93 protein-coding genes and 2 tRNA genes (1 of these 95 running past the window's edge) are annotated in these 115343 nt (G+C 39.6%); 45 read left to right on the forward strand and 50 right to left on the reverse strand.

The window, feature by feature from the left end:
- Window positions 1–29: 29 nt before the first annotated feature.
- The 8 genes from R2Q94_RS17370 to R2Q94_RS17405 form a co-directional block, all read right to left on the reverse strand.
- Complete coding sequence (locus tag R2Q94_RS17370; protein WP_316822740.1) at window positions 30–806, reverse strand: Fpg/Nei family DNA glycosylase; 777 nt, start codon at window positions 804–806, stop codon at window positions 30–32.
- A gap of 69 nt (window positions 807–875) precedes the next feature.
- Window positions 876–2990: a glycoside hydrolase family 2 protein gene (locus R2Q94_RS17375; protein ID WP_316822741.1), complete on the reverse strand. Its 2115-nt coding sequence runs from the start codon at window positions 2988–2990 to the stop codon at window positions 876–878.
- Complete coding sequence (locus R2Q94_RS17380) at window positions 2959–4401, reverse strand: alpha-L-fucosidase (RefSeq protein WP_316822742.1); 1443 nt, start codon at window positions 4399–4401, stop codon at window positions 2959–2961. Before R2Q94_RS17380 ends, R2Q94_RS17375 begins: the two co-directional genes overlap by 32 nt.
- A gap of 37 nt (window positions 4402–4438) precedes the next feature.
- Window positions 4439–6427, reverse strand: coding sequence for a heparinase II/III family protein (locus R2Q94_RS17385; protein WP_316822743.1), 1989 nt, complete (start codon window positions 6425–6427; stop codon window positions 4439–4441).
- 41 nt (window positions 6428–6468) lie between these two features.
- Window positions 6469–8211: a RagB/SusD family nutrient uptake outer membrane protein gene (locus R2Q94_RS17390; protein ID WP_316822744.1), complete on the reverse strand. Its 1743-nt coding sequence runs from the start codon at window positions 8209–8211 to the stop codon at window positions 6469–6471.
- Window positions 8212–8220: 9 nt separating this feature from the next.
- Window positions 8221–11271, reverse strand: coding sequence for a TonB-dependent receptor (locus R2Q94_RS17395; RefSeq protein ID WP_316822745.1), 3051 nt, complete (start codon window positions 11269–11271; stop codon window positions 8221–8223).
- Window positions 11272–11296: 25 nt separating this feature from the next.
- Window positions 11297–12937, reverse strand: a complete 1641-nt coding sequence (locus R2Q94_RS17400) for a RagB/SusD family nutrient uptake outer membrane protein (RefSeq protein WP_316822746.1) — start codon at window positions 12935–12937, stop codon at window positions 11297–11299.
- Between the two features lie 18 nt (window positions 12938–12955).
- Window positions 12956–15826 (reverse strand): SusC/RagA family TonB-linked outer membrane protein, encoded by a 2871-nt coding sequence (locus tag R2Q94_RS17405; protein ID WP_316822747.1) that lies wholly within the window; start codon window positions 15824–15826, stop codon window positions 12956–12958.
- Window positions 15827–16221: 395 nt separating this feature from the next.
- Here R2Q94_RS17405 and R2Q94_RS17410 point away from each other — a divergent pair, with 395 nt between their 5' ends.
- Window positions 16222–20373 (forward strand): two-component regulator propeller domain-containing protein, encoded by a 4152-nt coding sequence (locus tag R2Q94_RS17410; RefSeq protein WP_316822748.1) that lies wholly within the window; start codon window positions 16222–16224, stop codon window positions 20371–20373.
- Window positions 20374–20408: 35 nt separating this feature from the next.
- Here R2Q94_RS17410 and dnaE read toward each other — a convergent pair whose 3' ends face one another.
- The 3 genes from dnaE to R2Q94_RS17425 are packed head-to-tail and all read right to left on the reverse strand — an operon-like array spanning window position 20409 to window position 24690.
- Window positions 20409–23351 (reverse strand): DNA polymerase III subunit alpha, encoded by a 2943-nt coding sequence (dnaE, locus tag R2Q94_RS17415; protein ID WP_316822749.1) that lies wholly within the window; start codon window positions 23349–23351, stop codon window positions 20409–20411.
- A 3-nt stretch (window positions 23352–23354) separates the two neighbouring features.
- Window positions 23355–24512 carry a DNA polymerase IV gene (gene dinB, locus R2Q94_RS17420; RefSeq protein ID WP_316822750.1) on the reverse strand — a complete coding sequence of 386 codons (1158 nt, stop codon included), beginning with the start codon at window positions 24510–24512 and terminating at the stop codon, window positions 23355–23357.
- A 25-nt stretch (window positions 24513–24537) separates the two neighbouring features.
- Window positions 24538–24690 carry a hypothetical protein gene (locus R2Q94_RS17425; RefSeq protein ID WP_316822751.1) on the reverse strand — a complete coding sequence of 51 codons (153 nt, stop codon included), beginning with the start codon at window positions 24688–24690 and terminating at the stop codon, window positions 24538–24540.
- Window positions 24691–24754: 64 nt separating this feature from the next.
- Here R2Q94_RS17425 and R2Q94_RS17430 point away from each other — a divergent pair, with 64 nt between their 5' ends.
- On the forward strand, window positions 24755–24937 hold the full coding sequence (locus tag R2Q94_RS17430) for a hypothetical protein (RefSeq protein ID WP_316822752.1): 183 nt from the start codon (window positions 24755–24757) through the stop codon (window positions 24935–24937).
- A gap of 57 nt (window positions 24938–24994) precedes the next feature.
- Here R2Q94_RS17430 and R2Q94_RS17435 read toward each other — a convergent pair whose 3' ends face one another.
- The 5 genes from R2Q94_RS17435 to R2Q94_RS17455 form a co-directional block, all read right to left on the reverse strand.
- Window positions 24995–26800, reverse strand: a complete 1806-nt coding sequence (locus R2Q94_RS17435) for an alpha-L-fucosidase (protein WP_316822753.1) — start codon at window positions 26798–26800, stop codon at window positions 24995–24997.
- A gap of 57 nt (window positions 26801–26857) precedes the next feature.
- Window positions 26858–27325, reverse strand: coding sequence for a VOC family protein (locus tag R2Q94_RS17440; protein WP_316822754.1), 468 nt, complete (start codon window positions 27323–27325; stop codon window positions 26858–26860).
- 12 nt (window positions 27326–27337) lie between these two features.
- Window positions 27338–27796 (reverse strand): GNAT family N-acetyltransferase, encoded by a 459-nt coding sequence (locus R2Q94_RS17445; RefSeq protein WP_316822755.1) that lies wholly within the window; start codon window positions 27794–27796, stop codon window positions 27338–27340.
- A gap of 587 nt (window positions 27797–28383) precedes the next feature.
- Window positions 28384–29340, reverse strand: a complete 957-nt coding sequence (locus tag R2Q94_RS17450) for a transporter (protein ID WP_316822756.1) — start codon at window positions 29338–29340, stop codon at window positions 28384–28386.
- Between the two features lie 303 nt (window positions 29341–29643).
- Window positions 29644–30090, reverse strand: a complete 447-nt coding sequence (locus R2Q94_RS17455; protein WP_316822757.1) for a KTSC domain-containing protein — start codon at window positions 30088–30090, stop codon at window positions 29644–29646.
- 220 nt (window positions 30091–30310) lie between these two features.
- Between R2Q94_RS17455 and R2Q94_RS17460 the strand changes: the two genes are divergently transcribed.
- The 5 genes from R2Q94_RS17460 to R2Q94_RS17480 are packed head-to-tail and all read left to right on the forward strand — an operon-like array spanning window position 30311 to window position 37958.
- Window positions 30311–30994 carry a response regulator transcription factor gene (locus tag R2Q94_RS17460; protein WP_316822758.1) on the forward strand — a complete coding sequence of 228 codons (684 nt, stop codon included), beginning with the start codon at window positions 30311–30313 and terminating at the stop codon, window positions 30992–30994.
- A 9-nt stretch (window positions 30995–31003) separates the two neighbouring features.
- Window positions 31004–32362 carry a HAMP domain-containing sensor histidine kinase gene (locus R2Q94_RS17465; protein ID WP_316822759.1) on the forward strand — a complete coding sequence of 453 codons (1359 nt, stop codon included), beginning with the start codon at window positions 31004–31006 and terminating at the stop codon, window positions 32360–32362.
- Window positions 32363–32420: 58 nt separating this feature from the next.
- Window positions 32421–33689 (forward strand): TolC family protein, encoded by a 1269-nt coding sequence (locus R2Q94_RS17470; RefSeq protein ID WP_316822760.1) that lies wholly within the window; start codon window positions 32421–32423, stop codon window positions 33687–33689.
- Window positions 33690–33718: 29 nt separating this feature from the next.
- Window positions 33719–34813 (forward strand): efflux RND transporter periplasmic adaptor subunit, encoded by a 1095-nt coding sequence (locus tag R2Q94_RS17475; protein ID WP_316822761.1) that lies wholly within the window; start codon window positions 33719–33721, stop codon window positions 34811–34813.
- 28 nt (window positions 34814–34841) lie between these two features.
- The gene (locus R2Q94_RS17480) at window positions 34842–37958 is read left to right on the forward strand and encodes a CusA/CzcA family heavy metal efflux RND transporter (protein WP_316822762.1); all 3117 of its coding nucleotides are present in this window, start codon (window positions 34842–34844) and stop codon (window positions 37956–37958) included.
- Between the two features lie 72 nt (window positions 37959–38030).
- On the opposite strand, the gene R2Q94_RS17485 is transcribed toward R2Q94_RS17480, so the two are convergent.
- The gene (locus R2Q94_RS17485) at window positions 38031–39455 is read right to left on the reverse strand and encodes an alpha-L-fucosidase (RefSeq protein ID WP_316822763.1); all 1425 of its coding nucleotides are present in this window, start codon (window positions 39453–39455) and stop codon (window positions 38031–38033) included.
- Between the two features lie 168 nt (window positions 39456–39623).
- Here R2Q94_RS17485 and R2Q94_RS17490 point away from each other — a divergent pair, with 168 nt between their 5' ends.
- Window positions 39624–39875 (forward strand): hypothetical protein, encoded by a 252-nt coding sequence (locus R2Q94_RS17490; protein WP_316822764.1) that lies wholly within the window; start codon window positions 39624–39626, stop codon window positions 39873–39875.
- On the forward strand, window positions 39872–40561 hold the full coding sequence (locus R2Q94_RS17495) for an SRPBCC family protein (protein ID WP_316822765.1): 690 nt from the start codon (window positions 39872–39874) through the stop codon (window positions 40559–40561). The genes R2Q94_RS17490 and R2Q94_RS17495 overlap by 4 nt, the downstream gene beginning before the upstream one ends.
- 87 nt (window positions 40562–40648) lie before the next feature.
- On the opposite strand, the gene R2Q94_RS17500 is transcribed toward R2Q94_RS17495, so the two are convergent.
- A complete protein-coding gene (locus R2Q94_RS17500) occupies window positions 40649–41116 on the reverse strand; it encodes a DUF5362 family protein (RefSeq protein ID WP_316822766.1) in 468 nt (155 codons plus the stop codon).
- A gap of 100 nt (window positions 41117–41216) precedes the next feature.
- On the opposite strand from R2Q94_RS17500, the gene ychF reads away from it, so the two are divergent.
- Window positions 41217–42311: a redox-regulated ATPase YchF gene (gene ychF / locus R2Q94_RS17505; RefSeq protein WP_316822767.1), complete on the forward strand. Its 1095-nt coding sequence runs from the start codon at window positions 41217–41219 to the stop codon at window positions 42309–42311.
- Window positions 42312–42458: 147 nt separating this feature from the next.
- Here ychF and mgtE read toward each other — a convergent pair whose 3' ends face one another.
- Window positions 42459–43832: a magnesium transporter gene (gene mgtE, locus R2Q94_RS17510; RefSeq protein WP_316822768.1), complete on the reverse strand. Its 1374-nt coding sequence runs from the start codon at window positions 43830–43832 to the stop codon at window positions 42459–42461.
- A 402-nt stretch (window positions 43833–44234) separates the two neighbouring features.
- On the opposite strand from mgtE, the gene R2Q94_RS17515 reads away from it, so the two are divergent.
- From R2Q94_RS17515 to R2Q94_RS17525, 5 genes are all read left to right on the forward strand, one after another.
- Window positions 44235–44306, forward strand: a tRNA-Arg gene (locus R2Q94_RS17515).
- 207 nt (window positions 44307–44513) lie between these two features.
- On the forward strand, window positions 44514–44738 hold the full coding sequence (locus tag R2Q94_RS22235; RefSeq protein WP_410478572.1) for an integrase catalytic domain-containing protein: 225 nt from the start codon (window positions 44514–44516) through the stop codon (window positions 44736–44738).
- Between the two features lie 18 nt (window positions 44739–44756).
- A complete protein-coding gene (locus R2Q94_RS22240; protein ID WP_410478574.1) occupies window positions 44757–45062 on the forward strand; it encodes an integrase core domain-containing protein in 306 nt (101 codons plus the stop codon).
- Between the two features lie 4 nt (window positions 45063–45066).
- Complete coding sequence (locus tag R2Q94_RS17520; RefSeq protein WP_316822769.1) at window positions 45067–45531, forward strand: hypothetical protein; 465 nt, start codon at window positions 45067–45069, stop codon at window positions 45529–45531.
- A gap of 458 nt (window positions 45532–45989) precedes the next feature.
- Window positions 45990–48365, forward strand: coding sequence for an ABC transporter permease (locus R2Q94_RS17525; RefSeq protein WP_316822770.1), 2376 nt, complete (start codon window positions 45990–45992; stop codon window positions 48363–48365).
- An 18-nt stretch (window positions 48366–48383) separates the two neighbouring features.
- Here R2Q94_RS17525 and R2Q94_RS17530 read toward each other — a convergent pair whose 3' ends face one another.
- Window positions 48384–48797: a glyoxalase/bleomycin resistance/extradiol dioxygenase family protein gene (locus R2Q94_RS17530; protein WP_316822771.1), complete on the reverse strand. Its 414-nt coding sequence runs from the start codon at window positions 48795–48797 to the stop codon at window positions 48384–48386.
- A gap of 135 nt (window positions 48798–48932) precedes the next feature.
- Between R2Q94_RS17530 and R2Q94_RS17535 the strand changes: the two genes are divergently transcribed.
- Window positions 48933–49913, forward strand: a complete 981-nt coding sequence (locus R2Q94_RS17535) for a GlxA family transcriptional regulator (protein WP_316822772.1) — start codon at window positions 48933–48935, stop codon at window positions 49911–49913.
- 79 nt (window positions 49914–49992) lie between these two features.
- Here R2Q94_RS17535 and R2Q94_RS17540 read toward each other — a convergent pair whose 3' ends face one another.
- The 4 genes from R2Q94_RS17540 to R2Q94_RS17555 form a co-directional block, all read right to left on the reverse strand.
- A complete protein-coding gene (locus R2Q94_RS17540; RefSeq protein ID WP_316822773.1) occupies window positions 49993–51057 on the reverse strand; it encodes an META domain-containing protein in 1065 nt (354 codons plus the stop codon).
- A 90-nt stretch (window positions 51058–51147) separates the two neighbouring features.
- Entirely contained in the window at window positions 51148–52311 is a 1164-nt protein-coding gene (locus R2Q94_RS17545) for a TIGR03364 family FAD-dependent oxidoreductase (protein WP_316822774.1), read from the reverse strand.
- A 26-nt stretch (window positions 52312–52337) separates the two neighbouring features.
- On the reverse strand, window positions 52338–53675 hold the full coding sequence (locus R2Q94_RS17550) for a DUF5690 family protein (protein ID WP_316822775.1): 1338 nt from the start codon (window positions 53673–53675) through the stop codon (window positions 52338–52340).
- Between the two features lie 10 nt (window positions 53676–53685).
- Window positions 53686–54363 (reverse strand): HAD-IA family hydrolase, encoded by a 678-nt coding sequence (locus R2Q94_RS17555; RefSeq protein ID WP_316822776.1) that lies wholly within the window; start codon window positions 54361–54363, stop codon window positions 53686–53688.
- Window positions 54364–54496: 133 nt separating this feature from the next.
- On the opposite strand from R2Q94_RS17555, the gene R2Q94_RS17560 reads away from it, so the two are divergent.
- Both R2Q94_RS17560 and R2Q94_RS17565 read left to right on the forward strand, forming a co-directional pair.
- A complete protein-coding gene (locus R2Q94_RS17560) occupies window positions 54497–54973 on the forward strand; it encodes a TspO/MBR family protein (protein ID WP_316822777.1) in 477 nt (158 codons plus the stop codon).
- Between the two features lie 79 nt (window positions 54974–55052).
- Window positions 55053–55583, forward strand: a complete 531-nt coding sequence (locus R2Q94_RS17565; protein WP_316822778.1) for a hypothetical protein — start codon at window positions 55053–55055, stop codon at window positions 55581–55583.
- Between the two features lie 25 nt (window positions 55584–55608).
- Here R2Q94_RS17565 and R2Q94_RS17570 read toward each other — a convergent pair whose 3' ends face one another.
- Window positions 55609–58011 carry a BamA/TamA family outer membrane protein gene (locus R2Q94_RS17570; RefSeq protein ID WP_316822779.1) on the reverse strand — a complete coding sequence of 801 codons (2403 nt, stop codon included), beginning with the start codon at window positions 58009–58011 and terminating at the stop codon, window positions 55609–55611.
- Between R2Q94_RS17570 and R2Q94_RS17575 the strand changes: the two genes are divergently transcribed.
- From R2Q94_RS17575 to R2Q94_RS17585, 3 genes are all read left to right on the forward strand, one after another.
- Window positions 58002–58751 carry an RNA methyltransferase gene (locus tag R2Q94_RS17575; RefSeq protein WP_316822780.1) on the forward strand — a complete coding sequence of 250 codons (750 nt, stop codon included), beginning with the start codon at window positions 58002–58004 and terminating at the stop codon, window positions 58749–58751. The genes R2Q94_RS17570 and R2Q94_RS17575 overlap by 10 nt on opposite strands.
- 50 nt (window positions 58752–58801) lie before the next feature.
- Window positions 58802–58872: transfer RNA gene (locus R2Q94_RS17580), tRNA-Cys, on the forward strand.
- Between the two features lie 37 nt (window positions 58873–58909).
- The gene (locus R2Q94_RS17585; protein WP_316822781.1) at window positions 58910–59083 is read left to right on the forward strand and encodes a spore protein; all 174 of its coding nucleotides are present in this window, start codon (window positions 58910–58912) and stop codon (window positions 59081–59083) included.
- A 258-nt stretch (window positions 59084–59341) separates the two neighbouring features.
- On the opposite strand, the gene R2Q94_RS17590 is transcribed toward R2Q94_RS17585, so the two are convergent.
- Window positions 59342–60370 carry a quinone-dependent dihydroorotate dehydrogenase gene (locus R2Q94_RS17590; protein WP_316822782.1) on the reverse strand — a complete coding sequence of 343 codons (1029 nt, stop codon included), beginning with the start codon at window positions 60368–60370 and terminating at the stop codon, window positions 59342–59344.
- A gap of 306 nt (window positions 60371–60676) precedes the next feature.
- Here R2Q94_RS17590 and R2Q94_RS17595 point away from each other — a divergent pair, with 306 nt between their 5' ends.
- On the forward strand, window positions 60677–62590 hold the full coding sequence (locus tag R2Q94_RS17595) for an ABC-F family ATP-binding cassette domain-containing protein (protein WP_316822783.1): 1914 nt from the start codon (window positions 60677–60679) through the stop codon (window positions 62588–62590).
- The gene (locus R2Q94_RS17600) at window positions 62590–63858 is read left to right on the forward strand and encodes a DUF5103 domain-containing protein (protein ID WP_316822784.1); all 1269 of its coding nucleotides are present in this window, start codon (window positions 62590–62592) and stop codon (window positions 63856–63858) included. Before R2Q94_RS17595 ends, R2Q94_RS17600 begins: the two co-directional genes overlap by 1 nt.
- On the opposite strand, the gene R2Q94_RS17605 is transcribed toward R2Q94_RS17600, so the two are convergent.
- Window positions 63848–65332, reverse strand: a complete 1485-nt coding sequence (locus R2Q94_RS17605; RefSeq protein WP_316822785.1) for an alpha-amylase — start codon at window positions 65330–65332, stop codon at window positions 63848–63850. The two genes, R2Q94_RS17600 and R2Q94_RS17605, sit on opposite strands and share 11 nt — an antisense overlap.
- A gap of 123 nt (window positions 65333–65455) precedes the next feature.
- Here R2Q94_RS17605 and R2Q94_RS17610 point away from each other — a divergent pair, with 123 nt between their 5' ends.
- Window positions 65456–65977: an acyl-CoA thioesterase gene (locus R2Q94_RS17610; protein ID WP_316822786.1), complete on the forward strand. Its 522-nt coding sequence runs from the start codon at window positions 65456–65458 to the stop codon at window positions 65975–65977.
- A gap of 43 nt (window positions 65978–66020) precedes the next feature.
- Window positions 66021–67217: a sodium:proton antiporter gene (locus R2Q94_RS17615; protein WP_316822787.1), complete on the forward strand. Its 1197-nt coding sequence runs from the start codon at window positions 66021–66023 to the stop codon at window positions 67215–67217.
- Here the strand turns inward: R2Q94_RS17615 and R2Q94_RS17620 are convergent.
- Window positions 67214–67621 carry an EVE domain-containing protein gene (locus R2Q94_RS17620; RefSeq protein ID WP_316822788.1) on the reverse strand — a complete coding sequence of 136 codons (408 nt, stop codon included), beginning with the start codon at window positions 67619–67621 and terminating at the stop codon, window positions 67214–67216. The two genes, R2Q94_RS17615 and R2Q94_RS17620, sit on opposite strands and share 4 nt — an antisense overlap.
- 201 nt (window positions 67622–67822) lie before the next feature.
- Window positions 67823–68335, reverse strand: coding sequence for a hypothetical protein (locus tag R2Q94_RS17625; protein ID WP_316822789.1), 513 nt, complete (start codon window positions 68333–68335; stop codon window positions 67823–67825).
- Between the two features lie 169 nt (window positions 68336–68504).
- On the opposite strand from R2Q94_RS17625, the gene R2Q94_RS17630 reads away from it, so the two are divergent.
- Entirely contained in the window at window positions 68505–69071 is a 567-nt protein-coding gene (locus R2Q94_RS17630) for a Crp/Fnr family transcriptional regulator (RefSeq protein ID WP_316822790.1), read from the forward strand.
- Between the two features lie 110 nt (window positions 69072–69181).
- A complete protein-coding gene (locus tag R2Q94_RS17635; protein ID WP_316822791.1) occupies window positions 69182–69511 on the forward strand; it encodes a multidrug efflux SMR transporter in 330 nt (109 codons plus the stop codon).
- 101 nt (window positions 69512–69612) lie between these two features.
- On the opposite strand, the gene holA is transcribed toward R2Q94_RS17635, so the two are convergent.
- Complete coding sequence (gene holA / locus R2Q94_RS17640; protein ID WP_316822792.1) at window positions 69613–70638, reverse strand: DNA polymerase III subunit delta; 1026 nt, start codon at window positions 70636–70638, stop codon at window positions 69613–69615.
- Window positions 70639–70694: 56 nt separating this feature from the next.
- Between holA and R2Q94_RS17645 the strand changes: the two genes are divergently transcribed.
- A complete protein-coding gene (locus R2Q94_RS17645) occupies window positions 70695–71156 on the forward strand; it encodes a type I restriction enzyme HsdR N-terminal domain-containing protein (protein WP_316822793.1) in 462 nt (153 codons plus the stop codon).
- 91 nt (window positions 71157–71247) lie between these two features.
- Complete coding sequence (locus tag R2Q94_RS17650; RefSeq protein WP_316822794.1) at window positions 71248–71472, forward strand: DUF6965 family protein; 225 nt, start codon at window positions 71248–71250, stop codon at window positions 71470–71472.
- A gap of 112 nt (window positions 71473–71584) precedes the next feature.
- On the opposite strand, the gene R2Q94_RS17655 is transcribed toward R2Q94_RS17650, so the two are convergent.
- The 8 genes from R2Q94_RS17655 to R2Q94_RS17690 form a co-directional block, all read right to left on the reverse strand.
- Window positions 71585–74254, reverse strand: coding sequence for a valine--tRNA ligase (locus tag R2Q94_RS17655; protein ID WP_316822795.1), 2670 nt, complete (start codon window positions 74252–74254; stop codon window positions 71585–71587).
- Between the two features lie 383 nt (window positions 74255–74637).
- Entirely contained in the window at window positions 74638–76794 is a 2157-nt protein-coding gene (locus R2Q94_RS17660) for a S9 family peptidase (protein ID WP_316822796.1), read from the reverse strand.
- A gap of 76 nt (window positions 76795–76870) precedes the next feature.
- On the reverse strand, window positions 76871–79312 hold the full coding sequence (locus R2Q94_RS17665) for a PQQ-binding-like beta-propeller repeat protein (RefSeq protein WP_316822797.1): 2442 nt from the start codon (window positions 79310–79312) through the stop codon (window positions 76871–76873).
- Window positions 79313–79502: 190 nt separating this feature from the next.
- A complete protein-coding gene (locus R2Q94_RS17670; protein WP_316822798.1) occupies window positions 79503–81305 on the reverse strand; it encodes a RagB/SusD family nutrient uptake outer membrane protein in 1803 nt (600 codons plus the stop codon).
- 13 nt (window positions 81306–81318) lie between these two features.
- Window positions 81319–84777: a TonB-dependent receptor gene (locus R2Q94_RS17675; RefSeq protein WP_316822799.1), complete on the reverse strand. Its 3459-nt coding sequence runs from the start codon at window positions 84775–84777 to the stop codon at window positions 81319–81321.
- Window positions 84778–84919: 142 nt separating this feature from the next.
- Complete coding sequence (locus R2Q94_RS17680) at window positions 84920–85831, reverse strand: FecR family protein (RefSeq protein ID WP_316822800.1); 912 nt, start codon at window positions 85829–85831, stop codon at window positions 84920–84922.
- Between the two features lie 171 nt (window positions 85832–86002).
- On the reverse strand, window positions 86003–87517 hold the full coding sequence (locus tag R2Q94_RS17685) for a glycoside hydrolase (protein WP_316822801.1): 1515 nt from the start codon (window positions 87515–87517) through the stop codon (window positions 86003–86005).
- A 198-nt stretch (window positions 87518–87715) separates the two neighbouring features.
- Window positions 87716–88258 carry an RNA polymerase sigma-70 factor gene (locus R2Q94_RS17690; RefSeq protein WP_316822802.1) on the reverse strand — a complete coding sequence of 181 codons (543 nt, stop codon included), beginning with the start codon at window positions 88256–88258 and terminating at the stop codon, window positions 87716–87718.
- A gap of 228 nt (window positions 88259–88486) precedes the next feature.
- On the opposite strand from R2Q94_RS17690, the gene R2Q94_RS17695 reads away from it, so the two are divergent.
- Window positions 88487–89380 carry a DMT family transporter gene (locus R2Q94_RS17695; protein WP_316822803.1) on the forward strand — a complete coding sequence of 298 codons (894 nt, stop codon included), beginning with the start codon at window positions 88487–88489 and terminating at the stop codon, window positions 89378–89380.
- Between the two features lie 301 nt (window positions 89381–89681).
- On the forward strand, window positions 89682–91715 hold the full coding sequence (locus R2Q94_RS17700; RefSeq protein WP_316822804.1) for a M13 family metallopeptidase: 2034 nt from the start codon (window positions 89682–89684) through the stop codon (window positions 91713–91715).
- Between the two features lie 64 nt (window positions 91716–91779).
- Here the strand turns inward: R2Q94_RS17700 and R2Q94_RS17705 are convergent, their stop codons facing one another.
- Entirely contained in the window at window positions 91780–92190 is a 411-nt protein-coding gene (locus tag R2Q94_RS17705; RefSeq protein ID WP_316822805.1) for an MmcQ/YjbR family DNA-binding protein, read from the reverse strand.
- A gap of 41 nt (window positions 92191–92231) precedes the next feature.
- Here R2Q94_RS17705 and mnmD point away from each other — a divergent pair, with 41 nt between their 5' ends.
- From mnmD to mazG, 5 genes are all read left to right on the forward strand, one after another.
- Window positions 92232–92894: a tRNA (5-methylaminomethyl-2-thiouridine)(34)-methyltransferase MnmD gene (gene mnmD / locus R2Q94_RS17710; protein ID WP_316822806.1), complete on the forward strand. Its 663-nt coding sequence runs from the start codon at window positions 92232–92234 to the stop codon at window positions 92892–92894.
- Window positions 92895–93022: 128 nt separating this feature from the next.
- On the forward strand, window positions 93023–93973 hold the full coding sequence (locus R2Q94_RS17715) for an aldo/keto reductase (protein ID WP_316822807.1): 951 nt from the start codon (window positions 93023–93025) through the stop codon (window positions 93971–93973).
- 104 nt (window positions 93974–94077) lie between these two features.
- Complete coding sequence (locus tag R2Q94_RS17720) at window positions 94078–95193, forward strand: AI-2E family transporter (RefSeq protein ID WP_316822808.1); 1116 nt, start codon at window positions 94078–94080, stop codon at window positions 95191–95193.
- Between the two features lie 22 nt (window positions 95194–95215).
- Entirely contained in the window at window positions 95216–95512 is a 297-nt protein-coding gene (locus tag R2Q94_RS17725; protein ID WP_316822809.1) for a hypothetical protein, read from the forward strand.
- A gap of 11 nt (window positions 95513–95523) precedes the next feature.
- On the forward strand, window positions 95524–96330 hold the full coding sequence (gene mazG, locus R2Q94_RS17730; RefSeq protein ID WP_316822810.1) for a nucleoside triphosphate pyrophosphohydrolase: 807 nt from the start codon (window positions 95524–95526) through the stop codon (window positions 96328–96330).
- A 103-nt stretch (window positions 96331–96433) separates the two neighbouring features.
- Here the strand turns inward: mazG and R2Q94_RS17735 are convergent, their stop codons facing one another.
- Window positions 96434–97738, reverse strand: coding sequence for a DEAD/DEAH box helicase (locus R2Q94_RS17735; protein ID WP_316822811.1), 1305 nt, complete (start codon window positions 97736–97738; stop codon window positions 96434–96436).
- A gap of 120 nt (window positions 97739–97858) precedes the next feature.
- On the opposite strand from R2Q94_RS17735, the gene R2Q94_RS17740 reads away from it, so the two are divergent.
- On the forward strand, window positions 97859–98326 hold the full coding sequence (locus tag R2Q94_RS17740) for a DUF2059 domain-containing protein (protein WP_316822812.1): 468 nt from the start codon (window positions 97859–97861) through the stop codon (window positions 98324–98326).
- A 12-nt stretch (window positions 98327–98338) separates the two neighbouring features.
- Here the strand turns inward: R2Q94_RS17740 and R2Q94_RS17745 are convergent, their stop codons facing one another.
- Both R2Q94_RS17745 and R2Q94_RS17750 read right to left on the reverse strand, forming a co-directional pair.
- Window positions 98339–100096, reverse strand: coding sequence for an ABC transporter ATP-binding protein (locus R2Q94_RS17745; RefSeq protein ID WP_316822813.1), 1758 nt, complete (start codon window positions 100094–100096; stop codon window positions 98339–98341).
- A gap of 367 nt (window positions 100097–100463) precedes the next feature.
- Entirely contained in the window at window positions 100464–100610 is a 147-nt protein-coding gene (locus R2Q94_RS17750) for a hypothetical protein (protein WP_316822814.1), read from the reverse strand.
- A 327-nt stretch (window positions 100611–100937) separates the two neighbouring features.
- Here R2Q94_RS17750 and R2Q94_RS17755 point away from each other — a divergent pair, with 327 nt between their 5' ends.
- Window positions 100938–101402, forward strand: a complete 465-nt coding sequence (locus tag R2Q94_RS17755) for a hypothetical protein (RefSeq protein ID WP_316822815.1) — start codon at window positions 100938–100940, stop codon at window positions 101400–101402.
- Between the two features lie 251 nt (window positions 101403–101653).
- Here the strand turns inward: R2Q94_RS17755 and R2Q94_RS17760 are convergent, their stop codons facing one another.
- Window positions 101654–103390: an ABC transporter ATP-binding protein gene (locus tag R2Q94_RS17760; protein WP_316822816.1), complete on the reverse strand. Its 1737-nt coding sequence runs from the start codon at window positions 103388–103390 to the stop codon at window positions 101654–101656.
- A 70-nt stretch (window positions 103391–103460) separates the two neighbouring features.
- Entirely contained in the window at window positions 103461–104681 is a 1221-nt protein-coding gene (locus R2Q94_RS17765) for an ABC transporter permease (protein ID WP_316822817.1), read from the reverse strand.
- Between the two features lie 374 nt (window positions 104682–105055).
- Here R2Q94_RS17765 and R2Q94_RS17770 point away from each other — a divergent pair, with 374 nt between their 5' ends.
- Both R2Q94_RS17770 and R2Q94_RS17775 read left to right on the forward strand, forming a co-directional pair.
- Complete coding sequence (locus tag R2Q94_RS17770; protein ID WP_316822818.1) at window positions 105056–106345, forward strand: DUF1343 domain-containing protein; 1290 nt, start codon at window positions 105056–105058, stop codon at window positions 106343–106345.
- 66 nt (window positions 106346–106411) lie between these two features.
- Window positions 106412–106627 carry a hypothetical protein gene (locus R2Q94_RS17775; protein WP_316822819.1) on the forward strand — a complete coding sequence of 72 codons (216 nt, stop codon included), beginning with the start codon at window positions 106412–106414 and terminating at the stop codon, window positions 106625–106627.
- 30 nt (window positions 106628–106657) lie between these two features.
- Here R2Q94_RS17775 and R2Q94_RS17780 read toward each other — a convergent pair whose 3' ends face one another.
- On the reverse strand, window positions 106658–107713 hold the full coding sequence (locus R2Q94_RS17780; protein WP_316822820.1) for a DNA topoisomerase IB: 1056 nt from the start codon (window positions 107711–107713) through the stop codon (window positions 106658–106660).
- Window positions 107714–107773: 60 nt separating this feature from the next.
- Here R2Q94_RS17780 and fmt point away from each other — a divergent pair, with 60 nt between their 5' ends.
- Window positions 107774–108682 carry a methionyl-tRNA formyltransferase gene (gene fmt, locus R2Q94_RS17785; RefSeq protein ID WP_316822821.1) on the forward strand — a complete coding sequence of 303 codons (909 nt, stop codon included), beginning with the start codon at window positions 107774–107776 and terminating at the stop codon, window positions 108680–108682.
- A 19-nt stretch (window positions 108683–108701) separates the two neighbouring features.
- Here fmt and R2Q94_RS17790 read toward each other — a convergent pair whose 3' ends face one another.
- Together R2Q94_RS17790 and R2Q94_RS17795 are read right to left on the reverse strand one after the other, a co-directional pair.
- Window positions 108702–109541 carry an aminotransferase class IV gene (locus R2Q94_RS17790; RefSeq protein ID WP_316822822.1) on the reverse strand — a complete coding sequence of 280 codons (840 nt, stop codon included), beginning with the start codon at window positions 109539–109541 and terminating at the stop codon, window positions 108702–108704.
- Window positions 109542–110573: an RluA family pseudouridine synthase gene (locus tag R2Q94_RS17795; RefSeq protein ID WP_316822823.1), complete on the reverse strand. Its 1032-nt coding sequence runs from the start codon at window positions 110571–110573 to the stop codon at window positions 109542–109544.
- 344 nt (window positions 110574–110917) lie between these two features.
- On the opposite strand from R2Q94_RS17795, the gene R2Q94_RS17800 reads away from it, so the two are divergent.
- A complete protein-coding gene (locus R2Q94_RS17800) occupies window positions 110918–111790 on the forward strand; it encodes a 1-aminocyclopropane-1-carboxylate deaminase/D-cysteine desulfhydrase (RefSeq protein ID WP_316822824.1) in 873 nt (290 codons plus the stop codon).
- A gap of 1 nt (window position 111791) precedes the next feature.
- Here the strand turns inward: R2Q94_RS17800 and R2Q94_RS17805 are convergent, their stop codons facing one another.
- The 3 genes from R2Q94_RS17805 to R2Q94_RS17815 all read right to left on the reverse strand — a co-directional run bounded on the left by R2Q94_RS17805 (window position 111792) and on the right by R2Q94_RS17815 (window position 113865).
- The gene (locus R2Q94_RS17805) at window positions 111792–112463 is read right to left on the reverse strand and encodes a DUF6266 family protein (RefSeq protein ID WP_316822825.1); all 672 of its coding nucleotides are present in this window, start codon (window positions 112461–112463) and stop codon (window positions 111792–111794) included.
- A 350-nt stretch (window positions 112464–112813) separates the two neighbouring features.
- Window positions 112814–113575, reverse strand: coding sequence for a Ku protein (locus R2Q94_RS17810; protein WP_316822826.1), 762 nt, complete (start codon window positions 113573–113575; stop codon window positions 112814–112816).
- 38 nt (window positions 113576–113613) lie between these two features.
- Window positions 113614–113865 (reverse strand): hypothetical protein, encoded by a 252-nt coding sequence (locus tag R2Q94_RS17815; RefSeq protein WP_316822827.1) that lies wholly within the window; start codon window positions 113863–113865, stop codon window positions 113614–113616.
- 326 nt (window positions 113866–114191) lie between these two features.
- Here R2Q94_RS17815 and R2Q94_RS17820 point away from each other — a divergent pair, with 326 nt between their 5' ends.
- The 3 genes in view from R2Q94_RS17820 to R2Q94_RS17830 are tightly spaced (at most 7 nt apart) and all read left to right on the forward strand, a layout consistent with a single transcriptional unit that may run on beyond the window.
- Complete coding sequence (locus tag R2Q94_RS17820) at window positions 114192–114512, forward strand: metalloregulator ArsR/SmtB family transcription factor (protein WP_316822828.1); 321 nt, start codon at window positions 114192–114194, stop codon at window positions 114510–114512.
- 1 nt (window position 114513) lies between these two features.
- Window positions 114514–114981 (forward strand): SRPBCC domain-containing protein, encoded by a 468-nt coding sequence (locus R2Q94_RS17825; RefSeq protein ID WP_316822829.1) that lies wholly within the window; start codon window positions 114514–114516, stop codon window positions 114979–114981.
- Between the two features lie 7 nt (window positions 114982–114988).
- Window positions 114989–115343, forward strand: partial view of a DoxX family protein gene (locus R2Q94_RS17830; RefSeq protein ID WP_316822830.1) — the 5' portion only. 29 nt of this gene lie beyond the right edge of the window; 355 of the gene's 384 nt are visible here — the first part of the coding sequence; it begins with the start codon at window positions 114989–114991; its stop codon lies beyond the right edge, outside the window.

Genomic DNA, 115343 nt, shown 5'->3' on the forward strand with positions numbered 1-115343 from the left:
TAATGCCCCGGGCTGTTTTAAACAAAAAATTATTGGAATAACACTTGTTCCTCTGTATAATAAGTTTTCCTGGCCCCACTCTTTTGGATCATGATCTCTGCGCCGCCTGGACTTTTCGAATGACGTTGTGTATGTACTTTTAAAAAATCTCTGAACTCCCCGGTAATACTGCCAGGATGCGCTTTTCTGATTTCTTTTACTGCATCTGTCAGCACCTCTTTTATGGCATCATGCAAGTCTTTGACCTTTGCTTCAGGAAGCTTTCCGGCAATAGAAAATGGAGAAAGCCTGGCTTTCCATAAAATCTCATCCGCATAAGCATTCCCTATTCCACGAATCTGGTGTTGGTCCAGGAGAATTCCCTTCAGCATCGATTTCTTTCCTTTAAAATGATTCCACAGAAATTCGACAGTTACTTCCTTGCCCAACGCATCAGGTGCATCTACCGGAGCGGGATTCAAAGTTGCTGCCGCAATTTTTTGAGGATCCGACATCACCAGACCTATCCCTCCTTCAAAAAACAACTCTATAATGGGGTATTTGATCTCATGTTCCTCTTCAAAGAAATGCAATTGTCCCCTCAGCATCAGGTGTAAGGCCAATACATCCTTTTCAAAATTAAAATGAAGTTCTTTGCCCGAGCGCGTCACAGACTTCAATACCTGTCCATTCAACACTTCACGTAACTCTTCCGGAGTAACATTCAGTTTTTTATCATTAGGTACTTGTACAGTACTCAACTTTCTCCCTGCAAAAGCCTCATTAAGGTTTGCACTGAATACTTCTAGATCTGGTAATTCTGGCATAATTAAAGGTTCAAATAATGAAAATACAATTACGGATTTACAACAATCAAAAATTACGATGGTTTTAAATTAGAGGATCCATTCTACCTTATCTTTCAATTCTTCAGCATTCTTGCCAACAATAGCCACCACCTGATTCTTTCCTTTCTGCAATCTTACATTTTCAAAAATATAATGAACCTTGGTATTTCCTGTTTTTACTCCCTCTATCTTCTTCCCATTGACCATTAAGGTAGGCGTTCCTGTATTTGCATAAACCGTTACTGTAGTGGTTGGATTTGTTCTTTTATTAAAACGTCGGCCCGCAATATAAACCATCGGTGTTGGATTCCAGTTTGCTTTATACCAGTAAAAGGCATCCTTTTTTACTTTTCTATCAAAGGTAACCAGGCCTTTCATATTGCGTGCAGGTACACTTCCACCATTAGCAGGAGGAACCGCAAAATCAAACATATTCCACACATAAGAAGCAGCGATATAGGGATGCTGGTCTATGATACCCCACTGGATCTCATGGAATTTCTGCTGATAAGCTTCCGGCCATACTTGTCCGGATGGATTTCCGGTATCTCTGCTCAATTCTTCCTGCTGGTTGATATTCGCTTCTGTTCCATATTCCGATAAGATCATCCTGTAATCAGGAAATTTCTGTTCCAAACCGGACACCCACTTTTCAAGGTCTCCAATTTTACCTTCATACCAGCCATAATAACGGTTCATTCCCTGAATATCTGCGTTTAAATTGGTTGGACGATCCATTTCTCCGTAACCGCTCACACTAACCGTATAACGATCCGGATCTTCCGTTTTTGCAATATCATGCAGCGTTCTGGTCAGCACTGCAGTATAATCGTCTGGTGTTTTCCCATAAACCTCATTGTGTAATCCCCAGACATAGATAGAAGGATGGTTATAATTCTGTCGGATCAATTCTCTAAGTTGAGTTTGTGCATTTCCCGCTTCTTTAGTAGAAACTGCATTCACAAAAGGAATCTCCGCCCAGATAATAAATCCCATACTATCACATTTTGAATACAGGTAGTCCGACTGCTGGTAGTGCGCAAAGCGGATAGATGTAGTTCCCATTTCCTTGATGTCTTCCAGATCTGCGAGGTGCTGTGCATTTGACAAAGCATTCCCCTCATCCTGTTTATCCTGATGCCTGCAAACGCCAAGCAAACGGTAAGGCTGATCATTCAGGAAGAAACCTTTTCCTGGCTTCATCTCAAATTTACGCAAACCCAGGGATTGACTCAGCTCATCTATTACTCCATTTTCATCTGAAACACGAACTACTGCCTTATACAAATAAGGATCCTTTATTCCATTCCAAAGGTGTGGTTCCTGGATGTTCAATTCTTGATGATAAATCTGTTCCCCTTGTCTGGAAACCAGTAGCTTCTCTTCAACTACTTTCACTAACTTACCTGTTGCATCATAAACAGCAGTAGAAAGGCTAATCGGTTTCGCTGATTCGGATTTATTTTCCAGCTTCACTTTAACTTTTATCCCTGCAGATTTAGCAGAAACGTCCTGCTGACTGATGTACAGCCCAGGTGATGCAAAATCTGTTACTGCTATATTTAGTTTATTGGTGATGATCAGGGATACCGGACGATAAATCCCTCCATAAATCGGGAATAAACGGTTATTAATTGGAATCACATCCTCCCGTTCTTCATTGTTCACCTTAACCTCAATTTTATTCTTTTCTCCATACTTTAAAGCATAGGAGATATCAAAAGCAAATGCAGCATAAGAACCTTTATGTTCGCCAATGTACCGGTCGTTCACATATAAACGTGCTACCGCACCCACTCCTTCAAAGCGTATAAATACGCGTTTTGATTTCCAGGCTTCCAAAGCGGTCAATTCCTTCTGATAAATTGCCTCACCAGCATAAAAACCATTTCCAGCCTGTATATCCAGATTGTTCCAGGTATGTGGAATGCTAACCTTTTTAAATTTCAGGTCTCCCAATGCCGCATCTCTGCGGTTTGCATCTTTCTTAAATTGCCAGTCGTTGTTAAAAGCAATGACCTCTCTTCCCACTTTATTTTGCGACCTAACTGTAGTATTTAACAATAGCATCAGCGCTGTCATTAAATACAGTGCGTTCCCGGCTTTCATCATCATATTCGTATTTCGTTTTTTAAATTTTAGCTTTTTCGTATTTAGTCCCATTGTTTTCCTGTTTTTTCACCGTTTCCAGTACAATGACAAAGGGTTGTTGATGATCTTTCTTTTTCAAGTGTAAAAAGTATTCATTGCTATTGATCTCTTCCGGAAGGAAAGTTTGTTGCTGATCTGCCAGTAAATACGCTTTGCTGATGCTTGTTTTTGCAGGAGTTTTCACCCTTAAAGCGCCGGAAACCGGCAGGTTAAACACCAGCATATAGACCTGATCTGAACCCGTCTTTTTAGTGAAATATCCCCAGTCCTGTTTATCAAATCCGGCATAACCGCAATTATAAATCGCTTCCTGATTGACTTTCATCCAATCGCCAATTTCAGTAGCCAATGAAAGCTCTTCCTTACGTATTGCACCATCGCCCTGCGGACCAAAATTGAGTACAAAATTCCCAGCTAAGGAAACACATTTGGCGGTCATCTCCAGCAATTCATTGCTCGTTTTAATATGTCCATTCCAGGCTTTATTATAACCCCATTGGTTTTCCGGAACTGTCATTACACAATCCCAGTCGTTGCCATGTACATCTTCAATTTTATTAGGAATCTTGCGCTCCCAACCTTGCTCATAATCTCCCATTAATACCCCATTCGAATCAAAATGACGCTTGCCATTTTCATCAGCTCTGAAACGGCTTCCAATGATCAGTCCGGGATGCAGATTGCGCATTTCTGTTTCCAGTTCATCTGCAAATGCGGCTTGTTTCACCCATGACTTATCCCATGTTCCATCAAACCAGAGCCCTTTTGCCTTCGGATAATTCCTTAACAATTCGATCAGCTGATTGCGGGTAAACTTTTTAAAACGCTCAAAAGCAATGCTATCCTCTTTTGTTTTTATATCATAACGCCAATCCGGATTGCTCCAGTCCATCACCGAGAAATATAAAATCACATCTATTCCTTCTTTATCGTAGGCATCTACCACGGCTTTTACAATGTCCTTTTTATATGGAGATTGGGCTACCGTGTATTTACTAAACTTACTTGGCCACATACAAAAACCATCGTGGTGTTTGGTGGTAAATGTGACATACCTCGCTCCCATTTGCTTGGCAGATTTCGCCCATGCTGTCGCATCAAAAGATTTAGGATTAAATTTATAAATCAGCGAATCATAACTGGAATTTGGAATCCCATTCCAGGAACGGATCCATTCCGCAGCACCAGGGTATTGCTTGCCATTCCATTCTCCACCAGGAATCGCATAAAGTCCCCAATGGATAAACTGCCCAAGGCCATAGCCCCGCCATTTTTCCATTGCTGCATCAGTACGCTTTCCCTCTCTATGGGAACCATGTATTAAATCAATTTTTTCTTTTGGATGTGTTTGCTGAGCCTGTAATGACTGCACACTCATCATTAATGTTGCAAGGCCTAATCCTGCAATGAATAGTTTCTTCATGTTTTCAATTTTGTGTATTGTGGTTTCGGCAGGTAAATTATTTGAGCTTATAAAATTTCGTTGCCAGCTGGCCTTTCAGCGATTTACGTTTGGCTATAAGTTGTACCCGATATACTTTTTCGCCCCAGCTCCTCTTCAGACGCTCGTCGTCCAATAACCGCGTTTCTATTTTTACCTGAAATACAGCAGGATCATATTTCATGGCTAAACCAGTCTGCCCGAAGGTCAGCATCCCTCTACTTTCTGTAACTGGTTCTACAGTCATGAAAGTTAAAATGGAAGGCTCATGGTAAGCTTTTAACTGATAAACATCGTTCAGGTTAAGGACTTCCTTTTTTGGATAAAAGTCCAGTTTACGGACCCATTGATCCACCGCAGCCGCTGCAGGATAAGCTGCGGCAAGGTCCAATTGCAAACTTTCATGATCTTCTTTATGGCTATAAAGGAAATCCCTGGCAGCAAATTGTTTTCCGTCCTGTTGCTGCTGTCCATTAATTACAGGGCAATTGTGCCATTGGGACTGCAGGTTCCAGAGTTCATAACGTTGTTTACTAAAAGTTTTGCTGGTATAGGTACCTACGCCAACATCTATGATTGCAGGTTTTCCATCCATATAGATGATGAAATTGCCAATATCATTGTGGTTATGACTTTCTGCATTATTCCCGCCTTTTATGGCGACAAACATACCTTTGGTACTTCCGGCATGACTGCGCATCGTTAATACCTGTAAATTCTTAAATAAGGATATTGAAGGATAAGGTGCAACAGGTTCAGTGGCCATTAAGGCCCCATAGATATTTACTGCTTCAACAAAGTCAGTCACATCACCTGATGGAATTTTATACTGGTTTTGCCTGAACTGAAAAGCGGCAAACTGTTTTAAAGCATTGTCATTAAAGAAGCGCCCATACTGATATACACTTTCGAAGTTTGGCGTTGAAAGTGCTGTTGCATCTGCAAAGTTGACCATGTATTGATCCGCGATCTGCATTTTATAAATATAACTGCCCATATCATGGATTAAGGACTTATCCTTCCAGTCTAGCTGCCCATTTGTAGCGCTGTTCAATAAACTGAGCAGGCGAATCAATTTGCCACCGGCCTCATTCCAATAACTCGGACCTTCATCACAGCCACCATCCAATGGATATTGGTTGATAAAATGATCCGTGCTGCGCAGGATTTTCTCTGTAAAACGATGAAGGGTATCCGGATTTTTCATCATCAATAATGCGGTCTGCAGACAATTGGTATTCACCCAGGCATTCCAGTTGTTCACTGCATTTCCTTTAAAACCCATCCACCAGAAGTGATGATATTTCATATAAGGCTGGAAGATCCGTTTATCCAGTTCTGACTCCATTCTGCTATTGATGACTTTAGAATACAGGCCCAATTCAGCGCCAAGTAAATCATAGATCATTGCGATGGTAACTGCCGTACGACCGGCATTCAAATCAATATATCCTTCAGAAAGATCAGGAAGATCTGCCCCTGCTTTTTGTACGACGATATGTGCCGGAGCCACCCAGGTACTCTCCTCCATCACCAGCCAAAGTCCGTTTACAATCTGAGGGATGAACCTGCCTTTTCTTTCTATGAGTTCTGCAATCACCAGTTGAGAAAGTTTTCTTCGCCTTTCCCCTTGCAACTGCTCATAATTAGTGCGAGTCCCGGTATGCTTATAATCCAGATAAAGGCTGGCAGGTAAAGCAGGCCAGACATAGGTATTCGCCCGCTCTCCTTGTTTCAGTAAACTGATTTTAATGCTATCCGGCAAAGCGGCGATCTTTTTAAAAGTTTCCAATCTTTCCTGCTGGCGCCAGGCTCCGATATGATCAAAATTAACTCCTTTTTTAAAGGCAGTACTCAGCCAGTTTCTAGGACTTTCTGTTTGTCCGAATACGGCCTGAATACTTGTCGACAGCCAAACGATGATCAATACTTTTTTCAAAGTCATTTTAAAATTACTCCGTTTAGATTCATTGCCGGATGTGTAGCTGCTATTTATAAGATTGATCATCGTTTGCTGGTTTAATTCAGGGATTTACTAATTTATTGTTTTTACCAACCCGGATTCTGAAGTAACAAATTATTCTTGTTAATTTCTTTCAATGGGATGGGCTGATAATACATTTGCGGACTATTGAACTTTCTCGTTTCAAAAACAATACGCTCTGCCGTAAAGCTGTTTCCGGTTTTAGTCCACCTCATTCCACCCATTGGTCCATTTATTACAGTTTCAGCAACCTTCCATCTGTAAATATCGAACAAGCGATGTCCTTCTTCATTCGCAAATTCAATGCGGCGCTCATGACGAATGATCGTCCGCATTTGTTCTTTGTTCAGACCTGTAGCCAATGCATAAGGCATCAGACCAGCACGTTTACGTACCAATTCTACCGCATTGTAAACTTCAGGACCTGGCCCCTGGAACTCGTTTAAAGCTTCAGCATAACCTAACAAGATATCTGCATATCTAGATACCACTAATCCAATCTGACTCGTTACTCCAAAATTCCCACCTGCATTTTCATTACAAAATCTTCTCCACAGGTATCCGGAAACAGTATTGTAAGGTGCGGTGCTCATTCCATCCCCAGGAGCCTGCATGTATAAATCCACAGGTTTTTTCGTTAAACTGGTTCTGTCCAGCCAAAGCGCCTGGTTGTATATAATCGTATAACCAAACCTTGGATCCCGATTTAAATATGGCGTAGTTTCTACATATCCTGAGCCTGGCTCAGTAATCAATTTACCATTAGCCATTCCATAATCATCCACCAGCTGTTGAGTTGGATTTCCGTAATTCTGTCCACCTCTGGACGCCGGTAAAAGATATTGCTCATAGAAACGTCCGGTATTCATCATGATCTGGAAAATGTATTCAGAGTTTTTACGCTGAATTCCCATATCGTAATAGCCATAGCCCGGAGCAGTGGTATTGTCTTCTACCAAATGATACAAGCCCAGATCCATCACCGCTTTCGCTGCATCAGCAGCTTTTTTCCAGCGATTGCCATCTGCACTTTCATAACCTAACAAGGCCTTTTGAGCTCCGGTGTTCGGATTGCTTTCGTTGTAGAGCGGACTCGCTGCCAGCAATAACAATTTCGCTTTAATGGCCATGACCGCTCCTCTGGTAGGCCTTCCGAAATCCTCTGGTGGATAATCGAGTGATAAAACAGGTGCAACTGCATCTAATTCTTTTTCTATGTAATCCAGTGTGGCTGCAAAGCTGCTTCTTGGCAACATAAAATTATCTGTCAGTGAATACTTGTTGTCTCCGAGCAATGGAACACCACCGAAAGTTCTCAGCAAATGGTAATAGGCGAAAGCCCTTAAGAACCTGGATTCTGCTTTCAACCTTGTTTTCTTTGCTGCGGAAAGAGGCGCCCGATCGATATTGAATAAAAATACATTTACTCTCCTCACCATACCATAGCAGCCACTCCAGGTCGACAAACTAAAGGAATTGTCAGAGCCACCAGCAACATTGGCCATATTGTAACCCTGAGAGAAACCGCTGGACCAGCGTGCTTCACCATCATCAGAAGCATCTGTAAAGGACCAGATCCCACCACCTGCAATCCCATTCTGCATGAAATAGGTTTTAGGGAGCTCGCCATATACCGAGTTTAAAAACTGCATGCTCAGTGCACTGTCTGCAAACACTGTTTGCTCATTGATCTGCCCAATATCTGTCGGATCAAGGAAACCTTTATCTGATGCCTTTTTACATCCTGTGCTCCACACTGCAAGTCCAATACCTGCAGTGATCATCATATATTTAATTAAATTCTTCATGCTTTCTTCTTAAAATGTTACTTGTAAACCAAAGTTGATGATCTTCATCTGAGGATAATTCTGGTATGCTTCCACACTTCCACGTTTAGATTCCGGATCTACGTCATAGATTTTTAGTTTATTAAAGGTCAGCAGGTTTAAACCGTTGGCGTAAAATCTGATGTCTTTCAACTTTAACCTTTGGGTAAAAGCTTTAGGAATATGGTAACCCAACTCCACGTTTTTTAGTCTGATGTAATCTGCCGGCCTCAACCAGAAAGTAGAAGCATCAAAACTTACTCCACCCAGCCTTGGATACTCCGCATTGTCGCGATTCTCAGGTGTCCAGCGTTTCAAATGGATGGCTGCAGGAATTCCATTCACATTCCCAATTTGTAACAGGGTATTTGAGCTGATGCTACTTCTTGATGCACCTTGCAACAAGAATGAAAAATCAAAGTCCTTATAGGTAAATCCGGCAGAGAAACCATAAGACAGCTCTGGTGTTTCTGGTTTCCCAATCGCCGTGATGTCATTCCCATCAATGATCCCGTCCCCGTTTACATCCTGATATTTCAAATCTCCTGGTTTAACGGTTTTACCCAATACCTTCGGACTGTTTGCGATGTCGGCATCATCATAATAGAATCCCTGAGCGATATACCCAAACAACTGTCCTACCGGACGTCCCGTTTTCTTTAAATTTGGCGCCACTCCCTCTGGTTCATCACGGAACAGAATCTTATTTCTGGCAAAAGAAGCATTGGCACGGATAAAATATTGAAAATGATCATTGACCGCATTGCGGTGATTCAATTCCAGTTCGAAACCTTTATTGCTTACCCTACCCAGGTTTACCGGAGGTAAACTCAAACCAGAATAAGCAGGCACTGTTTCTCTGGTAGTAAGGATATCGTAACGTAAATGATCAAAATAATCTGCGGTAATCTCCAGCTTGCTATTGAATAGCTTCATGTCAATACCAATATCCGTTTTACGTTCCTTTTCCCATCTTACATCCAGATTCGCTAATGTTCCCGGTGTCACTTTAGGCTGTCCGGTTGGACTTTCTCCAAAGAAATAACCATCATTATTCACCGTATACACTTCTTCATACAGGTACCTGTTTCCGGCCACCTCATCACTACCCACAGTACCGTGAGAAGCCCTGATTTTCAAATAATTGATCACTTTGATGTGATTTTTGAAGAAAGCTTCCTCACTAATGTTCCATCCTCCGGAAATTGCCGGGAAGAATCCATACCTGTTTTTAGATTTAAAACGATCAGAACCGTTGTAACCGGCATTGAATTCTATCAGATAACGGGATTTGAAATTGTATCCAAGCCTCCCTGCATAGCCCTGAAAATTAGCCGGAGCCGCAGCGGCCTCTATGTCTCCAGTACGGTTGGTCAGCACTAAACCATATACATTATGCTCTCCAAATTGTCTGTTGTAGTTTAAAATCCCCTGAAAATTCACACGTCGGAAAGGAAGCCCATAACTACTGGTTCTTACCAAAGGCTCTATTCTCAACAATTCAGGATAAACTGGATCTAAATTATCTGTACCAGGAATCAGGGAATATACCGGAAAACGGCCTCTTGTGAGCTCTCTGCTAAATGAAGATCTATTGGTATAAGCAATAACACCTTTCAGCGATAAACCTTCTGTCAGGAAGTTCAGTTTATGGTCTGCACTTAAATTCAGATTCAGGTCGTTGCTATAACTTCTTCTATATCCACCATATTCCAAGGCACCAACAGGGTTTAAAGATCCTGCTTTCGCACCACCATAACTGCCATCAGCATTTTTAACCGGGTATACCCATGGACCAAGTAATCCGCTGGAAATTCTACGCCAGAAAGGCAAAGCACCACCCGGCATAGGATCTGGTAGGTTTGGTTCATTGATTTCGCTGAAACGTGTAGAAAGGTCTAACTTCAGACTTAAATTCTTATTGACATCCAGATCCACATTGGAACGAATGTTATAACGCTTTAAATAATAATTGTTATCGAAATGCTCTTTTCTCGCGACATCTTTGAGAATACCGTTCTGGAAGATGGAACCTGCAGAGATAAAATAACGAAGGCTGTTTGTTCCGCCATTAATATCGATGTTATTGCGCTGTTGCAGGGCCGATTTTTTCATCACTTCATCATACCAGTTTACATTCGGATAACGAAATGGATCATCACCTGTACGGAAATGTTCCAGTGCTTCATCACTCACCAAACCCGGAAAAGCAATATTAGGATCCTGACCTGCATTAATGGCCTGCTCTTTTAACAACTTTAGCGACTGATAAGAGTCCAGCGACTTCCTCAAAATCGTTGGCATTTGCAAACCTGCTTCCGTACGGAAAGTAATGACTGCCGGACCTTCCTTACCTCTTCTTGTGGTGATCACAATTACCCCATTTGCCCCTTTAATCCCATAAATTGCGGTAGTTGCCGCATCTTTAAGGATAGAAAGGCTCTCTACCTCATTTGGATCCAGTTGATTTAGCTGATCATATTGAAACTCCACATCATCCACAATCACCAATGGACGATTGGCATTACCAGCAAAAGAACTGATTCCTCTGATGTAAATATTTGCAGCATCTTTCCCTGGCTGTCCACTGGTTTGTTGCTGGAATAAACCCGGCAACCTACCTGCAAGAGAGTTCTGGATACTTGCTGCCGGACTTTGGCGCAGTTCTTTTCCACTAATGGTAGAAATGGCTCCACTACTGTTGATCTTTTTCTGTTTACCATAACCAACTACCACTACCTCGTCCATCTGAGCGTTATTGTCCAGGAGTTTTACGGTGATTTTATGGTTGTTTCCTATGGTGATGGTTTGCGGTAAAAAACCAAGACTGGATACGGTTACTTGTTTACTGTTAATTTTTAGACTGAAAACACCCTCTCCATTGGTGAAAGCACCATTTTTAGGGTTTGCGGTTTCCGTAATTGTTGCACTGGGAATCGGACCACCGTCTTTATCAGTTACCTTGCCGGTCAGCACAATCTGTTGCGCAAATGCGACGGTGCCCAGGCAAAGTATAAAGCATAAAAGAATTATCTTTCTCATTATTTCTAGGTTTGTTGGAGGGGAATTAATAAGTATATCCTGGATTTTGAGTCATGTTTGGATTCGTCTGGATCTCTGAATAAGGGATCGGGAACAGGTAATTTTTCGAAGCATCGAAAACAGAAGGGGCGATGTCCTGGATGGTATAGCTAAATGTGGCATCCGGATTCTTCAGGATATTCATACCTTTTACCGGAGAATTCATCACCTGCTCAGCAATCTTCCATCTTCTGATGTCCCAGAAACGCTGTTCTTCAAAAGCCATCTCAATACGACGTTCATTTCTGATAAGTGTGCGGAGCTGATTTTGATCAATCGCTGCAGCAATTCCGTATCGGCTATCTGTACCTGCGCTTACTCCTGCACGTTTTCTGATGGCAATGATTGCATCTACGGCTTCTTTAACCGGTCCGTTTGATTCATTAAGTGCTTCCGCATAGTTCAGCAGCATTTCTGCATAGCGAAATAAAATCACATGGTGATTCTGGTTACTATAGGTTCCTGAGCTTTCAAATTTACCCATGAATTTACGCAGGTAGTAACCTGTTTTTGTCTGGGTTCTGCTTCCACCCGGACGGTCTAAACCACCATTAAAGGTCTCTACAGGTCGGTTTAACCATTTCGTCGTATTGAACATAATGGTTGCTGCAAACCTGTTGTCTCTATTGGCATAAGGGTTTGCCGGATCATAAGTCGATCCTGCATCTGCCGGCATTTTACCATTCTTCATTAGGAAAGCATCTACCAGATTTTGGGAAGGACTCGTATTACCTGTGCCCTGGATGTAACCTATAGGCCCATTGGAGATTTCTACACTCTGATTTTGTGCCTGTTCTTTCATGAAGATAATCTCTGCATGTTTCACCGAATTAAACAAGGCGATAAAGTCCGTACCCAGGCTGTAATTTCCCAGGGTCATCACGTCTTTTGCTGCATTTGCGGCGGCAGTCCAGCGCTGTAAATCTCCTCCTGGATTCCATAAAGGACTCGCTCTGTACAACAACACCCTGGATTTCAATGCCAGTGCAGCCCCTTTATTTGCTCTTCCAATGTTCTGGTCTGCAACCACTGCGGGTAGCAACAGGTCTTTTACCGCCTCAATCTCAGCAAGGATGTAATCATAACATTCCTCTGCGGTATTCCTTTTCAGATTGATATCGTCTTTAAGGCCATAAACTTTATCTCCAAGCAGCGGTACCCCTCCCCAGCGTTTCAAAAGCTCAAAATAGAAATATGCACGTAAAAATCTGGCTTCCGCCTTCCATTGGCTTCTCAACGCTGGTGTTGTAGGTACAACATCAATTTTGCTCAGAAATATATTCGCTCTTCTAATGCCTGTATAATTTCTTGCCCATTGATTGTCGGGTACATTCTGACCAGATACCAGGCCTGTTCTAAATCCTTCTACAATGCTACCATCCTGAGAAGATACGCCATCATCGGTTCCTGCATCAAGAAATGCATTCAACAAACGATTATATCCATCTGGTAATTGCTGATAAGTTCCATTTAGAAACTGCTTGGCATAATCTGCATTTTTATCAATCTGATCGAAGACCAGGTCTTCATTAATTCTTTCCAGCGGCTCAGTTTCCACTGATTTTGAACAGGAAGCCAGCATGACCACCAGGCCTAATCCTGTAATTATATGTTTTACATTCTTCATTACGTTCGTTTGGTAGGTTTAAAATTGTAGGTTGATGCCAATGTTGAATACACGTTGGTTTGGATAATCCCAGGAAATCACCTCAGGATCGACACGTTCAAGATTGCTGAAAGTGAGGAGGTTCGTTCCATTCACAAACACTCTCGCCCTGTCGATTTTCAGGAAACTGATCCACCTTTCTGGTAAAGAATAAGCCAGTTCCGCATTTTTAAGGCGTAGGTAACTTCCATTTTTCAACCAGAAAGATGAGTTACGCTGGTTATTGATATTTGTACCAACGGTTAAGCGCGGATAAGTTGCAGTGGCGGCAGTGGCTGGTGTCCAACGATCCAGATTGTGTGTAAACGCCTGTCCATAACCACCTATTCCTACTGATTGGAATTCGTAAGTACCTGGGCCATTCACGAAAACATTCCTATTGGCCACCCCATTCCAAACCATGGAGAATTCAAAACCTTTATAATTGAAACCAGCAGTAAGTCCGTAAAAAACCATTGGTTTAGTACTTCCTATGGCTTGTTCATCAAACACATTGATGACCCCATCCCCATTCAGGTCTTTATACCTGATGTCGCCTGGAACCGCTTTATATCCATCAATCTTTGCAGAATTGTCAATTTCTGCCTGGTTATTAAAGAAACCATCAGCCACCATCCCAAAAGCTTGTCCTACTGGCAGTCCTGTTCTTTTCATCCAGTTGTATGGCCTGATCACCTCATCCATGAAATCTATTCTGCTCTTACTGAAAGAAACATTTCCATTGACAAACCAATTTACCTGACCACTTTTTCCAAAATAGCCTGCCGTTAATTCTACACCACTATAGGTTCTTTCCCCAAGATTTTCATTTGGGCGTCTGTTCCCCAGCATTTCACTCGCATTGGTTCCACGTTGTTGTAAAAGATCTGTGTATTTATTTTTATAATATTCTACACTGAATTGAAGTTTATTCTCGAAAGCAGCAAGGTCTAATCCAAAATTTAACTTATTGGCGGTTTCCCAGGTGATATTAGGATTGGCCAATGTTGCCTCGATCATCACGCTATTACTGGTGGCCGGACTTCCAAAATAAACGCTACCGGTACTCGTGTAAAACTGATCATATATATAGTAACCTGCAGCAGCATTATCGCCACTCTTGCCATAGCTACCTCTGATTTTCAGCATATTTAAGGCCTTAAAAGATTTCAGGAAATCTTCTTTTGAAATGTCCCAACCTAATCCGGCTGCCGGGAAGAAACCCCATTGGTGATTTTTTGGATACCTGTTCATGCCCATATAGGAACTCACCAGTTCCACAAAATACTTTTTACTGTAATTGTATTGGAATCTACCTGCAACGGCATTGTTGCTCAGGCTCAGATCTGATCCTGTAATCAGGTTATCACTATTAAAGTTAAGGGAAGCATTGATTTCATGTTTTCCAAAAACCTGATCATAACCCATTAGCATCTCTGCATAGATCTGTCGGTTGGTCAGCTCTATGGAAGAAGTATTGTTTTGAGAACCATCTGTTCCATACTTATTAATGGTAGGCTTTCCTCCAGGATTAGGGAAGTACTCGTACACGGCAAAAGATTTACTCCTGTTGATCAGTTCAGAATAATAAGTATTGAAGGAGCCTTTTCCTTTAATGTACAATCCATCCAGTAAACCATCCAGTTTTTGTCTTAAGCTCAGGTCTACCCCCAGGTTACGGTTGTAACTTGGTCTGTAACCAGAACCCACAACCTGTCCGTACAGGTTATAATTGAATTGCTGATTTCCTCCAAAAGACCCGTCCGGATTAAGCACCGGATAAGCATTATTTGGCGTTCTTAACAAACTCGAATAGATGACATCTGATCCGGTAATACCGCTAAGTCCCGCATCAATTGCACCAGGTTCATTCCCATTCCTGATCCTGCCAAAGATGTTCAATGATAGCAATAGATTTTTAGTCAGGTCGGCATCAATATTTGTTCTGAAACCATAACGCTTAAAAGAATTATTTGTCTCATAGCTGTTTCTTTTTGCATCCGAAACAAAAAAACCATCCTGATTCAGGTAATCCAGATCTACGAAATAACGTGCAATCTGATTTCCACCGCTAAAGTTTAAGTTATAACGTTGTAAGGATGCTTTCTTTTTGAGAATGGTATTGTACCAGTCTACGTTAGGATAAGCAATCGGATCTGATCCGTTGCGGTATTTCTCTATGGCTTCTGCAGTGTAAACCGGCTGTTTACCATCATTGACCAATGCCTCATTAAAGAGCGTTGAATAATCCGCTGCATTTAGAAATGAAGGCGTATTCAGCTGTTTTTGAATGGCAGTCTGTGCAGTAAAGGAGATCTTTCTAGGTGAAATACTTCCTCTTTTAGTCTCAATTAAAATCAGCCCATTTCCACCTCTCATCCCATACATCGAGCTGGCGAGTGCATCTTTTAGCACCGATACTGAAGCGATCTGTTCGGGGTTGACACTGTTTAAATTTCTAGGGACTCCATCTACCAATACCAATGGCGTACGACCTCTTAAAGTCACCGCTGCTGCATCATCGCCAGGTTTGGCGGAAGATTGCACAATATAAAGACCGGCAAATTTACCGTACAATGCGCCCTCTAATTGTGCAACAGGATAGCTGAGCAGCTCATCGCCACTGATGATGGCCTGCGATTGCAGCAGCTGATCTCTGCGTTGTGTACCAAACAACACCGGAATCTGACTTCCTGGTTGCTGATAGGCATAAGAACTCTTAACCGCCTTTCGGACGGAGTCATTCAGTGCTTTCTTCAGGAAAGTACTGTCCTGGGTTTGTGCGGATGCGCTTTGATGAACGCTCGCTGCAGTAAAGCAGAGTGCACATAATCCCAAACTTCTAAATGAATAGCGTAGTTTTTCTTTCATATATCTGGTTTTAGGTTGAGTTGATATTGATTTTTATTTCAAAAAATGAGGTAGTTCAAAAGATATAGGTCAGGAAAACACACCTTCCCTGTTGCTACCACACAACAGGAGAAGGGCATCCCAACCAAATTATGAGCTTATTAATTTCTGAGAAAAAGAAAATGGGAGTTAAAAGTAGATCCTTTCATGTTGGTTTGGTTTTAGTTTTAGGTTATACCAAAGCTGTCGGATTATTACTTTTAAAAAGATGATTATTCTAAAAGAAAAGGTAGAAAAATCAAAAAATGATGCCCTTTAGCTATAAATAATTGACATTTGATCGTAAATAAGGATGAATAATCAGATATTCACCCCATTAATTCTAACCAATAATAAATCCTGGGGAGGGAACAAACATGAGATTCATTAAAAGGAGCTTTTGCATGGCATTGCTTTCCTTTCTTGTTTTATGGTCGGCTATGGTCTGCGCCCAAGAGCAGATGCGTTTCAGTAGCCTAAGCCTGGAAAATGGTTTATCCCAGAACTCCGTCATGGCCATCAGCCAGGATCAGCAGCAATTCCTTTGGTTTGGAACCAAACATGGCCTTAACCGTTATGATGGTTATCAGTTTAAAATTTACAAAAACAATCCCAGGGATAGCAACAGCCTATCCAGTGATGAGATTACCGCAGTACTTACAGATACAAAAGGTACACTTTGGGTCGGGACTGTCAATGGCCTCAACAAGTATGATAAAAAAAAGGATGCCTTTCAACGGATTTATCATCAGCCCAAAAACAAGAAAGGCATCAGTAGCAACAGCATAGAAAATCTTTATGAAGATCCACAAGGGAACATTTGGGTGGCTACCCTACATGGTGCGAACCTGCTGACAGATCGGAATAAGAATGAATTTCAGTCTTTTATATTTAAGGATAGTGTTCAGAACAGAGGGATGAACAATACCTATGCTACACTCCGGCAAAAAGATGGAACAATTTGGCTGGCGACCTTAAATGGCCTGGTTCGTATGCAGCTGAAGCAGGGAAAAATGAGCTTTCAGGTTTTTCGTTATCAGGATGGTAAAAAGGGAAGCATCAGTTCGAACTACATCACCAGTTTGCAAATCGATCAGCAACAGCGTTTATGGGTGGGTACAGACAATGGACTGAACCTTTTCCAACCGGAAAGTCAATCATTTAGCACTTACAGGCATAGTGACAACAGCAACTCTATTGTACACAACGACATCAGAGAAATTATGCTGAACAGAGATGGAAAATTATGGATCGGTACTCAGGAGGGATTGAGTATCTTTGATCCGAACAACAAAACATTCAGCAATTACTTACATAATCCTGAACAGAAAGGAAGTTTAAGTCACAATTCCATCCATAGTATTTACCAGGACCGCAACAACAGTGTTTGGATCGGTACCTTTTATGGCGGTGTAAACCTGATTCACCCCTTTGCTACCCAATTTCATGTATTTAAAAACAGTAGATTAAAACCTAGCATCAGCAGTAATATTGTGAGCGCTATCGTAGAAGATGGACAACACAACCTCTGGATAGGAACAGAAGGCGGAGGTCTAAACTATTTCAACCGCAGTAATAATACCTATACGACCTATAAAATCAACCTGAACGACAAAGAAGGCCTGAGTTCTAACCTCATTAAAACCATTTGCCAGGATAAAGCTGGTAATTTACTGATCGGAACACATCATGGGGGGTTAAATATTTTCAATACGCGTTCTAAAACTTTCCGGCATATCATCAATATTAAAGACAATAAAAATAGCCAGAGCACTGCGGAAATTATTGCGATTTGTCCGGCCAGCGATCAAAATATCTATGTCGGTTCCTACAGTGGCCTGAATCTGTTGAGCATGCGTAATGGGAACTATGAAACCTATACACATAAAAGTCCTGTAGAAAGTAAGTTGCAAAGTAAGAGAATTCAATTCCTGTATGAGGATCGGGATCATCACCTTTGGATCGGTACCCAGGTTGGATTATACGACTACGATTTAAAAACGAAGAAGCTCCGTTCATTTTTTAAGGATAAGGGAAATCCCATTCAGCTCCAATCGGACTACATCAATTGCATCGTTCAAACCCAGAACGGAAATTTAGCGATAGGTACTTATTTTGGTGGATTCAGTATCTATGATCAGAAGACCGGAAAATTCAAAACTTATACCGAAAAAGAAGGTCTTTCGAATAACAATGTACTAGGGATTATTGAAGATGATCAGCAAAATTTATGGATCAGTACCGACCACGGTTTATCCAAATTCGATCCAAAAACGCAAACCTTCAGAATTTATACCAAAAGCGACGGCCTTGCAGGAAATGATTTCAATGTCAGGTCCTATCTCAAAGACAGTACTGCTGAACTTTTCTTTGGTGGTTATAATGGCCTAACTTCTTTTTATCCCCAACAGATAGAAATCAATCGCCAAACCAGTCCGATTGTTTTTACTGGATTGAAACTGTTTAACAAACCGGTCATCGTCAATGGAGAGGATCAGCTGCTAAAAGAAGACATCAGCAGCACCAAAAGTATCACTTTCGAACATGACCAGAACCATTTCACTATAGATTTTGCATTATTAAATTACATCAAACCTGATAAAAACAGGTATACCTATAAGCTGGAAAACTATGATGAGGAATGGAATGAGGTGAGTAACCCTTTTGCAACTTATACCAATTTACCTTCAGGCGCCTATACTTTTTTGGTTAAAGGTCAGAATAATGACGGAACTCCCGGGGGCAGTCTTGCGAGTATCGACATCCATATCCTACCTCCAATCTGGGCCAGCTGGTGGGCTTACTGTGCATACGCAATGGTCTTTTCTGTAATTCTATTTTTGACTGTCCGTTACCTGATCATCCGGGCACTACTTAAAAGGTCTGAAGACATCCAGCAGATGAAATTGGGTTTCTTTACAAATATCTCCCACGAAATACGTACGCCTTTAACCCTTATTCTTGGTCCTTTGGAAAATCTGGCAAAAAGTACTCAGGACGAACCAGAGCTCCATAAACAAGTGCTGCCTATTAAAAACAACGCCGATCGGCTGATGCGCCTGATCACCGAACTAATGGATTTCAGAAAAGCAGATTCCGGTTATTTGAAACTAAATATCAGCCAGGAAAACATCGTCAGTTTTAGTAAAGAGATCTTTTTTGCCTTTCAGCACCTGGCCAGTAGTAAGCAGATCCACTATACATTTGATTGCAGCAAAGAGGAGATTCCCTTGTTCTTCGACAAAATACAAATGGAAAAAGTGTTGTTCAACCTGCTCAGTAATGCTTTTAAATTCAGCAATGATGGAGGGAGCATTTCCTTTTCTATTGAAGATCAATCTCAATATGTAGCAATCAGGGTGCGGGACAATGGAAAAGGTATTCCTTATAACAGTCAGCATAAACTATTCAGCAACTTTTTCCAGGTAGATGATCAGGGTTCCAATCATATTGGGTCTGGAATTGGTCTTGCGCTATCTAAGAGTGTTGTGGAGGCTCATCATGGAAAAATTGGGATTGAAAGCCATCCGGCAACTGGCACAAAAGCTGGAGATACCTGTTTTACTGTAAGTCTAAAAAAAGGCAATGCCCATTTCAAACCAGAAGAACTTCAGGAAAACAGTAGTTATGAACATGCAGTGATCAACAGTTCTGCTGTTATTTCTTCAATCAGGGCTGAGGTATCAGAAGAAAACCAGTTGCAGCAAACTACCGATCAATTGCCTGGCGAAACCGGAAAATCAAATGCCACAGTTAAGGAAACCCTGTTAATTGTGGAAGACAATCCAGAAATCCGGGACTTGATGGTCAACCTTATGAAACCGAAATATCAGGTGGAGGAAAGTGTGAATGGATTGAAAGGATGGGAAACAGCTATCGAATTACTCCCTGATCTGATCATTTGCGACATTATGATGCCCGTAATGGATGGACTCGAATTATGCCGGCGATTAAAAACAGATGAGCGAACGAGTCATATCCCAGTGATCCTGCTCACCGCCAGATCTTCCCATGTACATCAGGTCAGTGGTTTGGAAACCGGTGCAGACAGCTATATTACCAAACCTTTCAGCACAACCCTGCTGGACTTACACGTCAAAAACCTATTGCAGTCCAGGGCCATGATGCGCCAGAAATATGCGAGTGAAATTACTTTACAACCACAGAACATTGTGATTGGGAACACAGATCAGGCCTTCCTGGAAAAGGTACTGAAATACATTGAAGCCAATATGGCGGATCAGGAGGTTGGCGTACCGGAACTTGCCACTGAGCTTGGCATGAGTCAGCCTATACTATATAAAAAGATACGCGCAATTACAGACCTGTCCGTAAATGATTTCATTAAAACCATCCGCCTGAAAAAAGCTGCACAGTTATTGGAACATAAGCGCTATACCATTTCGGAAATCGCTTATCTTGTTGGCTTCAATGACCCTAAATATTTCAGTAGGGAATTTAAAAAGCAGTATGGTGTAACACCAAAAGTGTTTATTCAAAACCTGGAAGACAGTGCACAAAAAAGCTAAAGATGGTGAATTCCTCTTCAGCTTTTTAACATCATTTAAGCCATTACCGGATTGCCGACAATCGGTAATTTCGCGAAACGCATGACCTCTATACTAGGAAAGCCAAAATCAGAAACTACCTTTCCCAGTATCAAATAACAACCCGTCCCTCTAAACGGATAAAGAGGGGTGCTGGTTGGAAAATGTGTCGTATCGAAGAAGTTTCCATCCACATCCAGAAAAGTACCGAACCACATTTTTTTATTGTTTTTCATCTGAACTGTTTTCTCACAGACATACTGGCCTACCATTTTCACTGTTTTCCCCAGATGCTGATTCAAATCTGCAGTACGAAGTTCTCCACGATAGGAAGTCTGCAACAAATCAAACATAGACAGGCTTAGTGGAAAACCCAACAATTCCAGCTCATGGTATGCATCTTCTAAACGGGTATTGAGCAATACAGGCAGCTCGTAATGTTTTGCCGGGACTTCAAACAGTTCTGTCCGCTGAACCTGCCTGCTTTTAGTACCTAATAAAGAATACACCTCCCAAAGTAAAACTTTCTTGCTTTTTCCGGTAAAACGAAAGGCGCCTATGCGGATCAGAATCACCACTTGCTCCAGGCCAATTCCCGTGCGTTTCAGCAAGTCTTCCAGTCCGAGGTAATCCCCATTGAGTTTTCTTTCTTCAGGAATCAGTCTGATGAATTTATTTTCTAATCCCAGGATACCAATAAAACCCAGATAGGCTATGATTCCCTGAATAGAAACGGTTTCCAAACTATGATTTACGCAGGGCAGATGAATTTCTGCCCCCGCTTTTTTGAGTTCATGTAGATATAACCATCTGGTGTAAAATCCTCCATAATTATTGAGTACCGCCACCATAAACTCTCTGGGAAAATAAGTTTTCAGGTATAAACTCTGGTAACTTTCTACCGCAAAACTCGCAGAATGTGCTTTAGAGAAACTATATCCCGCAAAAGATGAGACCTGTCGCCAGACCTCTTTAGTGGTCTCTTCTGGCCTGCCTAAGGCTTTTGCTCCTTCCATAAACTTCTCCACCAGCCGATCAAACTCTGTTCTGGAGCGGTACTTCCCACTCATTCCCCTTCTCAGAATATCGGCATCTGTACCATCCATTCCGGCATAATGAATACAAATCTTAATCACATCTTCCTGGTACACCATCACACCAAAGGTATCCCCAAGTGTTTGCTCCATTACCGGATGCAGGTATTTCACATTTTTAGGATTATGGTAACTTTGGATATAGGTTTTCATCATCCCCGATTGCGCCACTCCAGGACGAATGATCGAACTCGCAGCCACCAGTGTCAGGTAATTTTCACAACGCAGTTTGGATAGCAATTGCCGCATCGCCGGCGATTCAATATAAAAACAGCCAATGGTATTGCCGGTCTGCAGGCGGGCATTGAGCTGCGGATCTTTCATAAAGGTTTTCACCTGATGCACATCGATCTTTTGCCCCAGATTTTCCTCTACCAGTCGAACGGCTTCTTTGATGTGCCCAATTCCCCGCTGACTCAATATATCATATTTATCAAAGCCTATTTTTTCTGCTTCATACATATCCCATTGTACGGTAGGCATTCCTTTTGGTGGTAAATCCAATGCCGTATAATAAGTAATTGGCTCCTCAGAAATCAAGACTCCTCCTGCATGAATCGATCGTTGATTTGGCATATCTGCCATCATCGCATAAGCGGCCATGATCTTCCTGAAAGTAGGGTGCTGCTGATTTCCGGGCATTTGCCCGCGGTCGGTAAAACTGTCGATTTCTGCTTTGGGCAGCCCCATTACCTTCCCTATTTCCCGGATCACACTCCTGTCTTTGAAAGTCGACATGGTACCTAACAAGGCCGTATGTGCTTTTCCATACCGTTTAAAGATATAATCCTGCACATCTTCCCTTTCATCCCAGGAGTAATCAATATCAAAATCTGGAGGAGAACTGCGCTCTGCATTGAGGAATCGTTCAAAATAAAGATCCAGCTCAATCGGATCTACATCTGTAATTTGCAAACAGTAAGCCACCGTACTATTAGCGCCAGAACCACGACCTACGTGGTAATACCCTTTTGACATAGAATAACGGATGATGTCCCAGGTGATCAAAAAATAAGCACAAAAATCCAGTTCATCAATCACCTTTAATTCCGCTTTTACCTTATTTAGGGCCACCTGATTATTTTTACCATAACGATACACCAGTCCTTCCATCGCCAGCTTATAGAGTAAAGCCTTATCGTCGTCTTTCTTCCCCGTAAACGTCCTCCTGTTCAGGTTAATCCGTCCTTTAGGATAGTCCATCACACAGGTATTCATCAGGTTTCGGGTATTATCAAGGATAAAAGCATATTTATGAAAACGGCTTTCGAGTTCTCCCGGACGCAGAAACATATCCGTTTTTCTACATTTATCTTCCGGTGTGACCATGGTCAATAAGGCGTTCAGGTCGATTCCGCGAAGGTATTCATGGAGGCGATAATCCAATTTATCTGCTACAAATACCGGTTGCAGAACCAATAACTTATCTTTGATTCTGCTCAGCTCCTGTTGGTACAACAAGGATAATTCTTCAAAATGAATCCCCAGATATTCATTGATTTTAAGCGCTTCTACATAGCCAAAAGGATAGATGATATAGGCATGTTGCATTTCCGGAGCGCTATCCGGCAGTTCTTTTTGCTCCAGATTATGCCATGTCAGAAAATCATTCAATTCCTTCATCCCCTCTTTATTTTTGGCGATGCCAATATAAAGCAACTTTTTATTTCTTCGGAATTCGATCCCTCCAATCGGCTTAATCCCAGTCTCCTCACAGGCACGCATGAATTCCATCAGTCCGGTAGAGTTGTTGATATCAGTGAGCACCAGTTGAGTGATCCCTAATGCCAGCGCTTCCTCTATTAACTTAGGAATAGACATGGTTCCATAACGTAGGCTATATTGCGAATGCACATTCAAATACATGTCTTATAAATTTATGTTCAGCGTAGAAGCCAACTTAATGGACTTGTCCCCAAAACGGTTCCGGATCTTATCTAATGCCTGACACAGGCTATACGCTTCCTGGGATTCACTATACAAATCAATCTGTTCATGACCAGTCACCAGATGGGACAGTCGCACGCCAACCAGGCGCAACAACATGCGTTTTTGATATACCTGCCGAAATAATTCTTTTGCTTTTAGTATCAAAACACTATCCAGGGCTGTATAGGAAATGGTAGCCTGTTTGGTCACATCCTCGAAGTTCGCATAGCGAATGGTGACCGTGATACATGCCGTCAGCTTTTTCTTTTGGCGCAGGTCGAAGGCCAGGTCCATCACCATCGAGGTGATCAGGTTGTTGATGGTCTCCACATCAATCGTATCTGCCTTAAACGTACATTGTGTACCAATACTTTTTTGCTCCTGATAAGGAATAACCGGAGAATGATCAATGCCCTTTGCCTTTTGCAAAAGTGAAAGGCCATTTTTCCCTAAAATACTCATCATTTGATCGGGATGGATCTGTGTCAGGGTGTGGATCTTTTTAATTCCCATATCACTGAGTTTCATAAAAGTCTTTTCTCCGAGCCCGGGGATCTTCCTGATAGACAAAGGGTTCAAAAAATCCTGTACCTCCTGCTCTGCGACATTCAATTCCCCATTGGGTTTACACTCATTGGTGGCCATCTTAGAGACGGTTTTATTGACCGACAGGCCAAAGGAAATTGGCAAGCCGGTTTCTTTTATAACCATCTGACGAAGTTCATGGGCATATTGCAATGTTCCATGAAAACGGTCCATCCCCGTCATGTCAATATAATGCTCATCTATACTTGCCTTTTCTATTAAAGGAACACGTGCACTTAAGATTTCGGTCACCTCAAAAGAAGCTTCAGAATAAGCATCCATATTTCCCTTCACAAATATCGCATGGGGACAAAGCATTTTTGCCATCCTGGAACTCATTGCAGCATGTACCCCAAACTTTCTGGCTTCATAGCTACAGGAAGCCACAACCCCACGATCGGACATTCCACCAATAATAACCGGTTTTCCAAGTAAACTAGAATCCTTGCGAATTTCAACAGACACGAAAAAAGCATCCTGATCCATATGGATGATGTGTTTGTTTGCAGTCATGAGATAAGTTTTATTGCCTACAAAGTTATGCTAAAATAATTGACATTTTAATTATTTTACTAATTATTTTAGCTAAACAGCATTCAAAAGGATTTATTCTTTCATGAGCTTCATCCCTTGCCATCCACCATTGGTCGAATATTGCCTGCTGCTGGTCAATTACTTTTCTCTTGCTCAAAGCCAGCTCGTATTTTAGCCTCTGTTTAAGCAGATCCTTTAAAAATCACAATAAATCACTTCAAATGAACCGATTGAACATTATGACTATTTTAACAGCCAACTCCTATTTCTGGTTGTTCAGTTGTTTACTCCTGACCATACTCCTGATGATGATACTCATCTCCTATCTTTTAAAATACAAAACCACTTTTTCATCCGACATGGGCATCTATTTTTGGGCTGGGCAGCACAGTAAAAAAGGCTGAAAATCCTCAGATTTCCAGCCTTTTCAAACTCATTTCAATTTAGACAATTGACTCCGGTTACATTGGGATCAGGGTAATGCTGGTAATTTCCGGCATCGACTGCCCTTTTAAACTTAAAAGTTGCAACTGCAATCTTAAAGATTCAGCGCCAATAGCTTGTTGAGAAATATCGACTATACCTGCCTCTACATCTTTGAAAGCAGGACTTTCCGAAGCAGGCATCATATAATTCAATGTATTTTTCTCCAAAGAAATGCTCAACTCTCCGGCAGTGTTTGCATTTGCAAAGTAATTGATCATGACTTTGTACTTACCTGGACGCTGAACTTTCATATCCCAGTAAGCAGCATCTGATTTATGGTTCCAGAAAGCAATTGTATTTGGCCTGTTAGGATCGTGTGTTGATGCTCCTTTCAGCTTTATTCCGGAGTTTCCAGTCAGCACTGCCTGGTTTGCAGTTAATATCATCCTTCCATCAGCCAGCGAGTTTACCCGGTTATTTAAAACTTTTGGTGTTCCTTTAATATCCAGCACCAGCACCATCGGTTTAGGACCTGAGAAATCTGCCGGCAACTGAACGACCTTTCCTTTAGCTGTACTTTTCAATACTAAATTTTTACCTTTAGCTCCTAAAATATAAGCTTTAGTGACTTCATTGGATAATGGTACTTCCAATGCATTGTCTTTTGGAACATCAAAGACTTCCAGATACAGTTTTCCTGCTTTTTGCGTTGCATATCCCCAATCTAAAGGTTGGAATGGACTGGCAGTAGTACCATAGATTGCCTCATTATTTACTTTCATCCATGTTCCGATTTGCTTTAAGATCGCAACAGCCGGTTCAGGAATCTGCCCTTCCGCATCAGGACCTACGTTTAACAAAAAGTTTCCGCCTTTACTTACCGTTTCAATGAACAAATGCATCATCTTATCATAAGACTTCCAGTTTTTATCATGTGCACTATAGCCGTAGCTCTCATTTGTGGTATGGCTGACTTCCCAGTTCATTCCAGGCAATCCTGTTGGTGGAACGTATTTTTCAGGTGTGCCCATATCCCCGTTTTTATTTTCAAGTCCATCCCAGAAACGGTTATTCACCAGGATATCCGGTTGCCATTTGATCAGGTCGGTGAGGATACGTTTGGTACCCCAGGTTTCCCCTTGTCTGTTTTTTGAACTAAAGTCCAACCAGAGGATATCCATTTTACCGTAGTTATTCGCCAATTCCTTAATCTGTCCGTACAAATAATCTTTATAGACTTCATAATTAGGGTTTTCCTTAGCTGGATTGGCCGAAAATTTATCATAAGAATCCGGATGTTGCCAATCTAACAAGGAATAATAAGCGCCGGTTTTTAAGCCTGCCTTTTTAAAAGCTGCAACAGTTTCTCCATACAAATCTCTTCCTTTCGGAGAGATATTAGTACCGCCGGTAATGGGATTATTTAAGGAATAAGCTGCTTTACTATTAAAAATACTGAAACCTTCATGGTGTCTTGAAGTGATCACCATGTATTTCATACCTGCCTCTTTTGCCAATGCCGCCCAGTCATCAGCTTTAAATTTGGAAGCGGTAAACTTTGGTTTCAGCTCTGCCGCATATTCCTTACTTGGTGCCTGTGCCCAGGTTTGAATCCATTCGGCATAGTGCTGTGGATATTGTTTACCTTTCCAGGAACCTCCCGCAGCGCTATATAATCCCCAGTGAATAAACATTCCGAAGCGGGCATTGTTGAACCACTTCATGCGTTGCTCTTTTGTTTCCGCCCAGCCTGGCACCCCTTCATAGGGTTTTGATTCTACCTGGGCAGATACCTTCCCTACCGTTAAAAGCAGGGAAAGCATTACTGTTACTTTTTTCATTTGTGTATTGTGTTTGGTTTTGTAGGTTTCTTAGCAAATGACATTTGCCAAAGGTTGTTATTGATGATCATCATTGACCTCTAGCCAATGTCCGTCCGGATCCTGAAAGTAAATCTGTTGGATTCCATCTACTCTTAGGGTAATACTTTGGGCGCTGCCTGCCCAATCTTCATAGGCGATATGCCGGGCTTTAATTTTTTCTATAAAAGGCTTGATTTCTGCTACACTAAAACACAGATGCTCATTTTTATCGAAGTTCCCTTTCGCTTTGGCACCCTGAATTAGATGGAGTTGTCCGGCAGCCCCCAAACTGAACCAGGTATGCTTACCATCATGAAAAGGTTCAGGGATCTGCTTAAATTCAAATACACTTTTATAGAAATCGGTAGATTTTTGCAGATCAGTTACGTATACTGCAATATGATTTAACACTGCAGCACTATTCTTTTGTGAACTTTGTGCGCTACTTTCCTGAAAAGGAAAACAGGCAAGGGTAAAAATAATGATCAGTGTAAAAAATTTCATGCTGGATTTTTTTTAAATTAAGTGAATATCTCTGTCTAATCTGTACAAATCAAAACCGACCTCCCAATAATCTTTTACCACCTCCCTAAGCTCCAGTCCAAATTTCTCATAAAATTGATAAGCCATTTGCGAAGTTCTTACAGAAATCGTTTCTATCCCTGGGATTTCTTTCATCTTCTGGATTCTAAACTTAGTTAATGCAGTTCCCAGTCCTTTCCCCTGACTATCAGGATGAAAAATATCCCAGGAAATTTTACCCATTTTCCCATCTTCAGACAAATTGAAACCTCCACAACCAAGAATTTCCCCATTCAATTCCAATATATAGTACTGATCAGCAAAATGGTCCAGGTAATCGATAAAGTCTGCTTCTTCACTTGGAGAAAAGTATTCAGGTGTATTTAACCTCAATAGGGTCAAAAGGCGGGCGCTATCCCTGGTTTCATGTCTTCTAATGTTGATCTGCTCCATAATGATTTTCTCCTCTCCTGCCTCTTTATAGGGTAAAAGTAAAAATACAGGAATATTTCAATTCAACAACGAAACGAACCTATATTCCCCCAAATTATCCGGTTAATTTCTCCTAAGGGCTAGGCGCAGCAACACTAAACTGAGTGCAACAAAAACAACAATAAAGAAAATAATTATCTCCAACTAAATATCGAAAATCATTAGTTTGGAATTTAATCCGGGCAAATCTCCAGAGCAACAACAAAATGAAAATCCTCCTGAAATTATCTTATTAATTTCCCGGTAAAGTGCCCTATCTGTTTTGCTCCTGTTTTGCTTTTGTGTTGCATTTCTTTTACTTCAGTTTTGCCTGAGCAACACATCAGCAATAGGAAAGCATAAGAACAAAAGGTAAATGAGGAGCCGATGTAGCGCTCATCAACAGTTAACCAATAATTAAATTTCAGAATAATCTCCCTCCCGGAAGCCAGCTAGGTTAGGCTAAAAAAAAAGCTGAACAATTTAACCCGGGATAGGGATTAAATTGTCCAGCCATAAAAAGATAAAATCAATAAATTAAAATACGGTCTAAGCGTTCATCAAATACACTAGTGATCTGTTGGAATCAGGATATTCACCCCAACCTGAACTGCAGTACCTGCGAACCTATTTTTAGCTGCAAAGTTTTGAGTTACCCTTGCCATCACCCCAATTTTTTTAGGAGTGATCCAATAAGAGCCAAAGCCTCCGATACCATAAATACGATCTGAGGCAAATCCTCCGTTTGATCCCTTATCGTCGCTAATCTGGGTGGTATGGTGTGCAAACATCCCCACTTCATCTCCTCTGTTGTCTAATAAATAAGTACCCCCAAGATCGATGGTCAGGTGGCTTCCTTCTTTAAAGTCAATGTCTTTCTGCCATTGGTTAATTTCAAATGTAGAAGCTGCCGTTAGCCCAACCTTTTTATTTGGCTTATACCTCACTGCTCCTCTAATGTTATGCGACCAATACCCTAAACCTCCATTATCCAATCCATGTGGTTTAAATTTACCTGTAGGCGCCCAGAATCCGTAGTTAAAGGCATAGCTGAATTTTTGTTGAGTCCAGGAAAGCCATACGGGTTGCACATACATGTCGCCAAATCCAACACTTTTATTCTTGAAGACATAAGTTCCAGACCCTGTCTGACTGGAATAATAATCCAGTGCGATGTTTGCGGTTGGGCTATTTAACATTGGAATGGCCATCATACCCCAATTTGCACCTAGTATTTTTCCTTTACCACCATAAATCGCCATCAGGATAAAAGAATGTGTTTTTACATTCTGCTTGATATCGAGTGAAGTAGGGTTTCCAGGTGCAGGATTGATCAGTTTATCAGATTTATCACCTTGACCATTGTAATAATTCATGTCGGCAAAGCCATACCATACCGGAATAATAAAGCCAGCATGAGGTGCAAAATAGTCGCCAGGATTAAATGCAGAACCGGTATAATGTCCCTGAGAGAATGCAGAAACATAGGTAAACACCGTTAAAATTAAAGTAAATAGTTTTTTCATAGTTGTAATTTTTGATTAAAATTTCAGTAGATTATTCTTGCATAAAACGACGATCAGGTTAAAAAAACAGGTATTCATCCATATGACAACAATATGGATTAAACAAAAGTCGATAAACATTGTTTGTGCATTTTAACAGAAATTTCAAGAAAAAATTACGCTATTCAATTCTGAATTATTACGGTCATCTTGTACCATACGTTTATGGAGAAAGGCATATGGAAATAAAAAAGGGGTTACAAAGCACCCTGCCTGTAACCCCTTTTAAGGAAATTAAATATATAATGTCACTAAAAGCTGCGCTTATGCAGTTTGTAGTTTAGCTATATTTCTGTATGGGAATGAATTGAAGATATGACGACGTGCGAATCTACCAGGTGAATCAGCATTTACCAATTTCACGTAGATTGCTTTAGGAACACCAAAGTATTCATAAGCGCTACCATCCAGGAAATGAACGGTTAAAACCAAACCTGCCCAGGTATAGTCAGCAATACCACAGTTTGTAGTAGTTTGCGTGTATTCTTCAATTGAAAGCTCTAATGTTTCTGGAGCAATACTTACTAAGAAATGATATGCTTCAATGATCTCCTTACTTTTAGTTTCCGCTTCCGCTTTAGCTTCTTCACTATCCTGGAATTTATCCGGGTGCCAATCTTTCATCAAATTCCTGTAAATGGTCTTCAATTCTTTTAATTCGGCATCCTTTTGTACACCTAATAGTTTTCTGTAGTCAACAATCTTCTTCATAAATATTTTTAATGCAATTATTGTCTTTGAAAATCAGCCCGTTTTTTAAGGTTAATCCGCTCCAGGGAAACAATATTTTGCAAAGATACGCTTTTTTATATGAAAGAAAGAGTAAGATTGTATTAACAAATCAATTGATATCCTGAGAGATAGGAAGAAATGAGCAGGATGACTATTTTTAATCTACATTTGTGCCTTCATCAAAAACCATTTTTCAGGTATGTTTAAAATCGGATTAGCAGAAGATGACCTCAAGATAGCCGGATTGATCAAAACCGGGTTGGAAGAGCAAGGATACCTTGTTACTATTGAATCGAATGGTGAACAAGCCCTTAAAACTTTTAAAGAACAGGATTTTCATTTGGTGATTCTGGACATTATGATGCCCGGATTAAATGGCATAGCGGTGTGTAAAGCCCTGCGTCATACGGACAAGCAGCTTCCGATTCTGATGCTCACCGCATTAGGAACAATTGACGATAAGGTGACAGGATTAAATTCCGGAGCCGACGACTACCTCCTGAAACCCTTCCATTTCAAAGAGTTACTTGCCAGAATTGAGGCATTATTGCGTAGACAACATGGCTTCAGTAAGCACAACAATGAAGATCAGATGCTTAGTTTTGAGGACATCAGCTTAAATACCTATAGCAAGGAAGTCAAAAGGGCAGGAATAAACATTGAACTGACGGCAAAGGAATACACCTTGCTGGAATTATTTTTACGCAACCCAAACCGCCTGCTTTCGCGACAATACATTGCAGAAAATGCCTGGGATATTAGTTTTGATACCGGAACCAATGTGATTGACGTATACATCAATTTCCTACGTAAGAAAATAGAGAAGGGCTTTGACAGAAAACTAATCCACACTAAAATTGGGATGGGCTATATCCTGAAATAACCTTAATAGATGAAATTAAAAGACCGCCTTTCCTTGTACTTCACACTGATCAGCACTTTAACCCTGCTGGCAGTACTATGTGCGGTCTACTTTACCTTCATCAAGTTTTTGGAAGCAGATTTTTTCGACCGGCTGACTGACCGGACTATGGTGACCGCCAAGCTTTACCTGGAGGCAGATGAAATCTCTGCGGATTCCTTGAATACGGTTAGAAATCAATACCTCGAAACTTTAAATGGCGAGGTCATCCGGATATACAATGCCAATAACAGTGCAACATTTATTGGGGACGACCAGCAATACTGGAGCCATGAAACCATTGATAAAGTCCGGAAGAACAAGAAAGTTCAATTCATTGATGGCGACAGACAGGTGGTTGGCATTTTTTATAAAGACAATCAGGGTGATTTCGTGATCCTTGCTTCTGGAATAGATCAAAGTACACATGTGAGGATAGAGAAATTGCAAAAGATCATGGTGATGATTTTTGTCTTCATTTTTATTGGCCTATTGCTTTCCGGAAGATGGATTGCCAAAAAGATACTAAAACCACTGGATCTGTTTATCGAGGAAGTGAAACAGATTAAATCAAACAACCTTCATTTTAGGGTTCAGGAAGGAAATAATAAAGATGAAATCAATTTGCTGGCGCAAAATTTCAATAACCTGATGGAACATTTGGAACAGGCTTTTGTCTTGCAGAAAACTTTTATTGCCAATGCCTCCCATGAATTGAGAACTCCTGTTACCAGAATGCTGATTGGTGCTGAAATTACCTTATCTCAGGAAAGGCAAATCGAGGATTATAAAAAAGCCTTACTTTCTATGATGGAAGATTCTGAAAAGATGGACAACATCATTACTGGTTTATTGAACCTCGCCCAGGCAGACCTGGAATTCGGGGCACCGGAACTTCAGGACATCAGGATTGATGAAACACTATGGGCAATTTCAACGGAATGGAACCAAAAAGGAACAGCGAAGCTGATCGTTGACATTAAAAACATGCCTGAAGATCCTGCTGAACTACTCATAAAGGCCAATCCTACCTTATTGGGAATCGCGCTAAACAACATCATCTCTAATGCTTTCAAATTTTCTGATCATCAGGATGTCCATTGTCTACTGGATATTCAGGCGCAAGAAACAGTGATTGCTATTACAGACAAAGGGCCTGGTATTCCGGAGGCCATACAAACAGAAATCTTTAAACCTTTCTATAGCTTTAGCACTGAAAGTGGCCATCAAGGTAAGGGAATGGGCCTTTATATGGCACATAAAATCATTACCCTCTTTCAAGGAACTCTTGAAGTACATTCTAAAAAAAATAAGGGTGCTACTTTTATCCTTCACTTTCCAAAGTTTTAATGCCCTTTTAATTTCTATTTAATTAGGGTTTAATTCCCCCCTGATAGTTTTGCCGGGGATGAAGAAACAATTAATCCTGACTAGCTTGCTATTTCTAGGTTTCAGTTCATTGAGCATGGCTCAAGACAGTCTAAAACTCACACTCAGGGAAGCAGAGCAATTATTTATCAAGGGAAACTACGAACTCATTGCCCAAAATTATCAGACTGAGCAAGCCAAAGCAGAAATCATTGCGGCCAAACTGTTTGACAATCCCGAGCTCAGCTATGAGAACCTGTTCTATAACCATGAAACTAAAAGATTCCTGGAAACCTCCAGGGCTAGCGGTCAATACAGCGCGCAAATCTCGCAGTTGATCAAGCTTGCCGGTAAAAGAAACAAGAACATTCAGCTGGCCAAAACCGGAGTACGTGTAGCCGAATACGCCTACTTCGATCTGATGCGTACTTTACGCTATCAGTTACGGAGCGATTTTTACAAAGCTTATTATGCACAGCAATCTGCGTCTATCTATGAGCAACAAATTCAGGCTTTAGACCAATTATTACAAGCCTCCGCGCAACAGCTCAAACTAGGAAATATTGCACAAAAAGACATCATCAGGATCAAATCGTTATTGTACAATCTAAAGGGCGAATACACCATTTTACTCAATGACATAGAGGATATGGAAAGCGCATTAAAATTAATGACCAATATCAAAGCTGATGTATGGCTACAACTCAGCATTCCGATAGAAGATGAGCAAAACTATTCATTGGAAAAACAACCTTACCTGCAACTGCTGGAAAGTGCAAAGGCCAACCGTGCGGATCTGCAAATGGCAAAATCAGAAATCAGCTATGCGGAACACAACCTCAGTGTACAAAAAGCCAATGCGATTCCTGATGTCGAACTTTCATTAAGCTATGACCTAAAAGGTAATTATCCGGAAAAATATACGGGATTGGGTGTGAAAATTCCCCTGCCACTTTTCAATAGAAATCAGGCTGAAATCAAAAAAGCACGAATTGCAATTGATGCGGGGAATATAAATTACAAACAAAAAGAAAATGCCCTTGAAAATGAAGTGTTCAACAGCTATAAATCTGCATTAAGAACAGAAAGCCTGTACCAAAGTCTGGATCCTAATTTCAGTGCTGATTTTTCGAAGTTAATTCAGGAAGTCACTAAAAATTACCGCAGCAGAAACCTCAGCCTCATGGAATTTCTGGACTTCTACGATTCCTATAAAGAAAACACATTGCAATTGAACCAACTGAAGTATGAACGTATGAATGCAAAAGAAGAAATCAATTACGTTACCGGTTCTACCATTTTCAAATAAGCAAAGCCCATTTAAAATATTCCATTCCCATGCAAATCATAATAAAAAACATCAGTAAACTCAGTTTTATTGGACTGGTTATCGCCAGTCAGAGTTGCAGCAGCTCCAAAGAAGCACCGGTATCTGAAAAATTTGCGGTGACCGACTCCCTGATCAACAGGCTGCTAGTTGACACTGTGCAACAGGCCAACAACAGAACAGATTTGAATTTTTCCGCAAAGATCACTGCCAATGAAGAGCGCAAAGCTGATATCTTTCCCATGTTGAGTGGAACAGTACGTAGTGTGCCCGTTAGATTGGGGGATAAAGTGATTGCTGGTCAGGTACTGGCTACCATGGGCAGTGCAGAAATGGCTGGATTTGATAAAGAAGCCAGCAGTGCTGCTGCCGAATTAAGGACTGCAGAAAGACAGGTTAAACAGGCGGAAGAACTGTTTAAAAGCGGTTTATCTTCCAGCAGAGAATTGGAAGAAGCAAAAAATGACCTGTTGATCAAACAGGCAGAAAACAAACGCGCCCTGGCTACCCTTAGATTAAATGGAGGCAATCATACTGGCAATTACACGATAAAATCACCTTTATCAGGCTTCATTATTGATAAAAATGTAAATGTAAACATGCAGGTTCGGCCTGACAATGACAATAAGATGTTTACTGTGGCTGATCTGTCTACGGTATGGGCAATGGTCAATATTTACGAATCCGATATCTCCAAAATCAAAGAAGGTGACGAAGTTCAGCTCTCCATCCTCTCCTATCCGGATAAAATGTTCAAAGGAAGGATCAATAAGATTTACAATATGATTGATAATGAGAGTAAGGTGATCAATGCGAGGGTGATTATTGCCAATCCCGGATATTTACTAAAACCAGGCATGATGGCAACAGTGATGATTGCTGCAAAATCAGGAATCGATTTGCCGGTGGTCAACTCCAGAGGCATCATTTTCGATGAAAATAAAAACTATGTACTTCTATTGGATGCAACCAATAAAATCCGCATTCAGGAAGTAGAAATCGGCCGTAAAACCGCTGATAAAGCCTATATCAGTAAAGGTTTGAATGCAGGTGACCGTGTTATTGCGTCCAAACAGGTTTTCCTGTATGAAAGCCTGAAAAACTAATCTATTCATCACTAAAAAAACAGCTGTAATGAATAAATTCATTAAGATGGTTATTGGCTTTTCGCTCAATAACAAATACTTTATATTTTTTGCCACCTTTATTTTGATCCTGGCTGGATACCTCAGTTTCAAGCATACCACCATTGAAGCCTTTCCTGATGTCACCAATACCAATATCACCATCATTACCCAATGGCCGGGACGAAGTGCTGAGGAGGTAGAAAAATTTGTAAGCAGGCCTTTGGAGATTGCGATGAATCCTACCCAGAAAAGAACGAGCATCCGCTCTTCTTCTCTTTTTGGCCTTTCTATTGTCAAAATCACATTTGAAGATGATGTGGATTATGCCGAAGCTCGGGTGCAGGTGAACAACCATATTGAAGATGCAGATTTACCTGATGGGCTTAGGCCAGAAATACAACCTCCCTACGGGCCAACAGGAGAAATTTTCCGCTATACTTTAACGAGTGATCAAAAATCAGTCAGAGAATTAAAGACTTTGCAGGACTGGGTCATTCAACGGGAATTACTTTCTGTTCCAGGAATCGCGGATGTAGTGAGCTTCGGCGGTGAAGTGAAGACTTACCAGATTACTGTAGATCCACAGAAAGCGATACAATATGGTGTTACTGCAACTGAATTATTCGATGCTGTTTCCAAAAGTAACGTCAATGTTGGCGGAGATGTGATTGTTCAGGCCGGACAAGCTTATGTGGTTCGTGGCATCGGAATATTGAACAATATTGAAGAGATTAAAAATGTGGTGGTGGATAACTTTAACGGAACTCCGGTTTACGTAAAGACGATCGCAGAAGTCGCAGAATCGGCATTGCCTCGCTTAGGACAGGTTGGCCGGGACCAGGATCCCGACGTGGTTGAAGGGATCGTGGTGATGCGCAAAGGAGAAAATCCGAGCGAAGTCATCAGTAATCTTAAAGAAAAGATCAAAGATATCAATGAAAACATATTACCGGCAGGCGTAAAGATTAGCCCCTTTTATGATCGGGAAGATCTGGTGAACTATGCCACACATACAGTTATGGGCAATATGATGGAGGGGATTATTTTTGTCACCCTGATTGTATTCCTTTTTATGGCAGACTGGCGAACTACGCTGATTGTATCTATTATCATTCCTTTAGCCTTGCTCTTTGCCTTCATTTGTTTGAAGCTGAAGGGCATGTCGGCCAACTTATTATCTATGGGGGCGATCGACTTCGGGATCATTATTGATGGTGCTGTAGTCATGGTTGAGGGCATTTTTGTGGCCCTCGACCATAAAGCCAAAAAAGTTGGGATGCAGAAATTCAATGGGCTGAGCAAATTGGGATTGATCAAGAAAGCTTGTCTGGAGAATGGAAAGGGTATTTTCTTTGCCAAGCTGATCATCATTACCGGTTTACTACCCATCTTTACCTTCGAGAAGGTGGAAGGAAAAATGTTTTCTCCATTGGCCTGGACTTTAAGTTTTGCTTTATTGGGTGCCTTACTCCTTACCTTTACCTTGGTTCCTGCGCTGGCCAGTGTGTTGCTGAAGAAAAATGTCAGGGAGAAACACAATATTTTTTTAGAGTTCCTCACTAAATACGTGACCATTTTCTTCGAAAAGTGTTTTAAATTCAGGAAACTAGCATTCGGATTTTCCATGATCATCCTGATTGCCGGGCTGTTCAGTTATAAATTTATGGGCACGGAATTCCTGCCAACGCTGGATGAGGGCTCCATTTATGTGCGCGCTACCGGGCCACTTAGCATTTCACTTGATGAAACAAAAAAGCTCTCTAATGAACTAAGAAAGATATTTTTAAGCTTCGAGGAAGTGAAACAGGTGATGTCGCAAACCGGTCGCCCGAATGATGGAACTGACGCCACAGGGTTTTACAACATGGAATTCCATGTAGACATTTATCCCAAAAAAGAGTGGAAACGAAAACAGAGTAAAGAACAACTGATTGAAAGGATGCAGGAGAAATTGAAGAGTTTCCCCGGGATTAGTCTGAACTTTTCTCAACCGATCTCCGACAACGTAGAGGAGGCTGTATCGGGAGTAAAAGGATCTATTGTGGTCAAGCTTTTTGGTCAGGATTTCCAGTATATGGAAAAAGAAGAAGAGAAAATTGAAGACATTTTAAAAACTGTAGAGGGCATTGAAGATTTAGGGATTTTAAGAAATCTGGGACAGCCGGAGTTACAGATCAATCTGGATCAAAAGAAAATGGCATTATATGGGGTGAGTACTGCGGATGCCAATGCGGTCATTGAAATGGCCATTGGCGGAAAAGCAGCCACTCAAATTTATGAAGGAGAGCGCAAATTTGATTTGATCATCCGTTATCCCGAAGATTTCAGAAAAGACGAAAGCGATATTGCCAAGCTGCGTATCCCTACTATTTCAGGAGCAAAAGTTCCTTTGGGGGAGATCGCCAGTATCAGAAAGATCACAGGTCCGAGTATCATTTACCGGGACAAGCACCAGCGCTATGCTGCGATTAAATTCTCTATCAGAGGAAGGGATATGGGGAGTGTGATTGCTGAAGCTCAGGCCAAAGTAAATGAAAAAATCAAGCTTCCAAAAGAGTATAAGCTGGAATGGGCTGGAGATTTTGAAAACCAGCAAAGGGCTACAAACCGATTATCCCAGGCGGTTCCAATCAGTTTATTACTTATCTTTTTCATCTTATTTGTACTGTTTGGCAATATCAAAGATTCCTTATTGGTATTGAATAATGTACCTTTTGCAATGGTAGGTGGCATTTTAGCGATTCTGGCTACGGGCATCAACTTCAACATCTCTGCGGGAATAGGTTTCATCGCACTTTTTGGAATTTGCGTTCAAAATGGGGTAATCCTGATCACCAAATTTAAGCAGAACATGCTGGAGTTGAAACATCGTGCGGACTGGACTTTTGCAGATGCCATTAAAGATGGGGTAGTGAGTAGAATGCGCCCGGTAATCATGACGGCATTAATGGCAGCCATCGGGCTGATGCCTGCAGCTTTATCTACGGGCATAGGTGCTGAAGCTTCGAAACCTTTAGCGATTGTAGTTATTGGGGGCTTAATCACCAATACCCTGTTTAACCTTTTTGTATATCCAATCGTCTTTTACTGGGCTTACCAGAAAAAAGCGAATCACTGGAAATAACCCCCATGGGGATTATCCTTAACTCCCTATAAGCACATCGAAATGGAGCTTATAGGGAGTTGATGTTGAATTTTATAGATCTGCCGCCTTATACACAGCTATTTCTGAAAGCACCGGGCAGGCATTTGCTTCCAGAATATGAATGCGGATTTTACTTGTAGTTATCGTAGGAAAAGAAAGGATTCGTTTATGACCAATGGTGCTTTGCTGGTCTATTTTTTTATAGGTATTTCCATCCAGATATTCCACTGAGAATGATTTCACCCTTTGTCCCAGGGCAATATATTCCTGCAACACCACCCGATTCAGTTCAGTTGCTTTCCCCAGATCAATCGTAATGCTTGCAGTTTTCAACTGGTCATCGGTAGCCCAATAGGTAGCCGGATTACCATCAGTCAGGTGTGCCGCTACAAACTGTGCTCCTTTTCTGGTATTACTAACGCTTACTTTTTTGCCTTTAGCCAGATTTGTTTTATAACTGGCATCAATGGTTTTTCTAAACTCCATTAATCTTGTAGAATCATTGGGATGAATCAATCCTTCACGATTTACCGGAACGTTCAGTAAAAGATTTCCGTTACGCCCGATCGAGGTTTCATAGATAGATACCAGTTCTTTTAAAGTTTTCACTTTATCATCTGTAGCCGGACTATAGAACCATCCTGGCCGGATGGAAACATCCACTTCCGCAGGAATCCAATATTTACCATTTTCATTTCCGGTATTCAAAACACCAGCAGCGGGAGCATCTGCTCCAACGCCAAAACCATCTGTATTTAAAGTAGACCAGTTTGTAGCACCTGCAACTCCTCTTTCGTTCCCCATCCAACGTACATCAGGACCAATATCACTAAAGATCATCGCTTGTGGGTTGTATTTTCTCACGATGCTGTTGAACAGCTTAAAATCATAATTCTGTTTTTTCTCATTTTCTCCTTTTGCACCGTCAAACCATTGTTCAAAAACAGGTCCGTACTGGGTATGCACTTCTGTCAGCGTTTTGGCAAATACATCATTATATTCCGGACTGCCATATTTAGGGTGGTTACGATCCCATGGCGATAAGTATACGCCGAACTTCAGGCCATACTCTTTACAGGCAGCAGAAAGTTCTTTTAATACATCACCTTTACCATTTTTCCAGGCACTTTCTCTTACGGTATGGGTACTGTATTTACTTGGAAACAGGCAAAAACCATCATGGTGTTTCGCAGTGATGATGATCGCTTTCATACCTGCTGCTTTTGCAGTACGTGCCCATTGACGGGCATCCAGCTTTGTTGGATTGAAAACTTTAGGATCCTCATCCCCATGTCCCCATTCTTTATCAGTAAAGGTATTCGGTCCGAAGTGGATAAACATATAATATTCCATATCCTGCCATGCCAGCTGGTTTTTATTCGGAATAGCCCCGTATGGAGCAGGAGCTTTTTGTGCTAAAACCCCGGTGGTACTCAGCAAAAAAGAGCATAAGAAAAAAAATGATGACTTATTCATACAGTAAAATTCATTTATGGTTAGGTATTGCCCCTAAATTGCAATATATAAGCGGCTGTAAGTTCTTTTTTTTTGCCATTAAATTAAATGATTTTGGCTTGAAATACAGCGACATGCAAACACTCAGCAAATTTATGTGTTATATAAAATGGAATTAAGCCCTTAAATATGAAAGACAACCTATCCCATCCAGATGAGTTTGATATTCGTCTGGATATAGATGGTGCAGATACCATCATTACCGTAAAACCGGAGGAGACCAGTGATGGTGCCCGGTATTTTGTCTGCTATATTGGCCCCGACAGGATTACCCAGTTACGGGAAGAAATGGATGGGAAATGGGAACAAATATGGGGGATTCTTGACCATTGGAGGATAGATTCCATTGGAAAAGAAATTAATCTACGTCAGAAATCATGAGCAATCCTTTAAAATTAAGTGCAGGAAGATTTTCCATTGAAAAACACCAATATGCGAATATTGGTTTGTCGGAACGCATGGTATCTATGTTTTTGAGTGGCGCTTTGATTAGCTGGGGACTTAGAAAACCATCTAAAACGAAGTTTCTTTATGGTGCATATATGGCCTATCGAGCGGCAACAGGACGTTGTTTGCTTTATGAACAATTGGGTATTGATGCCAGAAGACCACGTGCTGTAAATATCCGGGGAGAATTTGTCATTGAAAAACCTGTACAGGAAGTATTTTTATATTGGCGAAACTTAAATAATCTTCCGGGAAGTATTCAGCATCTTTTAGATGTGAAAGTTATTGATGAACATATGTCGACCTGGAAATCCAATGTCATCGGGAATTTATTTGCGGTAAACTGGGATGCGGAAATTGTAAAAGAAGAGCCGGGGCGTCTGATTGGCTGGAAATCGGCTGCGGGTTCTTTAATTCATCATGTGGGCAGGGTCGAATTTTCGCCTTCGGAAGATGGTAGAGATACCTTATTAAAAGTTGTCTTGTCTTATCGTCCGCCTGGAGGAGGAATAGGGATCGGCCTTTCCAAATTAATGAATCCTTATCTGGAAGGTTTGCTAAAAAAAGAGATGATGAGTTTTAAGCATACCATAGAGCAAAAAACGCCCGTTTATACCTGATTTCTATAAAGAACAAGGCCTGTACCATTAAATGATACAGGCCTTGTTCTTTATCATATTTATTTTGTCAATAGCTGGCTGTTTTTATTAAGTAGCAGCACCAATAGCTACTATAATAATCAACAACGAAACCGCAAGGATCGCCAATGTGCAGATCGTCATGATTCCCACAAATTTAAATAGGGACTTCATTTTAGCTGTTGCTTCTTCCAGGCTTTCCTGATCCATATACAATACTGCTTGTTGTGCGGAATTGGCATATTTGAACAACATCAAAGAGGGATAAAAATAAAGAATTCCGGTGATCAGGTAAGTTGCTGTAGTGGTCGCAACACTGCCATTACCGAGTGTGTTTTTACCTAGTTTATTCAGCGATTCCATCACAACCGGCATTGTTAAAGCCAATAAAATCATCAAAACGCAGCCTACAAAACCAACTATTGATAGAAATTTTGCCCATTTAGCCGTTTCATAGATATGGCTACGCATATCTTCGGTAATGATAAGTGTTTCTATCTCTGCCTGATCGGTCTGTGTTTCTTCAAATTCTTCCATATCGCTGTATTTTAAACGTTAATTAGTTTTAGATACCCTAAACATAAAGAATATTTTTAAAAAATTGGTAGCTTTGCGGCAAAACTAGAAAAAATCATTCATGGCATTACAATGTGGTATAGTTGGTTTACCAAATGTTGGAAAATCTACCTTATTTAACTGTTTATCTAACGCAAAAGCTCAAGCGGCTAATTTCCCTTTCTGTACAATCGAACCTAATATTGGTGTCATCACCGTTCCAGATGAGAGGTTAACTAAATTGGCAGAATTGGTAAAGCCAAACCGTATTGTTCCAAATACAATTGAGATTGTTGATATTGCAGGTTTAGTGAAAGGTGCTTCCAAAGGTGAAGGACTAGGCAATCAATTTTTGGGTAACATCAGGGCTACAAGTGCCATTATCCATGTATTGCGTTGCTTTGACGACGGAAACGTGATTCACGTTGACGGTTCAGTTGATCCGATTCGCGATAAAGAAATCATTGACACAGAATTACAACTTAAAGATTTGGATACGATTACAAAACGTATTCAAAAAGTGGAGAAAATGGCTAAAACCGATAAGGATGCCAAAAGAACTTTCGATATTTTAAGTGTGATCAAAACTCATGTTGAGTCGGGATTATCTGTACGTTCTGCAGCCGTAGCTCCGGAAGATTTTGACTTTATTGCAGATATGGGTTTGTTGACTCAAAAGCCTGTAATGTATGTTTGCAATGTAGATGAGAACTCTGTGATCAATGGCAATGCTTATGTAGATCGCGTGAAAGAGGCGGTAAAAGACGAGAAAGCTGAAGTATTGGTGATCTCTGCTAAAATCGAATCAGAAATTGCGGAACTGGAAAGTTATGAAGAGCGTCAGGAGTTTTTAGCTGATCTTGGTTTAACCGAATCAGGTGTAAACAAACTGATTGTTGCTGCTTACCGTTTATTAGACTTATATACTTACTTCACCGCTGGTGTTCAGGAAGTACGTGCATGGACGATTACTAAAGGATTTACCGCACCACAGGCTGCCGGAGTAATCCATACAGACTTCGAAAAAGGTTTCATCCGTGCAGAGGTCATCAAATATAATGACTTCGTTACTTTAGGTTCTGAAGCTGCTTGTAAAGAAGCTGGTAAATTGGCTGTAGAAGGAAAAACATATGTGGTGGAAGATGGCGACATCATGCACTTCCGTTTTAACGTATAAACAGCATTAATTGCTGAATAGAGGTTAAAAAAGAAAACCGGATAGATTCGTGATTACGAAGTATCCGGTTTTTTTATGCCGTTTTTTTTTGCCGGCTTTCTTCAGTTATTTCTTTATGATATTAAATCGATGGTCTCCTCCATTAATCTAGAGCAGCACGCCAGTCAGGAACATCACTGCTACGGAGAAGTAAATAATCAGACCTGTAACATCCACCAATGTAGCCACAAAAGGTGCGGAAGAAGTAGCAGGGTCTGCGCCTAGTTTTTTCAGGATTAAAGGAAGCATAGAGCCTGCTAAAGAACCCCAGAGTACCACTCCAACGAGTGAAACGCCAACGGTGACACCAATGAGCAGCCAATGCGGTCCATAAATCGGCGTAAAGGTACTCCATAAAGCAATTCGGAGAAAACCTATCGTACCCAATACCACACCGAGCATCAATCCGGAAATGATTTCTCTTCTCATCACTCTCCACCAGTCGCCTACCGTGATTTCACCCAGGGCCATGGCCTGAATGATCAAAGTAGAAGCCTGGGAACCACTATTTCCGCCACTTGAAATGATCAGTGGTACAAACATCGCTAAAATGACTGCTTTAGCAATATCTGCTTCAAAATGTCCCATTGCAGTAGCCGTGAGCATTTCTCCAAGGAAAAGTACCACGAGCCAGCCTATTCTCTTTTTAAATAAACCAAAGATAGGCATGTCTAAATAAGGTTCATCCAGTGCCTGGGTACCCCCTATTTTCTGCATATCTTCTGTATATTCTTCATTTGCAATCCAAAGAATATCATCAACAGTAACAATACCTAACAATACATTGTGTTCGTCTACCACAGGTAAAGCCACTCTGTTGTTCATTCTGAAGATATTGATGGCCTCTTCCTGGTGGTCATTCGCATTCAGGGCAATCAGTCGGCGATCGGTCAGATCACCAATTTTTGCATCGGGATCTGCCAGGAGAATCTCCCTGATCCTGATGTCATCCAGTAAAGTCCCATCTCTGTCGATGACATAAATCACGTCAATGGTTTCTGAATTTTTACCATAACGCCTGATGTGTTCCAGTACTCTGGCTACCGTCCAATCCTTTTTAACAGCCACATAATCGGGTGTCATTAACCTTCCTACACTGTCTTCTTCATAGCCTAAAAGTGAAAGTGCTTCTACTCTATCTTTTGCTGGAAGCAGAATGATGAGTTTTTTCACTGCCTCACCGCTGAGTTCAGAGAATAAGGAAGTACGATCATCAGGTGGTAAGAGGTTGATCAGCTCAGCGAGTTTATTACCTGGAAGTTTTTTAATGATTCTTTCCTGAGTCGGAAAGTCAAGGATTCTGAAAACGTTAACTGCCCTTTTAATGGACAAGGTATCTATGAATGTGACGGCATGTTGGGGAAGTTCGTCTATCAGATGTTCAACATCAGAAATATTCAGATTGTCTAAATATTCCTTTAATTGTGTGTTGTCTTCCTGCTCTAAGAGCTTTACGATCTCTTCAACAATCATTTCTTCCATACGCCCCTTCTTTTACATGATTTTCATTAATCTATTCTTTTCATGCCGAACGCCCTGGCAGGCTGATTATTCATCAGCAAGCCCATTGCAACGGCATTTATCATTTTTGCAAAAGTGCCTTTTTATTTTTGAAAAACGGCCTTAATAGCAGAATTAAATTGTCTTTTCCCAGAAGCACTTGTTCCCGAGAAGAAAGACACACCTACTTCGCTCATTATCAGATTTTAAGAGAACAGATTTATGCTATGATTTGATTTGTTTTTTTGAGTTAAAATATAGGTTTACCCATTACTCCTGTTATTTCCTATGTTTTTATCTGATGATGTGCTGAAAAAAGAGGAAAATATGGAAATTTAAAGAGTATTAAGGAATAACCAATCTAATTGATATATTTGCCGAAATGTTTCCGTAGTTCAATGGATAGAATTGTTGATTCCGGTTCAACAGATGGGGGTTCGAATCCCTTCGGGAACACAAGAAACCCTGTTTAATATATATTAAACAGGGTTTCTTATCTTTATCCTACTTCGTCGGGAGGGTTTTAAAGACCGTTATAACAGAGTTTACAGGTTCTATAAGTTATAAGGATTAAATCTGCGCAGTAAAGGACCTAGAAGAAATCTAGCGGGCGCACATCGTTTGGAAAGAGTACTGGCCTCGCATTTACATGAATGCTGAAGTATGGGTTTTGTATCCGATCAGCTATTTGACGGGCGAAAATTTAGATCCTTAACTATTGTAGATAATTATACCCGATTTTGCCTTGATATTTATCCAGAGCAAGGCATTAAGGTGAAACAAGTATTAACAGTATTAGAAAGATTGAAGAAGGAATACAAATCTATTCTAAAAAAGATTAGAGTCGATAATGGCAGTGAGTTTATCTCCAAAGCATTGGATAAATGAGCTTAAGAAAATCAGGTCATACGTAATTTCTCCCGTCCGGGAAAACCCACAGATAATGCGTACATTGAGTCTTTTAATGGAAGTTTCCGGTATGAATGCCTAAATACTAACTGGTTCTTATCAATGAAGGACGTCATAGAAAAAGTTGAAGTATGGGAAACAGCATATAATACCTTTAGACCACATATTTCCTTGGAAGCTTTAAGCCCTCATGAGATGTGGAAAAAATGCCAGTTAACGCCCTGCTTTTCGAATTTAGAATGTCTTAAAATTGGGGGATGGAGGTCAATAAAATGGCTACAGCCGGATGTAACTAAAACTTAAAGTAATGAGACACATAATACTAATTTTATTTACCTACCTAATTCTAAGCCCCAAAGCTTCGGAAGCCCAAGTCGATAATTTTAAAAGAACTAACATTTACTATTTCCTTGATACTGCTGCCGTGCCTATAAAGGACAGGATCTTTGAAATTGACAATAATGGATCAATAATATATTATAACATTTTATGTATGTGCTATCCCTGGCAGACAAACATCAGATTCTTTTCAACTAAGGTATCGAAAACTCGGCCTCTCGCATTAGATGAATTTAATAAAATTAAGACCGCATCTATTCTAGACCTTATAAATATTGGAATCCAATTCGGAAAAGAATTAATAGTTAAATACAACTTTTATATTATTGAGCCAGTAGGCAAAGAAATGAGAATAACAGAAGTAACTTTAGCATATCCTCGTAAACCAAAAAACCATTCGACGATAATAGAAGTTAAACCCTTAAAGCATTGACGCATCACACAAAAACCCTTCAACCCTGGAGGGCTTTTGTTACTAATTTTGAGAACTTACCTCAGGAACTAAATGTTTATGAAAATCAATAATTGAATCTGATGGCAGTGAAAGCTAGTAATTCAGATTCTATCAAGTGACACTTTTTTATTTTTCACCAAAATTTAAAAGACCATACTGCAATTATCAATATCCCAAATCCAACGGCATAATGCCTGTAAGAGAGCTTATAAAAAAAGGTAAATCACCTATTTTAACCAGGAAGATCTACACGATTTTATAGCAGGTTCTACACCAAAAACTATCATTACTTGTTTTTATAAAAGGGATGTGCGATTACGTACAATAAAACTGTCCGTTAATGAACATTAAGTTAAGAAAAGCGCTAAATAGGATGTTTTAATGGCCTTTAAAATTGTGGCATGCTATTGGTCAAAACCAGAAAAAAATCTAAATAGATGTTGAAGACCAACTTAAAAATCGCCATAAGAAACCTTTGGAAGAACAAAGGTTTTACCCTGATCAACATTGGTGGACTAGCAATTGGACTGGCCTGTTGTCTGATGCTCCTCCTCTATGTAAATTACGAATGGACTTATGATAAACAACTGAAGGACATTGATCGAATTTACATGACCAGGTTAAATCTAAAGATCAATGGACAACTGATCACTACAGTTGCAGTACCTAATAAACTGGCAGAAAGTGCGGTAGAAACAGTACCAGGAGTAGAGCAAGCTGCGAGAGTAGCAATGAATTCTCAGGATAAGCTATTTAGTTACAAAGAGAACCATATTAAACTGAAGGGTCTTTTTGTAGATCCATCCCTGTTAAAGATCTTTGATTATAAATTCATTTATGGCAATGCAGATCAGGCGCTAAAAGAGCCGAACTCCATCCTCTTGACTGCCAGTACAGCCAAACGTTTATTTGGAAATGAGAATCCAATTGGACAAACCATAAAATGGGATGACCGCAAGCTTTTAAAAGTTGCTGCAGTTATTGAAGAGCTCCCTAAAAACCAAAGTTTTCAATTTGATGCCTTACAAAGCTGGGCACTTTTCGAACAGGAAAAACCTGAGGAGAAAGAAACCAACTGGGGATCTATTACCTGTGTAACCCTCATTAAGTTAAAAGATGCAAAGCATTTCTCAGCAGCAGATGCCGCTATGAGGAAATTAATTGCTGCCCATGATAAAGATACAGACCTCGAAGCGTTCCTTTTCCCTTATACTAAAGTCAACCTATACGATGAGTTTTCCAATGGGAAACCTTCAGGTGGAAAGATTGACCAGGTCAGGCTTTTTCTTTTTCTTGCCTTTTGCGTATTGCTGATTGCCAGCATCAATTATATGAACCTTTCTACCGCACGTTCTGAAAAGCGCGCCAGAGAAGTGGGAATCAGGAAAGCCATGGGTTCTACCCGATTCAACCTCATGGGACAATTTATCCTGGAATCCCTGCTGTTGTCTTTTTTAGCCCTGCTCCTTGCTTTTGTTTTGCTGGAATTGAGCTTACCTTACTTTAACAACTTGCTAAACATCCAAATCAATATTGACTATCATTCTTACCTCTTCTGGACTACGCTTCTGCTGCTGGCATTATTTACAGGCTTACTCGCGGGGAGTTACCCCGCCTTTTATTTGTCTTCATTCAGTCCGATTAAAGTGCTGAAAGGCTTTAAAGGAAATGGCGCAAATTCGCTATCCATCCGTAAAATCCTTGTTGTAGTACAATTCAGCTTATCGGTTTGCATGATCATTTCTGCAATAGTGATCTATTCTCAAATTCAATTCATGAAGAATAAGCCATTAGGATTCGACAGTAGTAATCTGGTGGAACTGGATATTGAAGGCGAATGGGTTAAACCTGCTGTCATAGCGCGGTTTAAAGAGGAGCTTAAAAAGGCCGGAGCAATTGTACATACCACTGAATTTGCCAATTCTTTTACAGAAAGCGGTAGCATCACCGGTAACATCGGTTGGCCTGGAAAAGCTGTAAACGACAACTCCATCATAGACTATAGAAGCACAGGTTATGATTTTATAAATACGGTAGGCACCCGCCTGGTTGCAGGTAGAGAATTTAGTCCGAAATTTGTTGCGGATACGGCTACATCGGTGATGATCAATGAGCGTGCGGTACAAACCATGGGGCTTAAAAATCCCGTTGGTACGCAGATCACCTGGGGTGACAACCAAAAACTAACGATTATTGGGGTCGTAAAAGATTATAATAATGAAGCTATTGGCTCCAAATCAAGACCTACGCTATTCTATTATAACCCAACAAAAAGCCAGGTTTTATTACTTCGTTTAAATCCCGCCCTACCTTTAAACAAGTCTATAGCTTTGGTCAATAAAATCAGTGCGCAAATAAACCCTGCTTATCCTCTGGCTTTAAAATTTACCAGCCAGGATATGGAAAAAAAATTAACGACTGAAAAACTTCTGAGCGTATTGTCGAATATATTTGGTGGATTTGCCATTTTCATCTCTTGCCTGGGCTTGCTTGGACTGGCGCTATACATGGCCGAACAAAGGAGTAAAGAAATCAGTATCAGAAAAGTATTAGGTGCAGATTTGCAAAACATCATGGTGCTTTTAAACAAAGACTTCATGAAATTAGTGGTCATTTCTAATATGATTGCTTTTCCTATGGCGTATATTTTGGCTAAAAATTGGCTTAGCAAGTATGATTATAAAATTGAGATATCCATCTGGCCTTTTCTAATTGCCGCCTTAATCTCCTTACTCATCTCCATATTAACCGTCAGCATGCAAACCTTCAAAGTAGCAAAGGCAAATGCCGTTGATGCTTTAAAATATGAATAAAGAAAACACTTTGTCTTACTATTGGACCTTTGGATAGCTCAACAACCAATAGTTCCCATATTTATCGATAACAGTACCAAATAAATCGCCCCAGAAATTCAGTTCCAAAGGATGGCTACATTGCCCTCCTTTGGAGAGTTTCTGGTAACATTCCCTAATTTCCTGTTCCTTATTAAATCGGAGAAAGAGAGAAATGGAATTCCCCTTAATTAAGCCTTCCTCTGTAACCATATCCGTTGCGAATAATACCATATGCTCATTGGTTAAACTGGCTTGTAAAATACAATCCTTCATTTTTTTAGGAAGTTCTTCTGATAATGGGGCATTAGAAACACTTTGAAAATTCAGTGTTCCGCCAAAACAGCCCTGATAAAAGGTCATTGCTTCCCGGCAATTCCCATGGAAAGTGAAGTAAGGGCTAATCGCAATCATGATGATTAAATTGTTTTTTATACCACAAATCTACTGGCCTTGTTCGATGATCATCTTGTGCGAAAACGACAATTAAAGGGGTTGTATACGACACCAAAACACTCTATATTTGACTGAGTACCATCAACCTGAAACATGAAACATATTTCGATTTTAGTTCCTGAAACTGCAGTGATTGAATCCATTGCTGATCCCGGTTATTTATTCAGAATGGTAAATGAATTCCTTGAATCTTCTGGGAAACCAGCTTTATTTCAGATTCAACTTGTTGGTTTATCGAAAGAAGTCAGATTGAACAACAGCTTATTTTCTGTACATCCTGATTGCCAGATTTCCGAAATACAACAAACAGATCTGATCTTCATCCCGGCATTGAGTGGCAGTTTAAATACGGCTTTAAGTTTAAACAAAGATTTTTTGCCCTGGATAATTGAGCATTATCATAAAGGTGCAGAAGTTGCTTCATTATGTATTGGTGCATTTTTACTGGCTTCTACCGGATTGCTAAAAGGAAAACAATGCTCTACGCATTGGTTGCATGCCACTGAATTCCGTGAAATGTTCCCAGATGTGGAACTGGTAGATGGGAGTATTATTACAGAAGAACAAAGACTTTATTCAAGTGGTGGCGCCAATTCTTATTGGAACCTGCTCCTTTATCTGGTAGAAAAATATACAGATAGGGACACTGCCATCCTTGCCTCTAAGTTTTTTGCAATAGATATCGATAGGGAAAGTCAATCTGCATTCATGATGTTCCAGGGACAAAAAGACCATGAAGATCAGGAGATAAAAAAAGTACAGGAATTCATAGAAAGTAATTACCAGGATAAAATCACAGTAGACCAACTGGCTGAAATGTCTGCATTGGGAAGAAGAAGCTTTGAACGAAGGTTTAGAAAGGCTACCAACAATACAGTGATCACCTATATACAAAGGGTGAAAATTGAAGCCGCAAAAAGAAGTTTTGAAAGCAGTAGAAAAAACATCACAGAAGTGATGTACGATGTAGGTTATACAGATACCAAAGCTTTTAGAGATGTATTTAAGAAAATCACTGGTTTAACGCCCATAGAATATCGGAACAAATACAATAAACAAGCATTGACTGCTTAAAATGAATTGAATAAAAAAAGGGATCATGTAAATGATCCCTTTTTCATCAGGTATAAGACTTAAAAATAAGCGAGTTATTTTATTTGGTGATGCCAAACATGAGTACCAAACGATCCTTCTGGTAAAGATTTAAAGTTTGGTCAGCTACATCAAACCTAAAGCTTTTACTCCCTAGAATGTTCAGAAATTTACGTTCTAATTCAGTTAAAGTAGCATCCATACAAGCACGACGGGTGCTTGCTGCAGGGCCAAAATCAATAGTGGAGCTTCCTGCTTCATAAGTACCGAAATAATTATTACAGCCTGAATTCCCACTAAAACGACGGTCTGTAAGATTGAAAGAAATCGTCACTGGCGAATTTTCTTGTGTTACTCCATCCATCTGGATCAACTTCCATCGGTTTTTACCAATAAAATTCCAGATGTCATTGGTATTGTTCGCTTCCGTTCTAAACTCTAGCGCTTTTATTTTTCCTTTATATAATGTTAAGGTTGTTCCACTGGTTTCCAATCTAAATGTCTGATCACCTAAAGCTTTGGTAAAATCAGTTTCCAATTTATTCAGCTTTTCATCTGCACAAGCCATCATTGTAGAGGCAATATTTCCAAAAGACAGACTTTTAGTTTTAGGATTATAAGTAAAGCTTCCAAAAATGCCATTACAACCTCCGGAGCCATTAAATTTATTTCCTTTATCATCCAGTTTAATAAAAGCACGGTCACTACTTACGCCCTGACCATTGATCTTGCTTAAGGTCCATTTTTGGTTTGCAATTGCCATTAAGGGATCCTTACCTGAGCTTGGTTTAACTGCAATCTTTTCCTTTTTAATCACCTTTTTCAACTTGTAGGTATAAGCAGACGCATCTGCAGGAACGTTTTTCCTTTTTGTTCTAATGACTGAAAGTGTATAACGATAACCTTCCTGGTGCTTAAAGCCCTGAATTTCGCTATAAAACAGTTCCCAGTTTTTGCTGTTTTTGTATTTTACCTGTAAACAATTCATTGGCGCAACTCCTGTACAAGAGGCACGATCTTCCTTCACCATCATCCTGATCACATCCGCAGCCATTGTACTGGCCACACTACCCAAAACGATGAGTAATGATAGAATTCCTTTTTTTGTAATGATACTTTTTAACATTTTACTTGTATTTAAATGGACATTAAGATCGATGTTCTTTTCGATCATACCACTTGACTACAATTCTCACACCAAAATTTAAATACAGAATTAAAGCCCCAGAATTGCTTTCATACTGGCTTCGGTATACCCGGCACTTGCCGTCATCCCTTTCCCACCGATACAAGTGCGAATATGAATGCAATCATCGATATTATATTCCAAAATACGTTCTGTAGGGTGCTGAGGATAAAAACCAGCCCAGCTAGTCCCGATATCCTGCAGGTTGAAGTTAACAATACGCTCCCCTTCTTTCAACATCAACTGATTAATGTGTTGTTTGACATTGAAACCAAGGTCATCAAAATGAGCAACATCTGCATATTCATGAGAATCACCAATAATAAAACTACCATCTACAGCTTTCTTAAAGAGTAAATGAATTCCCCATTCTTTTAGCTCTTTATAATGGTCAGGGGTATTCAAATTCTTAAATGAAGGGCAATAATCTTCAAAACTCTCGTACCTTCTGATGGTCAGACCTGTTAGAATATTCCCTTCTAAAGGAACATCAGGCATCGGTACTGTACGCATCATTTGAAGCTTACTAATCACTTGTCCGCTAGAGGCAAATAGCTCAGGGAACAGCAATTTAAACTCATACCCATTACAAAGCACCGCTTTATCTGCCTCATAAGTACGGTTACCAGTTACGCGAACTGCTACACCGCTTCCTGTTGGCGTACAATCAATCACAGGAGAATTCGACATCAGGGTATAAGCTTCAAATTTTGACTGCATAAATTCCTGAAGGCGGTAAATCATCAAGTCGGGCTCTACACTCACTTCTTGTTTGAAAAACAAGCCTTCCTTAGCATAGCTAGCTCTTATGGCAGGATATTTAGCCAAAACAGCTTCTTTTGATAAAAGCTCCTGCTGGTATCCTAAAGTATCATAATGAGCTTTCAACTCATGAATCAGATTTTGTTCTTCTTCATCCGAAGCAATGTAAACACTGCCATTATTGCGTACTGAAATATCAAACTGCTGTTGAATTTCCTGGTAGATTTCTAGTCCGCGGACACCATAATCAAACCAGACGCCCGACATTCCCGAAGGAACTACCTGACCAAAGTTGCGCACTGTGGCACCTACCGGATAATTATCTTTTTCTAATTGCAACACCCTTTTACCCTGCTTTAAAGCATGATAAGCATGGAAGGTTCCTAAAATACCAGCTCCAATTACAATCAGGTCGTAATGTTTTGTATTCATTTTAAATATTTTAACAGATCAAAAAATTATTTTGTAGCTCCTTCTATCTCCAATGCCAATGTTGAAAGCGTAATATTACTTTGTTTTTTCTTATTCTTTATGCTTTTCTGATGGAAATAAAGTAGAGAAATCATGCTACAACTCAGCCCAACAACTGCCGCAACCACAGCGCTTTGTCGGAAGAAATGGCCCCAACTGATCTCTGCATCTCCAAATTCTTTAAAGAGCAAAATACTCACACTTCCCAGATAGCCGATCGCATCTGAAACATACATGATAAAGCCTATATTACTTTTATAATGGAAAGTGGCAATCATCCGTTCAAAAAAGATCGCATTGTATGGAATATAAGCCATGTAAAGCCCCATTCCTACCATGCACATCCAGGTAATCGGCTGAATGTAATGCGCATCAAAAAGCCATGTAGCAACTCCTGTTAAAGCACATCCACCGATGATCATCCAATGAATAATGACAAAAGCTTTCAGGTTATTTCTTACTAGGATCAATAAACCGATCATCATCAGGACAACCAATGCGATAAATCCATCTATTTTCGCAAAAATATGGTTGTCAGTTACACCGAGGTCCTGCCAGATCTCCACTTCAAAATTATCTCTAAGGTCGCGGATCACCGTCAGTACCACGTAAATGACAATGGTTAAAATCACTCCTGGCAGGAAATTCAACAGAAATTTTTTCCGCTGACTACCATTCATTGGTAAACGTTTAGTCCTCAGGCGCTGGTCTTCTTCAGTTGGAGCTGGCACCATTTCCAGTAAAGACACAAACACCAGCATGGGAACGACAAATAATAACCCAGTGCAGAAGGGCATCCAATATTCGTTGACTGGTAGCAGATCCATTACGGTTCTGGCTACCGTTTTAATAAATCCAGAGGCAAAAATGAGACTTACGGACATCAAAGCGCCCATAAATTCGGTATTTCTACGTCCTTCCAGATAACTGAAAACCAGACCCCAGATCATTCCTAAAGGAAAACCATTGATGAAAAGGAAGGCAATATTCCATGGTGCCGGGACAATGGCAAAGCCCAATAAGGCGATCCAGGAGATACCAATCAGCTTTAAAATACTACGTCCTCTGTTTTTACCGGTAGATTCCGAAATAAAACGAATCCCATAAAACTTACTAAAGGTGTAGCCCATCACCTGGGCAATCACCAGCCATACTTTATAATCAACCCCCAAATATTCATGCCCATCAAAAGTACCTGCTGTAAATGCCTTTCTAAAAGCATACATACTCGTATAACAGCCAAATGCCGCTAAACCCGCCATCATAGATATCACCAGGTATGACCAACCGGCAACCTTGTTGCGGCAGTATTCTAACAGGTTCATATCGGTTTTACTAACTGATCAGCGCTAAAACTTCAGAGATATCATCAATTACGTGCGTAGGATGATATTTCAATAATCCTTCTCTTGTAAATGCTCCGGTGGTGATGCCAATACTGTATTTACATCCGGTATTCAAACCTTCATTGATATCTACTTCGGTATCTCCAACTTTAACCACCTCTTGAGGGTCACTGATATTCAATTCTTCCATCATCTTACGGATCATATCAGGAAAAGGTCTGCCCCGAGGAACGTCGTCACTAGCGACCAGGATATCAATCATATCGGACCAGTTCAACCTGTCGACAATAATTTCTGCGATATTTCTTGAGAATCCGGTATCCAAACCAATTTTGATTCCCCTGGCTTTCAATTGAAGAAAAGTATCGGCCACATTTGGAAGGGGAACAACCTCTGCGGAGGTCTGATAAAAATGAATCATTGCAGAAACGAAATCCTCGTGAATGGCGAAAATCAACCCTTCTGTAATTTCTGTTTCAGAACAACCATACTGCTTTAGCAGCATTTTGATGGCTAATGGCTTTTCATAGCCCATCATAGGATTGATTTCTGCTATGCTAACTTCATAACCATGAGCGCTCATGGCTTTTTGAAAGGCTAATCCCACGTAATTTTTATCTTTTACTGTGGTTCCTGCCATATCGAATACGACTAATTTTACTGACATCTTTGAACATTTATATGTTCTGCAATACTAAACTTTGTTTATTATCACTAAACAAAGTTATTGTTAAGTAATTGTTAGATTTCATTTACCTTCGTCAAGGAATCCAAATCAGCAAATACTCAAAAAATAAAATATGAAATTCAATCCTATTGCCTTTGTCATTAGTCTGGCCATCCCTTTAGGCGCAGGGGCCCTTGGGAGTATACTTACCCTCAGCTCTGTAAAAACCTGGTATCCAAGCCTGGCTAAACCTTCATTTAACCCACCAGATTCGCTATTTCCACCGGTATGGACTTGCATTTTCATTCTGATGGGCATTTCCTCTTACCTGGTTTGGCAAAAGAGAGCTCAGATTGTACATTTTCCAAGAACAATTGCCGTTTACGCCATTCAGCTGTTGCTAAATATCATGTGGTCATTCTTATTTTTTTATGCGAAGTCTCCAGGTGCAGCCTTATTTGAAATCGCCTTCTTACTGATGGCCATTTTGGTTAATGCAGTAATGTTTTATAAAATCGACAAAACAGCCGGCTTATTGTTTATTCCTTATTTCTTATGGGTATGTTTTGCAAGCGTACTTACTTACAGCATCTTCTCCCTGAATGGTTAATTTATTGGTGGATCTATAAAAAACATATCCGCTTTTACTACATTTGGAAGAATTAATATGATCAATGATTTTTAGCGCAATGAAAAGAATATCCTTAGTGCTCTTACTGGTTTTGACCTGTACAACTGTCTTTGCACAACATGCAGACATCAATAATTTTATCGTAAAAGAAAGCTTATTGAAAAACAGTAAACTGGCCATTATAGCCGCAGACTCTCTGGATCATCCAATCGAGAAAATCAATGGGACCTATACCTTTACGGTGAGTGGTTTTACACAGCCAATTAAATTTAATGATGGTGTGGCGGTTTTACCTCTGCAACTGGAAAGATCTGCATTTGTATACCTGAAGCACCAGAATGATAAAGGCACACACAGCAAATTGCTGTATGTTTACAAAAAAGACGGCAGCTTAAATCCATATACCATCAGTAGTTTATGGTTAATTTTATTCCCTCTCATTCTGGTATTTCTAGCTTTTGCTTTCAGGAGATTTATCATTATAGCGGTGGTCTTATTATTGATTTTCTTTTACTTTAACCATAGCAATGGCTTAAGTGCTTCCACTTTCTTTGAGACCGTTTTTGATGGATTAAAGAAAATGTTCTAGCTATACTTATGATCTGGAATAATAGTTAAAAGGGCATTCCTATACCAAAGTTGTACTGCACAAATCGGTATCTATCCGGAGTATTACGTGCGTCGTAATCTGCTCTAAAAGCTTTACCACCACCTAAAAACTTACTAATGACCCATTGCTCTGATCCGATAAATTGTGGGTCTTTCAGCTTAAGACCTACATCAAAACGGAATATAAAGTATTGGACATCATAACGGAAACCCATACCTGTACCAACAGCAATCTGTTTATCCAGATTCTTCAATTTAAACACCCCCACAGAACTGGTATCATTAGTTTTCCTCAGATTCCATACATTCCCCATATCCAAAAATACAGCCCCTTTTAACTTTCCACCAAAGAACTTGTTGACTAGTTTGAAACGATATTCAAGATTGGCTTCCATATGCATATCACCAAGTTGATCCAGGCCGTATAGTGTTCTGCGCTGTGCTTCAGTAGTTAATGCCTCTCCGCGATTATACCCTCCAGGACCTAAAGTTCTGGCCTGCCATGCCCTTACTCCTGATGAGCCACCGGCAAAAAATAATTTCTCAAATGGCATATCTACCGAATTTCCATAGGCATAGCCCACACCGAGATTTAATCTGGCCACAAATTGCTTATCCAGCCCCAATCCTTTATACCATCTGATATCAACCTCCGGACGCACATATTGATTAAATGGCACGCCTAAAATCTTGCCGAAATCCTCTTTTGCCGGATCTGTTTTTATTCCAGAAAGTTTAGTGAGGGCATTCAACATATTCCCTGCTAAGTCTATACTACCACGGAAATAAACGAAATCGTTACCGGTTATTAATTTATTCGCATTCAAGGAATAAGCATACTTAATTCCAAGGGTAATACTTTTTCTTTTCAACAGTTTAAGGGTGTAAGCATTATTTGTGACCAGATCCTGAATATTCTGAGCAGAATCTTTTTCATCGAAAAGCAGATCGCCGAATCTATATTCAAAATTTAATGGCGTTACAGAATGAAACTTAGCTTGTGTTTCCACAAACTCATAGGTTACAGAATTTAAAAACACCCTTCTGATAAAGAAATCCTTTTGTAATGCATAAACATAGCTACCTGAAAAGATGGTATGCGGTATTCCTCCTTTTCCCGTAATGTATTTGGAGAATATGGGCACCATTAAACGAGGAACGGAAAGACTCGAACTTACAGAAAAATCTCTCTGATAGATGTCGCTAAAAATAGAACCTCCCTGACCTATCCTGGATTGCAAACCACCCTTGATCTGAAATTCAAAACGCTCTGCTCCTCTGAACAGATTGTTGTTTGAGTAAGTATTACTTAAGGTAAAACCTACGGTACCACCATTAAAAGGAACTTCACCCTCTATACGATTGCTCATGATCTTTTGGGGGATCAACTGAATGAATGGATTTACGGTATTGCTATCTTTAGATTTTTGATAATCAATTTTAACATTCTTAAATACGTTTAAATCATATAACCGATCAAAAGTAAGCGCCTCATTCCGAATATCATACTGCTCTCCCTGACGAAGGTAATTATAACGGACAATTGGGTTTCTTCTAAATTTCTTAGAAAGATCTGTATACCTTAAACCATTAAATATCCTTTTATTTAAGGTCACAGAATCAGGGTAACCTTCTGAATTTGGAGCAATCACGACGTTGATCTCTCCAATATTATATTTTTGATGATGAGTCTTCGCAATTGGATTATCCACCAATAGTGTCACTTTCACTTTACTGTCATTGCTATTGGAATCCACCGAAAATCGAACGTAAGGCTTGGCAAAATCATAATAGCCATTCTCTTTCATCACTTGATAAATCTGATCTCTTTCTAAGGAAAGTGAATCGTCATCAAAACGCATACCTTCTTTAACATGGCTGACCAAATCGGCCCTTGAAAGATAGAGTTGCTGTACTGCCGAATCAGGAATCTGGTAATTAACCGCTGAAACTTTAAAGGCTGGTCCCATATTCGCCACAAAATCAACCTCAGCTTTCTTGTCCTTTACTTTAATGTCGGACTTCACTTTCGCATTAAAATAGCCCTTACTCTTCAGGAACTTCTCAATCTGATCACGGGAAATTTCTACAATCGCACTGTCCAGAATTGGCGGCGGACTTCCCAAAGGTTTGAGGTTATTCGTTTTGTAACGACCATCCTTGGTATTGAACATATTATAAAGCAACACGTTGATTCCCAATTTTGAAGTCGGACGAATATCCTTCTGTATAAAGTTATAGGCCTCCTCTTCAAAAGCTTTGTTTACGCTGTCTATTTTTACTTTCTTAACTATGGATTGGTAGGGTTCAATGTACTTTGTTGAAGAACATCCTGCCACAAAAACAATAATAAGTAGTAATATTGCAAGAAACTGGACATTCTTTTTATAATTATAGTATGCTTTCAAAATCTCAAATAGGTTTTATAAAATCGTTACATCAAAAAAAGTACCGTAAAGAAAATGGGATATTCATTATTGAAGGTATAAAATCTATTGCAGAATTTATTCATTCTTCCTACCAGGTTCACAGCATTTATTATCTGGCTCAATATCAGTCTCTACTCCCTGAGTTGCCCGCAAATATAAAGTTATTTGAAGTAAACAGCGCTGAACTGGATAAGATTAGCACCTTACAAACCCCACAAGGGATTTTAGCATTGGTTCATCTGCCTAAAAACCCGGTATTGGATACAAAACAGCTCAAGAACAACTTCTCTTTAGTACTTGATGGAATACAGGATCCAGGGAATCTGGGCACCATCATCCGAACTGCAGATTGGTTTGGCTTTAAACAAATCATTTGCGCTCTAAATACAGTTGAAGTTTATAACCCTAAAACGGTTCAGGCCACTATGGGCTCCTTGAGCAGGATGGATATTTACTATCAGGACCTCGCTCCATTACTTTCTGCAGCTCAAGTTCCCGTATTTGGAGCAGTATTAAATGGCAAAAGTATGTATGATGTAGACTGGGGAACCGAAGGATTGGTGATTTTAGGAAACGAAGGACAGGGAATTTCTCCTGAAATTATGGAATTAATTACCGTACCGGTGACAATTCCGAGGATTGGCGGAGCAGAATCTTTAAACGTAGCTGTTTGTGCTGCAATACTATGCGCAGATATCAGCAGAAATTTTCAAAAATAAATTGCAAACTTAGATTTAATTGCTACTTTTGCATTCTAATTTTTAAAACAGGTCGAGTGGCCGAGTGGCTAGGCAGAGGTCTGCAAAACCTCCTACAGCGGTTCGAATCCGCTCTCGACCTCAGATTTACAATAAATAAAAAAATAAAGGGTTACACCATGGCAGTTACTAGATTAAAAAGAAAAGACAGAAGAAATAAGACTTTCGCTAAATTAGATGTGAAAAACTTAAAATTAGCTACTAACATTGAATTGGGTAGCCGTTCTAAACAGTCTACTACAGATCAATTGGCTAAAAACAATGCTGTTCTAGACAAACTTACAAGAGCGTAAGTTTCTGTTTCAAGAAATAAAAAAAGACCTTAGGATATTCCTAAGGTCTTTTTTTTTTGCCTCCTACACAAGCTTAACTAACCAAAGAGCCCAGGCTCATTCAAAATCAGCACATCTCAGGCTGAAATATTTTCCCGATCTATAGCTGAGTTATCACAACTATGATTTTGGATTAAATTGCTGATCATAAAAAAACAGCAATGAAATTAATCATTGCTGTTTTTTTATGTTTGGCTTTAAAGGCTTAAAAGACCAGGCCTAAACAAGTTCTTTACATATTCTTTTCACTATTCCAGGACCTTCATAAATAAACCCCGTATAAAGCTGTACTAAGGAAGCTCCAGCCTCTAGCTTATCTTTAGCATCCTGAGGAGAATGAATACCTCCTACCCCTATAATAGGAAAGGCTTTATTAGATTTCGTAGAAATGTACCTGATTACCTCTGTTGAGCGCCTGGTTAAAGGTTTACCACTTAATCCACCAGCTTCAGCAGTTAATTCCGCAGGACTATTTAAACCGCTCTTATCAATGGTCGTATTGGTAGCAATCACACCCGCAATACCTGTTTCTAAAACGATCTCTACAATATCATCCAACTGCTCGTTGGTTAAATCCGGAGCTATTTTCAACAAAATTGGTCTCTGTACATTACGACCTAGATTTCTTTGTTGCAGGGTGTTTAATAAATTCATTAAGGGTGCCTTCTCCTGCAATTCCCTTAATCCGGGAGTATTTGGAGAACTTACGTTCACAACAAAGTAATCTACAACATCAAATAGACGGTCAAAACATTTGATGTAATCGCTTACCGCATCTTCGTTTGGTGTATTTTTATTCTTACCGATATTGCCACCTATAATGATGCTCTTATCTTTAGTTTTTAGGCGTCTTAATCGCTCTGCAAGCGTATCTACTCCTTTATTATTGAAGCCCATACGGTTGATGATCGCTGAATCATCCTGCAAACGGAACATACGTGGCGCCTCATTACCTGGTTGTGGCAAAGGAGTTACTGTTCCTACTTCAATGAAACCGAAACCTAAATTACTCAATGCCTCAATATACTCTCCGTTTTTATCAAAACCGGCTGCCAGTCCAACGGGATTTCTAAACTTAATTCCAAAGACTTCGCGTTCCAGTCCCTTGATATTGACATCAAAGCTGCTGCGTAAAATTGTTTTTCCCATTGGGAAGTAATCATTGAACCAATTGAGTTGTTTCACCACAAAATGGTGTACTTTTTCAGGATCAAACTGGAAGAATAAAGGCTTAATTAGACGGTACATGTAACGAATATAGAAACGTTTTGATATAGGACAAAGGGCAGGAAGGTTATTCTATCCTGAGATACAATGGCTTCCCTCCCAAAAACGCAAAAATACACAGTAATGTTAACAATGCAGTAACAATAGCCATAAAATTCATCGCTACCAAAGGATGGTGTTTTTTTAAAACACCTAAAAAAACGTGTAAATCCCCTCAGGACACGGCTTTACCGGTTAAGATCTTCCGAAAATAAATTACAAAAGCTTCAGTATTATTCCATATTGTATGCAAATGGAAAGCAAACAAAATCGTATTTTTGCAACCAAATGATTTCAATAAACGACTTAACATTCCTTATAGGCTCCAGAGCTTTATACGACGAGGCAAACTGGCATATTAAACCAGGCGAAAGAATTGGATTAATCGGAGCCAACGGAACCGGTAAATCTACCCTTCTAAAAATAATAGTGGGCGAATATGGACCTTCATCAGGCACCATTTCTATGTCGAAAGACCTTAAAATAGGTTACCTGAACCAGGATTTACTTTCTTACGATTCACACCATAGTATTTTACACGTAGCGATGGAGGCCTTTGAACGCCAAAATCAATTACACGATGAAATCGAAGAACTCTTAAAAAAGATAGAAACAGATTACTCTGAAGAAGTATTGAATAAACTGAGCGATAAGCAGACAGAATTTGAAGCTTTAGATGGGTATAACATAGAATACAGAGCAAATGAAATCCTTGCAGGTCTTGGTTTCAGTACTGAGGATCAGCACAGACCATTAAACACCTTCTCAGGGGGTTGGAGAATGCGGGTAATGCTGGCAAAAATTCTTTTGCAGACTCCAGATATCCTTTTACTGGATGAGCCAACCAACCACATGGATTTACCTTCCATTAAATGGCTGGAAACTTATTTACTGAGCTTTGAAGGTGCCATTGTAATCGTTTCTCACGACAGGTATTTCTTAGATAAGGTAGTCAACCGTATTGTAGAATCCCGCAAAGGGAAATTAACTCCTTATGCAGGTAACTATACCTTCTATCTGGAGGAAAAATCACTTCGTGGAGAGATTCAAAAAGGAGAATTTAAAAACCAACAGGCGAAAATCAAACAGGAAGAGCGTTTGATTGAGCGTTTCCGTGCCAAAGCTTCAAAAGCTAAAATGGCGCAGTCAAGGATGAAAGCCCTGGATAAAATGGAGCGGGTGGAAGATGTTGATGATGACAACCCAACTGTAAACTTCCAGTTCAAGTTCTCTAAACCTTCAGGCCGACACGTGATTCGTGTAGAAGAAGCTTACAAGAGCTATCCAAACATTGATATCTTAGCCAATGCTGATGGATTGATCGAGAAAGGTGATAAAATCGCTTTAATCGGCGCCAACGGTAAAGGTAAATCTACCCTACTAAGAATCATTGCAGGAGCTGAAGGTTTTGATGGTAAATGTGAAACTGGTCATAATGTAACGACTACTTTCTTTGCACAACATCAGCTGGAATCTTTACACCTGGACAATACCATTCTTGAGGAATTACAGGCTTTCGCGCCCAAACATACCGATACGGAATTGCGTGGAATTTTAGGCTGTTTCCTTTTCACTGGTGATGATGTTTTCAAGAAAATCCGTGTATTATCGGGAGGAGAAAAATCCAGGGTTGCTTTGGCTAAATCTTTAACCACCGACTCTAACTTCCTGATTCTGGATGAGCCTACCAATCACCTGGACATTCAATCGGTGAATATCCTGATTCAGGCTTTAACACAATATGAAGGTACTTTCATTGCGGTATCTCACGATAGGTACTTCTTAGATAATGTAGCCAACAAAATTTGGTTTATCGAAAATCAGGACATTAAAGAATACCCGGGTACTTATGCGGAATACGAAGAATGGAACGCAAAAAGAGCTCCAGTTGTTCCATCAAGCATTCCGGTTAGACCTGATAAAGAGGTAAAACCTAAAACTCCAGTAGAAAAATCAGCTCCAAATGCACAACAGCAATTAAAAAAACTGAATGAGCAATTGAAAAAGATTGAAGCAGAAATTACTGAATTCGAAGAAAATGTGAAGGCTATTGAAGCAGAAATTGCTGATGAAGCCGTATATTCAAATCCAGGAAAACTAGCTGAAGCAAATAAAAGCTATGTTGATGCTAAGCATAAATTAGACAATGCCCAAAATAAATGGGAAGAATTGGCTTCCGATATTATGGAACTAGAAGGATAATGATAAAACTAAGCGGATTGTTTTTTTTGATGTTATTTAGTCTACAAATTGTGATGGCTCAGGACCAGCAATTGGTATACGATAACAAAGTATATTTGCCGGAAATCCGGACCGTACAATGTTATAATACTCAAAAAGAACAATCCCTTCCTGTGATTGCCTTAAATTCTAATGAACGTTTATTCTTCTCTTTTGACAACCTGCAAGGAGGTAGTAAAATCTATGCTTATACCATAGAACATTGTACATCGGACTGGAAACCTTCCCGAGTTTCTCCTTTAGATTACCTGGAAGGAATGTCTGAAGACCGTATTACAGAGTACAAATACTCTTTTGGTACCTTACAACAGTACACCAACTACAGCCTTACTTTACCCAACACTCAGATTAAACCGAAGATTTCCGGAAATTACCTGCTGAAGGTTTATGAAAATGGAAATCCTCAGCAACCTGTGGTTTCTCAGCGATTTTATATAGTAGATAAACAGGTCGGCATCGGCGTAAATATTACAGCAAGTCCACAGGTAAATTTGCGTAGAACCCATCAGAAGGTTGATTTCACCATTTCTCATAGTACACCAATTCAAAACCCTTCTTTAGACTTAAAAGCAGTCGTAATGCAGAATGGGATCCCTCAAACGGCTTCATGGAATAAGAACCCTACCTTTGTAAGACCTGGCTCATTGGTCTACAATGATGTAAACAGCAATGATTTTCCCGCTGGAAATCAATTTAGAAAATTTGATATGCGTAGCCTTCGCTACAAAGCAGAAAATGTACAGGAAATTATTCGGGACAGTATCAATAAGGTAGTTTTATTCACTGATCTGAATGGTAATGTAGCCAAATTCACTGATCGTTTTGATGAAAATGGTGATTTTTTTATTAGAAATCAGGATGGCCGTGACCCTAATACCGATAGTGATTATGCACGCGTATATTTTAGCTTAAATACTGCGCTTCCGACTACTGCAGGCGATGCTTATGTAGTAGGGCGTTTCAATAATTACACATTAAATGAAACCAGCAAACTTGTTTATGATGCTTCAGGTAAACGATTTACCGGAAGTATCCTTTTGAAACAAGGATTGTATGATTATAAATATGTCTGGCTCGACAAACAAGATGGTAAAACAGACCTGACTGTTTTTGAAGGTTCCTTCTTTGAAACAAAAAACACGTATCAGGTATATGTGTATTACCGAAGACCAGGTTCCAGATGGGAAGAACTGGTTGGCTTTGTAGATCTGAATATGGTTAAGCGATAATCCAGACCGACAAACTTTCCCCATTACAGAAAAACTCAGCCCAGCCTTTTTCATCAATTCTGATGATTTCTTTTCGATTACCCAGTGCATCCAACATTGTTTTTCCGGCATGTTCAATGCCCATTTCCATGTCTTTATGCCCTTCATCTCCATTACTCATGATCACCGCAATTCCAGAGTTTACTTTTTCCGGAACACCAGCCCTCGTCCAGCCAATGCAATTTGGAAAGTCCAGGTAATCACGCTGTAAACCATATGAAAGCTCCTTCCGGATTCTTGCTATTTCCGGCAATTCCACTAATGGAACTAAATTCACCGCGACCTCTATTCCTTCTTTATCTTCATCCTTATAGTTAGCACCATACAAATCAACATAGAATATACAGGGAAATCCAGATTCTCTGAGTAAAATCAAGGCATAAGCCAATGGGCGAAACCAGAAATCAACATACGACTCCAGTGACTGTAAAGGCTGAGAATCATGATTGTCGACAAAGGTGACGGCATACAGCGGCTGTTGCTCAACCAGGGTACCATCAAAGATTTTAGATAAATCATATTTTTCTTTTCCTGCTGCTGCCAGGAAAAAGTTGTGATGAAGTAAGGAATCAAACAACTGCATTCTTCCTTTCGTAATTTCAAGATAATGCTCGAGCTCAGCTACATTATCAACATTCCAATTTTCTGCAACTATAAAAAATTGCGTATTGAATGTCTCGTTCATATGATCTATCCATTCTATCAGGAAATCTGTAGCGATGTGCTTTACCGCATCCAGGCGAAATCCTTTCATACCGCAGCTATTTACATACCATTCAGCCCAGCGCTTCATTTCTTCCCGAACAGCAGGATTTCTAAACTCAATATCATTGAACATCAGATAATCGTAATTGCCAAGCTCTTTGGAGGGAACATCCTCCCAGCCTTCACCATATGCATTTTGAATGGAATAAATCCCTGTTTCTTTTAAATCTTCAGCCCAGTCTATTCCACTAAAACAGTCTTTATCCCAAATGAACTGAGAATACTGACCAGCTCTCCCTTTAAAATTGAATTTTGTCCAGGCTTCAATCTCAAAAGGCTCAGAGGTAAATTCTTCCCTGTTCCCGGGATCTACGGTTCTTACCATGACCTTTTCAAGTTCATCTCCCCCTGCTTTATGGTTAAACACCATATCAGCTATCACATTAATCCCATTCTTCTGAAGAATTTTGATAGCATTCTGATAATCTTCCTTCGTTCCGTATTTGGTGGGTATGGTGTTTTTTTGATCAAATTCACCAAGATCATATAAATCATATGGGTCATATCCTATAGAGTCCGCTCCCGAATTGGCTTTATAGGCAGGTGGTAACCAAATCCCCGTAATTCCAAATTTAGAAAGGTTTTCTGCCTCTCTTCCTGCTTTAATCCATAACTTATCGACCTCATTGTAATACCAGTGAAAATACTGTATCAGGGCTTGATTATCCATATTTCAGGATAACATCAGTCAGGTTCATTTGTTTAGGAAAAGGGAATCATTTTAGGTAGATGCCTAAACCAGACAGGCTTTTTAGCTTATCTATGTTCATTTTTACTTACTTTTGCAGAGATTATGAGTACAAAGATAAAAAGCCCGAAAGAATCATTTACCATTATGAATGAGTTGGTATTACCAAATGACACCAATACATTGAACAATTTAATGGGAGGCCGATTGCTCCACTGGATGGATATTGCCGCTGCTATTTCTGCGCAAAAACACTGCAACAGGATCGTTGTGACCGCATCGGTAGACAATGTATCTTTCAAACAACCCATCAAATTAGGGGATGTAATAACCATCGAAGCAAAAGTAACACGCGCATTCAATACCTCAGTTGAAGTTAGACTGGATGTATGGGCAGAAAATATTCCTTCCGGAGCACGCGTTAAATCAAATGAAGCTTATTATACCTTTGTTGCGATTGATCAAAGTGGCAGAACAATTCCTGTTCCAGAAGTATTACCAGAAACGGAAGATGAGATCGAATTATTTGCCGGAGCATTAAGAAGAAGACAACTTCGCTTAATCCTTGGCGGTAAAATGAAAGCCAATGATGCCAAAGAGCTGAGAGCGCTTTTCTTCGAAGAGTAAAATTATCCCCAATATATTATTAGATAGCGACTAAACAGAAAATATGACGACATACACCACATTAATCATTTTAAGCGGACTCGTCATATTTTCTTACCTGTTTGATCTCGTTGCCAGTAAAACCAAACTTCCCTCCGTCCTGCTCTTATTATTGCTAGGAATTGGCTTACGCGTTCTGGTAGACTACCTCCATTTACATACCTTTAATTTCCTGACCATTTTACCTACATTGGGTACGGTAGGACTGATTTTAATTGTTTTTGAAGGCTCTCTCGAACTTAAATATGAAAGAGGAAAGAACAAGCTCATCAAAGGAGCATTTCTCTCTGCTTTTTTTATTTTACTGGCAACAGTGTCAGTGATCACCTTTATCATCTATCAAATCACCGGAAAAGAGCTTTACGTATGTTTTACAAATGCCATCCCTTTCAGTGTGATCAGTTCAGCAATCGCTATTCCTTCTGCCGCAGCATTGGGTAAAAAAAGTAAGGAGTTTATCATTTATGAATCCTCCTTTTCAGATATTTTAAGCATTATTCTTTTCAATTTTGCCATTACCAATCCCCATATTTCCATGTCTTCTTTTGCTGGACTTGGATTGAATACCCTACTGATTGTAATTTTATCCGCGATTTCCTGCATTACCCTATTGTATTTAATGGGGAGGATTTCACACCACATTAAGTTCTTCCTGATCATTTCTATCCTGATCCTGGTCTATGCCATCGGACAGTCGTATCATTTGTCGTCATTAGTACTGATTCTTGCTTTCGGATTATTCCTTAACAATGCCGATACGATTAAACATGCCTATTTCAGAAGCATTTTTATCTATAAGAACTTATCAAATGATTTAACACAACTTTACCAGCTTTCTGCTGAAAGCGCCTTTATTATCCGTACCTTTTTCTTTGTGATTTTTGGCTTTACAATGAACGTCTATGCCTTAAATGATGGCCCGGTGATTGCCAATGGACTGATCATTTTAGCCACTATATTTATCATTCGTTTTGCCTATCTGAAGATCTTTAGAAAAGAGAATAGTGGATCAGAGAGTTTTATTGCACCGAGAGGGCTGATCAGTATTTTACTGTATTTTAATCTACCTCCGGCATTAAAAATACCAGAGGTAGGTACATCTTTTCTATTTCTTGTGGTATTGGGATCCAGTCTTGTAATGAGTATTGGGTTGCTGGCAGCAAAGAGGGTGATTCATGCCGCAGAAGAACCTGTACATTAAACTGAACCCATTTCCAGGATCTTGTCAAACTCTTCTGCTTTCAGTGGCATGACTGATAAACGTCCTTGTCTGACTAAAGAAATATCTTGCAAGCTTTCTTCTGCCTTAATTTGCTCTAATGATACGGGTGTTTTTAAGGTCTCTACAGGAGCTAAATCTACCACCACCCATTTGATATCATCGGTTGTTGGGTCCTGATAAAACTCCCGGACAACTTTGGCAATACCAACTACGTTTTTGCCTTCATTACTGTGGTAAAACAAGACTAAATCACCTTCTTTCATGGCTTTCAGATTGTTACGCGCCTGGTAATTTCTAACGCCATCCCAAAAGGTACGTCCATCCTTGTTAAACTGATCCCAACTGTATTTAAACGGTTCACTTTTTACTAGCCAATGATTCATCTTAAACTTATTTTAATGCTTTTCAAAGCAGTTTTTGTTACATTCTTCTGGATAATAGCAGGTGTATTAACTATTTTATCCGATTCTCTGCCAAAACTAACAATTCAGAATGAATTAGAAAACACCGGTACCAACCCGAGACCATTTAAACGATTTCAACTCATTCCACATTAATCGTGTTTAACATGCCTATCTTTCCCTTTAGAAAGCTTTATCCTTCGCCAGTATATTTAAAACCTGTTTTAACTCTTCCGGTTTATGGGTTCCTATTAAGAGCTTTTGACCATTGTTAAATACAAGCTGAAGTCCCTGGTTACCGGAAACATTAAAGGCAGCTCCATTCCCCATCAGCCCAAAACGGAGTCCCCAGCCTCCATACTCCATCACAGGACTATATTTTCTTACATTCGCTCTACTGATGCTTTCCCATGGATAATATTTAAAGGAAATATGAAAAGGATAAAACCTCACATAAATTCCCTTATCATCAATCCGGGTTTCCAATCGAAGGATCACAAACAAAATAGTGATCAAAAGTGACAGAGAAACTGAGATCAACAAACCTGTATTGCTCATTGGCTGATTTCCAAACTGCTGGCCACCAACAACCTGTTTAAATACTCCGGTAAGGAACATACCATTTATCCCCAAAAAGATAAACCACAACCACCACTGCCTAAATCTTTGTTGCTCTGAAAAAACAATACCCTCCATTTATTTTATCTGTTTATTTGCAGGCATGAGAACAAATCGCATTACATACACCAATTTAACGATAATCCTTCACAATAAACACTAAAAAAACAAAAGCCCGATCATTTCAAAGTCTATATTTGTACAAACGATTATCATTATAGCTCCCTGACAATTACATCCACCAAAAATGGAAACCATCAAACAGATCATCAAAGACATTACCCTTATTACTGAACCCTCATTAGAAAAGCTGGCCAGTCATTTTAAGGAAATTCATTACCCAAAGGGACATTTATTATTTCGTCAGCATGAAGTAGACCGCACCGTTTATTTTATAAAATCAGGCATGGCCAGGGCGTATTATCGTACAGAAGAATCTGATGTCACTTTTTGGTTTGGGAAAGAAGGGAACTCCGTATTTTCTTACAATAGCTATATCAACCAGACCCCAGGCTATGAAAGTATTGCTTTATTAGAAGACAGCATATTGTATCGGATAGAGCATCATCAACTGGAAAGCTTATATACAACGGATATTAACATCGCGAACTGGGGAAGAAAACTTATAGAAAAAGAAATCATCATGGTGGAGGAGCGACTGATTTCCAAACTCTTACTCAATGCAAGCGAGCGGTATAAAAACCTAATGGATCATTATCCTGAACTGTTACAGCGTGTACAGCTAAACTACATTGCTTCCTATCTAGGCATCACTCCGGTTTCTTTAAGCAGAATCAGAGCAGAAATCCGATGATTTGATTTCTTATCATTTGTTTAGTAAGATTTACCCCATAAATACGGAAATTTGCCTTCACATTTACCGAAGCCTGAAATTACAGTAGCCGGCAATTAAATGAAAATAAAATGAACTGGATATTTTTAATTCTTGGCGGTCTTTTTGAAATCGCCTTCGCTTCCTGTCTTGGAAAAATGAAAGAGACTACAGGAAATGCAACCTTAATGTGGGGGGCAGGCTTTATAGTCTGTCTAACGATCAGCATGGGTTTATTGCTAAAAGCTACTCAAACACTTCCTATTGGAACGGCATATGCCGTATGGACTGGTATTGGAGCCGTAGGAACAGTCTTGGTGGGAATTTTTGTATTCAATGAGCCTGCTACATTCTGGCGCATTGTATTCATCACCACATTGATCTGCTCTATCATCGGTTTAAAGGCAGTTTCTGCGCACTAATCTTAAAAAACCGACGAAGCGACCCTTTGATCAGGAAAATGATAAACCAAAAAGGATGGCAGTTTTAGCCATCCTTTTCTTTTGATCAATGATTTTTCTACTTAATGCAGCATTTTAAATAGTAGTTCCTTCAGTAATTCTCCATCAGTAATATTTCCGGTACTCTCTACTCCCTTACTTTTAAGGTCGTACTCTCTAAGTAAACTAATGATATCAAATGTTTTATTCAGGTTATAACTCCGTGCAGCAGTTTCATAATCCTTAATGAAGTAGGGATTTACGCCTAATTCCTTCGCCGCTTCCGCCTTATTTGGCAGGTAATGATACTTAAGTATTTTAGAGAAATAAGCATTCAGGTTAGCCATCACCATCACCATTGGATTTGCCTTAGGATTATCTGCAAAATAGTTAATGATCTGGTTACATTTCAATACATTTCTTACTGCCAGGGCCTTTTGCAATTCAAAAACGTTGTATTCTTTACTGATTCCTATATTTCGTTGGATCAGATCCGTGTCTATGGTTACTTCCCTGCCAATATTCAATAATAGCTTTTCTACTTCATTGGCTATCTTAGAAAGATCGGCACCTAAATATTCAGCCATCAATGCGGATGCCTGTGGCGCAATCTTATATCCTTTCTCTTTTACAAAATCCTCGATCCAGGCTGCCAGCTTATAGTCGCGGACCAAATCCGATTGAAAGATCAGTCCATTTTTGTCGATCGACTTATAGATTTTTTTACGTTTATCAAAATTGGCGTATTTATATCCCAGGACAAGAATCGTGCTTGGCAGGGGTTTCTCAAAATAACTTTGCACAAACTCCGCTTCCTTGCTGCTTCCTTCCGCTTCCTTAGCCCATTTAAGATCTTGTGCTTCCTTCACTATTATCAATTGATAGTCTGACATCATTGGATAACGTTTGGCCGCATTCATGATCGTAGCCATGTCTGTATCCTTCCCGTATAAAACGGTTTGGTTGAAACCCTTTTCCATATCGCTCAACACATTTTCTTCCATATAATGGATAATCTGATCGATATAAAAAGGTTCTTCACCATGTAAAAGGTAAACAGGCTTAAACTTTCTGGCTTTAATGTCTTTGATTATATTGGCAACACTCATATATTTATCCAAATGTAACGGCTAAAAACTAATTATTAAAGGTTATTTTTGCACAAATGGCATTTAACCCTACAGCGCTGAACCTTCCACAGTATCCTTTTAAAATTACATTAAAGGATAACAAGCACTTTATTTTCGACGAAGTACGTAAAAAACACCTGTTTCTGACTCCCGAAGAATGGGTGAGACAACATTTCATCCAGTATCTTATTCTGATCAAAAAATTCCCAAAAACACTCATTCAGATTGAAGGAGGCTTAACCCTAAACCAGCTCAGAAAAAGAAGTGATATTGTCATCTTTAATACCTCCGGAGAACGAATTATGGTGATCGAATGTAAAGCACCCACAGTAAAGATCACTCAGGCTGTCTTTGATCAGGCTTCAAGATACAATTCTGTGCATAAAGCCAAATGGCTGGTGGTTACTAACGGCCTCAAACATTGCTATGCGCTGATCGATCATCAGGCAGAAAGCTTTCAGTTCATAGAAGAATTACCGGAATACCAACAACTCTAAAACAACCATACTAATTCGCTTCATCAAAATTTCAACCTCCTTTATCCTTAAAAATCCAGGGAGTAAATCATATTAGTATTATCTTTGTATCATGACCGTTTCCGATTTAGAAGATTACTTTTCTGGTATCAACTTACCGCAAACCCTGGAACTTTATCCAGGAACTGTATTGAATGACGTACCGCACTGTGTTTCAACACATCTTGATGTGCTAAAAATATATGGCAATGTAAGACCTTATGAATGTTTCTACGACCGATTGATGAAAATCAAGGAAATGGTAGACCAGGAGCAGGAAAACTCAGAAGAAGAATAAAAAGACTATAATTGATACTTGCCAATGGCTACAATGTAAATGAAAAAGACAACCTGATTTGGGTTGTCTTTTTCATTTGATTCTATTTATTCAATAGATAGGTCTATTGCAACTAAGCTAAAGATTCAATTTGACCTACAATCGTACTGATTTTGGCTTCCGCATCTGCTTTTTTACTACGCTCATTCTGAATGATCTCCGGTTTCGCATTCTGAACGAAACGTTCATTGTTCAACTTCGCGTCTACCGACTTCAAAAATCCCTGTAAATAAACCAGTTCTGCATTTAAGCGTGCTTTCTCTGCTTCCACATCAATTGTTTCACTCAATTGGATAAAGAATTCATCCTTTCCTACCATGAAACTCAATGCACCAGCAATTTTATCTGACACGAACTCAACTTCAGAGATGTTTACCACCTTAGAAATAACGTTCAGCCATTTTTCATAATTTATTCCTGTATTCACTTTAATACTCAATGGCAAAGCCTCTTTTGGAGAAATCTGCTTGGTATTACGTACGTTTCTGATTTCTGCGATCAGACCTTTAACGCTTTCTACATCCTTCAATAATCCGGCATCAATTGAACTAACGACAGGATATGAAGCCACAATACAGCAGTCCATCTCTCCTTTTTCGCCGAACAATTCATCATGCCATAGCTCCTCTGTTAAGAAAGGCATATATGGATGTAAAAGTGTCAGAATTTTTTCAAAGAAACCTATCGTAGCCTTTAAACTTTCTGCATCAATTGGGTGCTGATATGCAGGTTTCACCATTTCCAGGTACCATGCACAGAAATCATCCCAAACCAATTTATAAGAAGCCATTAATGCTTCCGATAAACGATACTGTTTAAAGTTATCTTCGATCTCCACCAATGCTTCATTGAAACGGCTTTCAAACCATGAAATCGCTTGTTGGTTAGGATTTGGTAAGGCATTATCAACTTCCCATCCTTTCACCAAACGGAAAGCATTCCAGATTTTATTGGCAAAATTCCTTCCTTGTTCACAGTAACTTTCATCAAACATCAGGTCATTTCCAGCAGGAGAACACAATAGCATACCTACACGAACCCCATCAGCACCATATTTTTCAATAAGGCCAATTGGGTCAGGAGAATTTCCTAATGATTTAGACATTTTACGTCCTTGTTTGTCTCTAACAATACCTGTCAGGTAAACATTAGTAAATGGTTTTTCAGCACGGAACTCATGTCCAGCCATGATCATTCTCGCTACCCAAAAGAATAAAATCTCAGGAGCAGTAACCAGATCATTGGTTGGATAGTAATAGTTAATATCCTTATTGTCTGGGTTCTTAAATCCATCAAACACAGAGATAGGCCATAACCATGAAGAAAACCAGGTATCCATTACATCAGGATCCTGTTTTACAAATGGTGCCAATTGATTTTTAAATCCATTCGCTTCTTCCGCTGTAAATTCTCCATCAACATCTTTAAGTTTTAAAAACTCAGTTAAAGCTTCTTCCTTCGTTTTTGCAACAACCCAGTTACCCTGATTGTCGTACCAAGCCGGAATTTGTTGTCCCCACCATAGCTGTCTGCTGATGTTCCAATCACGGATATTTTCCATCCAATGACGGTAAGTATTCTGGAATTTCTCCGGAATCAACTTCACATCACCATTCAATACATCTTCCAATGCAGGCTTCGCCATTTCGTCCATTTTACAGAACCATTGCATCGATAGTTTTGGCTCAATTGCCGCATCTGTACGCTCAGAGAAACCTACCTGTGATTTATAGTCTTCTACTTTATCCAGGTGTCCGGCTTCATCCAATAATTTAGCAATCTTTTTTCTGGCGATAAAACGATCTTCACCTACAAGAATTTGCGCCAGTTCATTTAATGTACCGTCCTCATTTAAGATATCAATTACTGGCAATTTATGTCTCAATCCTAACTCATAATCATTCAAATCATGTGCTGGAGTAACTTTTAAACAACCTGTTCCAAAATCCATGGTCACATAATCATCCTCAATAACAGGAATCTCACGATTGATCAGCGGAACAAATACTTTTTTCCCTTTTAGATGCGCATAACGTTCATCATTTGGATTCACGCAGATTGCTGCGTCTGCCATAATGGTTTCGGGACGAGTGGTTGCAATTGTCAGGAATTCCTGATCACTGCTTCCAGCAACCGTATATTTGATATAATAGAGTTTTTGATTTACTTCTTTACGGATCACTTCTTCATCAGAAACTGATGTTTTTCCTGCCGGATCCCAATTCACCATTCTCACTCCACGGTAAATTCTTCCTTTCTTATACAGGTGGATAAAACTATCAATTACCGCTTCAGACATATCTTCTTCCATGGTAAAACGGGTACGATCCCAGTCGCAACTGGCACCCAATTTCTTTAACTGCTCCAGAATAATACCACCGTATTTTTCTTTCCACTCCCAGGCATACTTTAAGAATTCTTCCCTTGTCAGGTCCTTCTTATCAATACCGCGTTCTTTTAACATCGCCACAACTTTAGCCTCTGTTGCAATAGAAGCATGGTCAGTACCAGGTACCCAGCATGCATTCTTACCCTGCATTCTTGCCCTGCGAATCAAAACATCCTGAATTGTATTGTTCAACATATGTCCCATGTGCAATACACCTGTGACGTTTGGTGGCGGAATTACAATTGTATATGGTTCGCGTTCATCCGGTTCAGAATGGAAAAAGTTCTTTGACATCCAGTAGCTGTACCATTTATCTTCGGTTGCTGCCGGGTCGTATTTTGTGGAAATGCTCATTATTACGAAAAAGTATCTGTTGAGTTGCAAAAATAGCTTTTTAATCTGGAAAGAGAAAAATTCGGGTTACTACTCAGTGACTCAAATCTTTTGCTGAAAGGCAAAAGATTTGCAGGTCAGCTGATAGCAATCCCTCATTTTTAATTAAGCACCCATTTTTGACCCTAAAAAAGGCTATAAAATCAATCAGCGAATTATATTCTTTACTGATATCGAAATCTTAAAACAACAGAAATCATGAATAGTATTCTGATTTTGAGGAACTCCAGGAAGTTTAATTACAAAAAAAGCGGGTTGTACTTTGAAGGCCTGTAAAATCTTTCCTTCAAAAGATTATGAGACCGAAAAGTACACCCGCTTTTTTAGCAGAATTAACTGTAAAACTATTTTTTCAGATGCTGCATAAAATAATCAGTCACCTTTTGATAAAGATGTACACGATCTTTACCAATAACATTGTGCTCATGGCCTGGATAAATCATATAATCCAATTGAATGTTCTTATCAACGGCATGTTTGATAAAATCAACCGTATGTTGTTGTAAAACTACCGGATCCTGAACCCCATGAATCAATAGTAACTTACCTTTTAAGCTGCCAACATGGTCAGACAGGTTGGTTTCTGCATAACCTTCTGGATTTTCCTGAGGGGTATCCATATAACGTTCGGTATACATTACTTCGTAGAAATTCCAATTGATCACAGGACCACCTGCAACAGCAGCTTTAAACATACCCGGTGCTTTTAACATCACATTTGTAGTACTAAAACCACCAAAGCTCCAGCCAAACAAGCCCATATTATCTGCATCTACATATGGTAAAGCCTTCAGATAACCTACTGTTTTTTTCATATCTTCCAGCTGAACAGCTCCAGCATGTCTGAACATCGATTGTTCAAAAGCTTTTCCTCTGTTATCACTACCACGGGTATCCATAGTCAGCACTACAAAACCTTGCTGTGCCATATATCTGAACCAGTAATCACCTGCACCGGCATTCCAGCTGTTTGTAATTAACTGTGCATGTGGACCTCCATACCAGTAAACGATTACCGGATATTTTTTTGTACTGTCAAAATTTACAGGTTTATACAGGCTGCAATAAAGATCATCACCGGTCTCACTTTTAATGGTGAAGATAGAAGAATTTACGGTTGCATAATCTGCGAGTGGATTTGCGGCCTTCAACAAAACACTGGTCTTTTCTGTAGCCACTTCAATCAGTTGAATCAATTTAGGCAATTCCGGATTGCTGTAACTATCAATCACTGTTTTTCCGGTACTGCTGATTTGTGCATTATGCACACCAACACCTTGAGTAATGCGCTTAGATTTTGCAGATTTCAGGTCTAATATATACAGATTTCTCGTAATCGGAGATGCTGCTGTTGACATATAAAATAACTGATCACCATTAGGACTGAAGCCTTTCAGCTCTGTTACTTCCCAATTTCCTTTCGTCAATTGTTTCAAAACTTTTCCTTTTAAGTCATATAAGTATAAATGATTCCATCCATCACGGTTACTTTGCCAGATAAATTTCGAAGGATCATTTTTAAGGAATACCATTGGCACCAATGGCTCAACGTACTTTTCATCTTTCTCTTCAAAAATGGTCTTCATGAAATCACCAGTTACCGCATCGTATTGGTTAAGTTTCATCTCATTCTGAGCGCGGTTTACCACAGCAATAAATACATATTTATCATCCGGGCTCCAGGCAATATTGGTAAGGTACTGATCTTCAGGCTCACCGGCTTTCAAATAGACCAATGCTTTAGTTGCAGGATTGAAGACACCTACAGTCACATGATGGCTTTTATCACCTGCCATTGGGTATTTAATATTCACATTCTTTGCAGGCCGGGTTGTCCAATCAGAGATTGGATAATCTGTTACCATACTTTGATCCATTCTGTAAAAGGCCAATAATTTGCCATTGTTACTCCAGAAGATTCCTTTAGAAATTCCGAATTCTTCTCTATGAACAGAGGAAGCGTACACTATATCTGCAGTTCCATCGGTAGTTACCTGATCAGTAGTTTTTCCATTGGAAACAAAAAGATTGAACTTATCCAGGTAGGCAACATAACCAGCCTTACTTTCTTCAGCATTTGTTTTCGCTGCAATTTCTGCACTTAATAGCGTTTTAAAAGTATTTTTAGCAGGATTAAAGGCTACTTTCGCACCTTTAACATACATAATCCAATCTGCAGCCTGATTAAACTGAATCACCGGCATCGCTTTTAATGTATCTTGCTGGGCTGCTTTTAATTTTTGATTTAACTGTACAAGAGAAAGAAAAACTTGTTCGTCTTTTGATTTAAAGTCTCCCGACATCCATACCAGGCCATTCGACTGACGTTTGGCATATACATAATTTTCTGTTCCGTAAATGAACTGCAGCTGAGATAAGTTTTCAGGAGCAAGAGTAGTACGTGCATTACTCATTGCATCCTGCATCGTCAGCATTTTATTCTGGGCAATCCCATAAAATGAGAGGGCCACCAACTGACATAGTAAGATAAATTTCTTCATTGTTTTTTAATTGATGGCCCAAATGTAACAATTAACCAGGTATCCCTGGTAAACTGCAACAACATTGCAACCTAAGCTAGTTTATTTCAAAACCATAAACATTACCTGCAAAATCTCCAATAAAAAGCTGTTTTCCATTTAAAGCAGGGTCGGCAAATACAGGTGCACCAAGGTTTAGTTTTTGCGATACTTTTCCAGAATCTTCATTGATCAGATACAGATAACCATCAGAAGCCGCAAATAATAATTGCTGCCCATACTTTAATACAGTACTTTCAACAGTAGCCGCTCCAGGTCCGGTATAAGGTGCTGAATACACTAAAGCATTACCCGTAGGTCTGTTCCATACTTCTTTTAATGTTTTCAAATCATAAGCAACCACTCCATCCGTTGAAGTGGGCATAATTAAATATTTATCTGTGATTAATGGAATCGCCATTACTTTGAAATCGTAAGGACCTTCAATTTTGTCGATGTTTTTTCCGGTTAGTGGATCAAGGATAAAAATGGCGTTTAAACCAGTAACATATACCTTACCATTCGCGTAAATTCCTGTACTGCTTCTAAAACGAAGCCCTTCATCACTTCTTTTCCAAAGTAATTTTCCAGTTTTACGGTCGTGACCAAACAAACTCTGCCAATTACTTCCAGTAATCAGCACCTCTCCTGCCATAGTCATTTTCTCAGGCGTACCTTCTCCACCATTCCAGTCATTATTGATCCAGATGGTCTTTCCAGTAGCCACTTCTAATGCCTGTAAATAAGAACCATAACCCGTATAATACACCCCTTGATCTACAATACCTCCGGAAATATAGCCTGGTAGACTTTTCATTCCAAGGTCTTTTTTCCACACCAAAGTTCCATTACTTGCTTTCAAGGCATAGGTAAAGCCTTCCATATCTGTCCCTAGAATAATCCCCTTATCATATGCAAGTGCATGTTTGATGGAGTTACGCGTTTTATAATGCCATAGGATTTTACCTGTAGCTGGATCTAAAGCCGTAATTCCGCATTGCAGGTTGTTTGCATCATCAATACTAGCGGTGAATAATTTTCCTTCCGCAATAGTCGGACTTCCTTTCCAAATGCTGCCTTTGATGTTATTTACCCATTTTAAAGACAAAATACTGGAACGCTCCTTTCCTGCTGATTTAAATTTCTCAGCTGCAGCAGCCTTATTAGTCATACCCCAATTTGCATTTAAAGGCATAGTAAAGCCTTGTTTCTGAATGTGAATTCTCCCATCCTGATAAGTTACTTCCGTCTGAATTGTAAAAGCTTTGCCTTTAGTCAATTTAGCAGCGGGTACACTTCCATACCAACTCCAATCGGTATTGGCGGTTAATGGCGCTGAACCTATCTGATTTCCTTTATCATCATAGATCAAACTTTTCACAGATTTCAACCCATTTTCAGTATCATAAATATTTGCAGAAATCATCAGTTGTCCATCTTTCACCAATACCATATTGTTACCGCTAGGGCTATTTACCACCAAATGATCATGTAAATAAGTGTAATGAGGTTTGATGGTTTTTACACCATCCTTATCAATCTCGATCGATAAAAACTGCCCCGCTGAATTGTCGATTCCCCCCATACTTGGAGCTGCAGAAGAAACATATTGGATCCCTGTTTTATCACTTTTTCTAACGAAGTTATTATGCCAGTGCCCATAAACCCAGGCTTTCAAATTATTTTCATTTAGGTTGATGGAATCATTTTTCCCTTTCAACACAAACTGATCGTTATAAGTGAGTAGGTCATGATTAAAAATGATTACCGGTTTATTCTTGTCTGTTGCAGCAAGATCATTTTTCATCCAGCTGATCACTTCATCAACAGTATAAGAAGGTTGTACATCACCAGAACGCATTGGTGTAACAATAAAGTGTGCCGGACCAGCATCAAAAGAATAATACACCGGGCCAAAAAGGTTTTCAAAAAGTTCTTCCCCATAGGCTCCTTTTACCAGGTCATGATTTCCTATACAGTAAAACACCTGTTTTTCCAAAGCTTCCGGAGTCACCTGACTGGCATGAAAATTCAATCCTTTCTCATAACAGATGTCACCGGTATGAACGATAAAACCGACATCCTGTTTACTGGAAAAATGCTTGAGGTTAGTAATCCAATCGTTGTATTTATCAGTTTCAGTATCTGTGATCTGCAACATCTTTACAGTAGATCCGGCAGTAGTAGGATCAGGTAGTAGTCCGAAGTTATAATTCTCCAGTTTATCATCAATTTTCAGGTAATGTTTTGCGGCCAGTTTATAGCCAGCTGGGACGGTCACAAATATAAACCGGTTTTTCGAATGCCCTGGCAAAGTAAAATTACCATTTGCATCTGTTTTCAATACGTTTTGTCCGTCGGAAACAAGAACACCTTTCATACCTTTCTCTTGCACATCCCAGGTTTTATTCTTGTTCTCATCCAGGAAAACTTTTCCTTTGTATTGCGCTCCTGCGGTTGAGGCCAGGAAAGCAAAAACTACTGTAAAAATTAATCTCATTAGGCTTTCATTTGTTTATGTGAATTTTGTGTGGTTCATTCAAATATATAATTACAGGGTTTATTTATCCTTGATAATTTTTCTAATTGGATCTTAATGTCCATTTAAAACATTAAAAAAGCAGCAGGTCTCTAAACCTGCTGCTGAACGAGGGCATTAAATTACAAGTCTAAAAATCTATAAGAAAAGATTACCAGCCAAAAACCTGTTTCAACTGTGGATTAACTACAGTTTCGCCAATTGGAATTGGTCTATAATAATATTTAGGTGTGATGAAATTTCTTGGCTGATCTCTATCTCTGGTAAAGGCGATAAAGCCTGAAGTACCATTGGTCAGGTAAAAATTCTGATCTTTTCCCGTTTTATCTTTCAAATAGAATTTAGATAATTTTTCTCTTTCCGGAGCTGGAATATTCGCAATTAAAGATTCATCATTAGGAGAAGGCAGGATGGCGATATCAGGTTTACCATCACCGGTTACATCCATAGCACCCAATGCAGGAATATACATTCCCTGCTGACTATCCTGGAATAAATTACCGGACTTCCAACGCATCAGGTCATTAAAACGAAAACCTTCACAAGCGGTTTCTACCCTTCTCTCGCGGCGAATTTCCAGCAATACTGCACCATTGGCATTAGGATATGAAGCTGCCAGAACAGGATCTAAAGCTACTCCCATCAACAATGGAGGCATTTGTACTCTACTACGCAACAAATTAATGGTCTGATCAAGATCTCCCTGATTCACAGTTCCAGACTCCGCTTTAGCTTCCGCGTAGTTCAGTAGGATTTCTGCATACCTGAATATAGGCAAACCCGTATAATTCATCTCCCAACCTTGTCTAAGTGCAGGATCACGGGGATAAAACTTAATCTGATTGTAACCTCCTAATGTAGGTTTGATTCTATAAGGTTCATCAACGGTACTTGCACCTCTAAAATTTGGGTTAATAATGGTCTCTGCCATCCTTGGATCACGATCAGTAAATACTTCAGTATAAACCTTGGTATCATAGCCCGGACTAGATGTAAAAGGAGTTCCATCTTTTTTCAAATAAGTATCCGCCAGACTTCTGCTCAGCGACCAGGTATAATCAAGGACCGTATGGGTATTATTTCCTACGTTTAATTCTTTAGTATAATCTGCCCACATGATCATTTCCTTACTATTTGCCAGACTCGGACTTGAAAACAGGGATCTGTAATCTAATGCACCGTTTCCGGTACTAACCAGACTAAAACCACCCTCTTTCATGATTTTATCTGAAGCGCTAATGGCAATATCCAGGAAGCGTTGATAGTCTGCAGACAGTCCAATTTCATCATGATACTTTCTGAAAGTCCCCTCATGCAAAGCAAATCTGGATAATAAAGCCAATGCCGCCCATTTGGTAACCCTGGTCTTCCCAGCATTTGTTTTTACATCATTTTTAATATTTGCTACAGCGTAATTCAGATCACTCAATACAGAATCTACGACCAATGCTCTTGGATCCTGTCCTTTGTATAAATCAGGATCATTATCTGAAAGCACGTGTCCATACCAGGGTACATTATGGTATTTTTTTATTTTCTGAAAGTAGAAATTAGCACGGAAGAACTTTGCGATTCCAGCATAGTGCTTAATCAATGCCGGATCCCCCTTAACCTGTCCGATATGATCTAACATGAAATTCACACTTCTCAGGGCTGCCCAGTCGGATTTTGCCCATCCACCCACATTTGCTGAGGATAATCCGCCTCTCAGTAAAATATCAACTTCCCCATCTCCATTGTAATTGGAAATATTATCCGAATTTATGTCAGAATAACTAGGAGAAATCTGGTTATAAAAACCATTACTATAGGTTTCTAAATCTGTAGGCGATTGAAAAAACACACCTTCAGTAATTTCAGTTTTTGGATCCCTCTGCAGGAAATCTTTCTTGCAGGCGGTCATCCCTATCGTCATCAATCCTAATGTAAGGATATAAATTGTTTTTAGTTTCATGATGCTTCTTGCGTTAAAAATTAAGGTTTAAACCAACAGAGTAAGTCTTTTGGAAAGGATAGATGGTTCCATCTAATCCTTCTGGATCCAATCTGGCTTTGATGTGTGAGACATCCATGATATTCTCCGCACTAAAGTACACTCTCAGTTTATCCATCTTTAGTCTGCTGGTTAAAGATTTAGGAAGTGTATAGCCCAGGGTAAGGTTTTTTAACCTCAGGTAAGAAGCATCCTGTAAATATTTCGTTTGTGGGTTACCCAATTCCGTTGCATCTTCGGCAATGTATGCTTTCACACGAGGGAAGTAAGCATTCGGAGTTTCAGGAGTCCAGCGATCCAGGTTATGTGCCTGAACATTGGTCCATGGTTGAGCATAAACACCCCAGAAATAATGGTTACTAGGGTTAGGATACCAATCTCTTTTTCCTACACCCTGAAAAAATACACGGACATCAAAACCTTTCCATCCTGCTCCAAGATCGATTCCGTACTGATATCTGGCAGTGGTATTCCCAATGATTTTCTGATCTCCATGGTCGGCCAGTGTATTTTTACCTTTATTGATTTTACCGTCACCATTCAGATCTCTGAACTTTAAATCACCGACATCAAACTTATAACCTGTATCATCGGCACCGACCGCAGTCTGGTCAGCATGACTCGCCAATTCTTCTTTCGACTGGAAAAAACCTTCTGTTTCCAATCCCCAGATTTCCCCCATTTCTTTACCTACATAATGGTCACTTAATAAACCATTAGGATTATCAAACTTAGTAATGTAACTACGGCTATCGCCCATATTGAACCCAATATTATAGTACAGCTGACTGTTGTTTACCATAAACCCATCTTTCCAGCCAATTCTCAGTTCCCATCCTTTGGTTTTCAAATCCGCAGCATTCACTCTTGGTTCAGAAACCCCGAAAACACCTGGAAGTGTTTTTCCTTTAGTGAGCATACCCTTGGTATATCTGGTATAAGCATCAAAGCTCAGGTCAAATCTATTTTTGAACATACTGATATCTCCACCGAAATTCATAGTTGAAACCCTTTCCCAGGTTAAACTTTTTGCTACTGCATTTGGAGGATTAACAGCTGTAGGCTTATTGCCATCCAGAATCTGTCCGATTTGTCCAGGATTCATGGTTGGGATATAATAATAAGCACTCACATCCTGGTTACCCAAAGCCCCATATGAAGCACGGAATTTTAGCAGATCGATTTTTAATTTTTCTGCAATGGGCTTAAAGATTTTCTCATTACTGATCACCCAAGCTACAGAAGCAGACGGGAAAAAGCCCCATCTGTCATTTGAAGGAAAGCGGGAAGTCCCATCATAACGACCATTTAACTCCAGAATATATTTGTCGTCAAAAATATAATTCATGCGATAGAACCAACCTCTTACTGCCCAGTCTTCCATGCGCTCTCCGGCGCTGATTGGACCGGTCGCAAGATTTAGAGAAGGTAAGGTAGAGCTAATTAAATTCGTCCTGCTTACAAAGCCATAACTCCAGTTCCTGGTTTCCTGATTAAAACCAGCCAGGACTTGCAGGTAATGCTTTTCATTAAAGGTTTTATGAAAATCAGTATAAATATTATAGATATTGTTTCTCAGGTGTCTTTCTGTATTTGTAGCAGAACCTGCAATGCTGCCGCTGTAACTAATTGCAGAATTTGGTCCTGTTTTATAAGGAATTGCAAGGTCAAAAGATCTGCCGGTAGTATCAATCTTACGTACTGTTGCATCAGCTTTTAAATCCCAGATATCTTTAATCAGGGAAGCTTTTGCGGTAAAAGTAGTCTGAAAATTATTTGCTCTGGTCATTCTACGTCCACCACTTTGCATCTTTCCTAATAAGGCGGCTCCGGTAGAAGTCCAGCTCCCATCAGGATTGGTTGGCACGTCCAAAGAACTCTGTCTGTTTACATTATGGAAGAACCCTTCACCATTATAAGAAGGCTCATCATAGGTACTGGTCACAAACATCGTATTGGTTCCTATGTTCAACCATTTTGACAAATTAAAATCCGCTTTAGCACGAAGGTTATAACGGTCATATTTATCATTACCATACCTAAACATTCCTTCATTTCTAAAATACTCGGAAGACAAATAATAGCTTAGTTTATCATCTTTTTTAGAAAGACTCAGGTTGGCATTATAAGTTGGTGCATTTGGTTTGTAAACTTCATCCATCCAGTTCGTAGTCCCATAATACATCCAGGCATTTGGATCGGTTGGAGATACAATTACAGATGGTAAACCAGGATCAGCAGAACGTTTTCTGGCATAATCCCTAATATTCTCCGGGTATAAATCGTATAAAGGATAAGCGGCATCATGTTTATACTCCATTACTGTAATTGGATCAGTCACAATATCTGGTACTCTTCCCAATTGTCTGATGGCATAATACGTATTGGCATTTATTTTTAAATCTTCAGTTTTTGCTGATTTTGTAGTGATTAAAACCACACCAAAAGCACCTCTGGCTCCATAAATTGCTGCAGATGCCGCATCTTTCAGAACCGTTACATTTTCAATATCTGCAGGATTTAAAGCCAGTAATTCCTCACTTGTAAAAGGCACATTATCTACCAGGATATAAGGAGAACCACCATTTAATGAAGTAAATCCACGGATGTTGAATTTAGGTGCTTTGTTCACCTGTCCGCTAGAAATGGTGATATTTAAGTTAGGAATCATCCCTTGCAAACCTGCTCCAACACTGGCAATCGGCCTGTTTTCTATTTCCTTACCGGAAACACCATCTACTGCCCCACTCAGATTTACTTTCTTCTGAGTACCATAACCTACCACCACTACTTCATTCAGAAACTTATCATCATCCTGTAGCACCACATTGATTTGCTTGCGTGTACCGATCACAATCTTTTGCTCGGTCAATCCAACATAGCTAAACACCAATACATCAGCTGGTGAACCTGCTTCAATCTGGTATAAACCATTTGCATCTGTGGTGGCAGCTTTTGGCGTTCCCATAATCCGAACAGAAACTCCAGGAATAGGTAATCCTTTTTCATCGGTCACCATTCCTTTGATTAAAATGGCTTCGTTCACCCAGGAAAGAACTGGTAAGGCGTCCTGATCCCTACGCTTAAAAATCACAATATTATGATCAGATTCACGATAAGAAAAAGGGGTGCCGTTCAACAATTGAAAAAGCACTTCATTTAAAGGTTTTCCAGAAACCTCCATTTCAATCCCCTTTACTTTTCTCAATTCATTATTGTTATAAGAAAAATCCAACTTACTGCTCTTGCTGATTTTCTCTATTGCTTTTTCTAAGGATTCGCCTTTCAGATGTAAATCTACTTTCACCTTATTAAGTCGCTGACTAAAAACCGTTTCCGCGAACAAGGTTCCGGCGGAAGTCAGCAATGTGGCAAACACTATTAATCCTACTCTCATTATCTTAAGAATTAGTGTAGTAATGTTTTTTTTCATATTTTTATTCGTTTTATAATTTCAATGAAACATAGCACGGCCATCTGGAGAATTTTTCGAAGAGTTACCCAAATGCTGTACATTCTGATCAGTATCTGCTCTAACAGGTACTGATCTTCTTTTTTTAATACTATTGACCGATTTAATTACATCCGCTACCTGTTATAAGCACCTCCTTTTCTTTGTTAATTTGGTAAGTAATTCCTTGTATTTCCTTGATGAGGTCCAATACCTCGGTTAAGCTTTGGCTGGTGTTAAAACGGATACTGTTCTGACAGTTCCTGAATTTTTCGGGATCATATTTGATTTTTACCTGATAGGCATTTTCTACTGCCAATACCAGGTCTTCAAAATAAGCTGCATTCAGAACAATATTGCCATCATTCCATGCCCTACGCTCAACTGCCTGAACCTTTAATACCTTCGGTTTACGGTGATCCTTATTGTACACAACCTGTTCGTTTTTAAGGAGTATACTGGTCTGCTGCTGATCGTCACTTACCGCTACTTTTCCTGACAATACCGCGACACTCATGGTTGACAATGCCTGATAAGATTTTACCACAAAGGAAGTTCCCAATACATTGGTCTTAATACCAGCAGCCTCTACTACAAAAGGAACGTTTTTATCATGAACGATGTCAAAGAAACCTTCTCCATCAATCAGGTAAACCGTCCTCTTCTTTCCAAATTTCTTAGGATATTTAAATGTACTGGCAGAATTTAACCACACTTTGGAGCCATCTGGCAATACCAGTTGACGCGTCTCTCCCTTTGCCACTTCAATCGTGATATAAGCAGTATTAAAAAAATAGAAAAACAATACGCTTGTGGAGAGTAAAATAAAAGATACCGCAGCAGCGATACTCAGCATGACTTTCTTTCTCTTCAGTTTGAATACTCTTTCCTGCTGTTGCTGGACATGTTGAGTCAACTGAATACGCTCCAGGATTTCCTGACGCAAATACGCTTTATCATTTTCATCCTCAAAAACGTCGGAAGGCGGAGTGATTCCGAATGCTTTATACAGATCGTCTTTTTCTTTTTCGTTCATATACTAAATACATAACGAATGGGGACTGGAGTAGTACTATGAGAAAAGGTAATTTTATAAAAAAACCTCCTGAAATTTTAAAACTCCAGGAGGCAACAATAAACTATCACCCTATAAATAAAACCTTTATTACCAAAACAAGAAATTCAATTATAGGCTCATCAATAACAATTAATTTTTAAGACCAGTGAAAGTAGTTACCGTCTGCGCAGGAATAGTGAGCGTAAAACTACCATCTGTATTAGCAATTAATGCAGTACCTTGTTGCCAATGTGCCGCACTACTACCAGAAGTCTGATAGCCCGTCAATGTACCAGAAGTAAAACCTTGTAAGCGAAGCGTACAAGTAATCATATCTGTACCCGGATTAATCGCTACCAAACTGAATTTTCCAGTATTTGGATCTTTGTATGCAGATACTTTTAAAACTGAATTATTCTGTACACTAGCACCAAACCTATAATAACCTGCCTGAATATACCTTGAGAATTGTCCCATTACATCATAAGTTTTGGGGAAATCCAGTGAACCATCACTATTGGTACAGATCAGGGATTCATTATTACGAATCGCTAACATCCCTAACCAATAAACGAAGGCATTGACATTACACTCTGCCAGAAACTTATGCATACTGGTGGCCAGTTTTAATCCCCCTACTATGGTATTGTCGTAAGTCCCACCATCATCAGAAGTCTCTGTCATCCAAACTGGTTTATTTCCAGTCGCATAATTCCAGGTCACCGGACTTTGATTTAAACCTCGTTGTCCACCAACCAATTGTCCTACTTCTACATAACCATGACCAGCAAGAATATCTACATTACTTCTATCCATCCCGGCAAGGAAAGTATTCGCAGTACCCCATGCCGCATTCTCTGAAGAAAGAATTTTCATGGTATTTAAGCCTTGCTGGTTTAAAGCAGGTCTTAAATTATTAGTAACAAATTGCCCAAGATGCGCTGAAGTCCAATAAGAAGCATCCCAATCAGAGAACACGTTCTCTGGTTCGTTGGAAGGAGATATGGCATAAAAATTCACACCTTCATTCTGAAAGGATTTCGCAAATCCAGCCATATATCTTGCGAAGTCACTGGAGCTTGTATTGTAATTCAAGCCATTGAACCATTTCGCACTTTCCTGACTGGTATTGGTTTTCATCGACAACGGAGGTGTCCAGGTACTTGCAAAGGTAATTGGCACCTGGTAGCGTTCTTTAATCTTCTTTAAAATCCATAATTGTCCCAGATGTTCCTTTTGGACCGCTGTTAAGGAAGTATAAGCAGTACTGTTCACGTTCACATCGATGTCGACACCTGCAGGCTTGATGGTCACTACTCCCGTTTGTTTATTGAAAGGATAAGTATGTAATACTTTTCCGCGCACCATATTCAGCTTCAATCCGGAATTCCCCCATAAATAAGACATGATGCTATCTCTTTTCGGAGATTCAAAGAATGGTACAATACGGCCGCCAAAAGCACCAAAACCATCAATGCGCTGGAAGGTTTGTTCCCAATTGATCGTGATTTCTGCAGTGCCTGCAGCTGCAGTCGCAGCTAATGTATTCGCTTTTAATTTTTGAGATTCTGAAACCAGATCATCAATCGGTTTCTTTTTACAGCCTCCGGCAAGGGCAAACGTTAGTACAGCCAGAAAAGTCAATTGTAGGTTGTTGCACCTCATAATTCATTTAATTTGAGTTCAGATTTTACAAGTCATTATTGACCTGCATAGAATTAAATAATTAATTTGACATCAATTGGGGAGCGACCCGAAAATAGCTCTCCTTAAAGCGCTTTATTTTGTTGTCTTGTCATATACTAAGTACATAACTAACTTAAAAAAAAGGAGCAGGATAAATAAATACTATTTTATCCAATTTTAATACAATTGGGATTTCAGACGAAGTCTTTTCAGTGCGCTGGTGATTTGATTCTTTACCGTTTGTGAGGAAATAGAAAGCTTTCCCGCAATCTCATTCACAGAAAGCTCTTCTTCTCTGCTCATTTCAAAAACGGTACGCATTCCTACCGGCATCCGTTGAATTTCCAATCTCAAATGATTAGCCATCTCCTTGGTACTATACTGTTCGAAAAGTGAATTGTCTGTTTCTTCTGTGATATTCAGAAACTCGACATCATGTTTGATGCGTAGGCTTTGTCGACGACTAAGGTCTGTCAACTTGTTTTTTAAAATGGTATATATAAAGCCAATAAAAGTAGTGGTGATTTTTAAAGAATGGCGTTTTTGCCAGATGATCATAAATAAATCATGAACCACATCTTTTGCCTCCTCCCGATTGTTCAGTTTCTTGCAGGCGATTGCATATACCACTTCCCAGTAACGTGAGTAAATTTCATTAAACGCGTCATTATCGTCCTGTCTCAATAAGGTCAGCAAATCCTGGTCTGTGAGCTGTTTCAATGATTTGGTGTTAGGTGTGGTTATATTTGGTGATCCAATATATAAAATATATTACAAATTTAAAGGAATAGAAAAAGCCAGGCCTTACCATTACCGTTAAGTTTTTATTAAGTTCTTGCACAAGAACAGTCGGAAAAAATTTCCTTTGATCAATTTTCGGCCAAATTATCGCTTTCTTAAACCTTAAAACTTCCAAAAAATCAGCAAATTCCTTAGGTTTAAGACGAAATGACAAAAGGGACAATAAAAACACTTGGTATAGGGGTATTATTTTCAATGCTTTGGGCATCTGCTTCAGTAGCTACTAAATTCGGGGTCAGGTCTGCCCCACCACTGATCCTGGCCAATGTTCGCTTTTTCCTTGCGGGCCTGGTGTTACTTGGTTACTGTTATGGGATCAGTAAAGATAAAATCTACCGCCTTCCTACTGGAAGTGAATGGAAACAACTGGCTATTTTCGGATTTCTGAATACCGCCGTGTACCTGGGGCTATATGTTTATGCTATGAAATTTACTGCTGCGGGGATTGGCAGTCTGGCGGTTTCGACCAACCCATTGTTGATTGTCCTGTTTTCCTCCTGGCTGATAGGACGCAGACCTTCCGGAGCAGAAATATTAAGTATTGTTCTTGGTATGACCGGTATTGCTTTCGCGACCTACCCACTATTAGGCAACCAAAGCACGAGCTTGATGGGGATTGGACTATTGATGCTCAGCATGATCGTGGTTTCTTTTGCCAGTGTATACTATGCAAGTGTCACCTGGACTTTACCAAATCTATTGATCAACGGATGGCAAGTGACACTAGGCGGATTCTTTTTGCTACCTGTGACTGCTGTTTTTGGCAATTTCGATTCTTTTCAACCTGATGCGATCTTTTGGTATTCCGTTTTATGGCTCAGTCTAGCCGTATCCGTCACCGGACTGATCTGCTGGTTCTTTTTACTCAAACTCGATACCGTAAAAGCCTCTCTATGGCTATTCCTATGTCCTTTGTTTGGTTTCTTTTATGCCTGGTGGCTGATGGATGAACCCATCACCTGGTACACAGTTTGCGGAACCATTCTCGTAGTTTTAGGCCTTTATATCGGTCAGCGTCAACGTATAAAAAAGACATCCTAAAACATCCTTTCAGAAGTATTTTATATCATAAAATTTTAGCAGCACACAATAAAATATGTTAAAATATGTTAAATAGATATAAATACCCAGGTTATGAAAGCGATAAAGATAGTTATGTTTACAGGGGGCATCATTAAAAAACTAGGCTTAACCAAGCTATATTACTGGTTCTATAAGTAATATTTTTAGTAGATATATGGTTTATTTACAGCGATTTCCTACATTGATCATCCGATGGATGGGCCAATAATTGTTATGGGGATAATTACGGTCATATCCATCTGCTATTAACTAACTGATTATGACTACTAAACTGAAAAGCTATTTTGCTGCATTGGGGATTCTGGCTGCAAGCTACACTGCAAATGCTCAATCACAAATGAAATTTATTGATCCTGCAAACATGGATCTAAGCGTTAAACCTGGTGATGATTTCTACCAATATGCAAGTGGTACCTGGATCAAAAACAACCCTGTTCCCGCTAAAGAAACACGCTGGGGGAGTTTTAATGCACTCCGGGACTTCAATATCAATGCCGTAAAAGGTCTGGTAGAAAGCGCTGCAGCCGACAAATCCGCTCCTGCAGGTTCTGTTAAAAGGCGTGTAGGTGATTTTTATGCCGCGGCAATGGACAGTCTGACTATTGAAAAACTAGGCTATACACCAATTAAGGCCGACCTGGAAAAAATTAAACAGATCAAAGACCTTCAAGGTATTCTTGATCATGCAGCCTACCTGAGAACCACTGGCCTGGCTTCACCGATGTTCAGCTTCTACGTTGGCCAGGATAGAAAAAATGTCAATAAATATATGGCCCAACTTGGACAGGGAGGAACTTCCTTACCTGACCGCGATTATTACCTGAAAGATGATCCTAGAAGTGTAAAAATCAGAGAAGCTTACGATAAATACATGACTACCCTTTTTACTTTAACAGGTAGTACTCCAGCTGAAGCAAAGAAAAAAGCCGCAACCGTGATGGCGATTGAAAAACAATTAGCGGAAGCACAAATGGCTAGAGTGGAAATGCGTGATCCACATAAAACCTATAATAAATTCACTGTTACAGAATTTAGTAAAACGACACCACAGTTGAACTGGGCAACCATGCTTCCTAAATTTAAGGTAACCGGACAAGACACCATTCTGGTATCTTCCCCTAAATTCTTTGTGAGCCTGGATGGGTTGTTAAAAACTGTTCCTGTGGCTGATTGGAAGACATACCTGGAATGGAATGTATTGAAATCAGCAGCATCTAACCTAAGTAGTCCTTTTGTAAATGCAGCTTTTGCTTTTACCCAGGCACAGACTGGTCAGAAAGTACAAACCCCGAGATGGCAAAGAATGTCGCAGCTAACCGATGGTACCATTGGTGAATTACTCGGACAATTATATGTTGCCCAATACTTTAAACCGGATGCGAAAGTTCGCATGACAGAATTAATCTCCAATCTGAGAAAAGCATTTGAGATCAGAATCAATGGTCTGGATTGGATGAGTGCGGAAACCAAAGGAAAAGCACTGGAAAAACTAAACGCTTTCGTTCCTAAAATCGGCTATCCCGATAAATGGAAAGATTATGCCGGTTTAACCATTACCCGTACTACTTACTTCCAAAACTTGCGCAATGCAGGTGCATGGGGATATAATGAGATGGTTACCCAATTGGGGAAACCAGTAGATCGTACTCGTTTCGGCATGACACCTCCTACCGTTAATGCTTATTATAGTCCAACGATGAATGAAATCGTTTTCCCTGCTGGAATTCTTCAGTTCCCTTTCTTCGATCCTAATGCGGATGATGCCGTAAATTACGGAGGTATAGGTGCGGTAATCGGCCATGAGATGTCTCATGGATTCGATGATTCCGGAAGTCAATACGACAAAGATGGAAACTTACGCAACTGGTGGACACCAGAAGACAAAGTTAAATTTGAAGCAAAAACCAAAGCCCTAGGTGAACAATTTGATGCTTATACCGTGCTGGATACCATACATGTGATTGGTAAACTGACTATGGGAGAAAACATTGGCGATCTGGGTGGTTTGAATGCGGCTTATACTGCCTTTAAATTAACCAAACAAGGACAGTCGGAAGATGAAATTGATGGCTTTACTCCTGACCAGCGTTTCTTCTTATCCTGGGCTCAGGTATGGAGAGGAAATATTTTGGATGAAACCGCAGCACAGCTGATCAAAACAGATCCACACTCTCCTGGTCCATACAGAACCATTGGTGCACCAGTAAATATGGATGCCTGGTACAAAGCTTTTGATGTTCAACCTGGTGATAAACTATACAAGAAACCAGAGGATAGAATCAGAATGTGGTAATAAAGATATTAATCAATGAAAAAGCGCGGTCTTCTCTCTATGGAAGCCGCGCTTTTTTTTATAATCAGACATATAATGCCTGTAATTTCTTGCTCAGTTTTGCCATAATCAATGCTCTGGAGGTTGCAATCCGGGCTTTTAACTCCTCATCCGACATCACTTCTAATCCACTCACTTTGATCCATTGTCTTTTCGCCATATGCGGTGCCTGTTGAATTCCCGGTCGACCTATCAGGGCATCAAAATCTTCAGGATCACATTTAATAGAGAAGCTTCCCAGTTCCAAATCAATGATCACAAATAATTTTTCCGCAATCATAAAGCAAAGGTGGTCCCATTTCATCCCCTCGGTGGTCCCTTTTAAACTGAGGTTATATGCTCTAAAGTTTTCTATATCCATATTATAATTCTTCCTTAAAGCTACACAAAGCTTCTTAAGTTTCACAAAAGCCTCAACAGCAAATTTAAAAAGCATTATCTTGCGACTGATCCATAAATTTTGGCTCATCTGTAAAAATGAACATCATAACTTTAACTGCCGACGGCTCAAATACCTTGTTCAACGAAACGATTGGCGAACATTACCATTCTAAACATGGTGCTTTACAAGAAAGTAAACATGTATTTATTGAAGCCGGATTTAAGCACCTCACTACAAAGCAGCAAGCCATCTCCATTCTGGAAGTCGGATTTGGCACAGGACTCAACTTCCTGCTCACACTGGAGCATGCAGTAGCACAAAACCTGGAACTTAAATACACCGGACTGGAAGCTTTCCCATTAGAACTGGAAGCCTTAAAATCAACTGGCTACCAACAATATGTCCCGGAGAACATCTGGAATAGTTTAGAAAACAATTATTTGAAGGCCCTAAAAGCGCCAGTCCGCCTATTTCCAGAACAAGAGCTATTTATCCCACATACTACACTGGATCAGTTTCAGGGACCTGCAAGCTTTGATCTGATTTACTATGATGCCTTTTCTGTACAACATCAACCTGAAATGTGGTCGGATGAAATCATTGCCCATACCTGCAGCTTCCTGAAATCAGGCGGAACTTTCGTAACCTATGCCATCACCGGAAAATTAAAACGAGCCTTGAAAAGTAATGGTTTTACCATAGAAAAGTTACCTGGTGCTCCGGGTAAAAGGGAAATGCTAAGAGGGACAAAGTTGTAATTAATGTCATTTTCCATGACTGAACAATCTATTTAACAACAAAGAAGCCTTAATCGTTGTTAAATAGATTCGTCCTTAATACTCATCAAGGACCTTCAACAAACAATTAAAACAACAGATAGCTGGCAATGGAAAAAAGAAAACTAGGCAACTCCGATTTATTTGTATACCCGATCACTTTTGGTGGAAATGTTTTTGGCTGGACCATAAACGAAGCCAAATCTTTTGAAATATTAGATGGTTTTAGGGGAGCTGGATTCAACTTTATCGATACCGCAGATGTATATTCCAGATGGAATCCGGGCAATACCGGCGGAGAATCTGAAACGATTATCGGCAACTGGATGCAACAACGCAAAAATCGTAACGAGGTCATCATTGCAACTAAAGTAGGTGGCGATATGGGTCATGGGAAATCACTTTCTAAAAAGACCATCCTTGAAGGCGTAGATGCCTCCTTAAAAAGACTAAAAACAGACTATATCGACCTTTATCAAAGCCATTACGACGATCCAAATACACCGATTGCCGAAACGCTGGAGGCTTATGATGAATTGATCAGGGCAGGGAAAATCCGCTGGATTGGCGCTTCAAATTACACAGGAGTACGTTTAAAAGAAGCCTTGGAGATTGCTCAAAAACTAAGCCTTCCTAAATACCAGACCTTTCAGCCGGAATATAATCTGTATGCCAGGGAAGCCTATGAAAAAGACCTGGAACAGGTGGTAATCGACCACAAACTGGCCGTGATCAATTATTATGCCTTAGCCAGTGGTTTCCTCAGCGGGAAATACCGTTCTGAAACGGATTTAAGTAAAAGTCAACGTGGCGCTGGCATTCAGAAATACATGAATGAGCGTGGCTTTAAAATCCTGAAAGCATTGGATGAAGTATCCGAGCAATATAATGCCACGCCGGCAAGTGTATCATTGGCCTGGCTGATTGCCCGACCTACGATAACCGCTCCAATTGCCAGTGTAACCAGTCTTTCTCAATTGGAAGACCTGAAAAAGGCAGCCCTGATGAAACTGAATGTAGAAGACATCGCCATTTTAGATGAGGCAAGCAGCTGGAAATAAAAACAAAGCTATTCATAAATGCCTTGCCGGAGAAAATTTGGCAAGGCATTTGTCTTTGTGAGTAAATGATTAAATTACAAGGCTATTAAGATAAGAAATCCACCATGAAGAACAGCTCCACCCAACCATTTAATGCAAAATTAGCAATAGTCCTGTTCTCCATTATTTCATTAGGTTACCTCGCCATATTGGGACAGACCATCCTTGCTCCTTTACTCACGTCTTTTTTATTGGCCATTTTATTATTGCCACTGGCTAATTTCCTGGAACAGAAATGCCGTCTCAAAAGAAGTATGGCCTCTATCATCTCAGTGATCCTGATGATCGCAGTGATTAGTAGTATCCTCTTTTTCCTGGTCAACCAACTGACTGACCTATGGCAAGACTGGCCCCTATTGAAACATCAGGGAGAAACCTCTTTTCATGAACTACAGCAATGGATCGCCGCTAATTTTGGTGTGAATGCCCAAAAACAGATTGAATATGTGAAAGAAGTAGCTTCAAAAGCATTATCTACCAGCGCAGTATTTGTTGGCGCTACCTTACTTACGCTGTCCACCTCTCTCTTATTCCTCTTTTTCCTATTGCTGTTTACATTTTTCCTGCTCAACTACAGAAAAGTATTGTTTAGCTTTTTAACGGCTGTATTTGAAGAACAACATACAGAAAAGGTAAGTGAAATTGTCCGACAAATTCAATACATCATTAAGAAATACATCACCGGATTATTCCTCCAAATGGTAATTGTGACCAGTTTAATGATGCTGGTACTTTGGATACTTGGGGTGAAATATGCAGTTCTACTGGGCTTAATCACTGGAATATTTAACATCATTCCTTATATCGGGATATTCAGTGCTTTACTCATCAGTGTACTGATCACTTTTGCCACTGCAGGTGCTGCAAAGGTCTTGCTGGTGATCATTGCCTTCATTGCCGTCCATGCGGTAGATGGAAACATATTAATGCCGCTGGTCGTGGGCTCTAAAGTAAAGATCAATGCTTTATTTGCCTTTATTGGGATCGTAGTCGGTGAAATGGTCTGGGGCATTTCAGGAATGTTCCTATGCATCCCATACCTCGCCATGCTGAAAATCATTTTTGATCGTATAGATTCTTTAAAACCCTGGGGAATTCTGCTTGGTGGTGAAGAGAAACCTGAAAAGAAAAGAAAGGTTTATCGCTTAAGTAAGAACATCAAATTAGAAGAACAAGAATAACCATATCTCCGGAAATTATCGCATGAAAGAAAACCGATCACCACATATCCTGAACACTTCTGCCAATCTTTTAGGGCTTTGCTTTATCGTACTGACCTCCATTAAAGTCTCTAAAATGCAGGATGTTACTTTAATAGATGAGACTACTGCTTTGGCCATTCTATTGTTCATGACCAGCTGTATTCTTTCTTTTATCTCCATGGGGAAAATAAAAGGACAGCACGATCGACTGGAAAAAACCGCGGATATACTCTTCTTATCTGGCCTGGTTGTTCTCTTTTTAACCACAATGATGATTACCTTTAACGTCATTAAATAAAACACAACACAATGCCCAATCATATTGCCCCATCCACCGCTGCTGATCCAGCAAGCGCTTTTCAAAGGCTGTTAACTGTATTAGATACCCTCCGTACGGATTGTCCATGGGATAAAAAACAGACCATGGAAACCCTCCGTCACCTCACTATTGAAGAAACCTATGAACTGTCTGATGCCATTCTTGACGGTGATCTGGAAGAGGTAAAAAAAGAACTTGGAGATGTGATGATGCACCTGGTTTTTTACGCCAGAATCGCTTCCGAAACCAATGACTTTACCATAGTTGACGTACTCAACAGTGTTTGTGATAAACTCATCAACCGTCATCCTCACATCTATGGTGATGTAGAAGTAAAAGACGAACAGGATGTGAAACGCAACTGGGAGCAAATTAAGCTAAAAGAAGGTAATAAATCTGTGTTGGCAGGCGTTCCGGCCGGCTTACCATCCCTGGTTAAAGCCAGTAGAATTCAGGAAAAAGCCAGAGGAGTAGGTTTCGACTGGGATGATAAAACCCAGGTCTGGGAAAAAGTAGAAGAAGAACTTGAGGAGTTTAAAAAGGAATACAATACCAAAGACCATGAAGCGATAGATGTGGAAAAAGCGGAAGAAGAATTTGGAGATCTCCTGTTTTCTTTGATCAACTATGCACGTTTCATTAACATCAATCCAGAAAATGCATTAGAGAAAACCAATAAAAAATTCATCAAGCGGTTCCAGTATCTGGAAAGTAAAGCCAAAGAAAATGGCAAAGCATTACAGGATATGACCCTTGCGGAGATGGATGTTTACTGGAATGAAGCTAAAAAAGTATAAGCTGATCAAGTATCCTTAATCCGGAAGAGTCCTTAATAAATAAAATAGCCCATTTTCAAATCTGATTTGAAAATGGGCTATATCATGATAACAGGCTATAAAACTAGCTGTGTTTCTTTTTCATGGTCATCTTTGCCTTCTGGCCGATGCCATAGTTATAATCTTTTGAGTTACTTTCTTTCTTGTCATGGAATGCACCACCACCGGCAGGAGCATCATGCTTTACTTTAACGATTCTGCTTTTATCAAAAGCTTCAGTCTTATTTTTTTGCACCTTATCAATCACCAGATCTTCAGGCAAATCCATAACTGTCAGTTTTTTACCAATTGACTGCTCTATTTTTTTCACTTCTACCAATTCCATATCGCTGGCAAAAGTAATGGCTACTACTTCTTCTTCAGCAGTTTTCAGGATTCTGCTCAGGAAAATTTCCTTTTGCTCAGGAACTTCAAAATGGAAAATAAAAGGAATACCTGAAAGGTCCAGGTTATTGGAACCTTCATTAGCAACAATCAATACCCTTGCTTCAGGAATTTCCTTAAAATCTTCAATATGGTCAAAGCCATCCTCATCAAAAAACAAAGGATTCAGTACGGAAATCGCACCTGGCCTTGCCGAATGCAAGCTTTGAGCCAACTTCTGGGCTGTCAGACGTGAATTTACAAATACGACAACTTTATCAAACACCTCATCATCTCTCAATAACAAGTTGAGCAGATTCACTTTGGTTTTATGGTTAGGAACCTGATATAAAATCAGATCATGGGTACTTGCCTGATTTTCACCAAGGTCTTCTACTTCTAAAGTAGTTGGAAAATGTAGGAACTGATCAATCATATTGTTCAATTTTTCATGAACAACAGTAGTAAAGATCAAATGCTGACATTTACCTGCACTTCTTGCCAGTTCGCAAACCGGAAGTTGCATGCCTTGTTTTACAATTACTTCTGCATCGTCAACGATGAACATTTGCAATTTGCTCAGGTTTAAACCTAGTTTTAGGTAAATGGCTCTTGCTCTTGTTGGCAATGCCACTACAATATCCACTCCATCTACCAGATCCAATACATCCTGCTCTGTACCACCGGTTCCGTATAATCCCATAATACGGAGGTTTTTATTTTTATTTAACTTCTCAAATTCCTCTATCACCTCTAATACCTTTTCCTTTGAAGGAACAAGGATCAGCACTTTTGGCGCTTCATCTGTGCTGTATTTCAGGCGCATTAGGACCCCAAGCACATAGTTCGTCGTTTTTCCTGAACCTTCAGGACCAACAGCAACAATATCTTGTCCGCCAAGAATTCTTGACATTGTTTTTGCCTGAATCTCTTTCGCAGATATATATCCGGCATCAGTCATTGCGGATACCAGTTGCTTGCTTAGTTTTAATTTCTCTAATGACACAGTTTCTCTATTAATATTATAATGCTGCAAATTTACGTAATATTTAATTGAGGTCTGTAGCCTTTTAAAATTCCACAATATTTTAATGAAAATATCAGATTATTCCCCTTAATTTGAAAGATGAAAAACAAAACAACTACGATAAAAAAGACCATTCTTATCCTGACTTTATTACTTAGCACCAGCATGTTTTCCTTTGGACAGGATAACAATTCTTATAAAGCAAGTCTAAAAGAAATGATGGAAGTATCCGGTTCTACACAATCCTACAAAGTGGCGATCGTGCAAACCATAAAGATGCTTAAATCTCAAAAAAGCGAAGTTCCCGACGCCTTCTGGCAAGAATTTGAGGCTATCTTTATTCAATCTGCTCAGGAAGATCTGTTTGAATTGCTATACCCAATCTATCAAAAATACATCACTGAAGCTGAAGTAAAAGACATCACAAAGTTCTACAACACACCTACAGGAAAGAAATTTGCACAAAAAACACCATTTATCCTACAGGATTCTATGGCCGCCGGTCAGCAATGGGGCATGAAATTAGGTGAACAATTGGCAAAAAAAATACAGGAAAAAGGATATTAATCCAGAACTCCCCTAACTTTTCCGCTTACCTTTCAGCAACAGATCCATGGCATGATCAAGCGTACCGGCACGCGTCACTTCTCCGGAATTCACGAAGAAAATCTCATCTGCATTCTCGATGGTATTGAGCCGGTGCGCAATAATCACCAATGTCGTCTCTTTAGGTAATTTTTTTAGAATCGTACTGAGTAATTGTTCGGTAATTGTATCAATATTTGCAGTGGCCTCATCGAGGATCAGCAATTCCGGATTCCTTAAAACGGCCCTCATAAAAGCAATCAATTGCTTCTGACCTAAACTAATATTATCAGAACCTGAAGTCACAGCAGTTTCCAGCCCCTCTTCAAAAATGGCCAGTAAAGCATCCAGGTTCGCTTTCCTGATCACTTCTTCCAATTGTTCATTGGAATAATCCTTATACCTGCTATTGCCATATAAGATATTATCCCGTACCGTCCCGGTAAACAGGAATGGCTCTTGCAGGATAAATCCAATCTTAGCCGCACGTTCCTCATGGGTATAGGAACGAATGTCTTTCCCGCTCAATAAAACTGTTCCTTCGGTAGCATCATACAAACGGGCAATTAAAGATGCCGTGGTTGTTTTACCACCGCCCGTAGGGCCAATCAAGGCATAAGTCTTTCCTTTTTCCAGACTAAAACTGATGTTGTGCAAAATTTCCTGATCTGCAGTATAAGAGAAATGCACATTTCTGAATTCCAGTAATGCCTTAGAACTTAGCTTACTTTCTTCCAGCTGTTGCAGGTCATTTTTCATAGATAAAATCTGTGAAATCCTGTCCCATCCTGCCATTGCCACCTGGAAATTGGCCCATAAAGCCGCCAATTGCCTTAATGGATTGTAGAAATTGGTCGTGTAGGAAAAATAACTCACCAATAATCCGATAGTAAATTGTCCCTGTGCAATCAGGTAAATTCCAAATAACAATACAATCAATTGTGCCATGCTAGACAACAAACCATACACCGGCATTAAAATATTATTGGCCAGGCCGGCAGCTATCGCGGTTTTATAATTCTGACGGTTTGCCTCATCAAATCTTTTTCGAAAATAATCCCTTCTATTGAAGGCAATGATCACCTTAAAATTATTCAGACTTTCCTGAATCTCCGCACTCATTCCCCCAACGCTTTTAAGGTTGGATGCATTTCTTCTTTTCACCCATGGAGATACTAAAGCAGTAAAAATTAGAATCAACAATGCCGGAACCAGCGCTGCAGCACCGAGCTCAAAATTGATCATCAATAAGAAGATACCTGCACCAGTCATCGTTACGATACTGCCAATAAACTGCATCAGGGATTGTGAGAAAAACTGATTGATTTTATCCGTATCATTATTCACTCTGGAAATCAGATCTCCAGCCTTATTTTCATTAAAAAAAGCTACCGGAAGCTCCTGAAGCTTATTAAAAACTGCATTTCTCAGCGTATACAACATTCTTTGCCCCACGCCTCCCATCAGTTTTGTTTGCAGGTATCCTGTGCAAAGAGCAAGAAAATACATCCCAAACAGAATTCCTGTAAAGACCAATACACCATGATAATCTTTCGTACGTACGTAAGCATCAATGGTATGTCCAACCAATAATGGCCCCAACAATAATAAAGAAGAGTTCAAAAGAATAATCCCTGATGCAATCCAAAGATTTTTCTTCTCCTCAGAAATTAATTGAATCAGTTTTTTTAATGCCTGAAAAGTTGATTTCTTTTCTTCCTGGCCAGTATGCTGATTAAGATTGTAATTCATAATTGCAGAAAAAACAGTTAAGCAACTGACCTTAAGTTACTTGTATTTAATGAATATATTTTTTGTAGCATATTGGTAGTAAAAAGAATAAAATAATGAAGCTAGATATGTATACTGTTCCTCCACCAATATTTGAAGAAGACAAATATAACGATCAAAATTATCAATCCAACTCCGCAGCAAAACAAGCTCACCGGCTCCTTCTGAACTCCTGAGGATCCAGATGATTTCTTATCTTCATTCTTCCTAGATTCCGATTTAAGTATCTAACTTCTATTTAATGGTCGTCACTCAGCTATCGATGATCAATCCTGCCGAATCCCGCCGGCTTTCAGTTTTAGTCTCCAGCTTTGAATATTTACTTGATTTAAAACCCTTTCCGAACATTCCGCAGCCAGAAAGTAAAATGATCATTGAGATCAGGAAAGTCCAACTCCTGCACTTTGGCATTTACTGAATCTACTTTTACACTGATTGGAACACTTGAAGGAGAAGCTTTTTGTTCGATGATCACTTCTGAGTAGGTATTGGTAAAAGTTCAAGCCTAATGATGGCTACAACTGTTGTTCACGAAACTTAAATGCATATATAAATATTAATGTTGACAGAGCCGTTTTTCAGGTGAAAATTGGATACACAATTAGCAATGGCAATGATTTATAGCCTTGATAATTATGAGCCTGGTATTTCTCAAAATTTCATCAACAATATCAAAAATACATACGATGCAATACTAGTCAAATACAACATTAATAAGACCGAATTAAACATCTTTCATTAAAATAATTTAAATTCAATTAAAAACCAACCAAAAACTGACTGCCAATAAAAACCAAAGAATATGAGAATTTTAATTTACTTATTAGGAATTTTATTCCTTACAAACCAAGATTGCGAAGGTCAAATCAATAAAAAGGAAAAAGACTCAGTCTACTACTACCTTGATACTGCTGCAGTAGCAATTAAAGACCGTATGGTTTTTAAAGATTCATTAGCGTATGGTATCTCTTACTACATACCATGTAAGTGTAATTTAGGGGGAAGTAACATAAATTTTGAAAAATCGAAATTCGCAAAGAGTAAAGCCATTACTCTGGATGAATTCAAAAAAATAAAAACTGTATCAATCACTGATCTTTTATCTATTGTTGTCAACAAGATAACAGATAAAAGCAAGATCACTTCCTATTTCATTATCGAACCCAGTGGTAAGGCTATGAAAATAAGCCAGGTGTTACTAATGGATCCGCGGCGAACTGAAGTGATCGATAAAGGTGGTGTATATATTAAACCCATTAAAAAGTAGACTTTTTTCATTACTCCTAACCGTCAGTAAACCCTGACTATCAAGGGTATTTATATTATAACCAGCAGTTTTTGTTCGGTTAAAAGCTAAACAACAACATATTCCTCCAAACCACTCAGCACAAACGAATCTGCGGTTTTAAGGGGGGCAATTTGGATCGGCGCGAAGGGGGCTTTTTAAAGTGGCGAAGGGCTGGGAGCAATTTGAAGCGGTTTCTCCAATAAATCAATTGAATACAAAATACTACAAAATTAAGATTGTAATTCATAATTGCTGGTACTCTGTTGTGAGTTAAAAATCTGAACATACTCCGGACTGGTTTTCATCAGTTCCACATGTTTCCCCTGTGCTACGATCTCGCCTTGCATCAATACAATTACCTTATCGTAATGCGCTACAGCAGCGATTTTCTGCGTAACAGATAAAAGAGTGATGCCAGGATAATTTTGCTGCACATTTTCTAAAATTCTCTTTTCGGTATGCTGATCTACACGGGAAGTGAAATCATCAAGTAATAACACTTTAGGATTTACCGCCAATGCCCTGGCCAGCATAATGCGCTGCTTTTGTCCGCCGGAAAGATTAGATCCCCGCTCAGAAACAATAGTATTCAACTGCTCCGGTAATGCATTGATGAAATCATGTAATTCAGCCGTAGCAATCGCTTTTTCCAGCGATTGATCCGTTACCGTATCGTTAAATGCAATATTCTCCCGGATACTCATATTAAATATGATGCTGTCCTGAAATACAAAGCCTACCTGTTGGTGAAAAGCTTCAGGATCATAATCCTGAATATCATGTCCATCGAACTGAACCTTCCCCGTATCTGGAGGAATCAAGCCGGTAAGGATGTATAACAATTGGGACTTCCCTGCCGCAGTTGGACCAATAATCGCAGTTTTTGAACCCGCTTCCAAAGCGAAAGAGATGTTTTTTAAAGCTGGTTTTTGTCCATAAGACACCGAAACGCCTGTTAACTCAATTGCTCCTTTTAACAATTCGGTGATTTTGCCACTTGCAGGCTTTTCCTGGAGGTTCAATACCCCTTCAATGCGTTTATAGGAGGTCGTAGCCTGAGCAATCACATTACTCATAAAACCAATCACCAGAATAGGGAAAATCAATAAGCTCAGGTAACTATTGAAGGCCGCAAACTCTCCCAACGACATGGTACCCTGTATTACAAAATGACCACCTAAAGCCAGAATTGTTAAGCCAGCCATATTAGCCACAAAAATGATCAGTGGAATTAAACCTGCAAACAAGTTCAAAATCGCTAATCCAAGATCCCTTGCCTGAGAATTAGCCGATAAAAATTTACTATACTCTAGTTGCTGGGAGTTGATCACACGAATCAATGCAGCACCTAATATACTTTCGTTGATGACCTTGTTGAGCCAATCGATCACCTCTCTGCTTTTCTTAAACAAAGGCTTCACTTTATTCAATACCAGATAAAAGGCAGTTCCAATGATGGGTACAATGGCAATTACTGCCAAAGCCAATCGCCAGTTTAGCCCCAATAACAAAATACTGGCTCCTATAATCAGGAAAATTGAAGAGGCAATTGAAACAATGGCCTGGGAAACGAAAGATTTAATCGCATCAACATCAGTCGTCAGATTGGTGAGCAATTTAGAAGGATTTGCCTTTTCTATGTAAGCATGACTTTGACGGGAAATCTGGTCGGAAAGCTGTGTCCTAAGGTCTCTGGCTACCTTTTCAGAAGCATAAGTCTGTACAATGCTCTGTAAATAAGTGAAAATAAAAATCAGCAGGATCGCTCCGGAAAACTCAATCAGCACCGGTTCAATCTGAAAAGTACCATTGGTATAAGCATCTATGCCATTTGCAATTAACTTAGGCAACATTAAGTTGACCCCATTACTTAGCAATGCCAGGAAGATCAGCAAATAAATCATTCCTCGATAGGGCTTCAGCAGACTAAAAACGCTAGATTTCTTCTCTTTTACTGTTGCTTTCATATTTTCAATTTCCCTTTATAGCGGGCCCTAAAGAGCCCAAAATGATATATTTAATCCTTCCAGTTTACTACTATTTAAACCTGATTGCTTTTAGAGGCGAAATCTTACTCACCAATAAAGAAGGAATAATCAGTACCACAAAACAGATCACTACAATCCCAACATTCAACAGCAACACATCTACAACATGAAGATCGACAGGCACATAAGACAGATAGTAAGAACCCTGGTCTAGTTTAAATACATGTGTATAATTCTGGATAAGGCCCAGCCCCAGTCCTAGAATGTTGCCCAGAAGCAAACCAATACCAACCAGATAAATGGCATTGTACAGGAAAATTTTGATGACACTAAAATCTGTCATTCCAAAAGCCTTCATCATCCCGATCATATTTGTACGCTCAAGAATCATGATCAGCAGGGCCGTAATCATATTGATCACCCCTACAATCATCATCAGAATCAGTAAAACCCGTGTATTGACATCCAGTAAGGATAACCAGGTAAAGATTGCAGGAAAGAATTCAGAAACGGATTCAGACCTGAGGTTCACTTCCAGATTATCATATATTCCAGTCGACACTTCCTTTAGCTTAGAAAAATCTTTAATTCTGATTTCCAATCCACCAATTTCGTTGGGAGCCCAATTGTTCAACCGACGAACCACATTCAGGTCGCCCAGAACAAAACCCTTATCGATTTCCTCTACACCCACATCATAAATCCCTACAATCTTAAATTTCCGGTTTCTGGGTGGATCCTGGACAAAGTACATGATAAAATCATCACCAGTTTTCAATTTCAATCGGTTTGCAGTAAACTGGGAAATCATAATTTCTTTCATGGCCTGGGCACTGTCAGCGAAATTGATCACCTTGCCACTAACCAGGTGATTCCTGATATAATCCCAATTAAAATCTTTATCGATTCCTTTGAAATTTATTCCCTCTACTTCATCATTCACAGAGATGATAGCAGGTTTAGTGGCATATGATTGATAAAATGCGATATTTGGATTCGACTTTAAATGCGCGAGTGTTTCCGCTTCCGGAACAAAAGGAGTCTGCTCAAAAGAATTATTCAGGTCAAACTTAAAGATTCTCACATCACCGATGTAGCCCCTCACTTTTTCCTGTATCTCTCTTTTAAATCCTTTGATGATCGCTACCGAAAGCATCATCACTGCTAAACTGAGCATTACACCTGCAATTGCAATGCGAACAATCAGCTTGGAAAAAGTACGCTCAGATTTAATGGCTATACGCCTCGCTATGAAATATTCTATGTTCAAACTTTTGCTATAAATAGTGACTTAGCAAAAATACGCCTACTGCATTTTTACAGCGATAAAGTTGCAAATATTATGTGAATTTCTCGTCTTTAAATACAGCAAAGATATCTGACTGTCAAACAAGAGAGATATCTTGATATAAACAATTCAATGTATCAGTCTTAAGCGCTATATAGAGCTGGATTTGGCAGAACAAACACACAAAGATATCTAAACATCAAGATGTAGACATATATCAACATCTTTATTCAAAGAATGATTTATATCTTTATGAAATTGACATCTATACATTTTGCCATCAAGACACCTCAGTATCCTTAGTCAATTTTCCTATCTTTATCCTCCTAGAACAAAGAAATCAAAAATTACTCCCAATGAAAACATCCCCTTCCTCCTTTCTTTTACTTGCAGGCTTAAGCCTAAACTTAGCGGCTTGTGCGGCAGGCCATAGTACTCCCACTCCAACAGCTATTGTACTGAAAGCAACGGAAAAGAAAGTTAAAGAAAAACCAGTTCAAAAAGGAAAAGTTCAGGATAACGAACTTCGTACGGGAGCAGAACAAACTGAAAAATATTTACCTTACCTGCAAGGTAAACGTGTGGGCATGGTGGTTAACCCAACCTCCATTATTGGAAAAGAAACAACAGTAGATAGTCTGTTGAAACTAGGTGTTAACATTGTAAAAATATTCGGTCCGGAACATGGATTCAGAGGAAATGCCAGCGCTGGTATCCATGTTAATGATGCTATAGATGCAAAAACCGGCATCAAAGCCGTTTCATTATATGGTAAAAATGCTAGTCCAAGTAAAGAGGAACTGGCAGATGTAGATGTGATGGTTTTTGACATTCAGGATGTCGGTGTTCGATTTTATACCTATATCAATACTTTACAACATGTAATGGAAGCCTGCGCGGCACAAAATAAAGAAGTGTTGATCCTGGACCGCCCTAACCCTAATGGTTTCTATATCGACGGCCCTATTCTTGACCCAAAATTAGCTTCAGGTATCGGCCTGCAGCCTATTCCGATTGTACACGGACTAACCGTTGGAGAATATGCGCAAATGCTAAACGGAGAAGGCTGGTTGAAAAACAAACTAAAATGCAAAATCAAAATCATTAAAGTGGCCAATTACCAGCATGACCTCCCTTATGAACTTCCGGTAAAACCATCACCGAACCTGAATACTGCACAATCTATTTTACTTTACCCAACTACCTGCCTGTTTGAAGGCACCTATTTAAACCATGGAAGAGGTACTCAGTTTCCATTTACGATCATCGGTGCACCGGCTTTAAAAGGGAAATACAACTTCAGCTTTACGCCAAAAAGTATAAAAGGAATGGCAGAGAGCCCAATTTTTCAAAATAAGCTCTGCTTTGGATTAGACCTGAGGAACTACGACACTGAAAAAATCCGCAGCGCCAAAATATTAAATTTAAACTGGATCATTGAATTATACGAAGCTTCGCCTAATAAAGCTGATTTCTTCAATTATAAACTGAGCAATCAAATGAATAATTTTGATAAACTAGCAGGTGATGCAAGCCTCAGAAAACAAATCATAGCTGGAAAATCTGAAAAAGAAATCCGTGCCAGCTGGGAACCAGGCTTAAGCCGATATAAAACAATGCGCAAGAAATACTTGTTATATCCTTAACATCATCAAGCTTTTTAAGACATATACGATGATGAATATCAGCACTGTATCTCTTTAAACCACCCGATGATGAATAACGAAATCAAAAAGAAAAGTGATAAACCAGGTAGCAATTACGAAGAAGAAATTCCAAAAGATAAAGTTCCTGAAGGTGATAAAGCTGTAAAGAAACCGGAAGATCTGGATTATCAAAAAGAAGAGGCAGATTTTAAAAATCCTGCTAAACAGAGAGAGGAAGGCGAGCAACCTGTTCATCCGATAAAAAAAGCAGCAAAAGAATAATGACATCAACTACAGGCCAGAACTGACCCTTCATGGCCTGTTTTTTTTCATCGCTTTTAAAAATTGCATCATTACCTTTTCCTGTATGGCTAATCCTGCAGCAGTGTCGAGCTGCGCCACATCGATCTTTTTTAAATATTTTCCAAGCTGATCATTTTCAAAAGCTTCCAGTAAAAGCGGATAAACATAAGCACTCTTGCAAACCGCTCTTGTATTTCCAAGTTTTGCTGCTACACAATCCAATACCGCAACAATCACCTTTTTTTTCGAATTCGCCTCTACCTCTTCTTTAGCGCCGCAAACCGCCAATTGCCGCATGGCTTCCAATGTTCCACCCCAGGTGCGGAAATCCTTAGCTGTAAAATCATCTCCTGTAATCTCCCTGATGTAATTATTGATCATTCCCGAATCAATTGAATGACGCTCATTCCCTTGCATCTGATATTGAAACAAATCCTGTCCAGGCATGTCTTTGCACTTTTGTAGCATTCTGGCCAAGGTTTTATCCGTTAAAGTCAATTCCTGATGCACCCCTTTTTTCCCGATAAAGCTCAGCATTACGCGGTTTCCATTAATTTTCACGTGTTTATTCCTCAGCGTACTTAGGCCATAACTACCATAAAGCTGCTGATAACTGGAATTTCCAACCCGAATCAACGTTTTCAACAGCAACTGCATGCAAATGGCCAGTACTTTTCTTTCATCCAAATCTTTCCGTTTCAAATCTCTGGCAATTTTTTTTCGGGCAGCTGGCAATGCTTTTCCAAAATCATATAGCCTGAAATACTTGCGGTCAGCACGTCTTGAAGTCCAGTCACTATGGTACCTGTATTGCTTTCTTCCTGCCTGGTCTATACCGGTAGCCTGCAGATACCCATTCTTCCTCGGCGAAATCCAAACACTTGTCCATGCCGGAGGCAATACCAGAGCTCGAATCCTTTCCAGATCAGCCAGCTCCCTGATCTGCTGTCCAGCTTTGTCTACATAATGAAAATTTCCGGGCTTTCCTTTCCTGTATATTCCAGGTTTAGCGTCTGTTACGTACACCAAGCCACTTGATTTAAGTTCTTCCAGAGTCTCAACCATACAATTGAATAAAATAAGCCTAAGATTATTTGTTATTTTTGTCCTCTAAAACAATGGACAATGAGATTAGTTTTTATGGGTACGCCCGATTTTGCCGTAGCTTCTTTAAATGCTTTAGTAGAAGCAGGATTTAATGTTGTGGGGGTGGTTACTGCCGCCGACAAGCCTGCAGGAAGAGGTCAGAAGCTCCAGGAAAGTGCCGTAAAACAATATGCTGTAGCCAAAGGATTAAAAGTATTACAACCTTTAAAGCTGAAAGACCCTGAATTTATTCAGGAGCTCAAAGATTTACAAGCAGATTTACAAGTAGTGGTTGCCTTCCGTATGTTGCCGGAAATCGTATGGAACATGCCTGCCAAAGGAACCATTAACCTTCATGCCTCTTTACTGCCGCAATACCGTGGTGCTGCTCCGATCAATCATGCCATTATTAATGGAGAAAAAGAAAGTGGTGTGACTACTTTTTTCCTGAAGCATGAAATTGACACAGGTGATGTCATCTTCTCTGAGCGCGTTGCCATTGGCGATGATGAAACTGCAGGAGAATTGCATGATCAGCTCATGAATGTAGGCGCAGGCCTGCTGGTAAAGACCGTAAAAGCAATTGAACAAGGAAATTATACAGAACAGCCGCAGATTCAAACTGATTTACTGAAACATGCGCCAAAGATATTTAAAGAAAATTGTCTGATCGACTGGAATCAATCTGCAAAGTCGGTTTATAATTTAATCCGGGGATTAAGCCCATATCCTACTGCTTACACAAAACTCGGAGATAAAAACCTGAAAATATTCAAAGCGGAATTGGAAAATGAAAGCCCGGAAATCGAAACAGGGAAATTCCTTTCTGACGGAAAAACCTATTTGAAATTTGCAGCTAAAGACGGTTATATAAAATTAACTGATCTTCAATATGAGGGTAAAAAACGAATGACTGTAGCAGAATTTTTAAGGGGTATACGATTGTAAGCCCCTTAAAAATTCTTTTTTACATTTCATTCAACCTGGCACTCAGGTATTTTGAGATTTCATTAAAATAACGTTTTCTGCCATAACCCATTACCCACCTGATCCCTCCGGTTGCATTTGTGATGAAGACTTCTTCAGCTGCATTCAACACTTCCGGGTTAATCTGTGCTTCGGTTAATGGGATATTATGGCTTTTAGCCATTCCCATCACGACATTACGCATCACTCCGGCAATACATCCTTCAGATAAGGCCGGTGTATAAATCTGTTTATCATACACCACAAAAATATTGGAACTGATGCTTTCGCAAAGAAAGCCCTGCTGATTCAGGATAAAAGCTTCATCCAAATTATATTGCTTTTTATACAAACCAGCCATTACAAACAGTAAAGAATTGGTGGTTTTATAATTAGAAAGCTTATTTACAGGCTTGGTAATTTCATCATAAACGTCAACAATAAGCCCTTTTTTATTGAGTTCGTAAGTACTTTGGGGAAGTGAAGATGCTTCCAGAACGTAGCTGGATTTATTGCTATCCGGAGTATACAAACCTGCTCCGGCCCTATAAACAGACAGACGGAATCTTACATTATCCTTCAATCTGTTTCGCTTACAGAGCTCCGCTGTTTTTTGCTTCAGAAAATATTCATCCATCAGTTCAGCACCATCCATCTTCAGCGCTTTCATACCAGCTTTCAGGCGATCTGCATGTAATTCTGCAAATTTAAGCTTCCCATTGTTCATGCGCATTGACTCAAACAGGCCATCACCATACCTGAAGGCCCGGTTTTCCAGGCCAAAAACTGGCTGGTCTGTCGCTACGAACTCGCCATTATGTAAAATATATTCTCGCTGCATTTACGAAGGCTCCACAATATAGTTTCTCCACTTGTTCAATACCGAATCAAAATCAGTTGGCAAAGGTGCCTCAAATTCCATATACTCCTGAGTTGTAGGATGAATGAAACCTAATGTCTGTGCATGTAAAGCCTGACGAGGAATCATATTAAAGCAATTCTGTACAAACTGCTTATATTTATTGAAAGTCGTCCCTTTTAATATTTTATCACCACCGTAATTGGTATCATTAAATAAAGGATGTCCGATGTGTTGCATATGTGCTCTGATTTGGTGTGTACGACCAGTTTCTAACTGACAACTGATTAGGGTTACATAACCTAAACGCTCCAAAACCGAATAATGTGTCACAGACCATTTACCTTTTTCTTCATCATCATATACATCCATCACAATTCTGTTCTTCAGACTGCGACCAATATATCCGGTAACGGTACCATTTTCTTCAATATCACCCCAGGCCAGAGCAATATATTTACGTGTGATGCTATGGTCAAAAAACTGTTTCGCCAGTTTAGTCATCGTGATTTCGTTCTTACTGATCAACAACAAGCCAGAGGTATCCTTATCAATGCGGTGCACCAAACCTGGTCGGCCGTCATTTCCCGGTAATTGTGGTAAATTTTCAAAATGGTAGGCCAATGCATTCACCAATGTTCCCGTGTAATTGTTAAATCCAGGGTGAACCACCATTCCTGCAGGTTTGTTAACCACCAACAAATCATTATCCTCATAAACAATATCCAAAGGGATATTCTCCGGATAAACTTCTGTATCTCTCGGTGGATGTGGGAATACGATAGAGATCTCATCCTCCGGTTTCACCTTGTAACTTGCCTTAATGGTCGCTTTATTAACCAACACATTTCCGGCCTCAATAGCGTTCTGAATGCGGTTACGGGAGGCATTCTCCATACGCCCCATTAAAAACTTATCCACCCTTAATAAAGACTGTCCTTTATCAACAACAATATTAAAATGTTCGTATAAATCCTGCTCTTCTAATTCCTGCACCTCGTTGCTATTTTCCATGAAATCTATTCTGTTTGTGATCAGGAAAGCCATCATTAAACGCGGTTCCCTACTGCAAAACTAATCTTTAACAATTACATAATTGAAAAAAAAATATTTGGTCTGCTTTTTGTTAGCAGGCTTAACAATTATCAGCAGCATTTTTTAAGGATTTTACTGCGTTTAAACGCTTAAAACAGTATTAAAATTAACTATAAGCCCAGGTTTTTAACTTTTAATTTTAGGATTATGAAAAATTTTACTCAAAACGTTAAAATCATTCTAAATTTCTTTCCTTACTTAATTAAGATGATCTATTTTAAGCATTAATCATTTGCTAAAAAAAGGCTTTTATATTTGCAAACATGTTTACAGATATCTATAGCCCGATTCAACGGTTAAAACACAACCTACTCCCAGAATTATGGATCAAACGGGATGATTTAATCGACCCCTATATTTCAGGGAATAAATGGCGTAAACTAAAATATGTATTAGCAAAGGTCCAGGCAGAAAATAAGCAGCACCTGGTTACATTTGGTGGCGCTTATTCCAATCACCTGCTTGCTACTGCCGCCACAGCATCAAGGGCGGGCTTAAAGGCAACCGCATTTGTACGTGGAGAATTCGTAAAGAACGAGATGTTGATGTTATGCCAGTTGTTTGGCATGCAGCTGATTTTTGTCGACAGAGCGCATTATAAAAATAAAAAAAACCTATTTGAACTTTATTTCGGTCAGGATCCTGATGCTTTCTTTATTGATGAAGGTGGCGCAAGTATCGAGGCCCTTGCCGGCTGTTCGGAGATAATCCAGGAACTTCCTGCTGATATTGACCATATTTTTTGCGCCGCAGGAACGGGAACCACCGCAGCAGGATTACTGCAAGGCATTCATCAGCAAGGCTTAAAAACAACCCTACATGTAATACCTGCTTTAAAAGGTGGTGATTTTATCGGCCAGGAAATTTACAATTATCTCGGGCATACCCATCAATTGGTCCTTCATACAGATTATCATTTTGGAGGATATGCTAAAACCAAACCCGAACTCATTGAGTTTATGAAAGCTTTCATCGCTCAACAGGGAATACTCATAGATCCCGTTTACACTGCAAAAATGATGTATGCGATCTACGACCTTGCCAACAAAGGATACTTCAGAGAAAATCAAAAAATAATGGCCATTCATACCGGTGGACTCATGGGAATCCTGGGTATGAAAGACAAATTTCAATAAATTAACTTTGTTTAAGATAAACTCTACCCGTATAAATACTATCTGATATCCTCCTTCTATCATCAGAAATAAAGGCCATATAGGTTTCTACAAAGTCGTTTTCAGGATGGACATCAGGATAAAATAATTCAGGTCTTAGCATTAACTCATCTGCTCCTACCTTTCTGCGGTTCCCACTTAAAATATGAGTTACGGCTTTCCTATGCGGATGGTATGCAAGCAACATTACCTGATCCCTTTCAAATGCTGATTCCAACTCCTCAGAAACCCTCCATTTAAATTTCAGGCCAGGATAAACATATTCAACTTCCGGCTGATCTGGAACAGGCAAATCTCCCTGACTCAACAACACCTGACTGTAGTCCACAATGAAATCAGGATGTACTCCTTTAATCGCATGTCTGATATTCCAGGAACTCGCTACATTCTGGGCAGTTTTACCGGTACCCTCAGCCGCAAGCCGAAAACCAACATTAATAAATTCCTGCAGATCGGAGATGAGTTTTCTGCCCACTTGGAATTTCTGATTTACCTCACGCTGTCCTTGCGTTCTTGGTTTTTTTGATTTTTCAGGCGCATTACGAACAAAGGCTTTTCCTAGCCTCACATAGCCCACAACATCACCTACTTTTCCTACAAAAGTCCCGAAAGGACCACCTGTTACACTTCCCATAATGATTTTATTAAATGATAAATAACTACTTAAAACTAAATATAGTTAACTAATTATCCAAATAAAATTCAACAAATAACAGTATTTATCCTGATTTTATTTCGCCATGCTTTTACTCCATTAACAGGAAAGCAATACACCGACAAAAGAAAAGCAAAACAGTAGCAAAACAAATAGCGTATTCTGGTCGGAATTTGTCAGATTGATTGACATCAAAAAACCGGGGAACAAACAAAAAAAAGAAATTTTCATTAAATTAAGTCAGCAGATTTTTTTTAACTACAAGATTAAGTCGTTTTAAAGAATCGAAACGATTTGTTAAACAATAACTGGCTCCAGTATTTTTGAAACTAAGCTTTACTCAGGCTTTGCAATAATTGCTCATACAAATCCTCAGAGGAAGCTTTTTTAGTTTTGATTTTTTTAACAGTAGCCCGTTTTCCCTGAGCCTTTGCTTTAATGATTTTTAACAGCTCTTTGGCATAATCATTCTTAAAGCTATCGATGTTAAACGGAGCGCTGTACTGCTTAATTAATTCCATCCCTACAGACAACTCTTTAGCTTTAATATCAAGCTCATCTTTTAGTTTGAATTCCTTCGTATCACGAATTTCTTCCTGAAAACGAATTTTTGTAACCACAATATTATCATTCATAGGATGCAGCACACAGAGATTTTCATGGTTGCGCAATACAAAACGTGCTACTCCGGCTTTTTTAGATTTAATCAATGCCGCTAGCAACAAAGCATAAGCTTTCTTCCCCTGAGGATCCGGTTGGGTATAATAGGACGTTTCATAATAGATTGGATTAATCTCCAGAAGATCTACAAAATTCTCAATTTCAATCACTTTCGTCTTCTCAGGCTTCACCTCTTCGAAATCATGCTCATTCAGTACTATGTAGCGGTCTTTCAGATAATAACCTTTAACGATGTGATCAAAAGGGACTTCTTTCTGCGTTTTTTCGTTTACTCTTTTAAATTTAATGTTTTCATGATCTCTTTCATCCAGCATGTCTAAATCCAGGTTGCTACTTTGTACTGCAGAGAATAGTTTCACCGGGATATTTACCAGACCAAATCCTATAGCACCTTTCCATATAGATCTCATATTCATTATTTTTGTTCTTCAACCTGACCCATACTTTTTCAGGTATTAGGCTGATCTACCAATTGTTCAGAAACTGCTCTTCCTTCCAGGGCAAGGCCGATATTGATCAGGAATCTTGGGGCCACATGGTGATGATCTGCAGAGCGCCAGGCACCGGAATCGGCCATGATAAAAAAGTTAGCTCCATTTGGATATCGAATCCTCATTCCGTGCTTGCCCTGATAATTTTCAGATTTAGCTTCCAGGCGTAATAATATTCCTGTTCCAGGTTCCCTTACTTCGATTTGCATAATTATTGAATCATTAAAGAATTGACAATTTCTCCTTCATCGGACCATCAGGTATTTTCAAAGATTACATTATAAATGTACCCGATCCGCACCCAATTCAAAGTTCCTTTGAGTCCTTAAAACAAGCATCATGCAGAATAGTTTCTCTAAAATTCAATTTTGACAAAGCACTCATTTAAATTTAAAAACAGAAAGCCAATAGAACCAAATCAGTCAGATCAAACTGACTTACAGACTGATATAAAAAACACAATCTTTAAAAAAAATACAAAAACACTTGCGTAGTTAAATAACTACACTTACATTAGTAGTCAAATAGCTACATAATGAATTTAAGAAGAGACGTTTTTCAAGCCATAGCAGATCCAACAAGAAGAGCCATACTCCTCTTGCTTGCATCGCAATCAATGAGCGCAGGCGCCATAGCGGCAAACTTCGATACTGCCAGGCCAACGGTTTCAAAACATTTGCAAATACTCACCGAATGCGAATTGCTCAAGCAAGAGCAAAACGGCAGGGAGATTCATTATCACATCAATCCAGAAAAAATGAAGGAAGTGGCCGATTATATTGAACCATTCCGCAAAATGTGGGAAGAACGTTTCAACAAATTGGAGCAAATTATGAAAACTTATAAAACTGAGTAACATGGAACAAAAGACAAAAATCAGTGCCGAAGATGGCAAACAGGATTTAGTGATGACCAGAGAATTTGAGCTCCCACTGGAATTACTTTTTAGAGCCTATGTAGATCCAGAAATTGTGGCACAATGGATGGGTACAAAAGTGCTGCAATTAGAAAATAAAAATCATGGCAGTTATCGGTTTGAAACCAGCGACCCGACCGGAAAAGTTGTTTTCCAGGCCAATGGCGTAATTCATGAATGTATTCCAAATCAGAAGATCACGAGGACATTTCAAATGGAAAATGCTCCTTTTGAAGCCCAGCTTGAATTCTTATCATTTGAAAAGCTTACAGCAGACAGGAGTAAATTTACAATGCACATTATCTATAAATCTGTTGAACTCAGAAATCAAATGATGAAAATAGGTTTTGCTCCCGGCTTGAATATGGCGCATAACCGATTGCAGGAAATTGTAGGGAAATTAAAATAACGCATCAATGGAAAAGAGAAATAAAATCATCTATTGGATTGCCACAAGCTGGCTGGCATTAGGAATGACCTCCACAGGAATCGTGCAATTGTTAAAAGTAAAAGAGGAAGTCGCTAACATTACACAGTTAGGCTATCCGCTTTATTTTTTAACACTGCTAGGCAGCTGGAAAATTTTGGGTGTTATAGCGGTACTTATTCCTAAATTTAAGCTATTAAAAGAATGGGCTTATGCGGGTTTCTTCTTTGCCATGTCGGGGGCGATATTCTCTCAACTTGCATCTGGCAATCCGGTGACCAGGATTTTTCCTTCTTTATTATTACTATTTCTTACTGTAGTATCCTGGTATTTCAGACCTGCAG

It is taken from the genome of Pedobacter gandavensis (assembly GCF_032678465.1).
Classification (GTDB): Bacteria; Bacteroidota; Bacteroidia; order Sphingobacteriales; family Sphingobacteriaceae; genus Pedobacter; species Pedobacter gandavensis_B.

What these genes read in the sequence shown, in the direction of transcription:
- R2Q94_RS17370 (WP_316822740.1), bottom strand. Translation starts at nt 806, where the DNA reads ATGCCAGAATTACCAGATCTAGAAGTATTCAGTGCAAACCTTAATGAG.
- R2Q94_RS17375 (WP_316822741.1), bottom strand. Translation starts at nt 2,990, where the DNA reads ATGGGACTAAATACGAAAAAGCTAAAATTTAAAAAACGAAATACGAAT.
- R2Q94_RS17380 (WP_316822742.1), bottom strand. Translation starts at nt 4,401, where the DNA reads ATGAAGAAACTATTCATTGCAGGATTAGGCCTTGCAACATTAATGATG.
- R2Q94_RS17385 (WP_316822743.1), bottom strand. Translation starts at nt 6,427, where the DNA reads ATGATCAATCTTATAAATAGCAGCTACACATCCGGCAATGAATCTAAA.
- R2Q94_RS17390 (WP_316822744.1), bottom strand. Translation starts at nt 8,211, where the DNA reads ATGAAGAATTTAATTAAATATATGATGATCACTGCAGGTATTGGACTT.
- R2Q94_RS17395 (WP_316822745.1), bottom strand. Translation starts at nt 11,271, where the DNA reads ATGAGAAAGATAATTCTTTTATGCTTTATACTTTGCCTGGGCACCGTC.
- R2Q94_RS17400 (WP_316822746.1), bottom strand. Translation starts at nt 12,937, where the DNA reads ATGAAGAATGTAAAACATATAATTACAGGATTAGGCCTGGTGGTCATG.
- R2Q94_RS17405 (WP_316822747.1), bottom strand. Translation starts at nt 15,826, where the DNA reads ATGAAAGAAAAACTACGCTATTCATTTAGAAGTTTGGGATTATGTGCA.
- R2Q94_RS17410 (WP_316822748.1), top strand. Translation starts at nt 16,222, where the DNA reads ATGAGATTCATTAAAAGGAGCTTTTGCATGGCATTGCTTTCCTTTCTT.
- dnaE (WP_316822749.1), bottom strand. Translation starts at nt 23,351, where the DNA reads ATGTATTTGAATGTGCATTCGCAATATAGCCTACGTTATGGAACCATG.
- dinB (WP_316822750.1), bottom strand. Translation starts at nt 24,512, where the DNA reads ATGACTGCAAACAAACACATCATCCATATGGATCAGGATGCTTTTTTC.
- R2Q94_RS17430 (WP_316822752.1), top strand. Translation starts at nt 24,755, where the DNA reads ATGAACCGATTGAACATTATGACTATTTTAACAGCCAACTCCTATTTC.
- R2Q94_RS17435 (WP_316822753.1), bottom strand. Translation starts at nt 26,800, where the DNA reads ATGAAAAAAGTAACAGTAATGCTTTCCCTGCTTTTAACGGTAGGGAAG.
- R2Q94_RS17440 (WP_316822754.1), bottom strand. Translation starts at nt 27,325, where the DNA reads ATGAAATTTTTTACACTGATCATTATTTTTACCCTTGCCTGTTTTCCT.
- R2Q94_RS17445 (WP_316822755.1), bottom strand. Translation starts at nt 27,796, where the DNA reads ATGGAGCAGATCAACATTAGAAGACATGAAACCAGGGATAGCGCCCGC.
- R2Q94_RS17450 (WP_316822756.1), bottom strand. Translation starts at nt 29,340, where the DNA reads ATGAAAAAACTATTTACTTTAATTTTAACGGTGTTTACCTATGTTTCT.
- R2Q94_RS17455 (WP_316822757.1), bottom strand. Translation starts at nt 30,090, where the DNA reads ATGAAGAAGATTGTTGACTACAGAAAACTATTAGGTGTACAAAAGGAT.
- R2Q94_RS17460 (WP_316822758.1), top strand. Translation starts at nt 30,311, where the DNA reads ATGTTTAAAATCGGATTAGCAGAAGATGACCTCAAGATAGCCGGATTG.
- R2Q94_RS17465 (WP_316822759.1), top strand. Translation starts at nt 31,004, where the DNA reads ATGAAATTAAAAGACCGCCTTTCCTTGTACTTCACACTGATCAGCACT.
- R2Q94_RS17470 (WP_316822760.1), top strand. Translation starts at nt 32,421, where the DNA reads ATGAAGAAACAATTAATCCTGACTAGCTTGCTATTTCTAGGTTTCAGT.
- R2Q94_RS17475 (WP_316822761.1), top strand. Translation starts at nt 33,719, where the DNA reads ATGCAAATCATAATAAAAAACATCAGTAAACTCAGTTTTATTGGACTG.
- R2Q94_RS17480 (WP_316822762.1), top strand. Translation starts at nt 34,842, where the DNA reads ATGAATAAATTCATTAAGATGGTTATTGGCTTTTCGCTCAATAACAAA.
- R2Q94_RS17485 (WP_316822763.1), bottom strand. Translation starts at nt 39,455, where the DNA reads ATGAATAAGTCATCATTTTTTTTCTTATGCTCTTTTTTGCTGAGTACC.
- R2Q94_RS17490 (WP_316822764.1), top strand. Translation starts at nt 39,624, where the DNA reads ATGAAAGACAACCTATCCCATCCAGATGAGTTTGATATTCGTCTGGAT.
- R2Q94_RS17495 (WP_316822765.1), top strand. Translation starts at nt 39,872, where the DNA reads ATGAGCAATCCTTTAAAATTAAGTGCAGGAAGATTTTCCATTGAAAAA.
- R2Q94_RS17500 (WP_316822766.1), bottom strand. Translation starts at nt 41,116, where the DNA reads ATGGAAGAATTTGAAGAAACACAGACCGATCAGGCAGAGATAGAAACA.
- ychF (WP_316822767.1), top strand. Translation starts at nt 41,217, where the DNA reads ATGGCATTACAATGTGGTATAGTTGGTTTACCAAATGTTGGAAAATCT.
- mgtE (WP_316822768.1), bottom strand. Translation starts at nt 43,832, where the DNA reads ATGGAAGAAATGATTGTTGAAGAGATCGTAAAGCTCTTAGAGCAGGAA.
- R2Q94_RS22235 (WP_410478572.1), top strand. Translation starts at nt 44,514, where the DNA reads ATGGGTTTTGTATCCGATCAGCTATTTGACGGGCGAAAATTTAGATCC.
- R2Q94_RS17520 (WP_316822769.1), top strand. Translation starts at nt 45,067, where the DNA reads ATGAGACACATAATACTAATTTTATTTACCTACCTAATTCTAAGCCCC.
- R2Q94_RS17525 (WP_316822770.1), top strand. Translation starts at nt 45,990, where the DNA reads ATGTTGAAGACCAACTTAAAAATCGCCATAAGAAACCTTTGGAAGAAC.
- R2Q94_RS17530 (WP_316822771.1), bottom strand. Translation starts at nt 48,797, where the DNA reads ATGATTGCGATTAGCCCTTACTTCACTTTCCATGGGAATTGCCGGGAA.
- R2Q94_RS17535 (WP_316822772.1), top strand. Translation starts at nt 48,933, where the DNA reads ATGAAACATATTTCGATTTTAGTTCCTGAAACTGCAGTGATTGAATCC.
- R2Q94_RS17540 (WP_316822773.1), bottom strand. Translation starts at nt 51,057, where the DNA reads ATGTTAAAAAGTATCATTACAAAAAAAGGAATTCTATCATTACTCATC.
- R2Q94_RS17545 (WP_316822774.1), bottom strand. Translation starts at nt 52,311, where the DNA reads ATGAATACAAAACATTACGACCTGATTGTAATTGGAGCTGGTATTTTA.
- R2Q94_RS17550 (WP_316822775.1), bottom strand. Translation starts at nt 53,675, where the DNA reads ATGAACCTGTTAGAATACTGCCGCAACAAGGTTGCCGGTTGGTCATAC.
- R2Q94_RS17555 (WP_316822776.1), bottom strand. Translation starts at nt 54,363, where the DNA reads ATGTCAGTAAAATTAGTCGTATTCGATATGGCAGGAACCACAGTAAAA.
- R2Q94_RS17560 (WP_316822777.1), top strand. Translation starts at nt 54,497, where the DNA reads ATGAAATTCAATCCTATTGCCTTTGTCATTAGTCTGGCCATCCCTTTA.
- R2Q94_RS17565 (WP_316822778.1), top strand. Translation starts at nt 55,053, where the DNA reads ATGAAAAGAATATCCTTAGTGCTCTTACTGGTTTTGACCTGTACAACT.
- R2Q94_RS17575 (WP_316822780.1), top strand. Translation starts at nt 58,002, where the DNA reads ATGCTTTCAAAATCTCAAATAGGTTTTATAAAATCGTTACATCAAAAA.
- R2Q94_RS17585 (WP_316822781.1), top strand. Translation starts at nt 58,910, where the DNA reads ATGGCAGTTACTAGATTAAAAAGAAAAGACAGAAGAAATAAGACTTTC.
- R2Q94_RS17590 (WP_316822782.1), bottom strand. Translation starts at nt 60,370, where the DNA reads ATGTACCGTCTAATTAAGCCTTTATTCTTCCAGTTTGATCCTGAAAAA.
- R2Q94_RS17595 (WP_316822783.1), top strand. Translation starts at nt 60,677, where the DNA reads ATGATTTCAATAAACGACTTAACATTCCTTATAGGCTCCAGAGCTTTA.
- R2Q94_RS17600 (WP_316822784.1), top strand. Translation starts at nt 62,590, where the DNA reads ATGATAAAACTAAGCGGATTGTTTTTTTTGATGTTATTTAGTCTACAA.
- R2Q94_RS17605 (WP_316822785.1), bottom strand. Translation starts at nt 65,332, where the DNA reads ATGGATAATCAAGCCCTGATACAGTATTTTCACTGGTATTACAATGAG.
- R2Q94_RS17610 (WP_316822786.1), top strand. Translation starts at nt 65,456, where the DNA reads ATGAGTACAAAGATAAAAAGCCCGAAAGAATCATTTACCATTATGAAT.
- R2Q94_RS17615 (WP_316822787.1), top strand. Translation starts at nt 66,021, where the DNA reads ATGACGACATACACCACATTAATCATTTTAAGCGGACTCGTCATATTT.
- R2Q94_RS17620 (WP_316822788.1), bottom strand. Translation starts at nt 67,621, where the DNA reads ATGAATCATTGGCTAGTAAAAAGTGAACCGTTTAAATACAGTTGGGAT.
- R2Q94_RS17625 (WP_316822789.1), bottom strand. Translation starts at nt 68,335, where the DNA reads ATGGAGGGTATTGTTTTTTCAGAGCAACAAAGATTTAGGCAGTGGTGG.
- R2Q94_RS17630 (WP_316822790.1), top strand. Translation starts at nt 68,505, where the DNA reads ATGGAAACCATCAAACAGATCATCAAAGACATTACCCTTATTACTGAA.
- R2Q94_RS17635 (WP_316822791.1), top strand. Translation starts at nt 69,182, where the DNA reads ATGAACTGGATATTTTTAATTCTTGGCGGTCTTTTTGAAATCGCCTTC.
- holA (WP_316822792.1), bottom strand. Translation starts at nt 70,638, where the DNA reads ATGAGTGTTGCCAATATAATCAAAGACATTAAAGCCAGAAAGTTTAAG.
- R2Q94_RS17645 (WP_316822793.1), top strand. Translation starts at nt 70,695, where the DNA reads ATGGCATTTAACCCTACAGCGCTGAACCTTCCACAGTATCCTTTTAAA.
- R2Q94_RS17650 (WP_316822794.1), top strand. Translation starts at nt 71,248, where the DNA reads ATGACCGTTTCCGATTTAGAAGATTACTTTTCTGGTATCAACTTACCG.
- R2Q94_RS17655 (WP_316822795.1), bottom strand. Translation starts at nt 74,254, where the DNA reads ATGAGCATTTCCACAAAATACGACCCGGCAGCAACCGAAGATAAATGG.
- R2Q94_RS17660 (WP_316822796.1), bottom strand. Translation starts at nt 76,794, where the DNA reads ATGAAGAAATTTATCTTACTATGTCAGTTGGTGGCCCTCTCATTTTAT.
- R2Q94_RS17665 (WP_316822797.1), bottom strand. Translation starts at nt 79,312, where the DNA reads ATGAGATTAATTTTTACAGTAGTTTTTGCTTTCCTGGCCTCAACCGCA.
- R2Q94_RS17670 (WP_316822798.1), bottom strand. Translation starts at nt 81,305, where the DNA reads ATGAAACTAAAAACAATTTATATCCTTACATTAGGATTGATGACGATA.
- R2Q94_RS17675 (WP_316822799.1), bottom strand. Translation starts at nt 84,777, where the DNA reads ATGAAAAAAAACATTACTACACTAATTCTTAAGATAATGAGAGTAGGA.
- R2Q94_RS17680 (WP_316822800.1), bottom strand. Translation starts at nt 85,831, where the DNA reads ATGAACGAAAAAGAAAAAGACGATCTGTATAAAGCATTCGGAATCACT.
- R2Q94_RS17685 (WP_316822801.1), bottom strand. Translation starts at nt 87,517, where the DNA reads ATGAGGTGCAACAACCTACAATTGACTTTTCTGGCTGTACTAACGTTT.
- R2Q94_RS17695 (WP_316822803.1), top strand. Translation starts at nt 88,487, where the DNA reads ATGACAAAAGGGACAATAAAAACACTTGGTATAGGGGTATTATTTTCA.
- R2Q94_RS17700 (WP_316822804.1), top strand. Translation starts at nt 89,682, where the DNA reads ATGACTACTAAACTGAAAAGCTATTTTGCTGCATTGGGGATTCTGGCT.
- R2Q94_RS17705 (WP_316822805.1), bottom strand. Translation starts at nt 92,190, where the DNA reads ATGCTTTTTAAATTTGCTGTTGAGGCTTTTGTGAAACTTAAGAAGCTT.
- mnmD (WP_316822806.1), top strand. Translation starts at nt 92,232, where the DNA reads ATGAACATCATAACTTTAACTGCCGACGGCTCAAATACCTTGTTCAAC.
- R2Q94_RS17715 (WP_316822807.1), top strand. Translation starts at nt 93,023, where the DNA reads ATGGAAAAAAGAAAACTAGGCAACTCCGATTTATTTGTATACCCGATC.
- R2Q94_RS17720 (WP_316822808.1), top strand. Translation starts at nt 94,078, where the DNA reads ATGAAGAACAGCTCCACCCAACCATTTAATGCAAAATTAGCAATAGTC.
- R2Q94_RS17725 (WP_316822809.1), top strand. Translation starts at nt 95,216, where the DNA reads ATGAAAGAAAACCGATCACCACATATCCTGAACACTTCTGCCAATCTT.
- mazG (WP_316822810.1), top strand. Translation starts at nt 95,524, where the DNA reads ATGCCCAATCATATTGCCCCATCCACCGCTGCTGATCCAGCAAGCGCT.
- R2Q94_RS17740 (WP_316822812.1), top strand. Translation starts at nt 97,859, where the DNA reads ATGAAAAACAAAACAACTACGATAAAAAAGACCATTCTTATCCTGACT.
- R2Q94_RS17745 (WP_316822813.1), bottom strand. Translation starts at nt 100,096, where the DNA reads ATGAATTACAATCTTAATCAGCATACTGGCCAGGAAGAAAAGAAATCA.
- R2Q94_RS17755 (WP_316822815.1), top strand. Translation starts at nt 100,938, where the DNA reads ATGAGAATTTTAATTTACTTATTAGGAATTTTATTCCTTACAAACCAA.
- R2Q94_RS17760 (WP_316822816.1), bottom strand. Translation starts at nt 103,390, where the DNA reads ATGAAAGCAACAGTAAAAGAGAAGAAATCTAGCGTTTTTAGTCTGCTG.
- R2Q94_RS17770 (WP_316822818.1), top strand. Translation starts at nt 105,056, where the DNA reads ATGAAAACATCCCCTTCCTCCTTTCTTTTACTTGCAGGCTTAAGCCTA.
- R2Q94_RS17775 (WP_316822819.1), top strand. Translation starts at nt 106,412, where the DNA reads ATGATGAATAACGAAATCAAAAAGAAAAGTGATAAACCAGGTAGCAAT.
- R2Q94_RS17780 (WP_316822820.1), bottom strand. Translation starts at nt 107,713, where the DNA reads ATGGTTGAGACTCTGGAAGAACTTAAATCAAGTGGCTTGGTGTACGTA.
- fmt (WP_316822821.1), top strand. Translation starts at nt 107,774, where the DNA reads ATGAGATTAGTTTTTATGGGTACGCCCGATTTTGCCGTAGCTTCTTTA.
- R2Q94_RS17790 (WP_316822822.1), bottom strand. Translation starts at nt 109,541, where the DNA reads ATGCAGCGAGAATATATTTTACATAATGGCGAGTTCGTAGCGACAGAC.
- R2Q94_RS17795 (WP_316822823.1), bottom strand. Translation starts at nt 110,573, where the DNA reads ATGGAAAATAGCAACGAGGTGCAGGAATTAGAAGAGCAGGATTTATAC.
- R2Q94_RS17800 (WP_316822824.1), top strand. Translation starts at nt 110,918, where the DNA reads ATGTTTACAGATATCTATAGCCCGATTCAACGGTTAAAACACAACCTA.
- R2Q94_RS17805 (WP_316822825.1), bottom strand. Translation starts at nt 112,463, where the DNA reads ATGGGAAGTGTAACAGGTGGTCCTTTCGGGACTTTTGTAGGAAAAGTA.
- R2Q94_RS17810 (WP_316822826.1), bottom strand. Translation starts at nt 113,575, where the DNA reads ATGAGATCTATATGGAAAGGTGCTATAGGATTTGGTCTGGTAAATATC.
- R2Q94_RS17815 (WP_316822827.1), bottom strand. Translation starts at nt 113,865, where the DNA reads ATGCAAATCGAAGTAAGGGAACCTGGAACAGGAATATTATTACGCCTG.
- R2Q94_RS17820 (WP_316822828.1), top strand. Translation starts at nt 114,192, where the DNA reads ATGAATTTAAGAAGAGACGTTTTTCAAGCCATAGCAGATCCAACAAGA.
- R2Q94_RS17825 (WP_316822829.1), top strand. Translation starts at nt 114,514, where the DNA reads ATGGAACAAAAGACAAAAATCAGTGCCGAAGATGGCAAACAGGATTTA.